The 112,671-nt window shown below is 72.7% G+C and carries 110 protein-coding genes, 2 pseudogenes and 1 riboswitch (1 of these 113 only partly in view); of the genes and pseudogenes, 59 read left to right on the top strand and 53 right to left on the bottom strand.

The features are described 5' to 3' along the window. Window positions 1–353: 353 nt before the first annotated feature. Window positions 354–1,004: a DNA-3-methyladenine glycosylase gene (locus tag IE294_RS06925; protein ID WP_189883426.1), complete on the bottom strand. Its 651-nt coding sequence runs from the start codon at window positions 1,002–1,004 to the stop codon at window positions 354–356. Between the two features lie 100 nt (window positions 1,005–1,104). Between IE294_RS06925 and IE294_RS06930 the strand changes: the two genes are divergently transcribed. From IE294_RS06930 to IE294_RS06940, 3 genes are all read left to right on the top strand, one after another. Continuing rightward, window positions 1,105–1,887, top strand: a complete 783-nt coding sequence (locus IE294_RS06930; RefSeq protein ID WP_189883430.1) for a sporulation protein — start codon at window positions 1,105–1,107, stop codon at window positions 1,885–1,887. A gap of 45 nt (window positions 1,888–1,932) precedes the next feature. Then, on the top strand, window positions 1,933–2,472 hold the full coding sequence (locus tag IE294_RS06935) for a YbhB/YbcL family Raf kinase inhibitor-like protein (protein WP_189883432.1): 540 nt from the start codon (window positions 1,933–1,935) through the stop codon (window positions 2,470–2,472). A gap of 168 nt (window positions 2,473–2,640) precedes the next feature. Continuing rightward, a complete protein-coding gene (locus IE294_RS06940; protein WP_189883435.1) occupies window positions 2,641–3,147 on the top strand; it encodes an HNH endonuclease in 507 nt (168 codons plus the stop codon). 108 nt (window positions 3,148–3,255) lie between these two features. On the opposite strand, the gene IE294_RS06945 is transcribed toward IE294_RS06940, so the two are convergent. From IE294_RS06945 to IE294_RS06955, 3 genes are all read right to left on the bottom strand, one after another. After that, complete coding sequence (locus tag IE294_RS06945) at window positions 3,256–4,215, bottom strand: SPFH domain-containing protein (protein ID WP_189883438.1); 960 nt, start codon at window positions 4,213–4,215, stop codon at window positions 3,256–3,258. A 124-nt stretch (window positions 4,216–4,339) separates the two neighbouring features. Then, complete coding sequence (locus tag IE294_RS06950; RefSeq protein WP_189883441.1) at window positions 4,340–4,771, bottom strand: NfeD family protein; 432 nt, start codon at window positions 4,769–4,771, stop codon at window positions 4,340–4,342. Between the two features lie 60 nt (window positions 4,772–4,831). Continuing rightward, window positions 4,832–5,629 (bottom strand): ABC transporter ATP-binding protein, encoded by a 798-nt coding sequence (locus IE294_RS06955; protein ID WP_189883444.1) that lies wholly within the window; start codon window positions 5,627–5,629, stop codon window positions 4,832–4,834. A gap of 151 nt (window positions 5,630–5,780) precedes the next feature. Here IE294_RS06955 and IE294_RS06960 point away from each other — a divergent pair, with 151 nt between their 5' ends. After that, complete coding sequence (locus IE294_RS06960) at window positions 5,781–6,569, top strand: Rv1486c family protein (protein WP_189883448.1); 789 nt, start codon at window positions 5,781–5,783, stop codon at window positions 6,567–6,569. Window positions 6,570–7,071: 502 nt separating this feature from the next. Here IE294_RS06960 and IE294_RS06965 read toward each other — a convergent pair. The 4 genes from IE294_RS06965 to IE294_RS06980 all read right to left on the bottom strand — a co-directional run bounded on the left by IE294_RS06965 (window position 7,072) and on the right by IE294_RS06980 (window position 9,687). Beyond that, window positions 7,072–7,311 carry a chaplin gene (locus IE294_RS06965; RefSeq protein WP_189883450.1) on the bottom strand — a complete coding sequence of 80 codons (240 nt, stop codon included), beginning with the start codon at window positions 7,309–7,311 and terminating at the stop codon, window positions 7,072–7,074. A 181-nt stretch (window positions 7,312–7,492) separates the two neighbouring features. Then, window positions 7,493–7,738 (bottom strand): chaplin, encoded by a 246-nt coding sequence (locus tag IE294_RS06970; RefSeq protein ID WP_014671859.1) that lies wholly within the window; start codon window positions 7,736–7,738, stop codon window positions 7,493–7,495. A 169-nt stretch (window positions 7,739–7,907) separates the two neighbouring features. Further along, a complete protein-coding gene (locus IE294_RS06975; RefSeq protein ID WP_189883453.1) occupies window positions 7,908–8,549 on the bottom strand; it encodes a response regulator in 642 nt (213 codons plus the stop codon). Beyond that, window positions 8,542–9,687: a GAF domain-containing sensor histidine kinase gene (locus IE294_RS06980; protein WP_189883455.1), complete on the bottom strand. Its 1,146-nt coding sequence runs from the start codon at window positions 9,685–9,687 to the stop codon at window positions 8,542–8,544. Before IE294_RS06980 ends, IE294_RS06975 begins: the two co-directional genes overlap by 8 nt. A gap of 284 nt (window positions 9,688–9,971) precedes the next feature. Between IE294_RS06980 and IE294_RS06985 the strand changes: the two genes are divergently transcribed. The 3 genes from IE294_RS06985 to IE294_RS06995 all read left to right on the top strand — a co-directional run bounded on the left by IE294_RS06985 (window position 9,972) and on the right by IE294_RS06995 (window position 12,841). Further along, entirely contained in the window at window positions 9,972–10,667 is a 696-nt protein-coding gene (locus tag IE294_RS06985; protein WP_189883458.1) for an SDR family NAD(P)-dependent oxidoreductase, read from the top strand. Further along, the gene (locus IE294_RS06990; RefSeq protein WP_189883460.1) at window positions 10,664–11,815 is read left to right on the top strand and encodes an S-adenosylmethionine:tRNA ribosyltransferase-isomerase; all 1,152 of its coding nucleotides are present in this window, start codon (window positions 10,664–10,666) and stop codon (window positions 11,813–11,815) included. Before IE294_RS06985 ends, IE294_RS06990 begins: the two co-directional genes overlap by 4 nt. A 300-nt stretch (window positions 11,816–12,115) precedes the next feature. Further along, window positions 12,116–12,841, top strand: a complete 726-nt coding sequence (locus IE294_RS06995) for a transglycosylase SLT domain-containing protein (protein ID WP_189883463.1) — start codon at window positions 12,116–12,118, stop codon at window positions 12,839–12,841. A 105-nt stretch (window positions 12,842–12,946) separates the two neighbouring features. Here the strand turns inward: IE294_RS06995 and IE294_RS07000 are convergent, their stop codons facing one another. Then, window positions 12,947–15,544: an ABC transporter ATP-binding protein/permease gene (locus IE294_RS07000; protein ID WP_435857995.1), complete on the bottom strand. Its 2,598-nt coding sequence runs from the start codon at window positions 15,542–15,544 to the stop codon at window positions 12,947–12,949. A gap of 1,089 nt (window positions 15,545–16,633) precedes the next feature. On the opposite strand from IE294_RS07000, the gene serB reads away from it, so the two are divergent. Next, a complete protein-coding gene (gene serB, locus IE294_RS07005; protein WP_189883469.1) occupies window positions 16,634–17,860 on the top strand; it encodes a phosphoserine phosphatase SerB in 1,227 nt (408 codons plus the stop codon). 118 nt (window positions 17,861–17,978) lie between these two features. Here serB and IE294_RS07010 read toward each other — a convergent pair whose 3' ends face one another. The 4 genes from IE294_RS07010 to IE294_RS07020 form a co-directional block, all read right to left on the bottom strand. Beyond that, window positions 17,979–18,497, bottom strand: coding sequence for a SixA phosphatase family protein (locus IE294_RS07010; RefSeq protein WP_014671867.1), 519 nt, complete (start codon window positions 18,495–18,497; stop codon window positions 17,979–17,981). A 78-nt stretch (window positions 18,498–18,575) separates the two neighbouring features. Further along, window positions 18,576–18,782, bottom strand: a complete 207-nt coding sequence (locus IE294_RS07015) for a hypothetical protein (protein WP_014671868.1) — start codon at window positions 18,780–18,782, stop codon at window positions 18,576–18,578. A gap of 288 nt (window positions 18,783–19,070) precedes the next feature. Then, window positions 19,071–19,190, bottom strand: a complete 120-nt coding sequence (locus IE294_RS48990) for an SGM_5486 family transporter-associated protein (RefSeq protein ID WP_268252774.1) — start codon at window positions 19,188–19,190, stop codon at window positions 19,071–19,073. A 55-nt stretch (window positions 19,191–19,245) separates the two neighbouring features. Next, window positions 19,246–20,514, bottom strand: coding sequence for a CynX/NimT family MFS transporter (locus tag IE294_RS07020; RefSeq protein ID WP_373315794.1), 1,269 nt, complete (start codon window positions 20,512–20,514; stop codon window positions 19,246–19,248). 133 nt (window positions 20,515–20,647) lie between these two features. Between IE294_RS07020 and IE294_RS07025 the strand changes: the two genes are divergently transcribed. After that, on the top strand, window positions 20,648–21,340 hold the full coding sequence (locus IE294_RS07025) for a FadR/GntR family transcriptional regulator (RefSeq protein WP_189883476.1): 693 nt from the start codon (window positions 20,648–20,650) through the stop codon (window positions 21,338–21,340). Here IE294_RS07025 and IE294_RS07030 read toward each other — a convergent pair. The 3 genes from IE294_RS07030 to fabG all read right to left on the bottom strand — a co-directional run bounded on the left by IE294_RS07030 (window position 21,318) and on the right by fabG (window position 23,345). Then, complete coding sequence (locus IE294_RS07030) at window positions 21,318–21,668, bottom strand: hypothetical protein (protein ID WP_103813069.1); 351 nt, start codon at window positions 21,666–21,668, stop codon at window positions 21,318–21,320. The two genes, IE294_RS07025 and IE294_RS07030, sit on opposite strands and share 23 nt — an antisense overlap. Window positions 21,669–21,852: 184 nt before the next feature. Then, window positions 21,853–22,620 carry an enoyl-ACP reductase FabI gene (fabI, locus tag IE294_RS07035; RefSeq protein ID WP_189883479.1) on the bottom strand — a complete coding sequence of 256 codons (768 nt, stop codon included), beginning with the start codon at window positions 22,618–22,620 and terminating at the stop codon, window positions 21,853–21,855. A gap of 5 nt (window positions 22,621–22,625) precedes the next feature. Beyond that, complete coding sequence (fabG, locus tag IE294_RS07040) at window positions 22,626–23,345, bottom strand: 3-oxoacyl-[acyl-carrier-protein] reductase (RefSeq protein WP_189883484.1); 720 nt, start codon at window positions 23,343–23,345, stop codon at window positions 22,626–22,628. A gap of 240 nt (window positions 23,346–23,585) precedes the next feature. On the opposite strand from fabG, the gene IE294_RS07045 reads away from it, so the two are divergent. From IE294_RS07045 to tyrS, 3 genes are all read left to right on the top strand, one after another. Then, window positions 23,586–25,109 carry a TldD/PmbA family protein gene (locus IE294_RS07045; protein WP_189883487.1) on the top strand — a complete coding sequence of 508 codons (1,524 nt, stop codon included), beginning with the start codon at window positions 23,586–23,588 and terminating at the stop codon, window positions 25,107–25,109. Then, complete coding sequence (locus tag IE294_RS07050) at window positions 25,106–26,500, top strand: TldD/PmbA family protein (protein ID WP_189883490.1); 1,395 nt, start codon at window positions 25,106–25,108, stop codon at window positions 26,498–26,500. The genes IE294_RS07045 and IE294_RS07050 overlap by 4 nt, the downstream gene beginning before the upstream one ends. 66 nt (window positions 26,501–26,566) lie before the next feature. Then, a complete protein-coding gene (gene tyrS / locus IE294_RS07055; protein ID WP_189883493.1) occupies window positions 26,567–27,835 on the top strand; it encodes a tyrosine--tRNA ligase in 1,269 nt (422 codons plus the stop codon). A gap of 72 nt (window positions 27,836–27,907) precedes the next feature. Here tyrS and IE294_RS07060 read toward each other — a convergent pair whose 3' ends face one another. Then, window positions 27,908–28,189 (bottom strand): GlsB/YeaQ/YmgE family stress response membrane protein, encoded by a 282-nt coding sequence (locus IE294_RS07060; RefSeq protein WP_189815392.1) that lies wholly within the window; start codon window positions 28,187–28,189, stop codon window positions 27,908–27,910. A gap of 244 nt (window positions 28,190–28,433) precedes the next feature. Here IE294_RS07060 and IE294_RS07065 point away from each other — a divergent pair, with 244 nt between their 5' ends. Together IE294_RS07065 and IE294_RS07070 are read left to right on the top strand one after the other, a co-directional pair. Beyond that, window positions 28,434–28,853: a DUF3099 domain-containing protein gene (locus tag IE294_RS07065; protein WP_189883495.1), complete on the top strand. Its 420-nt coding sequence runs from the start codon at window positions 28,434–28,436 to the stop codon at window positions 28,851–28,853. Window positions 28,854–29,073: 220 nt separating this feature from the next. Next, window positions 29,074–29,292 (top strand): hypothetical protein, encoded by a 219-nt coding sequence (locus IE294_RS07070; RefSeq protein WP_189883498.1) that lies wholly within the window; start codon window positions 29,074–29,076, stop codon window positions 29,290–29,292. On the opposite strand, the gene moaA is transcribed toward IE294_RS07070, so the two are convergent. The 3 genes from moaA to IE294_RS07085 all read right to left on the bottom strand — a co-directional run bounded on the left by moaA (window position 29,289) and on the right by IE294_RS07085 (window position 32,472). Next, window positions 29,289–30,278, bottom strand: coding sequence for a GTP 3',8-cyclase MoaA (gene moaA / locus IE294_RS07075; protein WP_189883500.1), 990 nt, complete (start codon window positions 30,276–30,278; stop codon window positions 29,289–29,291). The two genes, IE294_RS07070 and moaA, sit on opposite strands and share 4 nt — an antisense overlap. Before the next feature lie 185 nt (window positions 30,279–30,463). Then, entirely contained in the window at window positions 30,464–32,119 is a 1,656-nt protein-coding gene (locus IE294_RS07080; RefSeq protein ID WP_189883503.1) for a monocarboxylic acid transporter, read from the bottom strand. Continuing rightward, window positions 32,116–32,472 carry a DUF485 domain-containing protein gene (locus tag IE294_RS07085; protein WP_189883506.1) on the bottom strand — a complete coding sequence of 119 codons (357 nt, stop codon included), beginning with the start codon at window positions 32,470–32,472 and terminating at the stop codon, window positions 32,116–32,118. The genes IE294_RS07080 and IE294_RS07085 overlap by 4 nt, the downstream gene beginning before the upstream one ends. 284 nt (window positions 32,473–32,756) lie before the next feature. On the opposite strand from IE294_RS07085, the gene IE294_RS07090 reads away from it, so the two are divergent. The 3 genes from IE294_RS07090 to IE294_RS07100 all read left to right on the top strand — a co-directional run bounded on the left by IE294_RS07090 (window position 32,757) and on the right by IE294_RS07100 (window position 37,342). Further along, entirely contained in the window at window positions 32,757–34,283 is a 1,527-nt protein-coding gene (locus IE294_RS07090; protein ID WP_189883507.1) for a S8 family peptidase, read from the top strand. Between the two features lie 97 nt (window positions 34,284–34,380). Next, window positions 34,381–35,898, top strand: a complete 1,518-nt coding sequence (locus IE294_RS07095; RefSeq protein ID WP_189883510.1) for a S8 family peptidase — start codon at window positions 34,381–34,383, stop codon at window positions 35,896–35,898. Between the two features lie 67 nt (window positions 35,899–35,965). Then, a complete protein-coding gene (locus IE294_RS07100) occupies window positions 35,966–37,342 on the top strand; it encodes a CoA transferase (protein ID WP_189883512.1) in 1,377 nt (458 codons plus the stop codon). Window positions 37,343–37,420: 78 nt separating this feature from the next. On the opposite strand, the gene IE294_RS07105 is transcribed toward IE294_RS07100, so the two are convergent. After that, the gene (locus IE294_RS07105) at window positions 37,421–38,467 is read right to left on the bottom strand and encodes a zinc-dependent alcohol dehydrogenase family protein (protein WP_189883513.1); all 1,047 of its coding nucleotides are present in this window, start codon (window positions 38,465–38,467) and stop codon (window positions 37,421–37,423) included. 164 nt (window positions 38,468–38,631) lie between these two features. Further along, window positions 38,632–39,342, bottom strand: coding sequence for a VIT1/CCC1 transporter family protein (locus tag IE294_RS07110; protein ID WP_189883516.1), 711 nt, complete (start codon window positions 39,340–39,342; stop codon window positions 38,632–38,634). A gap of 258 nt (window positions 39,343–39,600) precedes the next feature. Here IE294_RS07110 and IE294_RS07115 point away from each other — a divergent pair, with 258 nt between their 5' ends. The 6 genes from IE294_RS07115 to IE294_RS07140 all read left to right on the top strand — a co-directional run bounded on the left by IE294_RS07115 (window position 39,601) and on the right by IE294_RS07140 (window position 47,167). Next, window positions 39,601–42,198, top strand: a complete 2,598-nt coding sequence (locus IE294_RS07115; RefSeq protein ID WP_189883518.1) for an MXAN_6230/SCO0854 family RING domain-containing protein — start codon at window positions 39,601–39,603, stop codon at window positions 42,196–42,198. Between the two features lie 135 nt (window positions 42,199–42,333). Then, window positions 42,334–43,317 (top strand): DEDDh family exonuclease, encoded by a 984-nt coding sequence (locus tag IE294_RS07120; RefSeq protein WP_189883519.1) that lies wholly within the window; start codon window positions 42,334–42,336, stop codon window positions 43,315–43,317. 98 nt (window positions 43,318–43,415) lie between these two features. Continuing rightward, entirely contained in the window at window positions 43,416–43,649 is a 234-nt protein-coding gene (locus tag IE294_RS07125; protein WP_078611718.1) for a metallothionein, read from the top strand. Window positions 43,650–43,665: 16 nt separating this feature from the next. Then, window positions 43,666–44,496, top strand: a complete 831-nt coding sequence (locus tag IE294_RS07130) for an SURF1 family cytochrome oxidase biogenesis protein (RefSeq protein ID WP_189883521.1) — start codon at window positions 43,666–43,668, stop codon at window positions 44,494–44,496. Window positions 44,497–44,621: 125 nt separating this feature from the next. Then, window positions 44,622–46,406: a glycoside hydrolase family 15 protein gene (locus IE294_RS07135; protein WP_189883523.1), complete on the top strand. Its 1,785-nt coding sequence runs from the start codon at window positions 44,622–44,624 to the stop codon at window positions 46,404–46,406. Window positions 46,407–46,411: 5 nt separating this feature from the next. Further along, a complete protein-coding gene (locus tag IE294_RS07140; RefSeq protein WP_189815406.1) occupies window positions 46,412–47,167 on the top strand; it encodes an SDR family oxidoreductase in 756 nt (251 codons plus the stop codon). A 12-nt stretch (window positions 47,168–47,179) separates the two neighbouring features. On the opposite strand, the gene amaP is transcribed toward IE294_RS07140, so the two are convergent. From amaP to IE294_RS07165, 4 genes and pseudogenes are all read right to left on the bottom strand, one after another. Beyond that, window positions 47,180–47,758, bottom strand: coding sequence for an alkaline shock response membrane anchor protein AmaP (gene amaP, locus IE294_RS07145; protein ID WP_189883525.1), 579 nt, complete (start codon window positions 47,756–47,758; stop codon window positions 47,180–47,182). Window positions 47,759–47,763: 5 nt separating this feature from the next. Then, window positions 47,764–48,367 (bottom strand): annotated as a pseudogene (locus tag IE294_RS07150) (DUF6286 domain-containing protein). A 398-nt stretch (window positions 48,368–48,765) separates the two neighbouring features. Continuing rightward, window positions 48,766–48,966: a hypothetical protein gene (locus tag IE294_RS07160; protein ID WP_189883526.1), complete on the bottom strand. Its 201-nt coding sequence runs from the start codon at window positions 48,964–48,966 to the stop codon at window positions 48,766–48,768. 46 nt (window positions 48,967–49,012) lie between these two features. Continuing rightward, a complete protein-coding gene (locus IE294_RS07165) occupies window positions 49,013–49,483 on the bottom strand; it encodes an Asp23/Gls24 family envelope stress response protein (RefSeq protein ID WP_189883528.1) in 471 nt (156 codons plus the stop codon). Window positions 49,484–49,586: 103 nt separating this feature from the next. Between IE294_RS07165 and IE294_RS07170 the strand changes: the two genes are divergently transcribed. Then, window positions 49,587–50,348 (top strand): nucleopolyhedrovirus P10 family protein, encoded by a 762-nt coding sequence (locus IE294_RS07170; protein ID WP_189883530.1) that lies wholly within the window; start codon window positions 49,587–49,589, stop codon window positions 50,346–50,348. A gap of 12 nt (window positions 50,349–50,360) precedes the next feature. Here the strand turns inward: IE294_RS07170 and IE294_RS07175 are convergent, their stop codons facing one another. The 4 genes from IE294_RS07175 to IE294_RS07190 form a co-directional block, all read right to left on the bottom strand. Continuing rightward, complete coding sequence (locus IE294_RS07175) at window positions 50,361–51,164, bottom strand: enoyl-CoA hydratase/isomerase family protein (RefSeq protein ID WP_189883532.1); 804 nt, start codon at window positions 51,162–51,164, stop codon at window positions 50,361–50,363. 117 nt (window positions 51,165–51,281) lie between these two features. Next, on the bottom strand, window positions 51,282–51,503 hold the full coding sequence (locus IE294_RS07180; RefSeq protein ID WP_004002281.1) for a helix-turn-helix domain-containing protein: 222 nt from the start codon (window positions 51,501–51,503) through the stop codon (window positions 51,282–51,284). A gap of 335 nt (window positions 51,504–51,838) precedes the next feature. Next, window positions 51,839–53,437 (bottom strand): ABC-F family ATP-binding cassette domain-containing protein, encoded by a 1,599-nt coding sequence (locus IE294_RS07185; protein WP_189883534.1) that lies wholly within the window; start codon window positions 53,435–53,437, stop codon window positions 51,839–51,841. A gap of 59 nt (window positions 53,438–53,496) precedes the next feature. Next, the gene (locus IE294_RS07190) at window positions 53,497–54,222 is read right to left on the bottom strand and encodes a PQQ-binding-like beta-propeller repeat protein (RefSeq protein WP_189883536.1); all 726 of its coding nucleotides are present in this window, start codon (window positions 54,220–54,222) and stop codon (window positions 53,497–53,499) included. Window positions 54,223–54,484: 262 nt separating this feature from the next. On the opposite strand from IE294_RS07190, the gene IE294_RS07195 reads away from it, so the two are divergent. Continuing rightward, on the top strand, window positions 54,485–54,901 hold the full coding sequence (locus IE294_RS07195; protein WP_229917049.1) for a VOC family protein: 417 nt from the start codon (window positions 54,485–54,487) through the stop codon (window positions 54,899–54,901). Window positions 54,902–54,937: 36 nt separating this feature from the next. Here the strand turns inward: IE294_RS07195 and IE294_RS07200 are convergent, their stop codons facing one another. The 3 genes from IE294_RS07200 to IE294_RS07210 form a co-directional block, all read right to left on the bottom strand. Further along, the gene (locus IE294_RS07200) at window positions 54,938–56,206 is read right to left on the bottom strand and encodes a hypothetical protein (RefSeq protein WP_229917050.1); all 1,269 of its coding nucleotides are present in this window, start codon (window positions 56,204–56,206) and stop codon (window positions 54,938–54,940) included. A 366-nt stretch (window positions 56,207–56,572) separates the two neighbouring features. Further along, window positions 56,573–57,700, bottom strand: coding sequence for an alpha/beta hydrolase (locus IE294_RS07205; RefSeq protein WP_189883542.1), 1,128 nt, complete (start codon window positions 57,698–57,700; stop codon window positions 56,573–56,575). A 133-nt stretch (window positions 57,701–57,833) separates the two neighbouring features. Further along, a complete protein-coding gene (locus tag IE294_RS07210) occupies window positions 57,834–58,577 on the bottom strand; it encodes a class II aldolase/adducin family protein (protein WP_189883544.1) in 744 nt (247 codons plus the stop codon). Between the two features lie 180 nt (window positions 58,578–58,757). Here IE294_RS07210 and IE294_RS07215 point away from each other — a divergent pair, with 180 nt between their 5' ends. From IE294_RS07215 to cobI, 10 genes are all read left to right on the top strand, one after another. After that, window positions 58,758–59,567, top strand: a complete 810-nt coding sequence (locus tag IE294_RS07215; RefSeq protein ID WP_189883546.1) for a lysozyme — start codon at window positions 58,758–58,760, stop codon at window positions 59,565–59,567. A 143-nt stretch (window positions 59,568–59,710) separates the two neighbouring features. Next, the gene (locus IE294_RS07220; protein WP_189883548.1) at window positions 59,711–60,961 is read left to right on the top strand and encodes an inorganic phosphate transporter; all 1,251 of its coding nucleotides are present in this window, start codon (window positions 59,711–59,713) and stop codon (window positions 60,959–60,961) included. A 34-nt stretch (window positions 60,962–60,995) separates the two neighbouring features. Beyond that, window positions 60,996–61,223 carry a hypothetical protein gene (locus tag IE294_RS07225; RefSeq protein ID WP_189815421.1) on the top strand — a complete coding sequence of 76 codons (228 nt, stop codon included), beginning with the start codon at window positions 60,996–60,998 and terminating at the stop codon, window positions 61,221–61,223. 146 nt (window positions 61,224–61,369) lie between these two features. Then, a riboswitch (cobalamin riboswitch) is annotated at window positions 61,370–61,507 on the top strand. Between the two features lie 105 nt (window positions 61,508–61,612). Further along, window positions 61,613–62,557 carry a cobalamin biosynthesis protein gene (locus IE294_RS07230; protein WP_189883550.1) on the top strand — a complete coding sequence of 315 codons (945 nt, stop codon included), beginning with the start codon at window positions 61,613–61,615 and terminating at the stop codon, window positions 62,555–62,557. Further along, entirely contained in the window at window positions 62,554–64,062 is a 1,509-nt protein-coding gene (locus IE294_RS07235; RefSeq protein WP_189883552.1) for a cobyric acid synthase, read from the top strand. The genes IE294_RS07230 and IE294_RS07235 overlap by 4 nt, the downstream gene beginning before the upstream one ends. Further along, window positions 64,059–67,724, top strand: a complete 3,666-nt coding sequence (gene cobN / locus IE294_RS07240; protein ID WP_189883554.1) for a cobaltochelatase subunit CobN — start codon at window positions 64,059–64,061, stop codon at window positions 67,722–67,724. The genes IE294_RS07235 and cobN overlap by 4 nt, the downstream gene beginning before the upstream one ends. Then, window positions 67,721–69,718 (top strand): putative cobaltochelatase, encoded by a 1,998-nt coding sequence (locus tag IE294_RS07245; protein ID WP_189883556.1) that lies wholly within the window; start codon window positions 67,721–67,723, stop codon window positions 69,716–69,718. Before cobN ends, IE294_RS07245 begins: the two co-directional genes overlap by 4 nt. Then, on the top strand, window positions 69,718–70,317 hold the full coding sequence (gene cobO / locus IE294_RS07250; RefSeq protein WP_014671916.1) for a cob(I)yrinic acid a,c-diamide adenosyltransferase: 600 nt from the start codon (window positions 69,718–69,720) through the stop codon (window positions 70,315–70,317). Before IE294_RS07245 ends, cobO begins: the two co-directional genes overlap by 1 nt. Then, window positions 70,317–71,687 (top strand): cobyrinic acid a,c-diamide synthase CobB, encoded by a 1,371-nt coding sequence (locus IE294_RS07255; RefSeq protein WP_189883558.1) that lies wholly within the window; start codon window positions 70,317–70,319, stop codon window positions 71,685–71,687. The genes cobO and IE294_RS07255 overlap by 1 nt, the downstream gene beginning before the upstream one ends. Next, window positions 71,684–72,433, top strand: a complete 750-nt coding sequence (cobI, locus tag IE294_RS07260; RefSeq protein WP_189883560.1) for a precorrin-2 C(20)-methyltransferase — start codon at window positions 71,684–71,686, stop codon at window positions 72,431–72,433. The genes IE294_RS07255 and cobI overlap by 4 nt, the downstream gene beginning before the upstream one ends. 14 nt (window positions 72,434–72,447) lie before the next feature. Here the strand turns inward: cobI and IE294_RS07265 are convergent, their stop codons facing one another. After that, a complete protein-coding gene (locus IE294_RS07265) occupies window positions 72,448–73,176 on the bottom strand; it encodes a ZIP family metal transporter (protein ID WP_189883562.1) in 729 nt (242 codons plus the stop codon). Between the two features lie 82 nt (window positions 73,177–73,258). On the opposite strand from IE294_RS07265, the gene cobM reads away from it, so the two are divergent. Genes cobM through cobC form a run of 6 tightly spaced genes read left to right on the top strand, consistent with a single transcriptional unit; the run spans window position 73,259 to window position 79,573 of the window. Continuing rightward, window positions 73,259–74,077, top strand: coding sequence for a precorrin-4 C(11)-methyltransferase (cobM, locus tag IE294_RS07270; protein ID WP_189883564.1), 819 nt, complete (start codon window positions 73,259–73,261; stop codon window positions 74,075–74,077). After that, window positions 74,074–75,309, top strand: coding sequence for a precorrin-6y C5,15-methyltransferase (decarboxylating) subunit CbiE (cbiE, locus tag IE294_RS07275; protein ID WP_189883566.1), 1,236 nt, complete (start codon window positions 74,074–74,076; stop codon window positions 75,307–75,309). The genes cobM and cbiE overlap by 4 nt, the downstream gene beginning before the upstream one ends. Then, window positions 75,306–76,997 (top strand): precorrin-3B C(17)-methyltransferase, encoded by a 1,692-nt coding sequence (cobJ, locus tag IE294_RS07280; RefSeq protein ID WP_189883568.1) that lies wholly within the window; start codon window positions 75,306–75,308, stop codon window positions 76,995–76,997. The genes cbiE and cobJ overlap by 4 nt, the downstream gene beginning before the upstream one ends. Further along, a complete protein-coding gene (locus IE294_RS07285) occupies window positions 76,994–77,584 on the top strand; it encodes a precorrin-8X methylmutase (protein ID WP_189883570.1) in 591 nt (196 codons plus the stop codon). The genes cobJ and IE294_RS07285 overlap by 4 nt, the downstream gene beginning before the upstream one ends. Continuing rightward, the gene (locus tag IE294_RS07290; RefSeq protein ID WP_189883572.1) at window positions 77,581–78,510 is read left to right on the top strand and encodes a sirohydrochlorin chelatase; all 930 of its coding nucleotides are present in this window, start codon (window positions 77,581–77,583) and stop codon (window positions 78,508–78,510) included. Before IE294_RS07285 ends, IE294_RS07290 begins: the two co-directional genes overlap by 4 nt. Next, entirely contained in the window at window positions 78,500–79,573 is a 1,074-nt protein-coding gene (gene cobC, locus IE294_RS07295; protein WP_189883574.1) for an Rv2231c family histidinol phosphate aminotransferase CobC, read from the top strand. The genes IE294_RS07290 and cobC overlap by 11 nt, the downstream gene beginning before the upstream one ends. 51 nt (window positions 79,574–79,624) lie before the next feature. On the opposite strand, the gene IE294_RS07300 is transcribed toward cobC, so the two are convergent. The 5 genes from IE294_RS07300 to IE294_RS07320 form a co-directional block, all read right to left on the bottom strand. Beyond that, window positions 79,625–80,536, bottom strand: a complete 912-nt coding sequence (locus IE294_RS07300) for an SCO1860 family LAETG-anchored protein (RefSeq protein ID WP_189883575.1) — start codon at window positions 80,534–80,536, stop codon at window positions 79,625–79,627. Between the two features lie 156 nt (window positions 80,537–80,692). Then, the gene (locus tag IE294_RS07305) at window positions 80,693–81,784 is read right to left on the bottom strand and encodes an amidohydrolase family protein (protein ID WP_189883585.1); all 1,092 of its coding nucleotides are present in this window, start codon (window positions 81,782–81,784) and stop codon (window positions 80,693–80,695) included. Window positions 81,785–81,801: 17 nt separating this feature from the next. Beyond that, window positions 81,802–82,596, bottom strand: a complete 795-nt coding sequence (locus tag IE294_RS07310; protein ID WP_103813021.1) for an amino acid ABC transporter ATP-binding protein — start codon at window positions 82,594–82,596, stop codon at window positions 81,802–81,804. Continuing rightward, window positions 82,593–83,426 carry an amino acid ABC transporter permease gene (locus tag IE294_RS07315; RefSeq protein ID WP_103813020.1) on the bottom strand — a complete coding sequence of 278 codons (834 nt, stop codon included), beginning with the start codon at window positions 83,424–83,426 and terminating at the stop codon, window positions 82,593–82,595. Before IE294_RS07315 ends, IE294_RS07310 begins: the two co-directional genes overlap by 4 nt. Beyond that, window positions 83,423–84,271: a transporter substrate-binding domain-containing protein gene (locus IE294_RS07320; protein ID WP_189883587.1), complete on the bottom strand. Its 849-nt coding sequence runs from the start codon at window positions 84,269–84,271 to the stop codon at window positions 83,423–83,425. Before IE294_RS07320 ends, IE294_RS07315 begins: the two co-directional genes overlap by 4 nt. 138 nt (window positions 84,272–84,409) lie before the next feature. Here IE294_RS07320 and IE294_RS07325 point away from each other — a divergent pair, with 138 nt between their 5' ends. The 5 genes from IE294_RS07325 (at window position 84,410) to thpD (ending at window position 88,995) form a co-directional block, all read left to right on the top strand. Next, entirely contained in the window at window positions 84,410–85,510 is a 1,101-nt protein-coding gene (locus IE294_RS07325) for a pyridoxal-phosphate-dependent aminotransferase family protein (RefSeq protein WP_189883589.1), read from the top strand. Between the two features lie 330 nt (window positions 85,511–85,840). After that, window positions 85,841–86,359, top strand: coding sequence for a diaminobutyrate acetyltransferase (gene ectA / locus IE294_RS07330; protein ID WP_189883590.1), 519 nt, complete (start codon window positions 85,841–85,843; stop codon window positions 86,357–86,359). A 13-nt stretch (window positions 86,360–86,372) separates the two neighbouring features. Beyond that, window positions 86,373–87,644 (top strand): diaminobutyrate--2-oxoglutarate transaminase, encoded by a 1,272-nt coding sequence (gene ectB, locus IE294_RS07335; RefSeq protein ID WP_189883593.1) that lies wholly within the window; start codon window positions 86,373–86,375, stop codon window positions 87,642–87,644. 46 nt (window positions 87,645–87,690) lie between these two features. Continuing rightward, window positions 87,691–88,095: an ectoine synthase gene (locus IE294_RS07340; protein WP_189815443.1), complete on the top strand. Its 405-nt coding sequence runs from the start codon at window positions 87,691–87,693 to the stop codon at window positions 88,093–88,095. 6 nt (window positions 88,096–88,101) lie between these two features. Continuing rightward, entirely contained in the window at window positions 88,102–88,995 is an 894-nt protein-coding gene (thpD, locus tag IE294_RS07345) for an ectoine hydroxylase (RefSeq protein WP_189883595.1), read from the top strand. A 63-nt stretch (window positions 88,996–89,058) separates the two neighbouring features. Here thpD and IE294_RS07350 read toward each other — a convergent pair whose 3' ends face one another. The 5 genes and pseudogenes from IE294_RS07350 to IE294_RS07370 form a co-directional block, all read right to left on the bottom strand. Next, window positions 89,059–90,120 carry an aminotransferase class V-fold PLP-dependent enzyme gene (locus tag IE294_RS07350; protein ID WP_189883597.1) on the bottom strand — a complete coding sequence of 354 codons (1,062 nt, stop codon included), beginning with the start codon at window positions 90,118–90,120 and terminating at the stop codon, window positions 89,059–89,061. A gap of 95 nt (window positions 90,121–90,215) precedes the next feature. Beyond that, entirely contained in the window at window positions 90,216–90,935 is a 720-nt protein-coding gene (locus tag IE294_RS07355) for a DsbA family oxidoreductase (RefSeq protein ID WP_059263984.1), read from the bottom strand. Window positions 90,936–91,011: 76 nt separating this feature from the next. Continuing rightward, window positions 91,012–91,357 (bottom strand): annotated as a pseudogene (locus tag IE294_RS07360) (GNAT family N-acetyltransferase). 135 nt (window positions 91,358–91,492) lie between these two features. Then, window positions 91,493–92,107 (bottom strand): DUF1349 domain-containing protein, encoded by a 615-nt coding sequence (locus IE294_RS07365; protein ID WP_189883599.1) that lies wholly within the window; start codon window positions 92,105–92,107, stop codon window positions 91,493–91,495. A 22-nt stretch (window positions 92,108–92,129) separates the two neighbouring features. Further along, on the bottom strand, window positions 92,130–93,659 hold the full coding sequence (locus IE294_RS07370; protein WP_189883601.1) for an aldehyde dehydrogenase (NADP(+)): 1,530 nt from the start codon (window positions 93,657–93,659) through the stop codon (window positions 92,130–92,132). A gap of 151 nt (window positions 93,660–93,810) precedes the next feature. Here IE294_RS07370 and IE294_RS07375 point away from each other — a divergent pair, with 151 nt between their 5' ends. From IE294_RS07375 to IE294_RS07385, 3 genes are all read left to right on the top strand, one after another. Continuing rightward, window positions 93,811–94,584 carry an IclR family transcriptional regulator gene (locus IE294_RS07375; RefSeq protein WP_189883603.1) on the top strand — a complete coding sequence of 258 codons (774 nt, stop codon included), beginning with the start codon at window positions 93,811–93,813 and terminating at the stop codon, window positions 94,582–94,584. Between the two features lie 39 nt (window positions 94,585–94,623). Then, window positions 94,624–95,097, top strand: a complete 474-nt coding sequence (locus IE294_RS07380; protein WP_189883605.1) for a GNAT family N-acetyltransferase — start codon at window positions 94,624–94,626, stop codon at window positions 95,095–95,097. Between the two features lie 96 nt (window positions 95,098–95,193). Further along, entirely contained in the window at window positions 95,194–96,648 is a 1,455-nt protein-coding gene (locus IE294_RS07385; protein ID WP_189883607.1) for a peptidoglycan D,D-transpeptidase FtsI family protein, read from the top strand. A gap of 4 nt (window positions 96,649–96,652) precedes the next feature. Here the strand turns inward: IE294_RS07385 and IE294_RS07390 are convergent, their stop codons facing one another. Next, complete coding sequence (locus IE294_RS07390; protein ID WP_189883609.1) at window positions 96,653–98,050, bottom strand: NCS2 family permease; 1,398 nt, start codon at window positions 98,048–98,050, stop codon at window positions 96,653–96,655. 84 nt (window positions 98,051–98,134) lie between these two features. On the opposite strand from IE294_RS07390, the gene IE294_RS07395 reads away from it, so the two are divergent. Further along, a complete protein-coding gene (locus IE294_RS07395) occupies window positions 98,135–98,278 on the top strand; it encodes a hypothetical protein (protein ID WP_189883611.1) in 144 nt (47 codons plus the stop codon). Window positions 98,279–98,401: 123 nt separating this feature from the next. Here the strand turns inward: IE294_RS07395 and IE294_RS07400 are convergent, their stop codons facing one another. Further along, window positions 98,402–99,196 (bottom strand): HAD family acid phosphatase, encoded by a 795-nt coding sequence (locus tag IE294_RS07400; RefSeq protein ID WP_189883613.1) that lies wholly within the window; start codon window positions 99,194–99,196, stop codon window positions 98,402–98,404. Window positions 99,197–99,385: 189 nt separating this feature from the next. Between IE294_RS07400 and IE294_RS07405 the strand changes: the two genes are divergently transcribed. After that, window positions 99,386–99,868 carry a hypothetical protein gene (locus tag IE294_RS07405; protein WP_189883615.1) on the top strand — a complete coding sequence of 161 codons (483 nt, stop codon included), beginning with the start codon at window positions 99,386–99,388 and terminating at the stop codon, window positions 99,866–99,868. Window positions 99,869–100,044: 176 nt separating this feature from the next. On the opposite strand, the gene IE294_RS49585 is transcribed toward IE294_RS07405, so the two are convergent. The 5 genes from IE294_RS49585 to IE294_RS07430 all read right to left on the bottom strand — a co-directional run bounded on the left by IE294_RS49585 (window position 100,045) and on the right by IE294_RS07430 (window position 102,110). Continuing rightward, window positions 100,045–100,293 (bottom strand): MBL fold metallo-hydrolase, encoded by a 249-nt coding sequence (locus IE294_RS49585; RefSeq protein WP_373315796.1) that lies wholly within the window; start codon window positions 100,291–100,293, stop codon window positions 100,045–100,047. 47 nt (window positions 100,294–100,340) lie between these two features. Next, a complete protein-coding gene (locus IE294_RS07415; protein WP_189883616.1) occupies window positions 100,341–100,622 on the bottom strand; it encodes a hypothetical protein in 282 nt (93 codons plus the stop codon). 37 nt (window positions 100,623–100,659) lie between these two features. After that, window positions 100,660–100,965, bottom strand: a complete 306-nt coding sequence (locus IE294_RS07420) for a hypothetical protein (RefSeq protein WP_189815457.1) — start codon at window positions 100,963–100,965, stop codon at window positions 100,660–100,662. A 108-nt stretch (window positions 100,966–101,073) separates the two neighbouring features. Further along, entirely contained in the window at window positions 101,074–101,661 is a 588-nt protein-coding gene (locus IE294_RS07425; RefSeq protein ID WP_189883618.1) for a TIGR03086 family metal-binding protein, read from the bottom strand. A gap of 2 nt (window positions 101,662–101,663) precedes the next feature. Next, window positions 101,664–102,110, bottom strand: coding sequence for a DUF6010 family protein (locus IE294_RS07430; RefSeq protein WP_189883620.1), 447 nt, complete (start codon window positions 102,108–102,110; stop codon window positions 101,664–101,666). Between the two features lie 155 nt (window positions 102,111–102,265). Here IE294_RS07430 and IE294_RS07435 point away from each other — a divergent pair, with 155 nt between their 5' ends. Further along, window positions 102,266–103,498: an MFS transporter gene (locus IE294_RS07435; protein ID WP_189883622.1), complete on the top strand. Its 1,233-nt coding sequence runs from the start codon at window positions 102,266–102,268 to the stop codon at window positions 103,496–103,498. 107 nt (window positions 103,499–103,605) lie between these two features. Here the strand turns inward: IE294_RS07435 and IE294_RS07440 are convergent, their stop codons facing one another. Beyond that, a complete protein-coding gene (locus IE294_RS07440; protein WP_189883624.1) occupies window positions 103,606–104,769 on the bottom strand; it encodes a hypothetical protein in 1,164 nt (387 codons plus the stop codon). 34 nt (window positions 104,770–104,803) lie between these two features. After that, entirely contained in the window at window positions 104,804–105,745 is a 942-nt protein-coding gene (locus tag IE294_RS07445; protein WP_189883626.1) for a 5-dehydro-4-deoxyglucarate dehydratase, read from the bottom strand. 211 nt (window positions 105,746–105,956) lie between these two features. On the opposite strand from IE294_RS07445, the gene IE294_RS07450 reads away from it, so the two are divergent. From IE294_RS07450 to IE294_RS07480, 7 genes are all read left to right on the top strand, one after another. After that, window positions 105,957–106,766, top strand: coding sequence for an NAD-dependent epimerase/dehydratase family protein (locus IE294_RS07450; RefSeq protein WP_189883628.1), 810 nt, complete (start codon window positions 105,957–105,959; stop codon window positions 106,764–106,766). A 284-nt stretch (window positions 106,767–107,050) separates the two neighbouring features. Then, complete coding sequence (locus IE294_RS07455) at window positions 107,051–107,821, top strand: DeoR/GlpR family DNA-binding transcription regulator (RefSeq protein ID WP_189883630.1); 771 nt, start codon at window positions 107,051–107,053, stop codon at window positions 107,819–107,821. 85 nt (window positions 107,822–107,906) lie between these two features. Beyond that, on the top strand, window positions 107,907–109,277 hold the full coding sequence (locus IE294_RS07460) for an ABC transporter substrate-binding protein (protein ID WP_189883632.1): 1,371 nt from the start codon (window positions 107,907–107,909) through the stop codon (window positions 109,275–109,277). Further along, the gene (locus IE294_RS07465; RefSeq protein WP_014671957.1) at window positions 109,274–110,212 is read left to right on the top strand and encodes a carbohydrate ABC transporter permease; all 939 of its coding nucleotides are present in this window, start codon (window positions 109,274–109,276) and stop codon (window positions 110,210–110,212) included. The genes IE294_RS07460 and IE294_RS07465 overlap by 4 nt, the downstream gene beginning before the upstream one ends. Further along, a complete protein-coding gene (locus IE294_RS07470) occupies window positions 110,209–111,036 on the top strand; it encodes a carbohydrate ABC transporter permease (RefSeq protein WP_189883634.1) in 828 nt (275 codons plus the stop codon). The genes IE294_RS07465 and IE294_RS07470 overlap by 4 nt, the downstream gene beginning before the upstream one ends. After that, window positions 111,033–112,022, top strand: coding sequence for a zinc-dependent alcohol dehydrogenase family protein (locus tag IE294_RS07475; protein ID WP_014671959.1), 990 nt, complete (start codon window positions 111,033–111,035; stop codon window positions 112,020–112,022). Before IE294_RS07470 ends, IE294_RS07475 begins: the two co-directional genes overlap by 4 nt. Before the next feature lie 64 nt (window positions 112,023–112,086). Then, window positions 112,087–112,671: the 5' portion of a TerD family protein gene (locus IE294_RS07480; RefSeq protein WP_189883636.1), read on the top strand. The gene runs 612 nt beyond the window's last position; 585 of the gene's 1,197 nt are visible here — the first part of the coding sequence; it begins with the start codon at window positions 112,087–112,089; its stop codon lies beyond the right edge, outside the window.

Raw genomic sequence — 112,671 nt, forward strand, 5'->3', positions numbered from 1 at the left:
AAGGAACGGTCGCTTCCTTTGTACTCACCCTCTCGGGCTTTCCTCCGGGCGCTTCCCTTCGGTCTTGCGTTTCCGACTCTATCAGACCGTTTCGCGATCCGATTCCCAGTCGGCGGGATGTCTCCGGGGCTTTTCGGCTTTCGCCGTCCGCCCTTTCGACATTCACTACGTTAGCCGATTCCCTCGGGAACTCATAATCGAGTCTCGCGAGTTCGAATTCGAGCACACGGGTGCGCCAGAAACGACCCCGCTGAGGGGTTGAAGCTAGGTAGTGGGTTGGCCGCTCCGGCTGCAGGCGATCGCCGTACCCGGTTCAGCGGCTCGGGCTACATTACGCACCCCGGCGGCCCGCGTCAACTTCGGCGGCGCCGCGGCACATGGGCCCGATAGGGGCTCACGGTCGGGTCGTTGGCGACCCAGAAGCGCCACGGGTGGAGGTCGCCGTCTCCTCCCTCGCCGGCGACACCGGTACGCGGACCGTTGCGTACCTGGTCGGAGGGGACCGGTGTCCCCGTGAGCATCTTCAGAGGGGTCTCGCCGGAGGCGCACGCGTCCGCGCCGTCCAGAGCCCGGTCGACCTCCAGGGCCGTGGCCAGCCGGGCCGGTCCCTTGGCCAGTTCCTTGTCGTTCCGGGCCGAGACGCGCCGCTTGCGGGCCAGTTCGGCGCCCTCCACCACTTCGCCCGCGCGGAGCAGGATCCCGCTGGCCCGGCCCTCGGGTCCGCAGACCAGGTTCATGCAGTGCCACATGCCGTAGGTGAAGTAGACGTACACGTGTCCGGGCGGGCCGAACATCACCGCGTTGCGGGCGGTGGGGCCACGGAAGGCGTGCGAGCCGGGGTCGTTCGGGCCGTCGTACGCCTCCACCTCCGTGAGGCGGAGGGCGATCGGGCCGTCGGGTGTCGTCCGGACCAGAACGCGGCCCAGGAGGTCGGGGGCGACCTCCAGTACCGGGCGGTCGAAGAAGGCTCGGGGCAGTGGCGTACGGTCCGGGGGCGCGATCATGCCCTCCGAGGGTAGTCCAGACGGGGCACCGCGCCGGCGGAACCGGGCGTGGGCGGATCGCGTTTGTACGGGTCGAGGGTCCATTCGTAAAGGGAGAGTCATGGCGTTCAAGAAGCTGCTCGCGAGCCTGGGGGCCGGCGGGGCGTCGGTCGAGACGGTCCTGACCGAGGTGAATGTCGTACCGGGTGGTGTCGTCCAGGGTGAGGTGCGGATCCAGGGCGGGTCCGTGAACCAGGCCATCGAGGGGCTGTCCGTCGGGCTCCAGGCCAAGGTCGAGGTGGAGAGCGGCGACCAGGAGTACAAGCAGGACATCGAGTTCACCAAGGTGCGGCTCGGCGGTGCCTTCGAGTTGCAGGCGGGAGCCGTGCACGCGGTGCCGTTCGGGCTGGAGATCCCCTGGGAGACGCCGATCACGATGATCGACGGACAGGTGCTGCGGGGGATGAACATCGGGGTGACCACCGAGCTGGCGATCGCGCGTGCCGTGGACTCCGGCGATCTGGACCCGATCAACGTGCACCCCCTGCCGGCGCAGAAGGCGCTCCTGGACGCCTTCATCCAGCTGGGCTTCCGCTTCAAGAACGCGGACATGGAGCGCGGGCACATCCGGGGCACGCGGCAGAAGCTGCCGTTCTACCAGGAGATCGAGTTCTTCCCGCCGTCGCAGTACCGGGGGCTGAACCAGGTGGAGCTGAGCTTCGTCGCCGACGAGCACGCGATGGACGTGGTGCTGGAGATGGACAAGAAGGCGGGTCTGTTCAGCGAGGGGTCGGACACCTTCCGGTCCTTCCAGGTGGGTCTGAACGACTGGCAGGGGACCGACTGGGCGGCTTACCTCAACCAGTGGCTGTCCGAGGTCGGCAGCAAGCGCAACTGGTTCTAGGCTCGGGAACTGCTGGTTCCAGATCATCGATCAGGAGGTACCGAGGTGACCGAGCTCAAGCGGCGGCCGCTCCCCCATGACTTCCATCCGCCCGTGCCGTCGTTCACGGTGACGAGCGAGGACATCAAGGAGGGTGTGACGCTCAAGAGCGCCCAGGTCCATGCGGAGGGCAACACGTCACCGCAGCTGCGCTGGGAGGGCTTCCCGGCCGGGACCAAGAGCTTCGCCGTGACCTGCTACGACCCCGACGCGCCGACCGGCAGCGGGTTCTGGCACTGGGTCCTGTTCGACATCCCGGCCTCCGTGACGGAGCTGCCGGCGGGTGCGGGCAGCGGCAAGTTCGAGGGGCTGCCCGCGGGCGCGGTGCACGTGCGCAACGACTACGGGACGAAGGACTTCGGCGGTGCCGCTCCGCCGCCCGGGGACGGCCCGCACCGGTACGTCTTCACGGTGTACGCGGTGGACCAGGAGAAGCTGGGTCCGGACGCGGACGTCTCTCCGGCCGTCGTCGGTTTCAACCTGCGGTTCCACACGCTCGCGCGCGCCCAGCTCATCGGTGAGTACGAGAACCCCGCGCGGGGCTGACGCGAGCGCAAGGATTCAGCCAAGGGTTCATGGAACGTTTGCCCGCCTCCGGTCTTGGAAGTGATCGGAGGCGGGCATTTTTTATTGCGTTGTCCATCTCGGCGCGCCCGTCCAGAGTTGATCCGAGCCCGCCGGGGGGTGGGCAGGTGCACACGGGAGGTGGGCTGGATGCGTGACACGCTGGTGCTGAACGCGAGCTTCGAGCCGCTGTCGACGGTGACGCTGAACCGTGCGGTCGTTCTGGTGCTCCAGGACAAGGCCGTCGTCGAGCAGGCCCATCCCGAACTGCGTATGCGGGGTGCCGATGTCGACATACCGGCGCCTCGGGTGATCCGGCTGTGCCGGTATGTACGGGTGCCGTTCCGAAGACAAGCTCCGTGGTCACGGCGGGGGGTGCTGGTCAGGGACCGGCACCGGTGCGCGTACTGCGGGCGGCGGGCGGCGACCGTGGACCATGTGGTGCCGCGGTCTCAGGGTGGGCAGGACACGTGGCTGAATACGGTCGCCGCATGCGCCGAGGACAATCACCGGAAGGCGAACCGGACTCCGGAGGAGGCCGGGATGGCGCTGCTCCGGGAGCCGTTCGAGCCGACGCCCGCGGATGCGATGCTCTTGGCTCTGGGCGCCGAGGACTTCGAGGCTCTTCCTGAGTGGCTCGCTCGGGATGCGGCCTGATCGTCTGCCGGGTTCGGGCCGCCGGCGGCTGCGGGCTGTTCGTGGTTGACCGCGCGGTCCCCCGCGCCCCCGGAGGGGCGCGGGTCGCACCGGTGCCGTGAAGGACCCTCAGTCGATCGACGGCTTCTCTCGGCGCTCGGAACCGGCGGAGCCGCCGTTGCCCGATGAGCCGTGGTTGCCCGAACCTCCGCCCAGGGGACCGAAGTTGCCCATCGCTCCGGAGAGGCCCTTGAGGGCGTCGCCGATTTCGCTGGGGACGATCCAGAGCTTGTTGGCGTCGCCCTCGGCGATCTTGGGGAGCATCTGGAGGTACTGGTAGGACAGCAGCTTCTGGTCCGGGTCGCCGGCGTGGATGGCCTCGAAGACCGTGCGGACGGCCTGGGCCTCGCCCTCGGCGCGCAGGGCCGCCGCCTTGGCCTCACCTTCGGCGCGCAGGATCTGCGACTGCTTCTCGCCCTCGGCGGTGAGGATGGCGGCCTGGCGCGTGCCTTCCGCGGTGAGGATGGCGGCGCGCTTGTCACGGTCGGCGCGCATCTGCTTCTCCATCGAGTCCTGGATGGAGGTCGGGGGCTCGATGGCCTTCAGCTCCACGCGGTTGACGCGGATGCCCCACTTGCCGGTGGCCTCGTCCAGGACGCCGCGCAGGGCCGCGTTGATCTCCTCGCGGGAGGTCAGGGTCCGTTCCAGGTCCATGCCACCGATGATGTTGCGCAGGGTGGTGACGGTGAGCTGCTCGATCGCCTGGATGTAGCTGGCGACCTCGTAGGTGGCTGCCCGGGCGTCGGTGACCTGGTAGTAGATGACCGTGTCGATGTTCACGACCAGGTTGTCCTGGGTGATCACCGGCTGCGGCGGGAACGGTACGACCTGTTCACGCAGGTCGATGCGGTTGCGGATGGTGTCGATGAACGGGACCACGATGTTGAGGCCCGCGTTCAGCGTCCGCGTGTAGCGCCCGAAGCGCTCGACGATGGCCGCGCTGGCCTGTGGGATGACTTGGATCGTCTTGATCAGGGCGATGAAGACCAACACCACCAGGATGATCAGGACGATGATGACCGGTTCCATCGTCGTTCCCCGTACCCTTCTCCGCCTCGGCTCTTTCGGCAGATCTCATGACTGTTGAAGATCTTGCTGGTCGAGTCTGACAGACCGTCGCGCAACTCGTGAGTCGTTCTCGGTCAGTTGGCCCTCAGATGACGATCGCGGTGGCCCCTTCGATGTCCACGACGTCCACCTCCTGGCCCACTTCGTAGGCACGGCCGGTGTCGAGGGCGCGGGCCGACCAGACCTCCCCGGCGAGTTTGATGCGGCCTCCGGAGGCGTCGACCCGCTCCAGGACGACGGCCTGCCTGCCCTTCAACGCCTCCACGCCGGTGGCGAGTCGGGGGGTCTGCCGGCCGTGCCGGGCGGCGATGGGCCGGACGACGGCGATGAGGGCGACGGAGACGACGACGAACGTCAGGACCTGGATGACCGCGTCGAAGCCGAGGGCGGAGACGACCGCCGCCGCCACGGCGCCCACCGCGAGCATGCCGAACTCCGGCATCGCGGTGACCACGAGGGGGATTCCGAGAGCCGCCGCGCCGACGAGCCACCACACCCATGCGTCGATGTCGTTCACATGGTCATGGTAGGGCCGCGGTCGGGCGGCGGACAGGGCGCGCAGGGGAGAGCAGAGGGGTCAGGACAGGGGCAGACCCTGGGCGGTCCAGCGGTCGCCGACCTGCTCCACGACGAGCGGGAGGCCGAAGCAGAGGGAGAGATTGCGGGAGGTGAGTTCGAGCTCGATCGGGCCGGCGGCGAGCACCTTGCCCTGGCGGATCATGAGGACGTGGGTGAAGCCGGGGGCGATTTCCTCGACGTGGTGCGTGACCATGATCATCGAGGGGGCGATGGGGTCGCGGGCGAGCCGGCCGAGGCGGCGTACCAGGTCCTCGCGACCGCCGAGGTCGAGACCGGCGGCGGGTTCGTCCAGCAGGAGCAGCTCGGGGTCGGTCATCAGGGCGCGGGCGATCAGGGTGCGCTTGCGCTCGCCCTCGGAGAGGGTGCCGAACTTCCTCTCCAGGTAGTCGGTCATGCCGAGGCGGTCGAGGAAGGCGCGGGCGCGTCGCTCGTCGACCTCGTCGTACTCCTCCTGCCAGTGGGCGGTCATGCCGTAGGCGGCCGTCAGGACGGTCTCCAGCACGGTCTGGCGCTTGGGGAGCTTGTCGGCCATGGCCATGCCGGCCATGCCGATGCGGGGGCGCAGTTCGAAGACGTCGGTGCCGGGCTTGCCGAGGGTCTCGCCGAGGATGGTGGCGGTGCCCTTGCTGGGGTAGAGGTAGCTGGAGGCGACGTTCAGGAGGGTGGTCTTGCCGGCGCCGTTGGGACCGAGGATGACCCAGCGCTCGCCCTCCTTGACCGACCAGGAGACCTGGTCCACCAGAGCCCGGCCCTCACGGACCACGGATACGTCCTGAAGCTCCAGAACATCGCTCATGAGCGCGTTGTCTCCCCTTGCAGTGTGGCCGGTCTCGGCCGTCGCGTACGCCTGTGGCTCGGGTCCGCCGCGCCGGTGGGCGCAGCCCTTATGAAATCTACGCCACGAGTGCCCCGCTCCATTCCATCGGTCCGGTCCTTAGGGTGGGGGCATGCTCTCGGAACCGCGTTCAGGACGCCTTGCCGCTTGGGGAAATGCCCTTTTGGCCGGACTTGTCTCTCCGGATGACGCCGTACTCGCCGTGGTGGGCGAGGACGCCGTGCACCGGGTGGAGGGGCTGCCCGGTGAGTCCGCGCCGGTCGGGCTGACCCTCGCACTGGGGCGGCTGCGCACGCTGGGGGTGACCGGACTGCGGGTGGCGCTGCCCGCGCCGGGGCATCCGCTGGGGCTGAGTGGTCCGCCGGAGTTCAACGCGCGGGCGCTGGAGGCCGAGGAGGCGGTGGTCTGTCACGGGTCCGCGTTCGGGCTGGTGCCCGAGGTGTACGAGGCCGGGCCCGCGGGCGATGTACATGCCGAGGTGGTCTGGCACGTGCTGCCGGTGCGGGAGGCGCCGCCCGCCGATGTGCCGTCGCTGGGCGAGGCCGAGCGGGAGCTGGCGGAGGCGCTGCGGGAGGCGGCCGAGGTGCTGTCGAAGCTGGACGTCGCCGGGTCGGGGCCGGTGGCGGAGGCGGCGATCGACGCGTACCGGGCACGGGCCGAGCGTGGCCGGGAGGTGCTGGCGCCGGGGTATCCGCCGCGTGCGGTGCGGGTGTTGGAACTGGCGCAGCGGGTCGGGCTGCTGGTGTCACTGGCGTACGACAACGGTCACGGGGGCGCGGTGAGCGCCTCGGAGATGGCGGCACGCGGAGCGGCACTGCGGCCGGTGGAGCGGACGGCCCGACGGGCGCAGGTGGCGGCGTACAACTCGTTCGTGGAGCAGCGGGAGCGCGGGATGCGGTGAGGCGGGGGGCGGGGGCCGGGGCGGATGCCTGGGAGCTGGGGTGGATGCCTGGGGGCCGGGGCCGGTACGGGGGCTGAGCGCTCGGTGCGGGCTCGGAAGGCTGAGGGGCCGGGCGGCCTGGGTGCCTGGGGGCCGGGGCCGACGTGGATGCCCGCCGGTCCGACGCGGGCTCGGACGCCTCGGGGCCGGGGCGGGCGCCGAAGGCTGAGGGCTCGCCGCAGGCACGTACTCCAGGAGCCCGGGGGTGACGTGAAAGCCTGGCGGCCGGAGCCGACGCGGAAGCTGGAGACCCAGGCCGGCGCCGAAGGCTGAGGGCTCGCCGTTGGCACGCACGCACAAGAGGCCGACGCGGCGCGGGAGCCTGGCGGCCGGAGGCCAGAGGTCCAGGGTCGGTACGGAAGCCCGACGCCCGCTGCGGGCGCGTGAGCCTGGGAGCCCGGGGGCGGTACGGGAGGGGCTTAGGGGCCGGTGTGTGTCTGAGGGGCCGGCCCCGAGGGCGTCGTTACCGGCTGACGCTCGTGTTGCCGAAGGCCGGGTTCAGGGCGCCGACCAGGTCGGCGGTCAGGCCGTCCACCTGGACCGGGACGTCGACCGGGAGCTGGGCCGTGAGACCGGACGCGACGCCCGGGGACCGTACGGCGGCGCCGTGGGCCTCCGCGTCGGCTACCGCCGAACCGGCGGACGCGCCGGCGGCGAGGCCGGCGGCGGTCACGGCGAGCGCGGCCTTCTTGACGATGTTCATGGGACGGGTTCCTCCTGCGTGTGCTGCTGCGGCCCGGCCGTGGGCCGTGTGCTGATCAACGCGGGAGCCCCCGGCGAGGTACGGGAACCCCGGTCCCGGCGCCCGTTCGGGCCAGTCGGACGACAACCCGACAGACCCCCCGGTGCGCCCGGGAGGCCTGACGTCGTCGCCGGCCGGAGCCTCAGCCGTTGAGGCCGAGGTTGCCGAACGCCGGGTTCAGTACGCCGATGACGTTCACGCTGTTACCGACCGCGTTCACCGGGACGTGCACCGGGACCTGGGCGACGTTGCCCGAGCCGACGCCCGGGGAGCCGGCGGCCTCGCCGGCCGCGTGGGCGCCGCCGTGGGCCGAGGCCAGACCGGCACCGGCCGCCACCAGCCCCCCGGCCACCATCGTCACGGCCGCTGCCTTCTTCAGGTTCTTCACTGTCAACCCCTCCTGGTCGTTCACCGCGGCGATCTCCGCGGCACGCACTGGAGAACGGCGGAGATCACCGGAGGGTGCGCCATCCGGGTGGCATTCCCACGACAGTATGAATCTCGGTCCGGACCGTAACCCTCCGTGTTGCCGCGGGTCAGGCGTTGGTCAGGGCGTATCAGCCGGTCACGCCGTGGCGTACGGCCCACAGCGCGGCCTGGGTGCGGTCGGCGAGGTCGAGTTTCATCAGGATGTTGGAGACGTGCGTCTTGACGGTCTTCTCTGACAGGACGAGCGCGCGGGCTATCTCGCGGTTGGAGCGGCCGTCCGCGATCAGTCCGAGCACCTCTCGCTCCCGCTCGGTGAGCGAACCGCCCCTGCCCTGCCCGGGGCCGGCCTCGTCCTGGGAGAGCAGGACACCGGCGACCTCGGGCTGGAGCAGGATGTGCCCGGCGTGCACGGAGCGGATGGCGCCGGCGAGGGCGTCGGGGTCCACGTCCTTGTAGACGTACCCGGCGGCGCCCGCGCGCAGGGCCGGGACGACCGTGCGCTGCTCGGTGAAGCTGGTGACGACGAGCACGCGCGCGGGGTTGTCGAGTTCGCGCAGTCTGCGCAGGGCGTCGATGCCGTCCATGCCCGGCATCTTCACGTCCATGAGGACGACGTCGGGCCGCAGTTCCTCGGCGCGGGCGACTCCCTCGGCGCCGTCGGCGGCCTCGCCGACGACCTCGATGTCGTCCTGGACCTCCAGGAAGGTGCGCAGGCCCCGGCGGACGACCTGGTGGTCGTCGACCAGCAGGACCTTGATCGGTTCACCCACCGGGGACCTCCATCTCGATCGTGGTGCCCTTGCCGGGCTCGGATTGCACGGTCAGCGTGCCGCCGACCCCGCTCGCCCGGTCCCGCATCGAGACGAGGCCGAGGTGGCGTCCGGCGCGGCGGACCGCCGTGGGGTCGAAGCCGTCGCCGTCGTCGGTGACGCGCAGGACGGCTCCGTGGCCGCGCCGGTCCACGGTCACCTCGACCCGGTCGGCGCCGGAGTGGCGCAGGGCGTTGTGCAGGGCCTCCTGGGCGACCCGGAGCAGGGCCTCCTCCTGGGCGGCGGGCAGGGCGCGGAAGCCGTTGCTGGTGAAGGTCACGCGCGCGGTGTGGGCGCGGTCGAGGACCCGTGTCTGGGTGCGCAGGGTGGCGATCAGGCCGTCCTCGTCCAGTGCGGCGGGCCGCAACTCCACGACGGCGGCGCGCAGTTCGTCGGCGGCCTCGGCGGCGAGGGAGGCCACCTGGTGCAGTTCGCCCTTGGCGCGGGCGGGGTCGCGGTCGACGAGGGCGGCTGCCGCCTGGGCGGTCAGGCGCAGGGAGAACAGCTTCTGGCTGACCGCGTCGTGCAGTTCGTGGGCGAGGCGGGAGCGTTCCTCGGCGATGGTCAGTTCGCGGCTGCGCTCGTAGAGGCGGGCGTTGGTGAGGGCGATGGCGGCGTGCTGGGCGAGGATGGAGAGCAGTTCCTCGTCCTCCTGGGTGAAGCCGCAACTCCCTTCGGGTTTGGGGCAGTTCTTGTTCGCGAGGAACAGGGCGCCGATGACCTCGTCGCCGTCGCGGATGGGCAGGCCCAGGAAGTCGGCGAGGTCGGGGTGGGCGGAGGGCCAGCCCTCGAAGCGGGGGTCCTTGCGCACGTCGGCGAGGCGCTCGGCCTTCGCCTCGCGCAGCATCGCCGCGAGGATGCCGTGCTGGCGCGGGAGCGGGCCGATGGCACGCCACTGCGCGTCGCTGACGCCGTCCACGACGAACTGGGCGAAGCCGCCGTGGTCGTCGGGGACGCCGAGCGCGGCGTACTGCGCGTCGAGCAGCTCGCGCGCGGAGGCGACGATCGTCTTGAGGACGTCGCGCATCTCCAGGTGCCTGCTCATGGCCAGCAGCGCGGAACTCACCGCGGCGAGGCCGGACCGGGGGCCTTGACTCATGTTCCTCACGGTACCGGCGGGGTCCGACAGCGCGGATCGGACCGGTGACGGCGGGCTCCGGTCCGCTGGGCCTAGGTCCGGCGGCGTACGCCGCCGGTTCCGGGGCGCGGGGCGTAGGCCGCGGGTCCTGGGACGCCGGGCGTAGGCCGCCGGTACCCGGGCGCCGGGCGTACGTCGAAGGGCCCCGGTGCTTTGCGGCCCGCGTCCGAGGCGGTCCGAGGGGTGCCGTTCCTAAGTTGAGGTCACCGCCCGAGGGGGCGGTGAGCGACGAGGGGACGGTTGTCATGCCGGTAGCGATCATCACGGGGGCCTCGAAGGGCCTGGGGCGGGCGCTCGCCGAGGCGCTGGGCGCACGCGGCTGGGATCTGGTGCTCGACGCCCGGGGCGCCGACGCCCTCAAGGAGACCGCGGAGGCGGTCACGGGGCACGGTACGCGGGTGGTGGCGCTGCCCGGGGACGTCACGGACGGCGGGCACCGGGCGGAGCTGGTGGCCGCCGCATGGCGGCTGGGCGGGGCCGACCTGCTGGTGAGCAACGCGAGCGCGCTGGGCGCCGAGCCGCTGGTGCGGCTGGCGGAGCTGCCGCCGGAGGGGCTGCGGCGGGCCCTGGAGGTGAACGTGGTGGCGGCGCTCGGGCTGGTCCAGGAGGCGCTGCCGCTGTTGCAGGCGTCGCCGGCGGGCGCGGTGATCGCGGTCTCCTCGGACGCGGCGGCGGAGGCGTACGAGACGTGGGGCGGCTATGGCGCCTCCAAAGCGGCCCTGGACCAGCTCACCGCGGTGCTCGGGGTGGAGGAGCCGGGGCTGCGGGTGTGGGCGGTGGATCCCGGGGACATGGCGACGGACCTGTACGCGGCGGCCGTACCGGACGACGACGCTCCGCGTCCGGCGCCCGCCGATGTCGTACCGGCGTTCCTGCGGCTGCTGGACGAGCGGCCGGCGAGCGGGCGGTACGCGGCGCCGGCCCTGCTGGAGGCGCGGTGACCGTGTCCGCGGGGGTCTGCCCGCTCGGGCCCCGGAAGCGGGGGAAGGTCCCCGCGGAGCTGTCCGCGCGCGTGCCCGCCGAGCAGCGGGGGCCGAGGCTGGGGCGGGACGCCGTACGGCTGATGGTGTCGCGCGGGACGGAGGTGGCGCACCACGCGTTCCGCGAGTTGCCGGGGCTGCTGCGGGCCGGCGATCTGCTGGTGGTGAACACCTCCCCGACGCTGGCCGCGGCGGTCGACGGCCGGATCGGGCACGCGCGCGTGGTGGTGCATTTCTCCACGCGCGGGGACGACGGACGGTGGGCGGTCGAGCTGCGGGAACCGGACGGGCGCGGTACTGCGCGCGCGCGTGCGGGCTCGCCCGCGGGGACAGAGGTGTCGCTGCCGGGCGGGGGGCGGCTGCTGCTGGAGGAGCCGCTGAGCGCGCGGGGTGAGCGGCTGTGGTGGGCGCGGGTAGCCGGGGCGGACGTACGGGAGGTGCTCGGCGGCCACGGGCGGCCCATTCGCTACTCCTATACGGAGCGGGACCAGCCGCTGTCCGCGTACCAGACGGTGTTCGCCCTGCCGTCGCCGGACGGGGCGGGCAGTGCCGAGATGCCGAGCGCGGCCCGGCCCTTCACCGCGCGGCTGGTGGCGGAGCTGGTGAGCCGGGGGGTGTGGTTCGCGCCGGTGACGCTGCACACAGGGGTCTCGTCGGCGGAGGCGCACGAGCCGCCGTACCCGGAGCGGTTCTCGGTGCCGGAGGCGTCGGCGCGGCTGATCAACCAGGTCCGGGCGCGTCGGGAAGGGCTCCAGGCGCCTCCTCGGGCGGAGGATGGCCGGGTGATCGCGGTGGGAACGACAGCCGTGCGGGCCGTGGAGTCGGCCGCGGGGCCGGACGGTGTGGTGCGGGCGGCCGAGGGGTGGACGGATCTGGTGGTGACCCCGGAGCGCGGAACACGGGCGGTGGACGGGCTGCTGACCGGGCTGCACGAGCCGGAGGCCTCCCACCTGCTGATGCTGGAGGCGGTCGCCGGGCGGGCGGCGGTCGACCGTGCCTACGAGGAGGCGCTGCGGGCGCTCTACCTGTGGCACGAGTTCGGCGACGTCCATCTCATCCTTCCGGAGGAGAGCCCTCACCCAGAGCATTGCGATGGCAACATGCGGTGAGATGGCATGGCGCCCCATGTGAGCCCGCGCATAGGGCGTGCATCACGTACGAAAGGACATAGGAGATAAACACCCCCGCATGAACGGGGCAGACAGTCCCGTCTGTCCCGTTTTGCCCTTCCCTGATCCACTATCGGGCTTCGTACGTCACACCTTTGCCTGGGCATTTTGCGCCCGCTAAGAATTGCTTCCGTCGCTCAGCGCCGCGGGCTTTCCGCCCCGCGGCGTTCGTGTGGGAGGAGCCGATTCCCCCGGCGGACGCAGGAGCGACCTCCGCGCTATCGAAGAGGTCCATCAGCCATGCCCAAGAACATCCTCAACCGTGCTCACAGTCGTCAGCTGACCAAGCACCACAAGATCGCCGTCGCCGGTGTCGCCGCACTCGGCACCGCCGCCCTCGCCTTCTCGGCCGCTCCGAGCAACGCCGAGACGGTCACCACCGGCGCCCCCGCCACCACCGCGCAGGTCGCCGCCACCGGCACCGTCCTGAAGAACGTCAAGGGCACGGTCACGGACCAGCTCGCCGCCAAGAACATCAAGCTCGACACCCTCGCGGCGCAGAAGAAGGCCGCCGACGCCGCCGTCGCGAAGAAGGCCGCCGTCGACGCCGCCGTCAAGAAGGCCGCGCAGGAGCGCGCCGTCACGGCCGCCGCCGGTCGCTCCGCCCAGCGCCTGGAGATGCAGCCGGTCGCCGCGAAGACGTACGCCAACAACCTGGACGGCTGGATCCGCCAGTCCCTGGACATCATGAAGGCCAAGCGCATCCCGGGCAGCTACAGCGGCCTGCACCGCAACATCATGCGGGAGTCCTCCGGCAACCCGCAGGCCATCAACAACTGGGACATCAACGCCGTCAACGGCATCCCGTCCAAGGGTCTGCTCCAGGTGATCCCGCCCACCTTCCAGGCGTACCACGTCCCCGGCACCTCCTGGAACATCTACGACCCGGTCGCCAACATCACCGCCGCCGCCAACTACGCGGCCCACCGGTACGGCTCGATCGACAACGTCAACAGCGCGTACTGAGGCCCTGGCGCGGGACCTCAACGACATACGGCCGAAGGGCGGCACCCCCTGCGCGGGGATGCCGCCCTTCGGCGTCGTACGGGCGGGTGCCGCCAAGGCGCGCGGCTACTTGCGCATGACCTCCGGCTCGTGGCGGCGCAGGAAGCGGGCCACGAAGAAGCCGCAGAGCGCACCGAGCGCGATCAGCGCGATCATGTCCATGCTCCAGGCGCCGACCGTGTGGTTCCACAGCGGGTCGTTGTCACCGGCGGTCTCCGGCGGGCTGATCCGGTTGAAGTCCAGCGTGGCGCCGGCCGCGGCGACCGCCCAGCGGGACGGCATCAGGTACGAGAACTCGTTCACACCGACCGTGCCGTGCAGGGCGAACAGGCAGCCGGTGAAGACGACCTGGATGATCGCGAACATCACCAGCAGCGGCATGGTCTTCTCGGCCGTCTTCACCAGCGAGGAGATGATCAGGCCGAACATCATCGCGGCGAAGCCGAGCCCCATGATCGGCAGGGACAGCTCCAGCAGCGTGGCGTGCCCGAGGATGAGGCCCCGGTCCGGGATCTCGCGCCTGCCGAAGCCGATGACGCCGACCAGCAGCCCCTGGAACCCGGTGATCACGCCGAGCACGAACACCTTCGACATCAGGTACGCCGACCGGGACAGGCCGGTGGCGCGCTCCCGCTCGTAGATCACTCGTTCCTTGATCAGCTCGCGGACGGAGTTGGCGGCTCCGGCGAAGCAGGCGCCGACGGCCAGGATCAGCAGCACGGTGGTGGCGGTGCCGTTGGGCGCGATCTGGCCGGTCCGCGCGTTGGGGCCGTTGGGCAGCAGACCGTGGTCCGGGTGGATCAGCAGGCTGACCGAGCCGATGACGGCCGGCAGGAGCACCATCAGGGCCAGGAAGCCGCGGTCGGAGGCGATGACCGACACATAACGCCGCACCAGGGTGACGAACTGGGAGAGCCAGCTCTGCGGCTTGGGCGGTCTGATCGCCTGCATCGGCGGCATCTGGACCGCCTGCGGGGCGACCGAGTCGACGTCCGCGGCGTACATCTGGTAGTGCTGCGAGCCCTTCCAGCGGCCCGCCCAGTCGTAGTCGCGGTAGTTCTCGAAGGCGGAGAAGACGTCGGCCCAGCTGTCGTAGCCGAAGAAGTTCAGCGCCTCCCCCGGCGGGCCGAAGTAGGCGACCGCGCCGCCCGGCGCCATCACCAGCAGCTTGTCGCACAGCGCCAGCTCGGCCACCGAGTGGGTGACGACGAGCACGGTACGGCCGTCGTCGGCGAGGCCGCGCAGCAGCTGCATGACGTCGCGGTCCATGCCCGGGTCGAGGCCGGAGGTCGGCTCGTCCAGGAAGATCAGCGACGGCTTGGTCAGCAGCTCAAGGGCCACCGACACGCGCTTGCGCTGGCCGCCGGAGAGCGAGGTGACCTTCTTGTCCTTGTGAATGTCGAGCTTCAGCTCGCGCAGCACCTCGTCGATGCGGGCGTCGCGCTCCTGGGCCGTGGTGTCGGCGGGGAAGCGCAGCTTGGCCGCGTACTTCAGGGCCTTCTTGACGGTCAGCTCCTTGTGCAGGATGTCGTCCTGCGGGACCAGACCGATGCGCTGGCGGAGCTCGGCGAACTGCTTGTACAGGTTCCGGTTGTCGTACAGCACCTCGCCCTGGTTGGCGGGCCGGTAGCCGGTGAGCGCCTTGAGCAGGGTCGACTTGCCGGAACCGGACGGGCCGATCACCGCGATCAGCGACTTCTCGGGTACGCCGAAGGAGACGTCCTTGAGGATCTGCTTGCCGCCGTCGACCGTGACGGTCAGATGGCGGGCCGAGAAGGAGACCTCACCGGTGTCGACGAACTCTTCGAGGCGGTCGCCGACGATCCGGAAGGTGGAGTGGCCGACGCCGACGATGTCGGTCGGGCCGAGCAGCTGCGAGCCGCCCTTCGGGATCGGCTGGCCGTTGACGAAGGTGCCGTTGTGCGAACCGAGGTCGCGGATCTCGAAACGGCCGTCGGGCGTGGCGTGGAACTCGGCGTGGTTCCGGGAGACCTGGAGGTCGGAGACGACCAGGTCGTTCTCCAGGGCACGGCCGATGCGCATCACGCGGTCGAGCGCGAACTGGTGGAACGTGGTCGGGCTGCGGTCGCCGTAGACCGGCGGCGCCCCCTCGCCGCCACCGGGCGTCTTCTGCGCGTACTGCTCGGCGGGGCCGGCCTGCTGCTGCGGGAACGCGGGCGGCTGCTGCCAGCCGGCCTGGGGGGCCTGGTGCTGCGCGGGCGCCTGGTGGGGTACGGCCTGCTGCGGGGCGGGCTGCTGGGGCGCGGGCGCCTGCTGCCAGCCGGGGGCGCCGGCGCCCTGGGCCGCGTACGGCGCCGCTGCCTGCGGTACCGCCGCCTGCGGCTGCTGGGCCGGGCCGCCGACGGGTGCCGTGGTCGCCGACAGGTTCAGCCGCGGTCCGTCGGTCGCGTTGCCGAGGTGCAGCGACGAGCCGTGGCCGATCTCCATGTGCTGGATCCGCTGGCCCTGCGCGTACGTGCCGTTGGTGCTGCCGTGGTCCTCGATGACCCAACTGCGGCCGTTGAAGCTGACCGTGGCGTGCCGCCAGGAGACCCTGGCGTCGTCGAAGACGATGTCCCCCTGCGGATCACGTCCGAGGATGTATGCCCTGGATGAATCGAGCATCCAGGTATGTCCGTTTGTTTCGAGTACGAGTTCCGGCACTCCATGCCCCACTGAGTTGTCCCCCGAGTTACCCCCGTCGCAGGGAGTCTAGGGATATCGAACATCGTGGGGAACTATTTCAGGCTCGGCCCCAGGACCGAAACTCGGGCCTTGGCAAGGGGTTCATGGCGCTCCGACTCGTGCGCCGGCGGGAGGGGAAACCGGGGCGGGGAAGGGTGTTGAAGCGCTGGGGGCGGGCGGTTCGTTCCCTCTACGTCCTTCCGGCCGGCTCTCCGCGCTTGCGTGTGAACGGAGTTGTCATGGCGTCGGCCGAACTTCTCGTACGGGCACGGTGGTCATGGGCGCGGTTGGCTGCCGATCGCCCTGCCCGTCGTCCGCCACGTCGGGCCGCCACCGGGCGGGACAGCCGTGCGTCGACGGCCCGGCCGGCCGGTCCCGGCGATCTTCACCGCCCTGCTGGTGGACACCTCACCGGGCGCCCCGACCCGCCTGGGACGGTGGGCCGCCCGGCCGACCTGGATCGTGGGTGTCGCGGTGGTGGCGCTACCGCTGACGCTGCCGGCCGGAGAGCCGGCAGGGACGCGCGCTCCGGTGGCAGGGGCTGCCGGCGGCGCGCTCGCCTGCACCGACGGGTCACGGTGGCCGGGTCACGGCGCCCTCGGCTTCCACGGCCCCGCAAGCCGTGGTGGGGGCGGCCGGCAGCTTCCGGGCGGGCCACGGACAGCCGGCCGCCGGTGCCGGGCCGGATGTGTACGGCGTCCAGATCGTCACCGGACCGCTCGTCGGCCCTCCTCCCCCGCCACCACGAGGCGCCCACGGCCGGGCCCGGGTGGGTGTCGGACGGGCACCCGGCCCAGCCACCCCGCACACCGCCCCAAGGGCGGCCCGGACCACCGGCGCGCCGTGCCCGGACGCCGCCCGGGTGGCCGCGCCCGCCGACGTCTCCGTCTGCCGTTCAGCCCAGGTCGTGGGACCCTCGTGGTGGAGCCGGGCGGTATCGCTCGCGCGGCAGCGGTGCCGTTTCCCGGTGGCAAGATCCTCGACACCGGGTCGACACCCATTGTTCCGTGTCCGTCAGGCGGACCTCGGCGGCGAGAGGCACTGGGTGCCGGATACGGTGGTGACACCATGAGCGCTTCGCAGACCTCCGCTTCGCAGACCCCCGAGGTCCCCACCCTCCTCGTCAAGATCTTCGGCAAGGACCGGCCGGGCATCACGGCCGGTCTCTTCGACACCCTCGGCGCCTACCTCGTCGACGTGGTCGACATCGAGCAGGTCGTCACCCGGGGCCGCCTGGTGCTGTGCGTGCTGGTGACCCAGCCGCCGGCCGGCCTGGAGGGTGACCTGCGGGCCACCGTGCACAGCTGGGCCGAGTCGATGAAGATGCAGGCGGAGATCATCTCCGGCCACGGCGACAACCGGCCGCGCGGCCTCGGGCGCTCCCTGGTGACCGTCCTCGGCCACCCGCTCACCGCCGAGTCGACCGCCGCGATCGCCGCCCGGATCGCGAAGGCCGGCGGCAACATCGACCGTATCTTCCGGCTGGCCAAGTATCCGGTGACGGCGGTGGAGTTCGCGGTGTCCGGCGTGGAGACCGAACCGCTGCGCACCGCCCTGGCCTCCGACGCGGCGGCACTGGGTGTCGACATCGCGGTGGTCTCGGCCGGTCTGCACCGGCGCGCCCAGCGGCTGGTGGTCATGGATGTGGACTCGACCCTGATCCAGGACGAGGTCATCGAGCTGTTCGCCGCGCACGCCGGCTGTGAGGACCAGGTCGCCGAGGTGACGGCGGCGGCGATGCGCGGGGAGCTGGACTTCGAGCAGTCGCTGCACGCGCGCGTGGCGCTGCTGAAGGGGCTGGACGCGTCGGTGGTGGAGAAGGTGCGCGAGGAGGTCCGGCTGACGCCGGGCGCGCGCACGCTGATCCGCACCCTGAAGCGGCTCGGCTACCAAGTGGGGGTCGTCTCCGGCGGGTTCACCCAGGTGACCGATGACCTGAGGGAGCGGCTGGGGCTGGACTTCGCGCAGGCCAACACGCTGGAGATCGTCGACGGGAAGTTGACCGGCCGCGTGACCGGCGAGATCGTGGACCGGGCGGGCAAGGCGCGGCTGCTGCGCCGCTTCGCGGCGGAGGCCGGGGTGCCGCTGGCGCAGACGGTGGCCATCGGTGACGGCGCGAACGACCTGGACATGCTGAACGCGGCGGGCCTGGGCGTGGCCTTCAACGCCAAGCCGGTGGTCCGGGAGGCGGCGCACACGGCGGTGAACTTCCCCTTCCTCGACACGGTCCTCTACCTCCTCGGCATCACCCGGGAAGAGGTCGAGGCCGCCGACATGCAGGACGACGAGGACTGAGCGGGGGCCCGCCCCGCCCGCTCGCCGGGAGGGCGCCCGTGCCCGGGTTGTCGGGAGGGCTCGGCACCCTGTGCGGTGCCGGGCCCTTCGCCGTCCGGTGTGCCGCGGCGGCGCCGGGTCACTCGGAGGGCGCCCAGTAGTCCACGAGTGTGGCCACACCGGGCTCGACGCCCTTCCAGGGGCCGTCGAAGGACAGCAGGGCGAAGGCGGCTGCGGGGAAGCCCCGCCGGTCCATCCGCTCCCGGGCGTCGTCGTCGGCCGCGCCGGCCAGGATGTCGGCCAGACCGTGCACGCCGGGGTTGTGGCCGATCAGGATCACGTTCCGCACCTCGTCCGGGACCTCGTTGAGCACGGCGATCAGCTCGCCGGGCGAGGCCTCGTAGACCCGCTCCTCGTAGACGGTCTTCGGCCGGTGCGACAGCTCGTGCACGGCGAGCTTCCAGGTCTCGCGGGTGCGGGTCGCCGTGGAGCACAGGGCCAGGTCGATGGTGATGCCGGTGTCGGCCAGCTTGCGTCCGGCGACGGCGGCGTCCGTACGGCCGCGCTCGGCGAGCGGGCGCTCGTGGTCGGGGACCTGGGGCCAGTCGGCCTTCGCGTGCCGGAAGAGGACGATCCTGCGGGGTTCTGCGACGCTCATGGGTCCCAGCTTCGCATGAAACAGGCGGCCCGGCTCAGGGAGTTGACATGCGGATTCACCGCGTGAGGGGGCTTGTCGTCAGCGCGCGAGGAGCTGCTGGGCGCGCTCCAGGAGCCGCGTGATCGCCGGGTCGCCGGTCGCCGCGTGGGCGTCCGACGGGTTCAGTATCAGCGCGAGCAGCACGAGGAACGCGAGGGCGGGAAGGGCGAGCGCCCACCAGGGCAGCCTGATGTCGACGCCGCCGGTGGTCGCCGGGTGGGGCCGGGAGTGGGTGCGGGCCGCCATGGTCGCCTCCGAGAGTCCTCAAGCTGGTCCGTGACCGCCCGGTGCGGTCACCTCTCGAAGGTACGGAAGCCGGGGTCGCCAACCCATCCGGAGTTCCACCCAGTTGACCCTGACCCTTGCCCCCTAGGGGATGGTGGGGTCAGCCCCACCATCCGCCCGGCAGCCCCGGAGGACCGGGAGAGCCCGAAAGGGCCCGGAGAACAGGTAAAAGCGGGTGAACCGGGTGAAGCACCTCAGGCGAAGCCGGAGACGCCTCAGGTGGAGCCGGCAGCGCCTCAGGCGCTGCCGTCACGGGGACGCGAGGGTCGCCACGATGGCGATGATCACGAAGATGGCGAGGAACGAGCCGAAGACGAGCAGCATCTTCTTCTGGCCGTTCTTCGGGTTCGGGTCGAGCACAGGCTGCATGCGCCCAGTCTCGCACCTCGCCCCCGCTTCACGGCGCCGGGGGCACCCGGTCGGGTCAGCGCGCCGCCTCGTCCTCCACCGTCCGGTCGCGGCCCGCCAGGAAGCCCACCACCATCTGCGGCACCATGAGGGCCGCCATGAGGGCGAGCGGCACTCCCCAGCCGCCGCTCTGCTGGTAGAGCACGCCGACCAGCAGGGGGCCGGGGATGGAGATCAGATAGCCGGTGCTCTGGGCGAACGCGGACAGCTGGGCCACGCCCGCACCGCTGTGGGCCCGCATGCCGACCATCGTCAGCGCGAGCGGGAAGGCGCAGTTGGAGACGCCGAGCAGCAGGGCCCAGGCCCAGGCGCCGGCGGCCGGGGCGAGGTACAGCCCGGCGTACCCGGCGAGGCCGCAGGCGCCCAGGACCAGCACGATCGGGCCCTGGTGGGGCAGCCGGGTGGCGACCCGCGGGATGACGAAGGCCAGCGGCACGCCCATCACCATGGTGACGGCCAGCAGCACGCCCGCGGTGCCCGCGGACACACCGGCGTCCCGGAAGATCTGCGGCATCCAGCCCATGGTGATGTAGGCGGCGGTGGCCTGGAGACCGAAGAAGACGGCGAGCGCCCAGGCGGTGCGGCTGCGGGTGATCCGCAGGGGAGCGTGCCGCCGCTCTGCCCCGCGCGCGGGCTCCCGCCGCTCGGCGGCGGTGCCTCGGTCGCGGACGAGCGGCAGCCAGGGCAGGACGGCGGCGGCGGCGAGGGCGGCCCACACGGCGAGGCCGGACTGCCAGCCGCCGCCCAGGGCGTCGGTCAGCGGGACGGTCACCGCGGCGGCGGAGGAGGTGCCGAGGGCGAGGGCCATCGAGTACAGGCCGGTCATGGAGCCGACCCGGTCGGGGAACCAGCGCTTGACGATGACCGGCATCAGGACGTTGCTGACGGCGATGCCCATGAGGGCGAGCGCGCTGGCGGCCAGGAATCCGGCGGTGTTGCCGACGTACGGCCGTATGAGCAGACCGGCGGTGATGGCGGCCATGCCGGCGCACACCACGGCGGCCGGTCCGAAGCGGCGGGCCAGGCGGGGCGCGGTGACACCGAAGACGGCGAAGCACAGCGGGGGCACGGAGGTGAGCAGTCCGGCCACGCCGCCGCTCATGCCGAGCCCGTCGCGGACCTCCTCCAAAAGGGCGCCGAGGCTGGTGATGGCCGGGCGGAGGTTCAGCGCGGAGAGCACGATGCCGAGGACGACCAGCCGGACCGTCCACGCGCGCGTGCCGCCCGCGCCGGGCGTCGCCTCCTGGATGCGCGTCGCGTCCGTACCGCGTTCGGTCGGTGCCATCGCCGTACGGGTCTCCACTGTCCGGGTTTCCTCACTAGCCATGAGGCTCATCATAGAATCATGGGATGATTGGTTGTCCAACCCCGCACTACCCGTGGCCCGCGCGCCCCGGCCCCTCGTGCGAAGGTGAGCCATGCCTTTGAGCCACCCGCGCCGTTCGGCGCTGTCCGAACAGGTCATCGCCGCGCTGCGCCACCAGATCACGTCCGGCGAGTGGCCGGTCGGGTCGCGCATCCCGACGGAGCCGGAACTGGTCGAGCAGCTCGGCGTCGCCCGCAACACGGTCCGTGAGGCCGTCCGCGCGCTCGCCCACAACGGTCTGCTGGACATCCGCCAGGGCTCGGGGACGTACGTGGTGGCCACGAGCGAGCTGGCCGGGGTGATGCACCGCCGTTTCGCCGGCGCCGATCCGCGGCACATCGCCGAGCTGCGGTCCACGCTGGAGTCGGCGGCGGCGAAGCTGGCCGCCGAGCGGCGCACCGAGAAGGACCTCAAGCAGCTCGACGCGCTGCTGGCCCGGCGCGAGGAGGTCTGGGAGGGCGGCGACACGGAGGCCTTCGTGACCGCCGACGCCACCTTCCATCTGGCCGTGGTGGCCGCGTCCCACAACGACGTGATGACCGCGATGTACGCCGACCTGGGCGAGGTGCTGCGGGACTGGCTGCGCGCGGACGTCGGGGCGGGGCTGACCCCGGAGACGTACATGGACCACACGCGCCTGGTGGACGCGATCCGCGCGGGCGACACGGAGGCGGCGGCGACGGAGGCCGCGAGCTATCCGTTCCTGTGCAACCCGGGGCGGTTCACCGCACCTTCTGGTGGCTGATCCACACCGAGCGGACTTCCTTCCAGCACCGGCCGCTCAGCCGTACGGTCATCGCGGCCCCGGCGTCCACCGGGGCGCTGTCGGTGTCGATGTCCCACCAGCGGTCGCACTCGATGTGCAACCGCACACGGTCGGTGTCGACATAGGGGTTGTGGCAGTACGTCACCACGTGGGAACCCCGGACGGCCGTGCGGCAGGAGGCGCCGAACCGGCTCGGCGCGGGCGGCTTGCCGTCGCTCACGCGCGCGTGCGGCAGCGCGTCGTACGGCAGGGACAGGACGAGGGCGAGGGCCACGGTCACCGGGGCCAGGCTGCGGGACAGGCGCACCAGGGGACCTCCTCGGCCGGGCGGCGCGGGGACGAGCGAGGGTAGGCGTAATCCAGGGTGCGCCGTCCGCGCGGCGGCGGCCCGGCCGGTGAGCCGAACGGGTGGCGGCTCCCCCGGCCGAACGGGTGACGCCCCGTTCCCCGCCGGTGGCGGGGAACGGGGCGTCGGTGCGGTCCCGCGGCGATCAGGCGCCGATGGCGTGCAGACCGCCGTCGACGTGGATGATCTCGCCGGTGGTCTTCGGGAACCAGTCGCTCAGCAGGGCGACGACGCCGCGGCCGGCCGGCTCCGGGTCCTTCAGGTCCCACTCCAGCGGGGAGCGGGTGTCCCACACGGAGGCCAGCTCGCCGAAGCCCGGGATGGACTTGGCGGCCATGGAGCCGAGCGGGCCCGCCGAGATGAGGTTGCAGCGGATGTTCTGCTTGCCCAGGTCGCGGGCGATGTAGCGGCTGGTCGCCTCCAGGGCGGCCTTGGCCGGGCCCATCCAGTCGTACTGCGGCCAGGCGAACTGCGCGTCGAAGGTCAGGCCGACGACCGAGCCGCCGTTCTGCATCAGCGGCAGGCAGGCCATCGTGAGCGACTTCAGGGAGTACGCCGAGACGTGCATGGCGGTGGCGACCGACTCGAACGGCGTGTTCAGGAAGTTGCCGCCGAGGGCGTCCTGCGGGGCGAAACCGATGGAGTGGACGACGCCGTCGAGGCCACCCAGCTCCTCGCCGACCACGTCGGCCAGGCGGGCGAGGTGCTCGTCGTTGGTGACGTCCAGCTCGATGACCTTGGTGGGCTTCGGCAGCTTCTTGGCGACGCGCTCGGTCAGGGTGGGCCGCGGGAACGCGGTCAGGATGATCTCGGCGCCCTGCTCCTGGGCCAGCTTGGCGGTGTGGAAGGCGATGGAGGACTCCGTCAGCACGCCCGTGATCAGGATGCGCTTGCCGTCGAGGATTCCGCTCATGGTGATCAGTGACCCATTCCCAGTCCGCCGTCAACCGGGATGACGGCTCCAGTGATGTACGAGGCGTCGTCCGAGGCGAGGAACCGCACCGTCGCGGCGATCTCCTCGGGCTGCGCGTAACGGCCGAGCGGCACCTGAGAGACGATGTTCTGGCGCTGCTCGTCGGTGAGCACCTTGGTCATGTCGGTGTCGACGAAACCGGGCGCGACGACGTTGAAGGTGATGTTGCGCGAGCCCAGCTCCCGGGCGAGGGAACGCGCGAAGCCGACCAGGGCGGCCTTGGATGCGGCGTAGTTCGCCTGACCCGCCGAGCCGAGCAGGCCGACCACGGACGAGATCAGGACGACGCGGCCCTTCTTGGCGCGCAGCATGCCGCGGTTGGCACGCTTGACGACACGGAAGGTGCCCGTGAGGTTGGTGTCGATGACCGAGGTGAAGTCCTCCTCGGACATGCGCATGAGGAGCTGGTCCTTGGTGATGCCCGCGTTGGCGATCAGGACCTCGACCGGACCGTGCTGCTCCTCGATCTCCTTGTAGGCCTGCTCCACCTGCTCGGGGTCGGTGATGTCGCACTTGACGGCCAGGCAGCCCACATCCGTCAGGGCGGCCGGCGGCTCACCCGAGCGGTATGTGATCGCGACCTTGTCGCCGGCATCGGCGAATGCGCGGGCGATGGCGAGGCCGATGCCCCGGTTGCCTCCGGTGACGAGAACCGAGCGGCTCAACGGATCACCCTTTCGATAGCGGTTGCACACATCCGCCCGAACACCTGGATGACAGGCGGCTTCAGCGAAAACCTATCGGTAACGGCACGCGCACGGGCGAGCGGGCACCGACAGTGGCGTGGGGATGTCACTGTCGGGTCTCTACAGAACGCGTGGTTCCGGGGACCGAAAGGTGTGGTCCGCCGGGCCGGTCCCGGGACATGATCGGAGCCGACAGGCCACGACAGCAGGGAGACCTCCGTGCCGCATTCCATCGACGAAGCCTTCACGGCGCTTCCCCTAAGGGCCCTCGCCGACGCCGCGCTCGCGCGCGCGCGTGCGCTGGGGGCCGAGCACGCGGACTTCCGGTTCGAGCGGGTGCGCAGCGCGTCCTGGCGGCTGCGGGACGCGAGGCCCGCCGGATCGTCGGACACCACCGACCTCGGGTACGCGGTCCGGGTGGTGCACGGCGGCACGTGGGGCTTCGCCTCCGGGGTGGACCTGACCATGGACGCCGCCGCCAGGGTCGCCTCGCAGGCCGTGGCCATGGCCAAGCTGTCCGCGCAGGTGATCAAGGCCGCCGGGTCCGACGAGAGGGTCGAGCTGGCCGGCGAGCCGGTGCACGCCGACAGGACGTGGATCTCGTCGTACGAGATCGACCCGTTCTCGGTGCCGGACGAGGAGAAGTCCGCGCTGCTCGCGGAGTGGAGCGCGCGGCTGCTGGCCGCGCCGGGCGTCGACCATGTGGACGCCTCGCTGCTCACCGTGCACGAGAACAAGTTCTACGCCGACACCGCCGGGACCGTGACCACCCAGCAGCGGGTGCGGCTCAATCCGCAGCTGACGGCCGTGTCGGTGGACGAGTCGAGCGGGGAGTTCGACTCCATGCGCACCATCGCCCCGCCGGTGGGTCGCGGCTGGGAGTACCTGACCGGCACCGGCTGGGACTGGGACGGCGAACTGGAGCGGATCCCGGAGCTGCTCGCCGAGAAGATGCGGGCGCCGAGCGTGGAGCCGGGCCTGTACGACCTGGTGGTCGACCCCTCCAACCTGTGGCTGACCATCCACGAGTCCATCGGGCACGCCACCGAGCTGGACCGCGCCCTCGGCTACGAGGCCGCCTACGCCGGCACCTCCTTCGCCACCTTCGACCAGCTGGGCAAGCTGAAGTACGGCTCCGAGCTGATGAACGTCACCGGCGACCGCACCGCCGAGCACGGCCTCGCGACCATCGGCTACGACGACGAGGGCGTGGCGGCGCAGTCCTGGGACCTGGTGAAGGACGGCACGCTGGTCGGCTACCAGCTCGACCGGCGGATCGCGCGGCTGACCGGGTTCGAGCGGTCCAACGGGTGCGCGTTCGCCGACTCGCCGGCGCACGTGCCGGTGCAGCGCATGGCCAACGTGTCCCTCCAGCCGGACCCGGCCGGGCTGTCCACCGAGGACCTGATCGGCGGTGTCGACCGGGGCATCTACGTCGTCGGCGACCGGTCCTGGTCGATCGACATGCAGCGCTACAACTTCCAGTTCACCGGCCAGCGCTTCTTCAAGATCGAGAACGGGCGGATCACCGGGCAGCTGAAGGACGTCGCCTACCAGGCCACGACCACGGAGTTCTGGGGCTCCATGGCCGCCGTGGGCGGGCCGCAGACCTATGTCCTCGGCGGTGCCTTCAACTGCGGCAAGGCCCAGCCGGGCCAGGTGGCGGCCGTGTCCCACGGGTGCCCGTCCGCCCTCTTCAAGGGCGTCAACATTCTGAACACCACGCAGGAGGCCGGTCGATGAGCGCCCGTACCCACAGGCCGCACGAGGTCGTCGAGCAGGCGCTGGCGCTGTCCCGGGCCGACGGCTGTGTCGTCATCGCCGACGAGCACTCCACCGCCAACCTGCGCTGGGCGGGCAACGCGCTCACCACCAACGGGGTGACGCGGGGCCGTACGCTCACCGTGATCGCGACCGTGGACGGCGCGCAGGGCACCGCCTCCGGTGTGGTGTCCCGGTCCGCGGTCACCGCCGAGGAGCTGGAGCCGCTGGTGCGGGCCGCGGAGGCCGCGGCGCGCGGTGCCGGGCCCGCCGAGGACGCGCAGCCGCTGGTCGGCGGGGTGCCGGAGTCCCCGGACTTCACGGACGCGCCCGCCGAGACCTCCTCCGCCGTGTTCGCCGACTTCGCGCCGGCGCTCGGCGAGGCCTTCGCACGCGCGCGTGCCGGCGGCAGGGAACTGTACGGCTTCGCCAACCACGAGCTGGTCTCGACGTACGTCGGGACGTCCACCGGGCTGCGCCTCAGGCACGACCAGCCCACCGGCACGCTGGAGCTGAACGCCAAGTCACCGGACCGTGCGCGCTCGGCGTGGGCCGGCCGGTCCACGCGGGACTTCAAGGACGTCGACCCGGGCGCCATGGACGCCGAGCTGGCCGTACGGCTCGGCTGGGCGGAGCGGCGCCTGGAGCTGCCCGCGGGCCGCTACGAGACGCTGCTGCCGCCGACCGCCGTGGCGGACCTGCTGATCTACCAGCTCTGGTCGGCGTCGGGCCGGGACGCGGCCGAGGGCCGGACGGTGTTCTCCAAGCCCGGTGGGGGCACGCGGGTCGGTGAGAAGCTCAGCGAGCTGCCGCTGACCCTGCGCAGCGACCCGAACGAGCCCGGCCTGGAGTGCCCGCCCTTCGTGGTCGCGCACTCCTCCGGCGGCGACCAGTCGGTGTTCGACAACGGGCTGCCGGCCCACGCCACCGACTGGATCTCCGAGGGCGTGCTGAAGCACCTGACCACCACCCGGCACAGCGCGGGGCTGACCGGGCTGCCGGTCGCCCCGGTGCTCGGCAACCTGATCCTGGACGGCGGTGACGACCGTTCCCTGGAGGAGATGGTCGCGGACACCGAGCGCGGGCTGCTGCTGACCTGCCTGTGGTACATCCGGGAGGTCGACCCGGCGACGCTGCTGCTGACGGGCCTGACCCGGGACGGCGTCTACCTCGTGGAGAACGGGGAGGTGACCGGGCAGGTGAACAACTTCCGGTTCAACGAGTCGCCGGTGAACCTGCTCGGCCGGGCCACGGAGGCCGGGCGGACGGAGAAGACGCTGCCGCGCGAGTGGAGCGACTGGTTCACGCGGGCCGCGATGCCCGCGCTGCGGGTCCCCGATTTCAACATGAGCTCTGTCAGCCAGGGCGTATAACCTCGTAGGCGTTCGTGGTCGGGTGTCACCCGGCTGCCCGAAGATCATCAAGGAGACACGAGAACCGTGACGGACATCGTCGACGAGCTGAAGTGGCGGGGGCTCATCGCCCTCTCCACGGACGAGGACGCACTGCACAAGGCGTTCGCGGACGGCCCCGTCACGTTCTATTGCGGCTTCGACCCGACCGCGCCCAGTCTGCACCTCGGCAACCTCGTGCAGATCCTGACGATGCGCCGCATCCAGGAGGCGGGCAACCGTCCGCTGGCGCTGGTCGGCGGTGCCACGGGCCTCATCGGCGACCCGAAGCCCACGGCCGAGCGCACGCTGAACGCGCCGGAGGTGGTGGCCGGCTGGGTGGAGCGGCTGCGCGCGCAGATCGAGCCGCTGCTCCACTTCGACGGGCCGAACGCCGCGGTGATGGTCAACAACCTGGACTGGACCCAGGGCCTGTCGGCCATCGAGTTCCTGCGGGACATCGGCAAGTACTTCCGGGTCAACAAGATGATCGCCAAGGAGGCCGTCTCCCGCCGGCTCAACTCCGACGCGGGCATCAGCTACACCGAGTTCAGCTACCAGATCCTCCAGGGCATGGACTTCCTGGAGCTGTACCGGCGGCACGGCTGCACACTCCAGACCGGCGGCAGCGACCAGTGGGGCAACCTCACCTCGGGCACGGACCTGATCCACCGGGTCGAGCCGGAGGCCGTGGTGCACGCGCTGGGCACCCCGCTGATCACCAAGGCGGACGGCACCAAGTTCGGCAAGACCGAGTCCGGCACGGTGTGGCTGGACCCCGAGATGACCACGCCGTACGCGTTCTACCAGTTCTGGGTCAACGCGGACGACCGGGACGTCTCCAAGTTCCTGCGCATCTTCAGCTTCCGGTCCCGTGAGGAGATCGAGGACCTGGAGCGGCAGACGCAGGAGCGTCCGCAGGCCCGGGCGGCGCAGCGGGCGCTGGCCGAGGAGCTGACGACGCTGGTGCACGGCGCCGGGCAGACGGCCGCGGTGATCGCCGCGTCCCGCGCCCTGTTCGGGCAGGGCGAGCTCGCGGAGCTGGACGAGCGGACGCTGGCGGCGGCGCTGTCCGAGGTGCCGAACGTCCAGGTCACCGAGCTGGCTGCGGTGACCGACCTGCTCGCCGAGGTCGGCCTGGTCGCCAGCAAGTCCGCCGCGCGGCGGACCGTGAAGGAGGGCGGGGCCTACGTGAACAACGTGAAGGTCACGTCCGAGGACGCGGTGCCGTCCGCCGGGGACCTGATTCACGGGCGGTGGCTGGTGCTGCGGCGCGGGAAGAAGAATCTGGCCGCCGTGGAGGTCACGGGCGCCTGAGCGTCGTAGGAGCGTGGGGCAGCCGGCGACCGCGTTGCGGCCGGTCGTGCGGGGCTCCGCGCTCCTTGCGGCTCAGGCCCGCTGCTGCTTCCGCTTGCCCAGCGTCGCCATGTACAGGGCGTCCACCGCGGCGACGATGATGATCGCGGCCACGAGCTGGAAGATGTGACGGCTCCAGTCGATGCCGCGGGTCGACGCCACGCCGACGGCACGGGCGACCGCGTTGCCCACGATGGCGCCCAGCATGCCGCAGATGGTGGTCAGCCACAGGGGGCTGTGCTGCTTGCCCGGGATGATCGCCTTGGCGATGAGACCCAGCACGAATCCCACGATGATCGCCCACAACCAGCCCATGGCTGCCTCCTCGTACGGCTCGACGTGAGCATTACGGCCAGTGTGGTTCGGTCCGCCGGACGGCGCATGTCGGGTTCCCCCGTACGCGGCGGGGCCCCGGGCGTCGTCGCAGGCCGGTGGCGACCCGGTCTCGAAGGCGGCGCGGGCGCGGCGTACCGTGGGAGGTGTCCCGGCCGGTTCCCCGCCGGAAGTGGACGAGGGTGCGGGCCGGGGAGAGTCCGATGTGGGCGGATGGTGGAATGTGATGCGGAAACAGCACGGCGGCAGCGTCCAGGTGTTCCGGATCACCGGCGCCCGGGCCGGACTCGCCGAGGATGTCCGGGGCCGGCAGCGGCGGTATGTGATCTCCATGGGGATCCGTACCGTGTCGGTGATTCTCGCGGTCTCCCTGTGGAACGTCGAGCGGTACGTCGCGATCGTCGCGCTCGTGCTCGGCGCGATCCTGCCCTATATCGCGGTGGTGATCGCCAACGCGGGCCGGGAAAGGCCGCCGTCCCTGCCGTCCACGTTCGTCACCGCGCCGATGCGGCCGATGATCGCGCCGTCAGGGGCCGAGGACGGACGGTCGGATTCCACGTGGGAGTCGGTGCGGGAATCCGCGGCGCGGGACGTGCCGACGAATCCGGCGCCCGAAGCGCGCGGTGAGCACACCGATCCGGTCTGAGCACGGCGGACGCCCGGGAAGCGGAATGCGACCATGTGGCAAGCTCAAGAAAAGCTCAGATCAATCCTGTTGTTCCAGTGCCGGGCGGCGGGGTACCCGTGACATACTGCGTACGCGCTCCGCATCCCCCGTCGGAGCGATGGACCGACGCCGGGCAGCTCCCCCCGTGGCTGCCCGGCGTCGCCTTGTTTGAGCCCATGAGACGAACCCGAGACGAACCGTGAGTGACGAGACCCCGATCTGCTCCGCCAAGGGCTGCCGTGCCGCCGCCGTGTGGGTGCTGGCGTGGAACAACCCGAAGGTGCACACACCGGAGCGGCGCAAGACATGGCTGGCCTGTGAGGAGCACCGCGAGCACCTGTCGCAGTTCCTCGGGGTGCGGGGCTTCCTGAAGGACGTGGTGGCGTTCGACGAGTGGCGGGGGGCCGAGGGACCCTAGCCGCCGATCGCGGACATCGGGCGGTCCGGCTGGACGAACGACGGGTCGTCCAGGCCCGCTCCCGCCTTCTTGCCCCACATGGCGAGCTTCCAGATGCGGGCGATCTCCTCGTCCGGGGCGTCCGAGCGCAGGGCCGTGCGCAGGTCGGTCTCCTCCGTGGCGAACAGGCAGGTGCGTATCTGGCCGTCGGCGGTCAGGCGGGTGCGGTCGCAGGCCGCGCAGAACGGCCGGGTGACCGAGGCGATCACACCGACGCGGTGCGGGCCGCCGTCCACCAGCCAGCGCTCGGCCGGGGCCGATCCGCGTTCGGCCGCGCCCTCGGGGCTGAGGTCGAAGCGGGTGCGCAGGGAGGCCAGGATGTCCCCGGCGGTGACCATGCCCTCGCGCTTCCAGCCGTGCTGGGCGTCCAGGGGCATCTGCTCGATGAAGCGCAGTTCGTAGTCGTGCTCCACCGCCCAGGCGAGCAGGTCCGGGGCCTCGTCGTCGTTCAGCCCCGGCATCAGGACCGCGTTGACCTTGACGGGGCTCAGCCCGGCTTCGCGGGCCGCCTCCAGGCCCTCCAGCACGTCCTTGTGGCGGTCGCGGCGGGTGAGGGTCTTGAAGACGTCGGGGCGCAGGGTGTCCAGGGAGACGTTGACCCGGTCCAGGCCCGCGGCCTTCAGCGCGGTCGCGGTGCGCCTGAGACCGATGCCGTTGGTGGTGAGGGACATCTGCGGGCGCGGCTCCAGCGCCGCGACGCGTTCCACGATGCCGACCAGGCCCGGGCGCAGCAGGGGCTCACCGCCGGTGAAGCGGACCTCTTCGATGCCGAGCTCGCGGACCGCGATGCCGATGAGGCGGACGATCTCGTCGTCCGTGAGCAGGTCGGGCTTGGCCAGCCATTGCAGGCCCTCCTCGGGCATGCAATAGGTGCAGCGCAGATTGCACCGGTCGGTCAGCGAGACCCTCAGATCGGTGGCCACTCGGCCGTAGGTGTCGATGAGCACGTGGGTCCCCTCCCTCTCCCGGTCACTCGTCGCCGGGCGCGCGTGCGTCGTCCGTCACCTGCGAGCCTACGTGACGCCGCTGACATCGACACGGCACGATCCCACGAGGTACGGCCCGACCGCGTCGTAGGACCGTACAGTCCGTGCCGACGCGGTCGTCCGTACGCACCCTCCGCGGGCTTGTGTCAGTGCGCTCCGGTGCCGGTCAGGGACCGCACCTCCAGTTCCGCGTACTTGTCCGCGTCCGGGGTCTCCTTCGACAGCAGGGTGCCCACGACGCCGAGCAGGAAGCCGACCGGGATGGAGATGAGCCCGGGGTTCTCCAGCGGGAACCAGTGGAAGTCGACGCCGGGGAACATCGAGGTCGGCTTGCCGGAGACCACCGGGGAGAACAGCACCAGGCCGACCGCGGTGACCAGGCCGCCGTAGATGGACCACAGGGCGCCCGCGGTGGTGAACCGCTTCCAGAACAGGCTGTAGAGGATGGTCGGCAGGTTGGCGGAGGCGGCGACCGCGAAGGCGAGGGCGACCAGGCCGGCCACGTTCAGGTCGCGGGCCAGGGCGCCGAGCACGATGGAGACCGCGCCGATGCCGACGGTCGCCCAGCGGGCCGCGCCGATCTCCTGCTTCTCGGTGGCCTGGCCCTTCTTGATGACGTTCGCGTAGATGTCGTGCGCGAACGAGGACGACGAGGCCAGGGTCAGGCCGGCGACGACCGCGAGGATCGTGGCGAAGGCGACGGCGGAGATGGTGGCGAGCAGGACGGCTCCCCAGTTGGAGTCGACGCCGCCCAGATGCAGGGCCAGGAGCGGTGCCGCCGTGTTGCCCGCCTTGTTGGAGGCGATGATCTCGTCCGGTTTGATCAGTGCGGCGGCGCCGAAGCCGAGGGCGAGGGTCATCAGGTAGAAGGCGCCGATCAGGCCGATCGCCCAGATGACGGACTTCCGGGCGGCCTTGGCGGTGGGGACCGTGTAGAAGCGGATCAGGATGTGCGGAAGGCCGGCGGTGCCCAGGACCAGGGCGATGCCGAGCGAGAGGAAGTCCAGCTTGGTGGTGCCGGTGGCGCCGTACTTCAGGCCGGGTTCCAGGAAGGCGCTGCCCTTGCCGCTGTTGTCGGCGGCCTTGCCGAGCAGGTCGGAGATGTTGAAGTCGAACTTCAGCAGGACGAGGAAGGTCAGCAGCAGGGCGCCGATGATCAGCAGGACCGCCTTGACCATCTGGACCCAGGTGGTGCCCTTCATGCCGCCGATGGTGACGTACACGATCATCAGCACGCCGACCAGGGCGACGATGCCGATCTTGCCGCCGTCGCTGGTGATGCCCAGCAGGAGCGAGACGAGGACGCCGGCGCCGGCCATCTGCGCCAGCAGGTAGAAGATCGACACGACGATCGTGGAGGTGCCGGCGGCCGTGCGGACGGGACGCTGGCGCATCCGGTAGGCCAGCACGTCGCCCATGGTGTAGCGGCCGGAGTTGCGCAGCGGCTCGGCGACCAGGAGCAGGGCGACGAGCCAGGCGACGAGGAAGCCGATGGAGTACAGGAAGCCGTCGTAGCCGAACAGGGCGATGGCGCCGGCGATGCCGAGGAACGACGCGGCGGACATGTAGTCGCCGGAGACGGCGAGTCCGTTCTGGAAGCCGGTGAACTGCCGTCCGCCGGCGTAGAAGTCGGCGGCGTCCTTGGTCTGCCGGCCGGCCCAGACGGTGATGACGAGGGTCGCGGCGACGAACACCGCGAACAGGGTGATGATCAGCGTCCGGTGCTCGCTCGCCTCGCCGGCGGCGAGCAGGGTGTGCGACGCCCGGCCGGTGGCCGACAGGGTGTGCTGCGCGGGGCTCATGCTCCGCCCTCCATCCGGGACTTGATGGCCTCGGCCTTCGGGTCGAGCTTGGCCGCGGCGTGCCGCGCGTACCACCAGGCGATGAGGAACGTGGTGAGGAACTGGGCGAGGCCCAGGACGAGGGCCACGTTGATGGTGCCGACGACCTTGGTGCCCATGAAGTCGCCCGCGTAGTTGGACAGCAGGACGTACAGCAGGTACCAGGCGATGAAGGCGATGGTCAGCGGGAAGGCGAAGGAGCGGTGGGCGCGGCGCAGTTCACCGAACTCCGCGCTCTGCTGCACCTCGGTGAACTCCTCGGTGGAGGGAAGGGAAGCTGGGTGTTTCGCGGGTGGCGGTGTCTCGGTGGCCACGGGCTCTCCTCGCGTGACGGGCATGCGCTGTCTGGCTTCACAGAACCGGGCTTACGTTACCGGTAGTCGCGGGGCGACTCCGGTGGGTGATCCCGGCGCGGGGGCGCCGGTTTCGACGGGCCCCCCGTCCACGGTCACGGCGCCCCGCGCGGGCCGGTTCAAGTCCCCCGGGCTCTTTCGGAGATCGGGCGCGGCAGATAGCTTCGGCCTGCACCACCCGCCATGTACCTGCCCGAACACGACCGTGTCCGGGCGGTTTCGTATCCGGATGATGTGGAGATCCCATGGCTCATCTGCGCTCCAGACGCCGGCTCGCGCTCGCCGTGCCCGTCGTGCTGTCGCTGACCGCCTCGCTCGGCTTCCTGCCGTCGGTGGCCTCGGCGGCACCCGCCGCGGACACGGTGGCGCGGGCGGCGGACGGCCCGAATCTCGCCTACGTGGTCAACACCCGTACGGACGACCGCACGATCGCGTCGGTGCGGCGGGAGATCGCGCGCAACGGCGGCACGGTGGTGGCCGGTTACGACCGGATCGGCGTCATCGTCGTCCACTCCGCGAACCCGGACTTCGCCGCGCGGATGCGGGCGGTGCGCGGGGTCGACTCCGCGGGCGCCACCCGGACCGCGCCGCTGAGCGCGGCCGGGACGACAGACGAGGGCGCGGCGCAGGTGCTGTCCCGGGCGGAGCAGGCGCGGCTCGCGGCGGGCGCGACGGCGGGCGAGGAGCCGCTGGAGGCGGACCAGTGGGACCTGCGGGCGATCGGTGCCGACCGCGCCGCGAAGGTGAATCCGGGCAGCCGGAACGTCACGGTCGGGGTCATCGACACGGGCGTGGACGACACCCACCCGGACATAGCCCCGAACTTCTCCGCGTCCCAGTCGGCGAGCTGTGTGAGCGGCAAGGCGGACACGACGTACGGCGCGTGGCGGCCGGCGGACGCCGACCACTACCACGGCACCCATGTGGCCGGTGAGATAGCCGCCGCCCGCAACGGCATCGGCGTGGCCGGTGTGGCGCCGGGCGTAAAGGTCGCGAGCATCACGGTGGCGCAGCCGGACGAGACGTCGCTGTTCTACCCGGAGAGCGTGGTCTGCGCGTTCGTGTTCGCCGCGGATCACGGCATCGAGATAACCAACAACAGCTACTACGTTGACCCATGGCTGTACAACTGCATGGACGACCCCGATCAACGTGCCATCGTTGATGCGGTCAACCGGGCCCAGCTCTACGCCCAGCGCAAGGGCACGCTCAACGTCGCCTCCGCGGGCAACTCCAACGACGACCTGGACGCCGACGCCCTCGTGGACGACTCCAGTCCCGACGACTCCACGGCCCAGACCCGCACGATCGACCCGCACGAGTGCTTCGACGTGCCGACCCAGCTGCCCGGTGTGGTGACCGTGAGCGCGGTGGGCGTGAAGGGCACCAAGTCGTACTACTCCAGCTACGGCCAGGGCGTGGTCGACGTGGCGGGGCCGGGCGGCGACAAGTACCAGATCCCGGACACGCCGTCGAAGAACGGCCGCGTCCTGTCCACCCTGCCGAACAACCAGTACGGCTTCCTCCAGGGCACCTCCATGGCCTCCCCGCACGTGGCCGCGGTGGCCGCGCTGCTCAAGTCGGCCCACCCGCACGCCACTCCGGCGCAGTTGCGGGCGCTGCTGAAGGCCCAGGCCGACAACCCGGGCTGCCCGGCCGGACCGTACGACGGTGACGGCGACGGGGTCGTGGACGCGACCTGCGCCGGTGGCAAGCGGGTCAACGGCTTCTACGGCTTCGGGGTCGTCGACGCGCTGCGCGCGGTCGAGTAGCCGGACGGCAGCCCGCACGCCGCCGTCGTCCGACGGCGCTTCACCCGCACTTCCCGTACGACGCGCTCGTACCGCGAACGAACTGGAGAGAACACCCATGACAGCGCCCACGTCGCGCTACCGCCGCGCCCTCGCCCTCCCCGCCGGGATGGCCCTGGCCACGGCCCTCGCGTTCCTGCCCGGCGTCAACGCCTCTGCCGCCACCGGCACCCCGGCGGCCTCCGCCGACGGGCCGACGCTCAGCTATGTCGTCAACGTCCGCCCGGGACACGCCGTGTCGGCGCGCGTCCAGCAGGCGATCGCCGAGGCCGGGGGCTCGGTGGTGGTCGCGTACGACCGGATCGGCGTGATCGTCGCCCACTCGGCGAACCCGGGCTTCGCCCAGCGGATCCGCTCCGTGCGCGGAGTCGACTCGGCCGGAGCCACGCGCAACGCGCCGCTGCCCGCCCAGTCCACCACCGACATGGGCACGCCCAGGACGCTGAGCGCCGGGGAAGCCGCCCAGGTGACGGCGGCCGACGGCCAGGACCCGCTGGAACCGCTCCAGTGGGACCTGCCCGCCATCAAGGCCGACAAGGCGCACGAGAAGACGCTGGGCAGCCGGGACGTCACGGTCGCCGTCATCGACACGGGCGTCGACGACACCCACCCGGACATCGCGCCGAACTTCGACCGCGCCGCGTCCGCCAACTGTGTGTCGGGCAAGCCGGACACGACGGACGGCGCCTGGCGGCCGAGCGCGTCGGAGAGCCCGCACGGCACGCATGTGGCGGGTGAGATCGCCGCCGCGAAGAACGGCGTGGGCGTCACCGGTGTGGCACCGGGCGTCAAGGTCGCCGGCATCAAGGTCGCCAACCCGGACGGCTACTTCTACACGGAGGCCGTGGTCTGCGGCTTCGTGTGGGCGGCCGAGCACCACGTCGACGTGACCAACAACAGCTATTACACCGACCCGTGGTACTTCAACTGCACCACCGACCCGGACCAGAAGGCGCTCGTGGACGCCGTCACCCGGGCCTCGCGGTACGCGGAGCGCAAGGGCGCGGTCAACGTCGCGGCGGCGGGCAACGAGAGCTACGACCTCGCGTCCGACTCGATCACCGACCCGGTCTCCCCGAACGACGGCACGCCCTCGGACCGGGTGATCGACCCGCACGAGTGCTACGACATACCGACCCAGCTGCCGGGTGTCGTGACGGTGGCGGCGACGGGTGCCAAGGGCCTGAAGTCGTCCTTCTCCAACTACGGCCTCGGGGTCATCGACATCGCCGCGCCCGGCGGCGACTCGACGGCCTACCAGAAGCCCGAGCCGCCGGCGACCAGCGGCCTCATCCTGGGTCCGCTGCCGGGCGGCAAGTGGGGCTACATGGCCGGTACGTCCATGGCGACCCCGCATGTCGCCGGCGTTGCCGCATTGATCAAGTCAACCCATCCGCACGCCTCCGCGGCCCTGGTGAAGGCGCTGCTGTACGCCGAGGCCAACCCCACGCCGTGCACGGACCCGTACGACATCAACGGTGACGGCAAGGTGGACGCGGTGTGCGAGGGGTCGAAGAACCACAACGGCTTCTACGGACGGGGCACGGCGGACGCGCTGGCCGCGGTGACCCGGTAGGCCGTCCTGGAGGACCACGCGTCGGCACCCTCGCATATTGATTGAGTCAATACTGCATAGTGCAGTCATGACTTCTATCGCGTACGCGTGGTCCGCTCTGGGCGGCGATCCCGCCCGTCTCGCACGGCTCACCACCGTCGCGCGGGAAGGCGCGCTCCCGGCGCGCCTTCCCGTACGGCGGCTCGCCCGGGCATGCGTCGGCGCGTGCGCGCTGGCCGCCGCGGAACTGGCGGCCCACCGGGCCGGTCTCGCCGAGGTGCCCGGTGTCCGGGTCGACGACGGCGCCGTCGCCACCGCCTTCCACAGCGAGCGGGTCCTCCAGGTGGACGGCCGTGCGCCGACGGTCTTCGCACCGCTGTCGCGGTTCTGGCGCACGGCCGACGGCTGGGTGCGCACGCACGCCAACTACCCGCACCACCGGGCCCGGCTGCTCGGCGCGCTCGACCTGCCGGCGGACGCCTCGGCCGAGGAGGTCGCCGGCCGGCTCGCCGAGCGTTCCGCCCGGGAGACCGAGGACACCGTCTACGACGCCGGTGGCCTCGCCGTGGCCCTGCGCACCCCGCAGGAGTGGCGGGCGCACCCGCAGGCCGCCGAGGTGGCCGCACGGCCGCTGGTCGAGCGCGCCCGACTGGATCCGGCACCCGCGCGCGTGCTGCCGCCCCTGGACCCGGCCGCCGCCGTCCTGCTGCCCGCCGCCGGGCTGCGCGTCCTGGACCTGACCCGGGTGCTGGCGGGCCCGGTCGCCACCCGCACCCTGGCCCTGCTCGGCGCGGACGTGCTGCGCGTGGACGCCCCCCGGCTGCCGGAACTGCCGGACCAGCACGCCGACACGGGTTTCGGCAAGCGGTCCGCCACGCTCGACCTGGCCGCCGGCCGGGAGACCTTCGAGGAACTGCTGCGCACCGCCGACGTCGTGGTGACCGGGTACCGGCCGGGCACGCTCGACCGGTTCGGACTCGCACCGCGCGCGCTGGCCGAGCGGCGCCCCGGCCTGGTCGTGGCCCAGGTGTCGGCGTGGGGCGGGTACGGGCCGTGGGGCGGACGGCGCGGCTTCGACAGCCTGGTGCAGGTCGCGACCGGCATCGCGGCAACCGAGGGCTCGGCGGAGCGGCCCGGCGCGCTGCCCGCGCAGGCGCTGGACCACGGCACCGGCTATCTGCTGGCGGCGGCCGTGCTGCGGGCACTGACCGAGCAGTCGTACGACGGCGGGAGCCGGCTGGTCCGGCTGGCGCTGGCCCGGACCGCCCACTGGCTGACCGACGGCACCCTGTCCACGGCGGCCGAGGGGGCGCCGTACGCCGGCCCCGACGCCTGGCTGGCCGAGACGGACAGCCCCCTGGGCCGCCTCCGGCACGCCCGCCCGGCCGTGTCCTTCACCGGCGGCCCCGCCGACTGGGCGCGGCCTCCGGTGCCGTGGGGGTCGGACCCGGCGGAGTGGCGGTGACGGGTTGATCCGGCTGTGGACGGCGTCGACCGTTGACGGATGGTGACGGAATCGGTCCAGCCTCGATCCAGCGCTGGTTCAGCCGTTGGTCACCAGCACCTTGAGCGCGGTGCGTTCGTCCATGGCCTTGTAGCCGGCGGGTACGTCCTCGATGCCGACGGTCATGTCGAACACCGGCGAGGGGTCGATCGTGCCGTCGAGCACGTCCGGCAGCAGGTCGGGGATGTAGGCGCGGACCGGCGCGACACCGCCGCGCAGGGCGATGTTCCGGTCGAACATCACGCCGAGGTCCAGGCCGGTGCCGCTGCCGTGGGGCACGCCGACGAAGCCGATGGCGCCGCCGTCGCGGGCGATGTTGACGGCCGTCCGCATGGACTGCTCGGTGCCGACCGCCTCCACGACCGCGTGGGCACCCTGCCCGCGCGTGAGCTCACGGACGGCCTCGACGGCCGCGTCCCCGCGCTCGGCGACGACGTCGGTGGCGCCGAACCGGCGCGCGATGTCGGTGCGCACCTCGTGCCGGCCGAGCGCGATGATCCGCTCGGCGCCGAGCCGCTTGGCGGCCAGGACGGCGCACAGGCCGACCGCGCCGTCACCGATGACGGCGACCGTGGCGCCGGGCCGGGCACCCGCGCCGAGGGCGGCGTGGTGGCCGGTGCCGAGGACGTCGGAGAGGGTCAGCAGAGCCGACAGCAGGTGGTCGTCGGAGGCCGCGTCCTTGGGGACCTGGACGAGGGTGCCGTCGGCGAACGGCACGCGGAGGGCCTCGCCCTGGCCGCCGTCGTAGCCGACGGCACCCCAGACGCCGCCGTGCTCGCAGGACGTCGTCAGGCCCTCGCGGCAGTAGTCGCAGACGCCGTCGGACCACATGAAGGGCGCGACCACCAGGTCACCGCGCCGCACGGTGCTCACCTCGGAGCCGGTCTCCTCCACGACGCCGAGGAACTCGTGCCCGATGCGCTGCCCCGGCTGCCGGGCCGCCTCGCCCCGGTAGGCCCACAGGTCGCTGCCGCAGATGCAGGCCCGCAGCACCCGCACCACGGCGTCGGTGGGCAACTGCACCACGGGCTCGGGCACCTCCTCCACGCGCAGCTCGAACGGGGCGTGGATGGTGGTGGCGCGCATGGCGGGGATCCTTCTCGTGCGGGGTCGTTCCGGGCGTGCGGACTCGCGCAGGGTGGTGCGGCGTCGCACAGGGTCGTACGGTCGTCGGAGGCCCGGGGTGCCGGGCCCACTTCACCGTACGCCGGGGCCGCCGCCGTCCGCGCGGCCAGGGGTGCCCCGCCCGGTCACACCCCCGCCGCCCCCAGCAGGCTCCCCGCCGCGTACGTCACCGCCATCGCCAGGGCGCCGCCCACCACGTTGCGCAGGACCGCGCGTTTCGGGGCCGCCGCGCCGAGGCGGGCGCTGCTCCAGCCGGTGAGGGTCAGGGCGGCCAGGACCGAGAGGACGGTGACGGCGAGCCGCCAGTCGGCCGGGGGCAGGACGATGGCCAGCAGGGGCAGCAGCGCGCCCACGGTGAACGCCAGGAAGCTCGCCCAGGCCGCGTGCCAGGGGTTGGTCAGCTCGTCCGGGTCGATGCCCAGCTCCACGCGCGCGTGCGCCCTCAGCGCGTCCCGCGCGGTGAGCTGTTCGGCGGCCTCGCGGGCCACCTCGCGGGACAGGCCGCGCTGTTCCAGCAGCTCGGTCAGCTCCCGCAGTTCGGCCTCCGGCTGCTCGCGCAGTTCCCGTTTCTCCACGGCCAGCGCGGCCATCTCGGAGTCGCGCTGGGTGGAGACGGAGACGTACTCGCCGGCCGCCATGGACATCGAGCCGGCGAGCAGACCGGCCAGTCCGGCGGTGAGCAGGGCGCTGCGGCTCCCGGTGGCGCCGGCCACGCCGACGACCAGTCCCGCGGTGGACACGATGCCGTCGTTCGCGCCGAGCACGGCCGCCCGGAGCCAGTTCAGCCGGGCGCCGAGCGCGCCGCCGTGGGGCTCGTCATGGGTGGGTTCCGTCACAGCAGGGAGGATCGCATCCCGGGGGCACGCCCGCCGCGCCGACCCCCCGCGCGCGGGCAGCGGGCCGCTCGCGCCGGGCGCCGGGACCCACCGGTGCCGCACGGAAATCCGCTGGCGCCCGAACTGCCGTACGCCTACTGTTCCTGATCGCGGGGGCGGCTCCGCCGGCGTGCTTCCTTCTCTTCCCACCTCTGGAATCCACAGCGCGCCCACTCTCCGCCCCCGCCCCACCTTCTTCTCCGCACCGGGGGATTCCGCTTGTCCGAACTGGCGTCCGTGCTGCTCCGCCGTCTCCGTACCGTCTACGTCGACCAGGCCGGACCACGCCCGGGCGACCCGTCGACGACGGAGGGGCTCATCGCCCTGGAGGGCGAGCTGCTCGACCGGGGCTTCGCGCCGACGGCACAGCTGCGCGCGGCCCTCGCCTGGCTCGGCCCCGCCGGGCTCGCGGACGCCGGCCGGCGGCTGATCCGGCACCTCGACGCCGAACTGGGCGCGGACCGCACCCATATGCCGCTGTTCCGCTCCTTCCCCGTCTCCGTGCCCGACGACACGTTCGGACTCTACGTCGACCGGGTCTTCGCCCTGCTGCTCCAGTGGCCCGCCCAACCGTGCGTGCTGTGCGGCACGGTGGGCGGTGTGCACCCGGTGGCGCCGTGCGCGCACCTGGTGTGCCGCGCGTGCTGGGACGGCGCCGACTACACCGGCTGCCCGCTGTGCCGCCGCCGGATCGACCCAGCCGACCCGTTCCTGGTGCCGGGCGAGCCGCGCCGCCCCCGGGAGGTGCCGCCCGGCCCGCTGAAGCTGCTCGCACTCGGCACGGACGTCCGCGGGGACACGGTCCGCGCGCTGCGCACGCTGCTGGCCCGGCGCACCCCCCTGCCCGCGCAGGACCGCGCCGACCTCACGGTGCTGCTGGCGCACGCGCCGGCGGACCTCGGCTGGTTCCCGGCGCACATCCCGGTCCGGGAGACGAAGGCGCTCGTGCTCGGCACCCTGCTGCGCGACCGGCACACGCGCGTGGCGGCCACCGATCTGCTCGGCACGCACCTGACGACCGCCACGGACGTGCTGCGGCTGCTGTGCGTGTGGTCCGGCGGCGCGGCGGACCTCATGGCGCCGCCCCGGCTGCGCTCGCTGCCCCGCGCGCTGCGCCGCCGGCTGCTCGGCCTGCTCGACTCCTTCGCCGTGCCCTCGCTGGTGGAGGACGTCCTGCGGCACCCGGCCGCGTGGAAGCGGGCCGCCGAGACCCTGCACCCCTTCGAGCACCACGCCCGCCGTCCCGGGGCCGCCCTCGCCTTCGCCGTGCTGCGCGGCACGCCGGTCGCGGACGGCAGCGCCCTGGGCGAGGCCCTGCTGCGCACGGCCGCCGCCCACCCGGAGGCCGTCCGGGTCGCGGACGGCCGGATCCGGGCGGCCACCTGGCGCGCGCGTGCGGAACAGGCGCTGGCCGGGCGGGACACCGGCGCCGCGCTCGTCCTCCTGGCACAGCGGCCGGGCGAACTGCTGCGCCGGCTGGACCACCTGCTGCGGCTGCGCGAACTCGACGTACTGCCCGAGGAGTTCGCGGAGGTGCTGCGGCGGGCGCTGCCCGGGGCGGGTCCCGGCCCGCTGCTGGCCGCGCTGGGCCGGCTGCGCGTCCGTCATCTCCCCGGCGAGCGGCGGGTGTTCCTCCCGCGCGGGCAGGTCACGCACGCGTACACGGCCGACGACACGCGCCCGCCGCTCGCCGAGGCGGTCACCACGCGCGTGTGCGCGCTGCTGGAGGCGGAGGCGCTGCGCCGCCTGGCCGGCGGGTCCCGGTTCGACCTGGCGGTGCTGGACTCGGCGCTCGCGGGGCTCGCGGTGCCCTCCGCCGAGCGTGCCGCCGCCAAGGCCCTGGTGTCGGTGCCGCGCGGCAGCACCCAGCCCCTGCCCGCCGGTGAGGTGCTGCGCCTGTTCCTGCACTGGACGGAACCCGAGAGGACCCGGGTGGACCTGGACCTGTCGGTGGCGCTGTACGACGAGGACTGGGAGTTCGCCGGTCTGTGCGACTACACGAACCTCGTGTACGGCGACCGGTGGGCCGTCCACTCCGGCGACCTGACGTCGGCTCCGGCTCCGGACGGCGCCACCGAGTACGTCGACCTGGACCTCGGCGCGCTCGGCGGGCGGGGCGTGCGGTACGCGGTGCCGGTCGTCTTCAGCTTCAACGGCATCCCGTTCGAGGAACTGCTCGACGCCTTCGCCGGTTTCATGGCACTGCCGTCGGCGGCGGAGGGGGCGCGCGGCGCCGGGTACCACCCGCGCGCGGTACGGCAGCGCTACGACCTGGAGGGCGACTCGCGCATCCACGTGCCGATGCTGGTCGACCTGCGCCGGCGCACGTTCCTGTGGACGGACCTGCACCTGCCGTCGGCCGAGGGGTATCACGACGTGGCCCGGCACCGGGGGGACCTGGGCCGGGTCGCCCGGGACCTGTTCCGGTACTTCGCGCACGGCCGTACGACGCTGTGGGACCTCGCGGTGTGGCACGCGGCGGCGCGCGGCGACGAGGTGTTGGTCGTCCGGCGCGCGCCCGCCGCCGACGAGCTGTGGCACTACCGGCGCCGGGACGGGGAGACGGACAGCGCGTTCGCCGCCCGGATCCGGGCCCTTGAGGCGCCGGAGCGGCGTGAGCCCGCGGGGGACGCGGCGGACGCCGACGCCCGTGCGGGTGAAGCGGCGGCGAAGAAGCGCGTGTTGCTGGCGCTGGTGCACGGCGGGGTGGCACCGGAGGGCGCGACCGGGGAGGTGTACCGGCTGCTGCCCGGCCCCGCCGACGGCTGCGGGCTCGCGCCGCTGACGGCGGGGGACCTGGTGGCGGCGCTGGGGTGAGTTTCGCAGCAGCGCCGAACTCGCCGTCCCATGGGCATGGGTGTGCGGTGGCCGAGCGGGAGGGCGAGCCCGGGTTGGGTGCGAACGGGACCTGAGGGACCGCGCTGTCAGTCGTGGCCCGTATCCTCAGTGACCATGCTCGAAGACCGTGCGACCGCAGTGTCCTCCCCCACCCAGTGGCCGGCCACGTATCCGCAGGGATACGCGGTCGTTGACGTGGAGACCACCGGCCTGGCCCGGGACGACCGGATCATCTCCGCGGCCGTCTACCGGCTGGACGCGCGCGGTGAGGTGGAGGACCACTGGTACACGCTGGTCAACCCGGAGCGGGACCCGGGCCCGGTGTGGATACACGGTCTGACGAGCGAGACGCTGGCCGGCGCGCCCCTGTTCGCGGACATCGCGGAGGAGTTCGCCGCCCGGCTGGAGGGCCGGGTGCTCGTCGCGCACAACGCCGTCTTCGACTGGCAGATGATCGCGCGGGAGTACGCGCGCGTGCGGCGCGAGGCGCCGGTGCGGCAGCGGCTGTGCACCATCGCGCTGTCGAAGGAGCTGGCACTGCCGCTGCCCAACCACAAGCTGGAGTCACTGGCGGCGCACTTCGGGGTCGTGCAGCAGCGGGCGCACCACGCGCTGGACGACGCGCGCGTGCTGGCGGAGGCGTTCCGGCCCAGCCTGCGGGCCGCGGCGGCGGGCGGCGTACGGCTGCCGCTGCTGGAGTGCCGGCCGCTGACGGAGTGGTCGGACCGGCCCGTGCCCCGGCAGGCGTCGGGTGGCTACGGCGGCTATCGGACCGGCGGTTGGCGCCCGTCCCGCAAAAGGTCCGCATGCCCCTATCCCAACCCAGGGCGCTACGAAGACGGCAAACGCCTCAAACAGGGCATGCGGGTGGCCTTCTCCGGCGACACCTCGACCGAGCGCGAGCTACTGGAGGACCGGGCCGTGGAGGCCGGACTGCACGTCGCCACCAGCATCTCCCGGCTGACCAGCCTGCTGGTGACCAACGACCCCGACTCGGGCACGTCGAAGACGGTGAAGGCCCGCCAGTACGGCACGCCGATCGTGGACGAGGCCGCGTTCGGGCAGCTGCTGGGGGATGTCGAGCCCGCCGACGAGTGAACGCGCCGCGTGTCGAGCCGTCGTACGATCGGGTGATTCCCCACGACTCACCCGGCGCCCGCTCGCCGGGGGATCGGCGACGGCTCACCCTGTGGCGCATGGCGACATGCGAAGTGTGCGGCAACGACTACGGAATGACCTTCGAGGTGCACGCGCAGGGCGCGGTGCACGTCTTCGACTGCTTCTCCTGCGCGATCCACCGCATGGCCCCGATCTGCGAGCACTGCCGGGTGCAGATCATCGGCCAGGGCGTGGAGGTGGAAGGCCACTGGTACTGCGGCGCGCACTGCGCCCGCCAGGAGGGGAGGGCCGGAATCGTCGACCGGGTCTGACCCGGTACCCGCCCGAATGCGCCCCACGGCCCGGAGGTACCGTCGTGGGGTGCACCGCTACCGCTTCCTGTTGTCCCGCCAGTGGGTGATCCTCACCCTCGTCGCGATCGCGCTGATCCCGACGATGATAAAGCTGGGCTTCTGGCAGCAGCACCGCTACGAGCAGCGCACCGCACGCAACAACCTGGTCTCCGCGGCGCTGCACGCCGAGCCGGTCCCGGTCGAGCGGCTGACCTCCCCCGGGCACACCGTGACCCGCGCCGACAAGTACCGCACGGTCACCGCGACCGGCACCTTCGAGACCTCGAAGGAGGTCGTGGTCCGGCGCCGGACGAACTCCGACGGCGAGGTCGGCTTCCACGTCCTCACCCCGTTCGTCCTCGACGACGGCAAGGTGCTGCTCGTCAACCGCGGCTGGATCCCGGCGAACGGCGCGCAGACCGCCTTCCCGAAGATCCCCGCCCCGCCGGCCGGCCGGACCACCGTCAGCGGGCGGCTGATGGCCGACGAGACGACCTCGGCGAGCGGCATCAAGAACGTCGAAGGCCTCCCCGACCGGCAGATCATGCTGATCAACAGCGCGGAGGAGGCCCGGCGGCTCGGCGCGCGGGTGCTCGGCGGCTACGTCCAGCAGACGGCGCCCGAGCCCAAGGGCGGCTCCCCGGAGCAGATCTCCGACCCGGGCAGCGAGGACGCCCCGCTGAACTACGCGTACATGATCCAGTGGTGGCTGTTCGCGGCAGGCGTGCCGGTCGGCTGGTGGTTCCTGGTCCGGCGGGAGCTCCGCGACCGGGAGGAGGCCGCGGCCCAGCAGCAGCCGAAGGAGAGCGAACCGGCCACGGTGTGAGCGGGCGGCGCCTCCCGTCCGGCCGGGCGCGGTGTCCCCCGCTGCCCACCGGCTTCGGCGCGGACACGTCACTCCCCCGGCGCACCACCTGATTGGCCCCCTGGTCCCCAGGGAAGCCGCATCCCGTGAACGCGCGCATCGAGGACTACGCCCTCATCGGCGACGAGCAGACCGCGGCCCTGGTCGGCAGGGACGGCTCGATCGACTGGCTGTGCCTGCCGCGCTTCGACTCCGGTTCCTGCTTCGCCCGGCTGCTGGGCGACGAGGACCACGGCTACTGGCGGATCGCGCCGAAGGGGGCGGACGTCTGCACGCGCCGCGCCTACCGGACCGACACCCTGGTGCTCGACACCGAGTGGGAGACCGCCGACGGGGTGGTGCGCGTCACCGACCTGATGCCGCAGCGCGACCGCGCCCCCGATGTCGTACGGATCGTGGAGGGCGTCAGCGGCCGGGTCACCGTCCGCAGCACACTGCGCCTGCGCTTCGACTACGGCTCGGTCATGCCGTGGGTGCGCCGCTCGGACGGCCACCGGGTGGCCGTCGCCGGGCCGGACTCCGTCTGGCTGCGCGCCGAGCCGGCCGTGCACACCTGGGGCGAGGACTACGGCACCCACGCGGAGTTCACCGTCGCGGAGGGCGAGCGGGTCGCGTTCGTACTGACCTGGCACCCCTCGCACGAGAAACGCCCGCCGCTCACCGACCCGTACGAGGCGCTGGAGAGCAGTGTCACCGACTGGCGGCGCTGGGCCCGCCGGTGCCGGTACGACGGTCCGTACCGGGACGCGGTCGTCCGCTCGCTCATCACCCTCAAGGCGCTCACCTACGCCCCGACCGGCGGGATCGTCGCGGCGGCGACCACCTCACTACCCGAACAGCCGGGCGGCGTGCGCAACTGGGACTACCGGTACTGCTGGCTGCGCGACTCCACCCTCACGCTCGGCGCGCTGCTCTCGGCCGGCTTCCAGGACGAGGCCGGGGCCTGGCGCGACTGGCTGCTGCGCGCGGTCGCCGGCAACCCGGCCGACCTTCAGATCATGTACGGCGTCGCGGGCGAGCGGCGGCTGCGGGAGATCGAGCTGCCCTGGCTGCCCGGCTTCGCCGGCTCCTCCCCCGTACGCGTCGGCAACGGCGCCGTCGACCAGCTCCAGCTGGACGTGTACGGCGAGGTGATGGACTCGCTGTCGCTGGCCCGCTCCTCGGGCCTGCCCACGAAGCCGCACATGTGGGCCATGCAACGTTCGCTGATGACGTTCCTGGAGTCGGCGTGGCGGCAGCCGGACGAGGGCCTGTGGGAGGTGCGCGGCGGCCGGCGCCAGTTCGTGCACTCCAAGGTGATGGTGTGGGTGGCCGCCGACCGGGCGGTGAAGACCCTGGAGCGGCACCGGACGTTGCAGGGCGACCTGGAGGGCTGGCGCCGGCTGCGCGACGAGGTGCACCGCGAGGTCTGCGAGAAGGGCTTCGACCGGGAGCGCAACACGTTCACCCAGTACTACGGCTCCCGGGAGCTCGACGCCTCCCTGCTGCTCATCCCGCGCGTCGGGTTCCTGCCGCCGGACGACCCGCGGGTGGTCGGCACGGTCGACGCGATCCGCGCCGACCTCGGCCACGACGGCTTCCTGCGCCGGTACGACACCGAGGACTCGGTGATCGACGGCCTGCCGAGCGGCGAGGGCGCCTTCCTGGCCTGCTCGTTCTGGCTGGCGGACGCGCTGCACCTGACCGGCCGGACGAAGGACGCCCGGGAGCTGTTCGACCGGCTGGTGGGCCTGTGCAACGACGTGGGCCTGCTGGCCGAGGAGTACGACCCCGTGGACGGCTGCCAGCTGGGCAACTTCCCGCAGGCGTTCAGCCACGTCGGCCTGGTGAACACCGCGCTGATCCTCTACGGGGACGACCGGGCAGGATAGGGACCATGGATCTTGGACTGAAGGACCGGGTGTACGTCGTCACCGGAGCGACGCGCGGGCTGGGCAACGCCACCGCGCGCGAACTCGTCGCCGACGGGGCGAAGGTGGTCGTCACCGGCCGGGACGAGCAGCGGGTCGCCGAAGCGGCCACCGAACTGGGCCCGAACGCGGTGGGCGTGGCCGTGGACAACGCCGACGCGGAGGCTCCCGAGCGGCTGATCGCCGCCGCCCGGGAGAACTTCGGCGGCTTCCACGGCGTGCTGGTGAGCGTGGGCGGGCCGCCGCCGGGGTTCGTCGCCGACAACACCGACGAGCAGTGGCGGGCCGCGTTCGAGTCGGTGTTCCTCGGCGCGGTACGGGTCGCCCGCGCGGCGGCGGCCGAGCTGGAGGAGGGCGGGGTCATCGGGTTCGTGCTGTCGGGCTCGGTGTACGAGCCGATCCCGGGGCTGACCGTGTCCAACGGGCTGCGGCCCGGACTCGCCGGCTTCGCCAAGTCGATCGCCGACGAGCTGGGGCCGCGCGGCATCCGCGTGGTCGGCCTGCTGCCGGGACGCATCGCCACCGACCGCATGCGGGAGCTGGACGGCCTGTCCGCCGACCCGGAGGCCACCCGGGCCGCGAACGAGTCCCGCATTCCGTTGCGCAGGTACGGGACGCCCGAGGAGTTCGGACGGACGGCGGCGTTCCTGCTGTCCCCGGCGGCCTCCTACGTGACGGGGGTCATGGTGCCGGTGGACGGCGGGACGCGGCACGGGTTCTAGGAACCGCGGCCGTCACGTCACCCTCTCCGCGCGGTGTCTGACCTCGCCCAGCCGGACCTCCGCCGGAAGCGACGCCAGGCCCGCCGACTCGCGCGCGTGGGCCAGCGCTTCGGTGGTGAACGTGGTCAGGGCTCCGGCCGGGGCCGCGTCCGCTTCCAGCCGGAGCCAGGCCCGCACCACCGGAGCCGTACGGCGGCCCCGCAGGAGGACGCGCGCCCGGGCCACGCCCGGCTGGGCCGCCGCTTCGGCCGCCAGGGCGTCCTGGAGGGCCGCGCCCCGCAGGTGCGCGGCCCCGCCGTCGCCGGTGTCGATCAGCAGCTCGGTCAGCCGGCGGCGGCGCAGCGCCGCCGTCAGCCAGGCCAGGGCGAGCAGGACGAGGAGGGTCAGGGCGGCGATGACCGCCGGCCACCACCAGGGGGCGTTCCGCCAGTGGGTGCGTTCGGCCCTGCTGAGCAGGACGTCGTGCGGACCGGTGTGCGGCCACCAGGAGGGAAGCCGCACGCCCAGTCCGACGGCCAGGACCACGCCGCCGAGGGCGAGCAGCAGCAGACCGGTGAGGGCCAGCAGGACGCGGTGGAGACCGCCGCGCATCGCGCTCACTCCTTCCGTCCGGGCCGGGCCACACGCACGGCCGCCCTGGGCGGGTGCGCCAGTCCGAGGTCCCGGACCGCCTCGGCGAGCGCGGTGTCCAGGTCGGCTCGTACGTCGTCCGGGTCCCGGAAGTGCGAGGCCACCCGGACGTCGGCCTTCCGGCGGCCCATCCGCACCCGTGCCGCGCGTACGCCGGACACCTCCACGACCCGGTCGCGCAGGCGCCGCCGCTCCGCGCCGGATCGCGGCCCGGACGTCGGGGTGCGGGCGCCGCATCGGCAGCAGGTCGCGCAGGCCGGGGATGACCGCGAGAACGATCAGCCACAGGCCGAGCGCGGCGGCCACGCCCGCGCCGACCCGTACCCAGAGGTCGTCCAGGGGCCGTTCGGCGAGCTGCCGGGCGAGGGCACGGCGCCAGCGCATCGCGGGGCGGTGGGCGCGCACGGCGGCGACGTCGTACAGCAGGAGTCCGGCACCGGCCGTCAGCAGGGCGGCGACGAGGGCGGCGGGGACGCGGCGCGGCGACCAGAACCGGCCGCTGCCCTTCCCGGCGGGCGGGGCGGCACCGGGCGGCTCGGCGACGGCCGGGGTGCCCCGCGTCTCGCTCATCGGTCCGTCCCCTGACGCGTCGTACTCTTCGGCCGGTCCCTGACCCGTCGTCGGGTGCAGTCGTTCCACCTCGACGGCGACCTCCGGCACCCGCATGTCCGTCAACGCGCCCACGCGCGCGGTGACATGGCGGCGTACGGCGGCGCAGCGGGCGCCGATGTCGCCGGGATAGCCGAGTTCGACGCGGACGCGGACCCGGGCCGTCTGCTGGGCCACGACGACCGTGGCGTGCGGCGCGGCGGCGGGACCGGGCAGCGGCGCGAGGGCCTCGCGGGCGGCCTGCGCGGCGATCTTGGCCACCACCCGGTCGGCGATCCGGGTGGCACCGCGCTCGGCCGGCGGCACGAGGGGCGGCGCGGGGGACGGTGTGCCGGTGTCGGGTGTGCCGGTCCCGGCGCTCACCGGGGTCGCCGCCGGTCCCGCCGCTCGTCGCGGGTGCGGAAGACGTCGCCGAGTTCCAGGTCGCCGTCGGCGAACCGGCCGGCGAGGAAGCCGACGGCGCCCAGCGCCGCGACCAGGAGGAAGGCACCGAAACCGCCGAAGTAGCCGGCGAACCCCAGCGCCATTCCGACGATCATGCCGACCACGGCCATGCTCATGCGGTGCTCCTCAGCTCGTCGGGCGTGCGGTCTCGGGTGCCGGGTGTCACTGGATCCGGAGCTCCGTCGCCTCTTCCTCCTCCTCGGGCAGCTTGACGTCGCTGACCGCGATGTTGACCTCGACCACTTCCAGGCCGGTCATGCGTTCCACGGCGGCGATCACGTTCTCCCGCACGGCGCGGACGACATCGACGATCGCGACGCCGTAGTCCACGACGATCTCCAGGTCGAGCGCGGTCTGCACCTCGCCGACCTCGGCCTTGACGCCCCGGGTCACCGACTTGCCGCCGCCGGGCACCCGGTCCCGTACGGCGCCGAAGGTGCGGGCGAGGCCGCTGCCCATGGCGTGGACGCCGACCACGTCCCGGGCGGCGAGCCCTGCGATCTTCTCCACGACGCCGTCGGCGATGGTGGTGCGGCCCCGGGCCGCCGGGTCGCCGCCGCCGCGCCGGGTGGCCTTGCGGGCCGGCACCTGCGGTTCGTGGGCGCCTTCAGGGGTGATCGTCGTGTCGGTCATCGCCGTACGTCCCTTTCGGTCCTCGCCCCGCCCGGTCGTCGTCCTCCGACCACGCTAAGCAAGGTTGCGCCGCCGCGCGCCGTGGATACGGCAGGCTGCTGGAATGACGGTGGACCGGTGGACACAGTTGGTGCGGCACCAGGTGGGGCTGGGCAGGCTGCTGCCGCTCGGCGGCCCGCGCGACGGCGCGTGGATCACCGAGGAGGCGGCCGGGGCGGTGCTGCGGCGCGCCGCGGCGGACGGGGCGCCGGGGGTGCGCCTGGGCGCGCTGCGGATCGCGCTCGCCGATCCGCAGGACGTGCCGGAGCCCGTCGTGCCGGCGCCGCCGAGCGCGCTGCCACCGGGCCCGCTGCGCGTGACGGCGGACTTCGCCGCGACGGCCGTGGAGCCGTTGCCGACGGCGGCGTCCCGGCTGCGGCTCGTCCTGGCGGGGGCCGCGACGGAACGGCTCGGCCTCGCGGTCACGGAGATCGATCTGCGGGCGACGGACCTGCTGGAGCCTGACCTGCTGGAGCCGGAGTCGCCGGAGCCTGACCTGCTGGAGCCGGCCGCCCCGGCGGGCGGCGCACCGCAACCGCCACCCGCCCGCGAGCCGATGGGCACGGACGGGACCGCCGTGACGGAGGCGGCCCTGGCCGTCCCCGGGGTGCTCCGGCTGACGGGGTCCCTGGGCGGCCCGGGCCGGGCGGTGCACATCGAGGAGCACGCCGGCGCGGTCGCCCTGCCACGCCGTCACATCCGCGTGGAACTGGCGACCGACGCGACCCACCGAGCCGTGGACGTGGCCCGGCAGGTCCGCGCGGCCGTGCGGGACGCCCTGCCGGACCACCCGACGGTGGCGGTGCTGGTCACCGCGGTGGACTGACCGGCTGTCGGCTCATTCGCCGAGGCCGGCCAGGTCCCGCAGCCGTCGAGCCTGGGCGGCCCGCTCGGCCGCGCGCTGCTCCTCGTAGGTCCGGTCGAGGGCACCACGAAGCAACGCCTTGGTCTCCACCACCGCGTCCCGTGGCGCCGCCATGATCGCTGCCGCCAGGTCCCGCACGGCCCCGTCCAGTTCCCCGGCGGGCACGGCGAGACTCGCCAGCCCGCTCGACACCGCTTCCTCGGCGCCGACGAACCGCCCGGTCACGCAGATCTCCAGCGCACGGGCGTACCCGACGAGGCCCACCAGCGGGTGGGTGCCGGTCAGATCGGGGACGAGGCCGAGGCTGGTCTCGCGCATGGCGAACTGCACGTCGTCGGCGACGACGCGGAGGTCGCAGCCGAGCGCGAGCTGGAAGCCGGCCCCGATGGCATGCCCCTGGACGGCGGCGATGGACACGATGTCGGTCCGCCGCCACCAGGTGAACGCCTCCTGGTATTCGGCGATGGTCGCGTCGATCCCGGCGTCGTCACGACGCGCGAGGTCGATGAAGGTCGGCTCGCCCGGAATCCCCTCCGGGGTGAACATCTGGCGGTCCAGCCCGGCGGAGAAGGACTTGCCCTCGCCACGCAGCACCACGACCCGGACGGAGCCCGGCAGCAGCCGCCCGGCCTCGGCGAGCGCCCGCCACAGGGCGGGGCTCTGCGCGTTGCGCTTGGCCGGGTTGGTCAGCGTCACCGTGGCGAGCGCGTCGTCGACGGTGAGCCGTACGCCGTCCTTGTCGAGTGCGGGAGCGAGGTCCTGCTCGGGCCAAGCCATGGGGCGCCTCCGATGGGTGCGGTCAGCAGAGCGAAGCTAAGTGACTGCACAGTAACCACCCGGCCGGTCGGTCTGCCGACCGGGTGGCCACCACCGAAGCCGATGGGCCGCCCGGAGTCAGGACGAAGCGGCCTTCTTACCCCGGGTCGCTCCGCCACGCCCACGGAGCGTGACGCCCGACTCGCTGAGCATCCGGTGCACAAAGCCATACGAGCGGCCGGTTTCCTCGGCCAGCGCCCGGATGCTCGCACCGGAGTCGTACTTCTTCTTCAGGTCTGCCGCGAGCTTGTCGCGCGCGGCGCCGGTCACCCGGCTGCCCTTCTTCAGAGTCTCGGCCACCCGTGCCTCCTCATGGGAAGTGCGCTCTGGTCTCCTCATGATCACCCCTCTTGGGCGTGATGGCCACCCATTCGGCAAGGTCCGTGAGACATCGTTGTGACGACAGGAGCCGATCCCCACAAGCGGAATAGGGGATTCCATGGGGTGCGGCCCATAGGGCCGTCCGGGTGGATTCGTGAAGTGCCAGGTCAGGAACGCACAGCGGCCGATCCCCCGACAACCGGGGGATCGGCCGGAAAATGCGTGTACGACACACCGCGGTACGAGGAGATCTCACACAGATGATGGATCACCGATGGGCCGAATGATCCAGACGCGGTGGATCAATCTTTCGATCACGCGAGGGCGACGAGATCCGCGTAGTCGGAGCCCCACAGGTCCTCGACGCCGTCCGGCAGCAGGATGATCCGCTCCGGCTGGAGCGCCTCGACGGCGCCCTCGTCGTGGGTGACGAGGACGACCGCGCCCTTGTAGGTGCGCAGGGCGCCGAGGATCTCCTCGCGGCTGGCCGGGTCCAGGTTGTTGGTCGGCTCGTCCAGGAGCAGCACGTTCGCCGAGGACACCACCAGGGTCGCCAGGGCGAGCCGGGTCTTCTCGCCGCCGGAGAGGACCCCGGCCGGCTTGTCGACGTCGTCGCCGGAGAACAGGAACGAGCCGAGCACCTTGCGGACCTCGACCAGGTCCATGTCGGGGGCGGCCGAGCGCATGTTCTCCAGGACCGTGCGGTCGGCGTCCAGGGTCTCGTGCTCCTGCGCGTAGTAGCCGAGCTTGAGCCCGTGACCGGGGACGACCCGGCCGGTGTCCGGCGTCTCCACGCCCGCGAGCAGCCGCAGCAGCGTGGTCTTGCCGGCGCCGTTGAGGCCCAGGATGACCACCCGGGACCCCTTGTCGATGGCCAGGTCGACGTCGGTGAAGATCTCCAGCGAGCCGTACGACTTCGACAGGCCCTCGGCCATCAGCGGGGTCTTGCCGCAGGGCGCGGGCTCCGGGAAGCGGAGCTTGGCGACCTTGTCGGACATCCGGACGTCTTCGAGGCCGGAGAGCAGCTTCTCGGCGCGGCGGGCCATGTTCTGCGCGGCGACCGTCTTGGTGGCCTTGGCGCGCATCTTGTCGGCCTGGGCGTTGAGCGCCGCGGCCTTCTTCTCGGCGTTGGCCCGCTCGCGCCTGCGGCGCTTCTCGTCGGCCTCGCGCTGCTGCTGGTACAGCTTCCAGCCCATGTTGTAGATGTCGATCACGGACCGGTTCGCGTCCAGGTAGAACACCTTGTTGACGACCGTCTCGACCAGGTCGACGTCGTGGGAGATCACGATGAAACCGCCGCGGTAGGTCTTCAGGTAGTCCCGCAGCCAGATGATCGAGTCCGCGTCGAGGTGGTTGGTCGGCTCGTCCAGGAGCAGGGTGTCCGCGTCGGAGAACAGGATGCGGGCCAGCTCGATACGGCGGCGCTGGCCACCGGAGAGCGTGTGCAGCGGCTGGCCGAGCACCCGGTCGGGCAGGTTGAGGGCGGCGGCGATCGTGGCGGCCTCGGCCTCGGCGGCGTACCCGCCCTTGGTGAGGAACTCCGTCTCCTGGCGCTCGTACTGCTTCAGGGCCTTCTCGCGCGTGGACCCCTTGCCGTTGGCGATGCGCTCCTCGTTCTCGCGCATCTTGCGGATCAGCACGTCCAGGCCGCGCGCGGAGAGGACGCGGTCGCGGGCGAGGACGTCCAGGTCGCCGGTGCGGGGGTCCTGCGGGAGGTAGCCGACCTCGCCGGAGCGGGTGATCGTGCCGCCGGCGGGGATGCCTTCGCCGGCCAGGCACTTGGTGAGGGTGGTCTTGCCTGCGCCGTTGCGGCCGACGAGGCCGATGCGGTCACCCTTGGCGACACGGAAGGTGGCGTTCTCGATGAGGACGCGCGCGCCGGCGCGCAGCTCGATACCGGAGGCGGAGATCACGGACAGACTCCAGGGCGTACAGGGGTTGGCGGGTGGGCGGCTGAGGACGTTCCCGCCGTCTAATGCGCGAGGAGAATGGCCATGAGGGAAAGTCTAACGGGGCCGTGCAAGCGGTTTTCCGCCTCCAGGCGTCCGGGGCGCGGACGCGGGAGATCGTTCCCCAGCGGGGTGCGGCCGGGCGCGATCCGGCCCAGGTCGTCCAGGGCCACGAGCTGGCCGGTCCACGCGGCGTCCGCGCAGGGCTGGGCGAGGAGCAGGGCCGCGCCCCGGCGGACGGCGCCCTCGGGACGGAAGGCGCAGCCGTTCCGGGCGGGCAGCACCCAGCGCAGGTCGCCGTCGGCGGTGCGGTACGCGGTGACGCGGCGGGGGGTGACGACGGCGAGGATGCCGCGGCCGAGGGGGCGCAGCACGCCGGTGCCGCCCTGGGCCGGGAGCCACTCGGCCGCGTCGGGCAGGGCGCGGTGCCAGCGCACGGACCAGCCGTCGGTGTCGGTGAGCAGGCCGTCGTCCCAGAGCGCGATCACCTCCCCGCGCGCGTGCACCACGTCGACGGGACGGTGCCCCGCGCGCGCGTAGCGCCACCGGAGCGCACCGGTACGGCTGTCGTGGCCGGCCACGGCACCGTCCCGCACCCGCGCCGCCCAGGTTCCGGCGTGCGGCCCGGCGGTCAGGAGCCGGTCGCCGTAGGGGACCGGCCGCAGCTGCCGGGCCGCGCCGAGGAGGCCGAGGGTGACGACGGCCAGGAGGAGGGCGACGGCGAGGCGGCCCACGGGTGGAAGTGCCACCTCGCCCCCTTTGGGTACCACCGTCCCGGATCAGCCGCCGAGCGTAGTCACCGCCCGCCGGGCCGGCGGGGTGGCCGGGCGGGCGGGGCGGTAAGTCCCCCCGTTCGGCGGGGCGGGGCGGGGCCGGGCGCCGGACCGCCCGCCGCCATACCCGGCCCGAGCCACGGCGCGGCGCGCTGCGGCCCGTCGCGCCGGAGCGTTGTCAGTGGCAGCTGCGAGACTCGCAGAGCAGGCGGAACCGATGCACGAAGGAGTGATCGGCATGGCGGGCACGGGTGGCGGGACACGGCCGGGCATCTGTCCCACGCTGCTGTACGCGGACGCCAGGGCGGCGATCAGGCAGCTCACGGAGGCCCTCGGCTTCACCGAGCTGTCGGTGTACGAGACGGAGGACGGCAAGGTGATGCACGCCGAGCTGGTCCAGGGCAACGGCGCGGTGATGATCGGCTCCAAGGGTCGCGGCGGCCTCTTCGACGCGGCGATGCAGGACGCGGGACCCGCCGGGGTGTACGTCGTGGTGGACGACGTGGACGCCCACCACGAGCGGGCCGTGGCGCACGGGGTGGAGATCCTGATGCCCCCGACGGACCAGGACTACGGCTCGCGGGACTACCTGGCCAAGGACGCCGAGGGGAACATCTGGAGCTTCGGGACGTACGCCCCCGAGATCGGCGTCTGAGCCGCTCCCCCGGCTACCGCCTGCCCGGTCTCCCGCTCAGCTCCCGGTGTGCACCTGGAACGCGGCCCGGCGGACGGCCTTGGCCAGGGCCGGGTCGGGGTGGGCGGCGGCGAGCGCGACCAGGACCTGCACGGTGCGCGGGTGGCCGACGGCGCGGACCTCGTCGAGCAGCTGGGGGACGGTGGGCTGCACCGCGGACTCCAGGTGCCGGACCAGCATCGGCGCCTCGCCGTGGTCGGCGACGGCGGCGGCGGTGTCCACCCACAGCCAGGTGGCCTCGTCCCGGGTGAGCACCTCGTGGGCGTCCTCCGGGTCGACGCCGTCGTGCTCGGCCAGCCACAGCAGGGCGTACGGCCGCAGGGCCGGCTCGTCCACGACGGACCGTACGTCGGGCTCGGCGGGGGCGCCGACGACGCGCAGCGCCTCGAAGGCCAGGCCGCGCAGCAGGGCGTCGTCGCCGCGGGCGGCGCCGATCAGCTCGGTGACGGCGCTGCCGACGGGACGGGCGGCGAGCCAGGCGCGGTACTCGGCGCGGGCCGCGTTGGGCCGGAGCTGGGCGCAGCCGCGCAGCATGTCCTCGGCGGACTGCTCGATGTTGCCGGCGGGGCTCTGCGCGGCCACGCAGATCTGCTCCAGCTTGACCCAGACCGCCCAGTTGCCGAGCGGGGTGAGCGTGGCCTGGCCGTCGCCGTAGGTGAGCGCGCCGACGCAGGCCAGGGCCCGCAGCGCCCAGTCGAGCAGGGGGTTGAGCGGGGCGTCCGCGGCCGGGGCGGCATCCGCCGGGCCCGGGGCTTCGGCGGGCTGTCCGGTGCCGGGCTCGTAGGCGACCTCGCAGCGTTCGGTGCGCAGTTCGGTGACCCGCTGCTGGAGCAGGTCGAGCAGCTGCTCGACGGGGACCGGTCCGGCGGACAGCTGGAGGAAGGAGAGCACCTGGGGCATGGCCGAGACGACCTCGGCGACGGCGGCCGGCTCGTGCCCGTCGGGTTCGGGGCAGGCGAGCGACCAGGCGTCGAAGAGGGCGACCCAGCCGCGCAGCACGGCGCTGTCGTCGCGGTCCCAGGCGCGCAGCCGCCAGCCGGGGCGCGCGCTGTCGCCGTGCACCTCGACGAGTCCGGCGAGGCGGGCGGTGTCCCACTCGGCGCGGACCTGAGCGGCGCTCAGGCCGAGGTCGGCGGCGGCGCGTTCGGCGGTGGCGGCGGAGAGGGTGGCCTTGCCGTCGGTGGTGGCACCGGCGCGGCCGGGGCCGAGTGCGGCGTCGGCCCAGCGGGCGACGCGGACCGCGCCGGCCAGACCGGCGCGGGCCATTCCGGCCAGTTCTGCCGGGGCGGGGGTGCCCTCCGGCGGCCGGGGTGCGGGGCGGCGTGGGCGCCGCTGGTTCACAGCTCTGGGGGCGGCGGCCAGGGGTCGCGGTCGGACGAGTCGGAGCCTGGAGTCGCGCGGGATACGGGACGTCACGGGTGCAGTCTTCCGGTTGACGGTCCGAAAACCCAAACGGAATGTCACGGCGGGCGACGGGGCTGGCCAACGCACCGGGCGCGGAAGGGGCCGAGGAGGCACGATCACGCCAGTCGTACGCCCTTAAACGGAATGTTTCGCGCCGGTGACGGCGGCCCCGGGCGCGCGGGCGTCACGCCGGCCCGGAAGCCCGTGGAGTCACAGCGGACCCTTCTGTCACATCAGCGGGGTCAGGAACCGCCGCAGCCGCTCCTCGTACTCCTCGGGGTCCGCGTTCCACATCGCCGCGTGCGGGGCGCGCGCGACGGTGTGCAGGGCGACCAGGTCGGTGCGGCGCCGGGCGAACCTGCGGGAGAACTCCCAGGGGGCGACCCGGTCGTCCGGGCCGTGGATGATCAGGGTGGGGACCCGGAGCCGGTCGGGGTCGGCGGTCTCGGCCACCCGGTCGGCGTGCAGTCCGGCCCGGCCCTGCGCGGCCCGGACGGCGAGCGGCAGCAGCGGTTGCGGGGTGTGGCGGGCCCTGGCCAGGGCCCGCAGGGTGGCCTCCCAGCTGAGCACCGGCGAGTCCAGGACGAGTCCGGCGATGCGGTCCCGGACCGCGGAGTGCTCGGCGGCGCGCAGGGCCATGGTGGCGCCGGTGGACCAGCCGAGCAGGACGACCCGGCGGGCGCCGTGGCGGACGGCGTGGCGGATCGCCGCCTCGACGTCCCGCCACTCGGTGTCGCCGAGGTGGTTGAGGCCGTCGGGCGGGCGCGGGGCGCCGAGATCGCCGCGGTAGGCGAGGGCGAGGACGGGCAGCCGGCGGCCGTGCAGGAAGCCCATCACGTTCATGGCGTGTTCCCGGGTGGTGCCGAGGCCGTGCACGGCGATCACCCAGGTGTCCCGCCGGCCGGGCACGAACCAGGCGGGCAGGGCGCCCAGCTCGCCGGGCACGTCGACGTCGGCGTGGTCCAGGCCGAGGGCGGTGCCGGGGTCGCCGACGTACAGATTCGGGGTGAGCCAGACCGCGTCGCCGGGGGCGAAGGTGCCGTGGGTGACGCGTTCCAGACGGCGTACGACCGTGTCGGCGGTGTGCTGGGCCGCCTCCAGGACGGGGCCGACGACCGCGTGGGTGCCGTCGCCGGCGAGGCCGTAGGTGCCGGGGCGCAGGGCCGCCAGGTCGCGGGTGAGCGTGATCTGGCCGGCGGCCGTGCCGTGCACGGTGAGGCGGGGCTCGGTGGGCAGCGGGCGGCCCGCCGGGGCCTTCAGCGCGGCGTCGCTGGCGAGCCGGCCGGCGGCGACGGACGCCATCCCGGCGGCCAGGACCGCGGTGAGCCCGGCGACGGTGGCTTTGACGGTGCGCACGGCTCCAGTGTCGGCGGGGCCGCGGCCACCGGCCAGCGGAAGGGAGGACCGTCGGGGCGCGGGCGGGTGCGGCACCACCGGGTGCGTACGTCGTGGCTGGGCGCCGTTGCGGCGCGTCGAGGACAGCAAGGGGTCACCTCCGTTGGCCGTATCCCTTCAAGCGTTCCCCGGCCTCGGTCAGTTGTGCCTCCGTCAGCAGGGACGGGGTCAGGCCCGGCACGGAGGACGCCGTGAGCCACAGGCGGCACATCCACTCCAGCTGGGCGGTGCGGTCGTAGGCCTGGTCGAGGGTGGCGCCGTAGGTGATCGTGCCGTGGTTCTGGAGGAGGCAGCCGGAGCGGCCGGCGAGGGCGCGGAGCATGTTCTCGGCCAGCTCTCCGGAGCCGTAGGCGGCGTAGGGGGCGACCCGGACGGGGCCGCCGAGGGCGGCGGTCATGTAGTGGACCGGCGGCAGTTCGGGCACGAGCGTGGAGACCGCGGTCGCGTGCACGGCGTGGGTGTGGACGACGGCGCGGGCGTCGGTGGTGCGGTAGACGGCGAGGTGCATGGGCAGCTCGCTGGTCGGCGCGAGCGTGCCGAGCACCTGGCGTCCGGTGAGGTCGACGCCGGTGATGTCGTCCGGGGTGAGCCGGTCGTAGGGGACTCCGGACGGGGTCACCAGGACGAGGTCCCCGACGCGGGCGGAGACGTTGCCGGAGGTGCCGACCACCAGTCCGTCGGCGACGGTCCGGCGTGCCGTCGCGACCAGTTCCGCCCAGAGCCGTGCCTGGTCCTGACGCGCGTCCCCTTGCCGCACGTCCCGTTGTCCGCCGTCCTGTCGCGCGTCCTGCCGCCCGCCCTGGTGCCCGTCGTCCGTGTTCCGCAGCGCTTCAGCCATGCCGTGATCCTGCCAGCCGGACCGGCGGCGGAGCGGCCGGTCCGGTGGTTCCCGTGCGGAAACGATACGGCCGAACGGGCGGATCTCGGTACGAAACGCCATAAATCGACACAGATGCGGTGATCAGCGGGCCTTCAATGATCCCTCTTGCCGACTGGACGTCCACTCCGGGGGAGCCGTATGGCCCGTGAACGCACCCTTGTCCGCCGCCGCGCCGGTGTCCTCACGGCGGCCACGGCGGCCCTCGCCCTCGCGACCGCCACGACCGCGTCCGCCGGACCACTGGGGCCGACCGGCGCGCCGGAGACGGCCGCACCCCCGGCCCCGGGCGCGCTGCCGCTCCTGACCGGAAACCCGCCCAGGGGCCACGACGTGTCGTCCTACCAGAGGCGGGTCGACTGGACAGCCGCCCGGGCCAAGGGCGCGCGGTTCGTCTACGTCAAGGCGACCGAGTCCACGGGCTACCGCAACCCCTACTTCTCCGGGCAGTACTCCGGCGCCCGCGAGGCGGGACTGATCCGGGGCGCGTACCACTTCGCCCGGCCGGACCGGTCCTCCGGCGCCGAGCAAGCCGCGTACTTCGTGCGGCACGGCGGCGACTGGCGGGCGGACGGCTGGACACTGCCGCCCGCGCTGGACATCGAGTACAACCCGTACGACGCGAAGCACAAGTGCTACGGACTGGGCAAGGCCCGGATGGTCCGCTGGATCCGGTCGTTCAGCAACAGGATCAAGGAGGAGACCGGCCGCCGTCCGGTGATCTACACCACCACCCAGTGGTGGAAGCTGTGCACCGGGAACAGCCGCGCCTTCTCCTCCTCCCACGCCCTGTGGATCGCCCGCCACGGCACCTCGCGGCCGGGCGCGCTGCCGGGCGGCTGGCGGTACTGGACGTTCTGGCAGCACGACGTCAAGGGCAGGCTGCCGGGTGACCAGAATCTCTTCAACGGCTCCCTGAGCCGGCTGCGGCTCTTCGCGCGCGGCCACTAGCCAAGGCGCGCTTGGCCGACGACGTGAAAACGGAACCCCGTACGCGCGTTACCGACACCCCGAAGCCCGCCCCAGTTCATCTTCCGTTCACCCAGGTTGCCTACGTTCATCCAGCCAATGACCTCGAACGATTGCCTGGGTAAATGGAAAGCTTCTCGCTGATCCTCGCGATTGTGGTGGTAACCGCTCTCGCGTTCGATTTCACGAACGGTTTCCACGACACCGCGAACGCGATGGCCACCACCATCTCCACAGGCGCCCTGAAGCCGAAGATCGCGGTTGCCATGTCCGCCGTCCTCAACCTTGTGGGCGCCTTCCTCTCCGTGGAGGTCGCGAACACGATCTCCAAGGGTCTCGTCGACGAGACCGGCATCCGTCCCGAGGTCATCTTCGCCGCCCTGGTCGGCGCGATCCTCTGGAACCTGCTGACCTGGCTGGTGGGCCTGCCCTCCAGTTCCTCGCACGCCCTGACGGGCGGCCTGGTCGGCGCCACCGTCGCCTCCGCCGGCTTCGGTGCCGTCCACGGTGACGCCCTGGTCACCAAGGTGCTGCTCCCGGCCGTCGCCGCGCCGATCGTCGCGGGCCTCGCCTCGCTGCTGGCCACCCGCTTCTCCTACGGCGTCGGCACCGCCGACGGCGAGGCCACCCGCAAGGGCTACCGCGCCGGCCAGATCGCCTCCGCCGGCCTGGTCTCCCTCGCGCACGGCACCAACGACGCCCAGAAGACGATGGGCATCATCACCCTCGCCCTCGTCGCGGGCGGCTCCATCGCCCCCGGCTCCAACCCTCCCACCTGGGTGATCCTCTCGGCGGGCATGGCCATCGCACTCGGCACCTACATCGGCGGCTGGCGCATCATCCGCACCATGGGCAAGGGCCTGACCGACCTGGAGCCGCGCCAGGGCTTCGCCGCCCAGACCAGCGCCGCGACCGCCATCCTGGCCTCCTCCCACCTCGGCTTCTCCCTCTCCACCACGCACGTCGTCTCCGGCTCGGTGATGGGCGCGGGCCTCGGCCGCAAGGGCGGCGTGGTCCGCTGGTCGACCGCGACCCGCATGTTCGTCGCCTGGGCGCTGACCCTCCCGGCCGCCGCGCTGGTCGGTGCGGGCGCCGAGTCCGTCACCGACCTGGGCGACTGGGGCACCGCCGTCGTCGCCGTCTTCCTGGTCGCCGCGAGCGCCGCGATCTGGAAGATCTCCCGCCGCGAGGTCGTCGACCACACCAACGTGGTCGAGGAGGCCGGCGAGCCGGCCGGTGTGGTCACCGCCGCCATCGCCGCCGTGACCCCGCCCCCGGCGGGCCTGGTCACCGAGGACCTGACGGCCGTGATCGCCGCCCCGGCCACCGAGCCCTCCCCCGCCGCCCCGGCCGCCCCGCCGGCCGCCGCGGTCTGACCCCGCGCACACGGTTACTGAAGGAAGCATCCCCATGAAGATCGACTGGGCGGCCCTCGGCTCCGTCTTCGGCGTCAGCCTCGCGTTCACGGTGGGCCTGGTGGTCCTGTTCACCCTCGGCATCAACGGCCTGTCGCGCCGTGAGAAGGCCGCGGCCCGGGGCGGGTCCGCCGCCCTCGCCGTCACCGGCGCCTACGTGTGCTTCGCGGCCTGTGCGGCGGCGGTGGCGTACGGGATCTACCTGATCGTCGTCAAGCCCTGACGGTCCGACACCCGACGCCGGCCCCGCCGGGCCTCCGCTTCAGCGGGACCGGCGGGGCCGACGCATGTCGTCCGGCCACCGTCCGGCAGACCGGCGATGTGGGCCTCAGCACAGTCCGGCGTCCCAGGTCAAAGGCAAGTTGACGGCCGTTCCGGGCACGTGGTGGACTGCCCAGGCCATGTACGGCGGCAAGAGAGGAAGCCGGTGCGAATCCGGCGCGGTCCCGCCACTGTCACCGGGGAAGAACCCCGGGAGCCAGGAACTCTCACCGCCGATTTCACGTCGAACCAGGGCGCGGACACCCTGAGTGAGGACACATATCGCCATGCTCGGCTGCCGATCGAGGACCCGTACCAGGACCGTTCCTGTTCCCACGGCCGGCTGAGCCGATGGGTGCCGATCGCACATACGCGTACGGCGCCGCCGCCGGCGTCCTCGGTGACCTGCTCCTCGGCGATCCGCGCCGCGGGCATCCGGTCGCCGCGTTCGGCCGGGCGGCCGGGGCCGTGGAACGCGCCCTGTGGCACGACCACCGTGGCTGGGGCGCGCTGCACACCGCCGTGTGCGCCGGTGGCGCCGTCGCCCTCGGCGCGCTGACCGCACGCGCCGTACGCCCCTCCCGTACCGCTTCCGCCGCGCTGGCCGCCGCCGCCACCTGGGCCGTCGTCGGCGGCACCTCGCTCGCCCGGGAGGCCCGCACTGTCGGGCGTGCCCTTCAGGCCGGGGACGTCGAGGCCGCCCGCGCCCGGCTGCCGCACCTGTGCGGCCGGGACCCGCAGGCGCTGGACGCCGACGGCATCGCCCGGGCCGTGGTCGAGTCGGTCGCCGAGAACACCTCCGACGCCGTGGTCGGCGCGCTCGTCTGGGGCGCCGTGGCCGGGGTCCCGGGTCTGCTCGGCTTCCGGGCGGTCAACACCCTGGACGCGATGGTGGGTCACAAGTCGGTCCGCCACCGGCGCTACGGCTGGGCCTCCGCCCGCCTGGACGACGTCGCCGGCTGGCCGGGGGCCCGGCTGACCGCCGTACTCGCCGCCGTGGCCGGACCCGATCCGCGCGGCGCCGTGCGCGCCTGGAGGGCGGACGCGCGGCGGCATCCGAGCCCCAACGCCGGGCCCGTGGAGGCATCCTTCGCGGGCGCCCTCGGCGTGCGCCTGGGCGGGACGCTCTCCTACGGCGGCCGGGTCGAACACCGCCCGGTGCTGAACGGCGCCACCGGACGGCCGGTCCGCGTCACCGACATCGACCGGGCCGTACGGCTCTCGCGCCGCGTCGGCCTGCTCGCGCTCGGCACCACGCTGGCCGCGCGCTCCCTGATGAAAGGACGTGGGAAGTGAACGGTGGTCTCCTCGTCGCCGGCACCACCTCCGACGCGGGCAAGAGCGTCGTGACGGCGGGCATCTGCCGCTGGCTGGTGCGCCAGGGCGTGAAGGTCGCGCCGTTCAAGGCGCAGAACATGTCCCTGAACTCGTTCGTCACGCGCGAGGGCGCGGAGATCGGCCGGGCGCAGGCCATGCAGGCCCAGGCCTGCCGGGTGGAGCCGACCGCGCTGATGAACCCGGTGCTGCTCAAGCCCGGCGGCGAGCAGAGCAGCCAGGTGGTGCTGCTGGGCAAGCCGGTGGGCGAACTGAGCGCGCGCGGGTACCACGGCGGGCGCCAACAGCGGCTGCTGGGCACGGTGCTGGACTGCCTGGCTCAGTTGCGGGGCACGTATGACGCGGTGATCTGTGAGGGGGCGGGGAGCCCGGCCGAGATCAACCTGCGGCGGACCGACATCGTCAACATGGGGATCGCACGGAACGCGCGGCTGCCGGTGCTCGTCGTCGGCGACATCGACCGCGGGGGCGTGTTCGCCTCCTTCTTCGGCACCGTCGCCCTGCTCTCACCGCAGGACCAGGAGCTGGTCGCCGGGTTCCTGGTGAACAAGTTCCGGGGCGATGTCAGCCTGCTGGAACCCGGGCTGGACATGCTCCGGGACCTCACCGGGCGGCGCACGTACGGCGTGCTGCCCTTCCGGCACGGGCTCGGCATCGACGAGGAGGACGGGCTGAGGGTGTCGCTGCGGGGCACCGTACGGGAGTCCACGGTCGCTCCCCCGGTCGGCGAGGACGTGCTGCGGGTCGCCGTGTGCGCGATCCCGCTGATGTCCAACTTCACCGACGTGGACGCGCTGGCCGCCGAACCGGGCGTGGTCGTGCGGTTCGTGGACCGGCCGGAGGAGCTCGCGGACGCCGATCTCGTCGTCGTCCCGGGCACGCGCGGGACCGTACGGGCGCTGGAGTGGCTGCGGGAGCGGGGGCTGGCCGACGCCCTCGTCCGCCGGGCCGCGCAGGGACGCCCGGTCCTCGGTATCTGCGGCGGCTTCCAGATCCTCGGCGAGCACATCGAGGACGACGTCGAGTCCCGCGCCGGAGCCGTCCCCGGGCTCGGCGTCCTGCCCGTCCGGGTGCGGTTCGCCCGCGAGAAGACCCTCACCCGGCCCAGCGGCGAAGCCCTCGGCGAGCGGGTCGACGGCTACGAGATCCACCACGGGGTGGCCTCGGTCGAGGGCGGCGAACCCTTCCTGGACGGCTGCCGGGTGGGCCAGACCTGGGGCACCCACTGGCACGGCTCGCTGGAGTCGGACGGCTTCCGGCGGGCCTTCCTGCGCGAGGTGGCCGCCGCCGCGGGCCGCCGCTTCGTGCCCGCGCCGGACACCTCCTTCGCCGAGCTGCGCGAGGAGCAGCTCGACCGGCTCGGCGACCTGATCGAACAGCACGCGGACACGGACGCGCTGTGGCGGCTCATCGAGTCGGGCGCGCCGCAAGGACTGCCTTTCATTCCACCGGGAGCGCCCGCATGAGCACAGTGTTGTTGTTGTCGACCGCCGACACGGATCTGCTGGCCGCCCGGGCGTCCGGCGCCGGCTACCGCATCGGCAACCCCACCCGCGTCGACGTCGCCGGAGAGCTGCCGGGCCTGGTCGAGGGCGCGGACCTCGCCGTCGTACGGCTGCTGGGCGGCAAGCGGGCCTGGGAGGACGGGCTGGCCGCGCTGAAGGCGTCCGGCGTCCCGACCGTGCTGCTGGGCGGCGAGGCCGTGCCGGACGCCGAGTTGATGGCGGAGTCGTCGGTGCCGGCCGGTGTGGTCGCGGAGGCGCTGAAGTACCTGGTCGAGGGCGGTCCCGAGAACCTGCTGGAGCTGTCCCGGTTCCTGTCGGACACCGTGCTGCTGACCGGCGAGGGCTTCGAGGAGCCGCGCCGGATGCCGGAGTTCGGCGTCCACGGCGCGTACGAGGTCCAGGACGGCCGGCCGACCGTGGGCGTGCTCTTCTACCGGGCGCACGAACTGAGCGGCAACACCGCCTTCGTGGACACCCTGTGCGAGGCGATCGAGGCGCGGGGCGCCAACGCCCTCCCGGTGTACTGCGGTTCGCTGCGCGGCGCGGACCCCGCCCTGTACGAGCTGCTGGGGCGGGCCGACGCGCTGGTCGCCACCGTGCTCGCGGCCGGCGGCACGCACGCCTCCCAGGCGTCGGCGGGCGGTGACGAGGAGTCCTGGGACATCGGCGCGCTCGCCGACCTGGACGTCCCGGTGCTCCAGGGGCTGTGCCTCACCTCCTCGCGGGCCGCGTGGGAGGAGTCCGACGCGGCCCTGTCCCCCATGGACGCGGCGATGCAGGTCGCGATCCCGGAGTTCGACGGCCGGTTGATCACCGTGCCGTTCTCCTTCAAGGAGCAGGGCCCCGACGAGGTCCCGGTGTACGTCGCCGACCCCGAGCGGGCCGCCCGCGTGGCCGGGATCGCCGTCAGGCACGCCCGGCTGAAGCACAAGCCGAACGCGGAGAAGAAGATCGCGCTGGTCTTCACGGCGTACCCGACCAAGCACTCCCGGGTCGGCAACGCGGTCGGCCTGGACACGCCCGCGTCGGCGGTCCGGGTGCTGGACGCGCTGCGGGACGCCGGGTACGGGGTCACGGAGTACCCCTCGGGCGGCGACGAGCTGATCCACCGGCTCATCGAGGCCGGCGGGCACGACGTGGAGTGGCTGACCGAGGAGCAGCTGGCCGCCGCGCCCGCGCGGGTGCCGCTGGCCGACTACCGGGCGTGGTTCGAGAAGCTGGACCCCGGGCTGCGGGACGCGATGACCGAGGCGTGGGGCGAGCCTCCGGGCGGCCTCTACGTGGACGGCGACGACATCGTGCTGGCCAGCCTCCGGTTCGGGAACGTCGTCGTCATGATCCAGCCGCCGCGCGGCTTCGGCGAGAACCCGATCGCGATCTACCACGACCCCGACATGCCGCCCTCCCACCACTACATGGCGGCCTACCGGTGGCTGGAGGCCGCCGCATCGGAGGGGGGCTTCGGCGCGGACGCGATCGTGCACATGGGCAAGCACGGCACGATGGAGTGGCTGCCGGGCAAGGGACTGGGCCTGTCGCGCGGGTGTGCCCCGGACGCCGTGCTCGGCGAGCTGCCGCTGATCTACCCGTTCATCGTCAACGACCCCGGTGAGGGCACCCAGGCCAAGCGGCGCGGGCACGCCACCGTGGTCGACCACCTGGTGCCGCCGATGGCCCGCGCGGACACCTACGGCGACCTGGCCAAGCTGGAGCAGCTGCTGGACGAGTACGCCCTCGTCTCCGACCTGGACCCGGCGAAGGCCCCGGCCGTCCGCGCCCAGATCTGGACGCTGGTCAAGGCGGCGGAGCTGCACCACGACCTGCACGTGGACGAGCAGCCGGACGACGAGGCGTTCGACGAGTTCGTCATGCACATCGACGGATACCTGTGCGAGATCAAGGACGTGCAGATCCGCGACGGCCTGCACATCCTGGGCGGCGGCCCGGTCGGCGAACCGCGCGTGAACCTCGTACTGGCCGTGCTGCGCGCTTCCCAGGTGTGGGGCGGCCGGGCCGACGCGCTGCCCGGTCTGCGGGCCGCGCTGGCGGCGCACTTCGGCATGGTGGAGAAGGAGCTGCTGGCCGAGCCGGGCGTCCCGGTGAAGGTGCCGGTGGAGCTGACGGACCTGGTCGACGGCCCGTCCCGGACCGCCGCCGACACCATCGACCTGCTGGAGCAGCTGTGCCGGCGGATCGCGGAGGGCATGGAGGCGCGGGCGTGGGACCGTACGGTCGTCCCCGCCGTCCTGCGGGGCGTGCTCGGCGCCGAACTCCCCGCCGCGGTCGCGGTGCTTCAGTTCGCGTGCGACGAGGTCGTACCGCGACTGGCGCGGACCACCGACGAGATCGGGCACATCCTGCGGGCGCTGGACGGCGGTTACGTCCCGGCGGGCCCGTCGGGCTCCCCGACCCGGGGCCTGGTCAACGTCCTGCCGACGGGCCGCAACTTCTACTCGGTCGACCCCAAGGCGATCCCGTCCCGGCTGAGCTGGGAGGTCGGCCAGTCGCTGGCGGACTCGCTGGTGCAGCGGTACCTGAGCGACACCGGGGAGTACCCCCGGTCGGTGGGCCTCACGGTGTGGGGCACGTCCGCGATGCGCACCCAGGGCGACGACATCGCCGAGATCCTGGCGCTGCTGGGCTGCCGCCCGGTGTGGGACGACGCCTCGCGCCGGGTGACCGGCTTCGAGGTGATCCCGCTCGCGGAGCTGGGGCGCCCGCGCATCGACGTCACCGTCCGCATCTCCGGGTTCTTCCGGGACGCGTTCCCGCACGTGGTCGGGCTGATCGACGACGCGGTGCGGGCGGTGGCCGAGCTGGCGGAGCCGGCCGAGTCCAACTACGTGCGGGCGCACGTGGAGGAGGACGCGGCCGGGCACGGCGACCGGCGCCGGGCCACGGCCCGGATCTTCGGCTCGAAGCCGGGGGCGTACGGCGCCGGTCTGCTGCCGCTGATCGACGCGCGGAACTGGCGCAGCGACGCCGACCTGGCCGAGGTGTACGCCGTCTGGGGCGGCTACGCCTACGGGCGCGGGCTCGACGGACGGGCGGCGCGCGGGGACATGGAGACGGCGTTCCGGCGGATCGCGGTGGCGGCGAAGAACGTCGACACCCGTGAGCACGACCTGGTCGACGCGGACGACTACTTCCAGTACCACGGCGGCATGGTCGCCATGGTCCGGCACCTGACGGGCGCCAACCCCGAGGCGTACGTGGGCGATTCGGCCGTACCCGACCAGGTGAGGACCCGGACGCTGGGCGAGGAGACGCACCGCGTGTTCCGGGCGCGGGTGGTGAACCCGCGCTGGATGGCGGCCATGCGCCGGCACGGCTACAAGGGCGCCTTCGAGATGGCGGCGACCGTGGACTACCTGTTCGGCTACGACGCGACGGCGGGCGTGGTCGACGACTGGATGTACGAGAAGCTCAGCGCCGAGTACGTCTTCGACCCGGAGAACCGGGACTTCATGAAGAAGTCCAACCCGTGGGCGCTGCGCGGGATCACCGAGCGGCTGCTGGAGGCGGCGGACCGGGGCCTGTGGGCGGAGCCGGACGCGGACACGCTGGAGCGGCTGCGCGCCACGTATCTGGAGCTGGAAGGCGACTTGGAGGGCGACCAGTGACCACCCCGTTCCCCTTTACGGCCGTCGTCGGCCAGGACGATCTGCGGCTCGCGCTGCTGCTGAACGCCGTGTCGCCGGCGGTCGGCGGCGTGCTGGTGCGCGGCGAGAAGGGCACCGCGAAGTCCACGGCGGTACGGGCGCTCTCGGCGCTGCTGCCGGAGGTGGCCGTCGTCCCCGGGTGCCGGTTCTCCTGTGACCCGGCCTCCCCCGATCCCGCCTGCCCGGACGGGCCGCACGAGTCCGGCGACGGCGTCGAGCGCCCCGCGCGGATGGTCGAGCTGCCCGTCGGTGCCTCCGAGGACCGGCTCGTCGGCGCCCTCGACATCGAGCGGGCGCTGGCCGAGGGCGTGAAGGCCTTCGAGCCGGGCCTGCTGGCCGACGCGCACCGGGGCATCCTCTACGTCGACGAGGTGAACCTGCTCCACGACCACCTGGTCGACCTGCTGCTGGACGCGGCGGCGATGGGTGCCTCGTACGTGGAGCGCGAGGGTGTGTCCGTGCGGCACGCGGCCCGGTTCCTGCTCGTCGGCACCATGAACCCCGAAGAGGGCGAGCTGCGTCCGCAGTTGCTGGACCGGTTCGGGCTGACCGTGGAGGTGGCCGCCTCGCGGGAGCCGGAGCAGCGGGTGGAGGTCGTGCGGCGCCGGCTGGCGTACGACGACGATCCGGCCGCCTTCGCCGCGCGCTGGGCCGGCGAGGAGGCCGCCGTACGGCAGCGGATCGTGGCGGCGCGGGAGTTGGTGCCGCGGGTGCGGCTGGGCGACGGGGCGCTGCGGCAGATCGCGGCGACCTGCGCGGCCTTCGAGGTGGACGGCATGCGCGCCGACATCGTGATGGCCCGGACGGCGACCGCGCTGGCCGCGTGGGCCGGGCGGACCGATGTGCTCGCGGAGGATGTGCGGCAGGCCGCGCTGCTGGCGCTCCCCCACCGCAGGCGGCGCAACCCCTTCGACGCGCCGGGTCTGGACGAGGACAAGCTGGACGAGACGCTGGAGCAGTTCTCCGGCGAGTCCCCCGACGACGATCCGGACCCCGACGGCCCCGGTGGGGGCGGCGGGCAGCCGGCGCCCGACAGCGGTCCGCGGGACGACGGCGGCAGCGGCGCGCGGCCCGAGGCCGGCGAGGGCGGGCAGCCGCAGGCGTCCGGCGGGCAGGAGCAGTCGGCCGTACGGGCCGCCGAACCCTTCCGTGCCAAGGCGCTGACCGTCCCGGGCGTCGGCGAGGGTGCCGCCGGGCGGCGGTCGCGGGCGCGGACCGAGCACGGGCGGACCACCGGGGCCCGGCGGCCCCGGGGTGCGCTGACCAAGCTGCACCTGGCGGCGACCGTACAGGCCGCCGCGCCGCACCAGCGGGCGCGGGGCAGGTCCGGGCCGGGGCTGGTCGTGCGGCGGGACGATCTGCGGCAGGCGGTCCGGGAGGGGCGCGAGGGGAACCTCGTGCTGTTCGTGGTGGACGCCTCGGGGTCGATGGCGGCGCGGCAGCGGATGAGTGCCGTGAAGGGGGCCGTGCTGTCGCTGCTGCTGGACGCGTACCAGCGGCGGGACAAGGTGGGGCTCGTGACCTTCCGGGGGGCGGCGGCCGAGGTCGCGCTGCCGCCGACGTCCTCCGTCGACGCCGCCGCCGCGCGGCTGGAGTCGCTGCCCACCGGCGGGCGTACGCCGCTCGCCGCCGGGCTGCTGAAGGCCCACGAGGTGCTGCGCGTGGAGCGGCTGCGGGACCCGGCGCGCCGGGCCCTGGTGGTCGTGGTGACCGACGGCCGGGCCACCGGCGGCCCCGAGCCGGTGGCGCTGGCCGGGCGGGCGGCGCGGCTGTTCGCGGCCGAGCAGGTCGCCTCGGTGGTCGTGGACTGCGAGTCGGGGCCGGTGCGGCTCGGGCTCGCCGGGGAGCTGGCCGGTCGGCTGGGCGGTACGGCCGTCACGCTGGACGAGCTGCGGGCCGACTCGATCGCCGGGCTGGTCAGGGATGTGCAGGGGACGAAGAGGAGGGCCGCGTAGTGCCGCAGGGACAGCCGAGTGTCGTACCGGACGACGGGCTGACGACCCGTCAGCGCAGGAACCGTCCGCTGGTCGTCGTGCACACGGGCGTCGGCAAGGGCAAGTCCACCGCCGCGTTCGGGCTCGCGCTGCGCGCCTGGAACCAGGGGTGGCCCATCGGGGTGTTCCAGTTCGTCAAGTCGGCGAAGTGGAAGGTCGGCGAGGAGAACGCGCTCAGGGTGCTCGGCGCCTCCGGCGAGGGCGGGACCGTCGACTGGCACAAGATGGGCGAGGGCTGGTCGTGGGTCCAGCGCGACGCGCAGATGGACAACGAGGAGAAGGCCCGCGAGGGCTGGGAGCAGGTCAAGCGGGACCTGGCCGCCGAGACGTACCGGCTGTACGTGCTGGACGAGTTCGCGTACCCGATGCACTGGGGCTGGGTCGACACCGACGAGGTCATCGACGTGCTGCGCGGCCGTCCCGGCACCCAGCACGTGGTGATCACCGGGCGGAACGCCCCCGAGAAACTGGTGGACTTCGCCGACCTCGTCACCGACATGTCCAAGGTCAAGCACCCCATGGACGTGGGGCAGAAGGGCCAGAAGGGCATCGAGTGGTGATGTCCGTCCCCCGGCTGGTCATCGCCGCGCCCTCCTCGGGCAGCGGCAAGACCACCGTCGCCACGGGGCTGATGGCCGCGTTCGCCGCGCGGGGGCTCGCCGTGTCCCCGCACAAGGTCGGGCCGGACTACATCGACCCCGGGTACCACGCCCTGGCGACCGGGCGGGTGGGGCGCAACCTGGACGCGTACCTGTGCGGGCCGGAGCTGGTCGCTCCGCTGTTCCTGCACGGGTCGCGCGGGTGTGACCTCGCCGTGGTCGAGGGCGTGATGGGGCTGTACGACGGGGCCGCCGGCGAAGGTGAGCTGGCGTCCACCGCGCACGTCGCCAAGCTGCTCCGGGCGCCGGTGGTGCTCGTCGTGGACGCGTCCTCGCAGTCGCGGTCGGTGGCGGCGCTGGTGCACGGGTTCGCGTCCTGGGATCCGCAGGTGCGGGTCGGGGGCGTGATCCTGAACAAGGTCGGCTCGGACCGGCACGAGGAGTTGCTGCGGGAGGCGCTGGATTCGGCCGGGGTGCCCGTTCTCGGAGTACTGCGACGGGTGGCCCAGGTGGAGACGCCGTCGCGGCACCTGGGGCTGGTACCGGTCGCCGAACGGCGTTCCGCGGCGGTCGAAGCGGTGGCTTCGATGGCTGAGCAGGTGGTACGAGGGTGTGACCTGGACGCGCTGGAGGCACTCGCCCGTACTGCCGGTGCCCTCTCAGGGGGCTCAGCCCCGTGGACCCCCGCCTCGCCCACCCGCCACCGGACTCGGTCCGGCGGGGAGCGCGCCCCTGTCGTCGCCGTCGCGGGCGGGCCCGCGTTCACCTTCTCCTACGCCGAGCACACCGAGCTGCTCACCGCCGCCGGAGCCGAAGTGGTCACCTTCGATCCGCTCCGTGACGAGCGACTGCCCGACGGAACCGCCGGGCTGGTCATCGGGGGCGGCTTCCCCGAGGTGTACGCCGCCGAGCTGTCCGCCAACGAGCCGCTGCGCGAGGCCGTGGCCGAACTGGCCCTCTCCGGCGCCCCCGTGGCCGCCGAGTGCGCCGGGCTGCTCTACCTCTGCCGCGAGCTGGACGGACAGCCCATGTGCGGTGTGCTCGACGCCACCGCGCGGATGACCGACCGGCTGACCCTCGGCTACCGGGACGCCGTGGCCGTCGGCGACAGTGCGCTGGCGCCGGCCGGGACGCGGATGCGGGGCCACGAGTTCCACCGCACCGTCGTCGAGCCGGGCGCCGGTGCCGCTCCCGCCTGGGGCGTACGGGCCCCGGCCCGGCGGGTCGAAGGTTTCGTACAGCAGGGCGTGCACGCGAGTTATCTGCACACGCACTGGGCGTCCGAGCCCGGTGTCGCCCGTCGGTTCGTGGAGAGGTGCCGGACGTCATGAGCAGCAGGCTGGTCGGAGTCGGGGTCGGTCCCGGTGATCCGGAGCTGGTGACCGTGAAGGGGGTCAACGCGCTGCGCGCCGCCGATGTCGTCGTCGTACCCGTCATGGCCGCGCCCGACGGAACAGACGGCGGGGAGCCCGGACGGGCCGAGGCGACCGTGTCGCACTACGTGCCCGCGGAGAAGGTCGTCCGCGTGGTGTTCGCGCTGAACGAGCGGAGCGACCGGGCCCGGCGCGAGGCGGCCTGGGACGCGGCCGGGCAGCGGGTCGCCGAGTTGCTCCAGGCGCACGGGTCGGTCGCGTTCGCCACCATCGGGGACCCGAACGTGTACTCGACGTTCACCTATCTCGCGCAGACCATCGCGGAGCTGGTGCCGGGTGTCACCGTGGAGACCGTGCCCGGGATCACCGCCATGCAGGATCTCGCGGCGCGCTCCGGGGCCGTGCTGACCGAGGGCACCGAGCCGCTGACCCTCGTGCCGGTGACGGCCGGGTCGGCGGTGCTGAAGGAGGCGCTGGCCGGGCCGGGGACGGTCGTGGCGTACAAGTTCGGGCGGCAGGCCGCCGAGGTCGCGCAGGCGCTGCGGGAGACCGGGCGGCTCGGGGGCGCGGTGTGGGGCTCGGCGCTGGGGCTGCCGGAGGAGTCGGTCCGCCCGGCCGCCGAGCTGGACGGGACGCCGCTGCCGTACCTGTCGACGCTGATCGCGCCGCCGCGCCGGGACGACGGCCGGGGCGGAAAGCTGTGACCCGGCGGCCCGGGTCACCCCGTGACGCCCACCACCAGCCAGATGAAGGCCGCGCCCGCGACCGTGCACAGCAGGGTCGAACGGGCGGGGTGCTCATGGTGGGCCTCGGGGAGGATCTCCGCCGCGGCGAGGTACAGCAGTGCGCCGCCGAACAGGCCGAGATAGCCGCCGAGGACGCCCGCCGGGACGGTGAGGAACGTGGACGCGGCGGCTCCGGCGACGGGTGCGACGGCGTCCGCGACGAGCATGGCGAGGGCCTTGCGGCGGGCGTTGCCGTACAGGCTGGTCAGAGTGAAGGTGTTGAAGCCGTCCGCGAAGTCGTGGGCGATGACGGCGAGCGCGACCGCGGTCCCCATGCCGCCGCCCACCTGGAAGGACGCGCCGATCGCCACGCCGTCCATCAGGCTGTGGCCCACCATCGCCCCGGCCGCCGTGAGGCCCACCTCGGGGGCTCTGTGGTGGTGCTCGTCGGCGCCGTGGGCGGCGCGACGGGCCGCCAGCAGGCGTTCCACCAGATGGGCGAGGAGGAAGCCGGCCAGGAACAGCAGGAGCGCGACCGGGACGCCGTGGACCTCGCTGCCCGCCGTCCGGAGGGCCTCCGGCAGCAGGTCCAGGCCGGCCACGCCGAGCATCAGCCCGCCGGCCAGGCCCAGCACCAGATGGCGGCGGTCGGTCACGCGCTGTGCCGTCCAGCCGCCGGCCAGCGTCATCAGGAACGCGCCGAGCGCGACGAAGACCGCCATAGGCCCTTGCTATCGGATCGACCCGCGTTCCCGCACGTCCGACAGCCACAACCGCAGTACTCGTAGGAGAGGACCGATTCCCATGGCCGATGCCCCCACCGGCAAGGTGACCTTCGTCGGTGCCGGCCCCGGCGCCGCCGATCTGCTGACGTTCCGTGCCGCGCGGGCCATCGCCGAGGCCGACGTCGTGATCTGGGCCGCGAGCCTGGTCCAGGCGGAGGTCCTCGAACACGCCCGCGAGGACGCCGAGATCCTGGACTCGGCGACCATGTCGCTGGAGGACGTCGTCGCGGTGTACCGACGCGCGTTCGAGGAGGGGCTCGCGGTGGCCCGTATCCACTCCGGCGACCCGGCCCTGTGGGGCGGCACGCAGGAGCAACTGGACCGCTGCCGGGAGATCGGCATCGCGACCGAGGTCGTCCCGGGCGTGTCCTCCTTCTCCGCCGTGGCCGCGCTGGCGCAGCGCGAGCTGACGATTCCCGAGGTCGCGCAGTCCGTGGTGCTGACCCGGCTGGGCGGGGGCAAGACGCCGATGCCGCCCGGTGAGGAGGTGCGCGAGTTCGCCCGCCACGGCACCACCATGGCGATCTTCCTGTCGGCGGCGCGCAGCGGGCAGCTGGTGCGGGAGCTGCTGGAGGGCGGCTACCCGACGAACACCCCGGTGGTGATCGCGTACCAGGCGACCTGGCCCGAGGAGCTGGTCGTCAGGTGCACGATCGGCACGCTGGAGGAGACGGTCAAGGAACACAGGCTCTGGAAGCACACGCTGTTCCTGGTCGGCCCGGCGCTGGACGCACACGGGACGCGTTCGCACCTGTACCACCCGGGTCACTTCCACGGCTACCGGAAGGCCGACCCCGAGGCGCGGCGGGCGCTGCGCGAGCAGAGGGCGAAGAGTTGATCACCGTCGTCGGTACGGGGACCGGGGCGCCGGTGCCGGTGGACGTCCTGGCCGGGGCCGCGCTGGTCGTCGGCGGGCGGCGGCACCTGGACGCCGTACGGCTGCCCGAGGGGGCGGAGCGGGTCGTGCTCGGCCCGCTGGCGCCCGCCCTGGAGACCATCGCCGGGTACGTCGGCAAGGAGCTGCCAGTGGTCGTGCTGGCGTCCGGGGACCCGGGGTTCTTCGGGATCGTGCGGGCGCTGGCCGAGCGGTTCGGCACCGGGCTGCTGGACGTGCGGCCGGGGGTGTCCTCCGTGGCCACCGCCTTCGCCCGGATCGGGCTGCCCTGGGACGACGCGGTCGTGGTCAGCGCGCACGGCCGCGAGCTGCGGACGGCGGTGAACGTGTGCCGGGCGCGGCCGAAGGTGGCCGTGCTGACCGGACCGGGCGCCGGGCCGGCCGAGCTGGGGGCCGCGCTCCCCGGTGACCGGACCCTGGTCGTGGCGAGCGCGCTCGGCGATCCGCGGCGGGAGCGCGTGGAGCGGGTGACGGCCGCCGAGGCGGCGGCCCGGGACTGGGGTACGGCGGTGAGCGTGGTGCTGTGCCTGGACGAGGCGCGGGCGCTCGGTGCGGTGCGGACGGTGGCCGGGGTGCCCGGGGCTCCGGCCCGCTGGGCCCTGGAGGAGAACGCGTTCGCGCACCGGGACTCGATGATCACCAAGTTCGAGGTGCGGGCCCTGGCCCTGGCCCGGCTCGGGCCGCGCCTGGGCGACCTGGTGTGGGACGTGGGCGCCGGGTCGGGCTCGGTCGCGGTGGAGTGCGCGCGGCTCGGTGCCGCGGTCGTCGCCGTCGAGAAGACCCCGGACGGGGTGGCGCGCATCCGTGCCAACGCGGACGCCCACGGCGTCGACGTGGACGTGGTGCACGGCTCGGCGCCGGACGCCCTGGCGGGGCTGGCCGGCGATCCCGACGCGGTGTTCGTCGGCGGCGGGGGCCGGGAGCTGCCCGCCGTGGTGACCGCGTGCGCGCGGCGGGCCCGGCGGACGGTCGTCGTCGCCATGGCCGCGCTGGACCGGGTGCCGGCGGCCCGGCAGGCGCTGACGGACGCCGGGTTCACCTGCGACGGGGTGCTGTTGCAGTCCTCGCGCCTCGCGCCGCTGCCGGGGGACGTGACCCGGCTGGCGGCCACCAATCCTGTGTTCCTGCTGTGGGGCGTGAGAACCCCGGCGTCTAGTGAAGGAGTAGTCCAGTGATCGGCCTCATTTCCGCCACCGCGGCGGGGGCGGCGGCGCGGGACCGGCTGGCCGCGGCCTGGCCGGAGCGTACGCGCGTCTACGAGGGTCCTGTCGGTCAGGCCGTACGGGCCGCGTTCGCGGAGTGCGAGCAGCTGGTGTGCTTCCTGGCGACCGGGGCGGTGGTACGGCTGCTCGCGCCGCTGCTCGCCGGCAAGGCGGCCGACCCGGGCGTGGTGTGCGTGGACGAGGGCGGCCGGTTCGCGGTGTCGCTGCTCGGCGGGCACGCGGGCGGCGCCAACGCGCTCGCCCGCGAGGTGGGTGCGGTGCTGGGCGCCGAGCCGGTGGTGACGACCGCGACGGACGCCGCCGGGCTGCCGGGCCTGGACACGCTCGGCCTGCCGTACGAGGGGGCGGTCGCCGCGGTCTCCCGGGCGCTGCTGGACGGCGAACCGGTCGCGCTGGAGGCCGAGGTGGTCTGGCCGCTGCCGCCGCTGCCGGTCGCGCCCCAGGGGGCGTACACGATCCGGGTCACCGACCGGGCCGTCGCGGCGGGCGAGCGGGAGGTGCTGCTCAGGCCGCCGTCGCTGGTGGTCGGGGTCGGCGCGTCGAAGGGCGCGCCGGCCGAGGAGGTCCTCGCTCTGGTCGAGGAGGCACTGCGGGAGGCGGGGCTCTCGCCGCGGTCGGTCGCCGAGCTGGCCACCGTGGACGCCAAGGCTCAGGAGCCGGGCATCGTGGCCGCCGCCGAACGGCTCGGGGTGCCCCTGGTGACGTACCCCGCCGAGGAACTGGCGGCGGTCGAGGTGCCCAACCCGTCCGACGCGCCCCTCGCGGCCGTCGGCACCCCGTCGGTCGCGGAGGCCGCCGCCCTGGTCCGGGGCGGGGAACTCCTCGTCCCCAAGCGGAAGTCGGCCGCGCGGCCCGCGATGGCGACCTGTGCGGTCGTCCGGCGTCCGGGGCGCGGGCGGCTCGCGGTCGTCGGCCTCGGGCCGGGCGCCCGGGACCTGCTCACCCCGCGCGCGGCGGCCGAGCTGCGGCGGGCGTCGGTGCTGGTCGGCCTCGACCAGTACGTGGACCAGATCCGCGATCTGCTGCGGCCTGGCACCCGGGTGCTGGAGTCGGGGCTCGGCGCGGAGGAGGAGCGGGCCCGGACGGCGGTCGCACAGGCCCGCGCGGGGCACGCGGTGGCGCTGATCGGCAGCGGGGACGCGGGCGTGTACGCCATGGCCTCGCCGGCGCTCGCCGAGGCCTCCGACGACATCGACGTGGTCGGGGTGCCCGGGGTGACGGCCGCGCTGGCCGCCGGGGCGGTCCTGGGCGCGCCGCTGGGCCACGACCACGTGTCCATCAGCCTGTCCGACCTGCACACGCCGTGGGAGGTCATCGAGCGCCGGGTGCGCGCGGCGGCCGAGTCGGACCTCGTCGTGACCTTCTACAACCCGCGCTCCCGGGGCCGCGACTGGCAGTTGCCCAAGGCGCTCGCGATCCTCGCCGGACACCGGGAGCCGACGACGCCCGTCGGTGTCGTCCGCAACGCCTCCCGGCCGGACGAGGCCGCCCGGGTCACCACGCTCGCCGCGCTGGACCCGGCGACGGTCGACATGATGACGGTCGTCACCGTGGGCAACACGGCGACCCGTCGGATCGCGGGGCGCATGGTGACGCCGCGCGGCTACCGCTGGCAGGCGTCGCAGGAGGGGGCCAGGTGAACCGCGTCGTCCACCCGATCGAGCAGGAGTCCTACCGGCGGCTGCGCGCCCGCCTGGACACCTCGCACTTCCCGCCGCTGACCCGGGCGGTGGTGGAGCGGGTCATCCACTCCGCCGCCGACCTGGAGTACGCCAACGACCTCGTCATGGACGAGGGCGAGCTGGTGACGGCGCACGCGGCGCTGCACGCCGGGGCGCCGGTGGTCGTGGACGTCGAGATGGTGGCCGCCGGGATCACCCGGCGGGAGACCGTCTGCCGGCTGAGGGACGCGGTGGCCGGGCCGGGGCTGACCCGGTCGGCGCACGCGATCCGGCTCGCGTACGAGCAGGTCGGTCCCGGTGCCCTCTGGGTGATCGGCAACGCGCCGACCGCGCTGGAGGAGCTGCTGACCCTGGACGCCGCCCCGGCGCTCGTCATCGGACTGCCCGTCGGCTTCGTCGGCGCGGTCGAGTCCAAGGCCGCGTTGCGGATGAGCGGGCTGCCCGCCGTGAGCAACGTGTCCGAGAAGGGCGGGTCGGCGGTCGCGTCCGCCGCGCTCAACGCCCTGCTGTACCACCCCGTTTCACACTCCGAGGAGAACGCGTGACCACCCCGCCCGCCCTGCTCATCGCCGGCCACGGCACCCGTGACGACGCCGGAGCCGAGGCGTTCCGCGACTTCGTCCGGGAGCTGGGGCGCCGCCACCCCGGGCTGCCCGTCGCCGGCGGCTTCATCGAACTGTCCCCGCCGCCGCTGGGCGAGGCCGTCGCCGAGCTGGTCGGACAGGGCGTACGCCGGTTCGCCGCCGTGCCGCTGATGCTGGTGTCCGCCGGGCACGCCAAGGGCGACATCCCGGCCGCGCTGGCCCGTGAGAAGGAGCGGCACCCGGGCATCTCGTACACCTACGGCCGTCCGCTGGGCCCCCACCCGGCGCTGCTGAACGTGCTGGAGCGGCGGCTGGACGAGGCGCTCGGCTCGTCCGCCCGCACCCCGGAGGACCGGGCCGACGTCACCGTGCTGCTGGTCGGGCGCGGCTCCACCGACCCCGACGCCAACGCCGAGGTGTTCAAGGCGGCGCGGCTGCTGTGGGAGGGCCGGGGGTACGCCGGGGTGGAGACGGCGTTCGTGTCGCTCGCGGCGCCGGACGTGCCGAGCGGGCTGGACCGGTGCGCGGCACTGGGGGCGCGGAGGATCGTCGTACTCCCCTACTTCCTCTTCACCGGCATCCTGCCGGACCGGGTGCGGCAGCAGACCGAGGGGTGGGCCGCGGCGCACCCGGAGGTCGAGGTGCGCTCGGCCGATGTCATCGGGCCCGAGCCGGAGTTGCTGGACCTGGTGATGGAGCGGTACGAGGAGGCCGTCAAGGGTGATCTGCGCATGAACTGCGACTCGTGCGTGTACCGGATCGCGCTGCCGGGCTTCGAGGACAAGGTCGGGCTGCCGCAGCAGCCGCACTTCCACCCGGACGACGACGACCACCACGGGCACGGGCACCACCATCACGGGGGGCACTCGCACAGCCATGCGCACTGAAGCGGCCGGCGGGTCCGGTGACGATCTGCGGCACCACGGGGACGCCGAGGTGCGGGACGACGGGGCCGCCCTGGTCGACCTCGCCGTCAACGTCCGCGCGGACACGCCTCCGCCGTGGCTGCGGGAGGAGATCGCCGGTTCACTGTCGTCCCTCGCGGCCTACCCGGACGGGCGGGCCGCGCGGGCGGCGGTGGCGGCGCGGCACGGGCTGCCGGTGGAGCGGGTGCTGCTGACGGCGGGGGCGGCGGAGGCGTTCGTGCTGCTCGCCCGGGCGCTGAAGGTCCGCCGGCCGGTCGTCGTGCACCCGCAGTTCACCGAGCCGGAGGCCGCGCTGCGGGACGCGGGGCACAGCGTGGACCGGGTGCTGCTGCGGGAGGAGGACGGGTTCCGGCTGGACCCGGCGGCCGTGCCGGAGGAAGCCGACCTGGTGGTGATCGGCAACCCCACGAATCCGACGTCGGTGCTGCATCCGGCGGAGACGGTCGTCCGGCTCGCCCGCCCGGGGCGGACGTTGGTGGTGGACGAGGCGTTCATGGACGCGGTGCCGGGTGAGCGGGAGGCGCTGGCCGGGCGGACCGATGTGCCGGGGCTCGTCGTGCTGCGCAGCCTCACCAAGACCTGGGGGCTGGCCGGGCTGCGCATCGGGTACGTCCTGGCCGCGCCCGAGGTGATCGCCGAGCTGGAGCGGGCCCAGCCGTTGTGGCCGGTGTCGACACCGGCGCTGGCGGCGGCGGAGGCGTGTGTGGCGCCGAGGGCGCTGGCGGAGGCGGGGCACGCGGCGCACCGCATCGCCGGGGACCGGGCGCACCTGGTGGCCGGGCTGGCCGCGTTCGCCGCCCGCGGCGTGCGGGTGGTGGAGCCGGCGGAAGGGCCGTTCGTGCTGGTCCGTATGCCGGGGGCGGCCGGGGTACGGCGGCGGTTGCGGGAGCTCGGTCATGCGGTGCGGCGGGGTGACACGTTTCCGGGGCTCGGTCAGGAGTGGGTGCGCATCGCCGTGCGGGACCGGGTGACGGTGAACGGGTTCTTGCAGGCGCTGTCGGCCGCACTGGATTCGTCCGGCTGAACAGACCGAAGCACCAACCGCCGCCCCGGCTCGCCTCGTTGAGCTGCTCGGTCAGCTCTTCCGGCGTCGGGCCACCGCCACCGCTCCTCCGCCCGCCAGCAGCAGGGTCAGTGCGCCGCCCGCGATGTACGGGGTCGCCGAGCTGCCGCCGGTCTCCGCGAGGTCCGCTTCGGCGGGGGCGCCCTGGGGGCGGGGGCCGGCGGCCGGGTCGTGGCTCGGCACCGGGGTCGTGGCGGGCGGGGCCATCGGGGACTCGCAGGTGGCCCTGGCCAGGGTGACCGTGCCCTCGACGTCGGCCACGTTGAGCTTCAAGGGGTTGACGGAGACCGTGAGTTCGAGGGCGGTCGCGGCGGCCGTACGGGTCGTGGTGCTCCGCCGGGAGAGGTCGAGGCGGACCTCGCCGACGCCGGGCACCTTCACCTCGGACGGGCCGCCGGCGGTGAGGGTGACGCGCTTGCCGAGGACGGTGACGGCACCGAGGACGTTCGCGGAGGCGACCGGTGCCTTGCCGGCCTCACAGGTCGCCTTGGCGGTGATCGTGTCGGCCTCGATCAGGGACAGCAGGGGCAGACCGGGGACGTGCAGCTTGGCGTGGGCGATCCGGACCGAGCCCTCGGCGCGCCGCGCGGTCACCGTGGCCCCGGCCTGGGCGACGTCCGCGCCGAGGACGGTGAACGGTTTGCCGCCGTTCACGCCGTCGAGCCGGGCGGACAGCGCGGTGCGGTCGGCGCTGCGGGGTGCCTGGACCTCGTTGAGGGAGACCGCGAGCGGGACGTTCACGGTCTTGTTGAGCAGGGACACGTCGAGCCCGGTGCGCAGGACGACGGCGGAGGCGCGACCGTGGTCACCGGTCGCGTGCGCGGCGCCCGCGCCCCCCAGGACCACGGGCGCCGAGGCGAGGGCCGTGGCCGTCGCGAGGACGGTGAGACGGCGTGCGGGCATGCGGAAGTTGTTGCTGTTCAAGGCGGTGGGACCCCCCAGACGGAACCTGCTTGGGACCCGTCAACCTTGTCCCCGGTGTGGGTGAACGGTCAGCGATCCGGGGCTACTTCACTCCAACGTGGCGTTTCCGCACGCCGATTCGATTCCAGGGCGAAATCGGCGGGATCACGGGAACGCCTACTCGACCACCCGTCCGTTCAGCACCACCCGCCGGGGCGCCGCCAGCACCCGTACGTCCGCCCGGGGATCGCTCGCGTACACCACGAGGTCGGCCGGGGCGCCCTCCTCCAGTCCGGGCCGGCCGAGCCAGGCGCGGGCGGCCCAGCTGGTGGCGGCGAGCGCGTCGGCCGGCGGGATGCCGGCGGCGACCAGTTCGGCGACCTCCTCCGCGACCAGCCCGTGCGGCAGTGTGCCGCCGGCGTCCGTGCCGACGAAGACCGGGATGCCGGCGTCGTAAGCGGCGCGCACGGTGTCGTAGCGCCGCTCGTACAGCCGGCGCATATGGGCGGACCAGCGCGGGAACTTCTTCTCGCCGCCGTCCGCGAGCCGGGGGAAGGTGGCGATGTTGACGAGGGTCGGGACGATCGCGACGCCCCGCTCGGCGAACAGCGGGATCAGGTCCTCGGTGAGGCCGGTGGCGTGCTCGATGCAGTCGATGCCCGCCTCGACCAGGTCGCGCAGGGAGTTCTCGGCGAAGCAGTGGGCGGTGACCCGGGCGCCGAGCCGGTGGGCCTCGGCGATGGCCGCCTCCACGGCCTCGCGGGGCCAGCAGGGGGCCAGGTCGCCGAGGTCGCGGTCGATCCAGTCGCCGACCAGCTTGACCCAGCCGTCGCCGCGCCGGGCCTCCCGGGCGACGTGGGCGACGAGGGCGTCCGGTTCGATCTCCCAGGCGTAGTTGCGGATGTAGCGGCGGGTGCGGGCGATGTGCCGGCCCGCCCGGATGATCTTCGGGAGGTCGTCGCGGTCGTCGATCCAGCGGGTGTCGGAGGGCGAGCCCGCGTCACGGATCAGCAGGGTGCCCGTCTCGCGGTCGGTGAGCGCCTGCTTCTCGGCGGTCTCCGTGTCGACCGGGCCCTCGGCGCCCAGGCCCACGTGACAGTGGGCGTCGACCAGGCCGGGCAGCGCCCAGCCCTCGACGGTGGTGGTGTCGCGGGCCCCGGCGGGGCGGTCGTAGGACACGCGGCCCCCGACCACCCACAGCTCGTCACGGACGTCGTCCGGCCCCGCCAGGACCCGGCCCTTCACGTGCAGCACCGCACCATCGCTCATGCCCGCACCCTAACGACCTAAGGCTCGGACTTCCCCACCTGGTCGGAGGTCTCCTCCTCGACCTCGGCCATCGCCGGGTCGAGCAGCCGGGAGAGGAAGTGCCGGGTGCGCTCGTGCTGCGGGTCGCCGATCACCCGGTCCGGGCTGCCGTCCTCGACGATCACGCCGCCGTCCATGAAGACGACCCGGTCGGCGACCTCGCGGGCGAAGGTCATCTCGTGGGTGACGACCATCATCGTCATGCCCTCCCGCGCGAGCCTGCGCATGACGGCGAGGACGTCGCCGACCAGCTCGGGGTCGAGCGCGGAGGTCGGCTCGTCGAAGAGCATCACTTCGGGGCCCATGGCGAGCGCCCGGGCGATGGCGACGCGCTGCTGCTGGCCGCCGGAGAGGGAGGACGGGTAGGCGTCCGCCTTCTCCGAGAGGCCGACGCGGGCGAGGTTCTCGGCGGCGACGCGCGCGGCCGTCTCCTTGTCCCGCCCGAGGACGCGGCGCTGCGGCAGCGTGAGGTTCTCGGTGACGTTCAGGTGCGGGAAGAGGTTGAACTGCTGGAAGACCATGCCGATGCGGCGGCGTACGGCGTCGATGTCGACGTCGGGGTCGGTCACCTCGGTGCCGCCGACGAAGACCTGGCCCTTGGTGGGCTCCTCCAGCAGGTTCACGCAGCGCAGCAGCGTGGACTTGCCGGAGCCGGAGGGGCCGATGACGCAGACGACCTCGCCCTGGCCGATCTCCAGGTCGATGCCGCGCAGCACCTCGTTGTCGCCGAAGGACTTGTGCAGTCCTCGGACCTCGATCTCCGGGCGGCTCACCGGATCGCCTCCTGGGCCTTGGATTCCATACGGCGGACGACGAAGCTGAGCGGGATGGTGACCAGCAGGTAGCACAGGCCCGCGACCAGGATCGGCGTGGAGTTGGCGGTCGTACTGGCGAGGTCGCGGCCGAACTTGGACAGTTCCCGCTCCTCCAGGGTGACACCGAGGAACAGCACCAGCGAGGAGTCCTTGAAGAGCAGGACGAGTTCGTTGGTGAGCGGCGGCAGGATGATCCGGAAGGCCTGCGGGATGATGATGGAGACCATGGCCTTCGCGGGCGAGAAGCCGAGCGAACGGGCCGCCTCCATCTGCCCCTTGGGCACGGCCTGGATGCCGGCCCGGATGGTCTCCGCCATGTACGCGGCCGAGACCAGGCCGAGCGCGAGGGCGACCTTGCCGTAGGTGCCGCCCGGGATCTCCGTGCCGGGGAAGGCGAGGGGCACGGCCACGCCGACGAAGATGAAGATCAGCAGGGCGGGCAGCCCGCGGAAGATCTCGATGTAGACGCTCGCCAGCCAGCGGTAGGGGCCCACGGAGGACAGCCGCATCAGCGCGATGACCATGCCGAGGACGAGTCCGACGACGAAGCCGGACAGCGTGTAGAGCACGGTGTTCTTCAGCGCCAGCGTGATGACGTCGGGGAACATCTGCTTCGCGATGTCCGCCTGGGCGAACTGGTTCTGGAGCCGGCCCCAGTCGGCCGTGACCGCGAAGGCGATCACGGCGGCGGCGAAGACGGCGTACTGGACGCCGCGCGACAGGCCGCGCTTCTGACGCCGGGTCAGTCCCTTCTTCTTCGGCTGGAGGGCTGTGTCCGTGTCGGTCATGAGGCGGCGGGAGAGGCGACGGAGGCCTCGTACGGGCCGATCCACTGCTCGTAGATCTTCTTGTAGGTGCCGTCGGCCTTGGCGGTCTTGAGCGCCTTGTTGATGGCGTCGAGCAGCGCCTTGTTGCCCTTCTTGACGGTGAAGCCGTACTGCTCACCGGTCTTGAGGTTGTCCACGACCTTGAACTTGTCCGCGTTGGCCTTGTCCTTCAGCCAGCCCTGGACGACCGGGTAGTCGATGACGACGGCCTGGACCTGGCCGGTGCGCAGGCCGTTGAGGACGGCGTCGGAGGACTCGAAGGAGATCGGGTCGTAGCCCTTGCTCTTGACGTAGTCCTCGCCGGTGGTCTGCGCCTGGGCGCCGAGCTTCTTGCCCTTGGCCTTGACGTCGGCGAGCGAGTTGATCCCGCTGTCCTTGTCGACGAGGACGGCCTGGGTGGCCTCGAAGTACGGGTCGGAGAAGTCGACGTTCTTCTTGCGCTCGGCGGTGATGGTCATGCCGGCGGCGGCCAGGTCGCACTCGCCCGAGTTCAGGAAGGCGCCCGTCTTGAAGTTCTCGAAGGGCGTGTCGAGGATCTGCTGCTTGACGCCGAGGTCCCGCGCGACGAGGTCGATGAGGGAGACGTCGAAGCCCTGCACCTTGCCGTTCACCTCCGACTGGAACGGCGGGTACGGCAGGTGGGTGCAGGTGGTCAGCTGACCGGCCTTGGCCAGGTGGACACCCTTGACCGTGGTCTTGCCGCTCCCCGAGTCGCTGGAGGAGCAGCCGGCCGCGACGAGCACGAGTGCGGCGGTCGCGGTGGTGGCGGCCAGAAGGCGGGTCCGGCGCCCGACGAGCGTTTTCATGGGGAGGTCTCCTGTCGGGGAACTAAGGGTTCCGATTATAAGGAAGTGTTTGAGTCTCTCAAATCAAACCCATGGCCAGGCAGCCCCTCGACCTAAGATCGAGGGAGTCGGCCCCCGAGAGACGAAGAGAGCACCGCCGTGACCCACCCCTTCCTCGACCTGCCCCCGCTCACTGCCGAGCGTTTCGCCGCCATCGAGGACGGGGTGGCCCGGCTGCTGGACACCCGCCAGGACGTCCTGATCACCCAGGGCGAGGCGCTGCTGCCACTGGAGGGCGCGATCCGCTCGGCGGCCGGTCCGGGCACGGTGGCCCTGAACGTGATCACGGGCCCCTACGGGCAGACCTTCGGCAACTGGCTGCGCGACGCCGGCGCCACGGTGCACGACCTCTCCGTCCCCTTCCACACGGCGGTGACCGCCGGGCAGGTCCGGGAGGCGTTCGCCGAGCACCCGGAGATCGACTTCGTGTCGCTGGTGCACGCCGAGGCGGCGACCGGCAACACCAACCCGGTCGCGGAGATCGGCGAGGTGGTACGGGAGCAGGGCGCCCTCTTCTATCTGGACGCGGTGGCCTCGGTCGGCGCGGAACCGGTGCTGCCGGACGCGTGGGGCGTGGACCTGTGCGTGATCGGCGCGCAGAAGGCGATGGGCGGCCCGGCGGGCGTGTCGGCGATCTCCGTGAGCGAGCGGGCGTGGGCCCGGATGGCCGCCAATCCGAACGCCCCGCGCCGCTCCTACCTGTCCCTCCTGGACTGGAAGGACCGCTGGATCGACGCCGGCCGCAAGGCGCTGCCGCACGCGCCGGCGCAGCTGGAGATGCTGGCGCTGGAGGCGTGCCTGGAGCGGATCGAGTCGGCGGGCCTGGAGTCGGTGATGGCCCGGCACCGGCGCGCGGCGCTGGCCTCGCGGGCCGGCGCGGTGGCACTGGGCGGGGGCCTGGAACCGTATGTGTACGAGGAGAGGGACGCGGCACCGGTCGCCACGACCCTCCGGGTGCCGTCCGGCGTGGTGGCCTCCGACCTGGTGGCCCGCGCTCTGGCGACCGACCCCGCCCTGCCGCTGGCGGCCGGCGGCGGCGCCCTGGCCCGGGAGATGATCCGGGTCAACCACTACGGTCCCGACGCGACGCGGGGCGCGGTCCAGAACTCCCTGGCGGCACTGGGCGCGGCGCTCGCCGCGCAGGGCCTGCCGGTGGACCCGGCCGCCGCCCGCGGGGCCGTGGAGAACGCCTGGCGCTGAGCAGCAAGCGGCCATCACCCCGGAACGCAACGAAAACGGCTCGCGCACACCGCGCGGGCCGTTTTCACATCTTGAATTCCAATTACTCTCACAAACTCCGCCAATTCTCCGGACGATAGCTTCCCGTCTTCTTCTGCCCGCTTTTTGCAGAGCTAAACAAGGGACTTTGCCGACAGGTTTCCCGCGCTTTCCAGGCTGTGACACACTCCACAACAGATGAGATTTGTCCCGATTTGTTGCGGGGTATTTCAGACATTTCACCGGTCAGGCAGGAACCCTCCGCACTCGCTCCCGTGCATTTTCGAATTCGCCTCGCTAAATTCCTGCCGCATGACTGCCGCACCCGCAGACCTGCTCATCGAACGGCCGGCGACGACCGACGGAGCCACGCTCTGGCGTCTCGCCAAGGAATCGAAAACCCTCGATCTGAACTCCTCCTACAGTTATCTGCTGTGGTGCCGGGACTTCGCCGGCACCTCGGCGGTGGCGCGCGGCGCGGGCGGGGAGCCGGTCGGCTTCGTCACCGGATACCTGCGGCCGGACCGCCCGCGCACGCTGCTCGTCTGGCAGGTGGCCGTCGACCCCGCCCACCGGGGCCACGGCATCGCCGCCAAGCTGCTGGACGGGCTGACCGCCCGGCTCGTCGCCGAGCGGGGGATCACCGGGATCGAGACCACCATCACGCCCGGCAACACCGCCTCCGAGCGGCTGTTCACCTCCTTCGCCGAGCGGCACGGCGCGCAGGTGACCCGCGAGGTGCTGTTCCCCGCCGAACTCTTCACGGACGGCCCGCACGACCCCGAAGTCCTGTACCGCATCGGCCCGTTGACCGACTCCACCCCCCACTGAGGAGCGATTCACCGTGACCATCACCCAGCCCGACCTCAGCGTCTTCGAGACCCTGGAGTCCGAGGTGCGCAGCTACTGCCGCGGCTGGCCCACCGTCTTCGACCGCGCGCGGGGCAGCCGGATGTACGACGAGGACGGGCACGCGTACCTCGACTTCTTCGCCGGTGCCGGCTCACTCAACTACGGCCACAACAACCCCGTCCTCAAACGGGCGTTGCTCGACTATCTGGAACGGGACGGCGTCACCCACGGCCTGGACATGTCGACCACGGCCAAACGCACCTTCCTCCAGACCTTCCAGGACCTGGTCCTGCGCCCGCGCGACCTGCCGTACAAGGTCATGTTCCCGGGGCCGACCGGCACCAACGCCGTGGAGTCGGCGCTGAAGCTGGCGCGGAAGGTGAAGGGCCGCGAGGCGATCGTGTCGTTCACCAACGCCTTCCACGGCATGTCGCTGGGCTCCCTCGCCGTGACCGGCAACGCCTTCAAGCGGGCCGGCGCGGGCATTCCGCTGGTGCACGGCACGCCGATGCCGTTCGACAACTACTTCGACGGCACGGTCCCGGACTTCCTGTGGTTCGAGCGGCTGCTGGAGGACCAGGGCTCCGGGCTGAACAAGCCCGCCGCCGTGATCGTGGAGACCGTGCAGGGCGAGGGCGGCATCAACGTCGCCCGGCCCGAATGGCTGCGCGCGCTGAAGGAGCTGTGCGAGCGGCAGGACATGCTGCTGATCGTCGACGACATCCAGATGGGCTGCGGCCGTACCGGCGCGTTCTTCTCCTTCGAGGAGGCCGGCATCACGCCGGACATCGTCACCGTGTCGAAGTCGATCAGCGGCTACGGGCTGCCCATGTCGCTGTGCCTGTTCAAGCCCGAGCTGGACGTGTGGGAGCCGGGCGAGCACAACGGCACCTTCCGCGGCAACAACCCGGCCTTCGTGACCGCGACCGCCGCGCTGGAGACGTACTGGACCGACGGCTCGGCCATGGAGAAGCAGACCCGCGCCCGTGGCGAGCAGGTCGAGCGGGCCCTCGTCTCCATCACCGAGGAGAACCTGGCCGACGTGAGGGAGTACCGCGGCCGTGGGCTCGTGTGGGGCCTGGAGTTCCACGACAAGTCCCGGGCCTCCCGGGTCGCCCGCCGCGCCTTCGAGCTCGGGCTGCTGATCGAGACGTCCGGCCCGGAGGGCGAGGTCGTCAAGCTGCTGCCGGCCCTGACCATCACGCGCGAGGAACTGGACGAAGGACTCAGCGTCCTCGCCCGCGCCGTCCGCGAAACCGCCTAGCCACACCCAGCAAGCCAGCAAGCCAGCAAGGAGGAAGTGCACCCCCATGATCGTCCGTTCGTTCAAGGACATCGAAGGCACCGACCGGCACATCAGGGCGAAGTCCGGCACCTGGGAGAGCAAGCGGATCGTCCTCGCCAAGGAGCGCGTCGGCTTCTCCCTGCACGAGACCATCCTGTACGCCGGGACGGAGACGTCGATGTGGTACGCCAACCACATCGAGGCCGTCGTCTGCACCAAGGGCGAGGCCGAACTCACCGACCAGGAGACCGGGAAGACGTACACCATCACCCCCGGCACCATGTACCTCCTCGACGGACACGAGCGGCACACGCTGCGCGTCAAGGAGGACTTCCACTGCGTCTGCGTGTTCAACCCGCCGGTGACCGGCCGGGAGGACCACGACGAGAACGGCGTCTACCCCCTGCTCACCGAGCCCGAGGAGGTGTGAGAGCCCATGACCACCGCCACCGTGAAGGACCTCTACCCGACCCGCGGCACCACCGAGGTGACCGTCCCCCGCCAGGACCCCGTCGTCTGGGGCGCCCCGGACACCCCGGGCCCGATCGAGACGGCCGACCTCCAGGCGTACGAGCGGGACGGCTTCCTCGCCGTCGACCGGCTGATCGGCCCGGACGAGGTCGAGGTCTACAAGCGTGAGCTGGACCGGCTGGTCGCCGACCCGGCGATCCGTGCCGACGAGCGCTCGATCGTGGAGCCGAAGTCCAAGGAGATCCGCTCGGTCTTCGAGGTGCACCGGATCAGCGAGGTGTTCGCGAACCTGGTGCGCGATCCGCGCGTGGTCGGCCGCGCCCGGCAGATCCTCGGCTCGGACGTGTACGTCCACCAGTCCCGGATCAACGTCAAGCCGGGCTTCGGCGCGAGCGGCTTCTACTGGCACTCGGACTTCGAGACCTGGCACGCCGAGGACGGCCTGCCGAACATGCGCACGGTGTCCGTCTCGATCGCGCTGACCGAGAACCACGACACCAACGGCGGCCTGATGATCATGCCGGGTTCGCACAGGACGTTCCTGGGCTGCGCCGGTGCCACGCCGAAGGACAACTACAAGAAGTCCCTCCAGATGCAGGACGCGGGCACGCCGTCGGACGAGGCGCTGACGGCGCTGGCGGGCGAGTACGGCATCCGGCTGTTCACCGGCAAGGCCGGCTCGGCGACCTGGTTCGACTGCAACTGCATGCACGGCTCCGGCGACAACATCACGCCGTTCCCGCGCAGCAACGTCTTCATCGTGTTCAACAGCGTGGAGAACGCGGCGGTGGAGCCGTTCGCGGCGCCGGTGCGGCGGCCGGAGTTCATCGGGGCGAGGGATTTCACCCCCGTGCGGTAGCCGCTTCCCGATCACCGGGCCGGGGCCTCCTCGTGTGGGACATCAGGCCCCGGCCCGGTCGTGTCAGCCGGACAGCGCCTCCAGCAGCCGGTCGACGTCGGCGGCCGTGTTGTAGAGGTGGAAGGCCGCGCGCAGGTTGCCCGCGCGGTCGGAGACCTCGATGCCCGCCTCGCTCAACTCAGGCTGCCGGGAGCCGAGTCCGGGGACCGAGACGATCGCCGAGCCGGGAGCGGGCACCGGCTCGTGGCCGAGATCGGTGAGGCCCGCGCGGAACCGGTCGGCGAGGGCGGTGTCATGGGCGTGCACGGCGTCCGAGCCGAGTTCCTCGATCAGCTCCAGCGAGCGCCGCAGGCCCGCGAAGGTGAACAGCGCGTGGGTGAGGTCGAACCGCCGGGCGGAGTGGGCGAGTTCGGCCACCGGGCCGTAGCAGCTGTCCCACGGACGCTCGGCCGCGACCCAGCCGGCGAGCAGCGGGGTCAGCCCGCCGAAGTCCTCGGGGACGGTGAGGAAGGCGGCGCCGTGCGGGCCCAGCAGCCACTTGAAGGAGACGCTCGCGGTGAAGTCGTAGGCGTCCGCCGCCACCGGCAACCAGCCGGCGGCCTGGGAGAAGTCGACGTAGGTGCGGGCGCCGTGGGCGCGGGCGGCCTCGCGCAGGGCGGGCAGGTCGGCGATCCGGCCGTCGGCGGACTGCGCGGCGCTGACCGCGACGAGCGCGGTCCCCGGCCGGACGGACTCGGCGATCCGCTCCAGCGGGACCGTGCGGACCTTGAGGTCGCCGCGGACGTGGAAGGGGTTGAGCACGGAGGTGAAGTCGTCCTCGGCGGTGAGGACTTCGGCGCCCGCCGGGAGCGAGGCGGCGATCACACCGGTGTGCGCGGCGACCGAGGCGCCCGCCGCGACCCGGGTGGCCGGGACGCCGGTGAGCCGGGCGAACGCGGCCCGGCTCGCCTCCACGTCCTCGTACAGGGAGGTCAGCGGCCGGCCCTCGGCCCGCAGCAGCGCCGCCTCCTGGAGGGCGGCGACGGTACGGGCCGGCAGCAGGCCGTTGCTCGCGGTGTTGAGGTAGATGCTCTTCGGGGTGAACTCGGCGCGGACGATGCTCTCGAACGTCTCCGTGGTCTCCATGGGTCCACTCTGCGGCCCAGGCACCTACGCGTCCATCGCGAATTTTTACCCGGTTCCTCTTAGCGGCACTTATACGACCGCTCCGACCTGTGCTTTCAGCCCTGCTGCGGCACCGCGCACCCGTCCGGCCCGCACGCCTGGGCGTCACCCTGCTCGACGAGCTTCAGCGGCGAGCGCTCACCCCAGGCCTGGGTGAGCGCCTGGGTGAAGACCTCGGCGGGCTGGGCACCGGAGACGCCGTACGTCCGGTCGAGGACGAAGAACGGCACACCGGTCGCGCCGAGCTGGGCGGCCTCGCGCTCGTCGGCGCGGACCTCGTCGGCGTAGCGGGACGGGTCGGCGAGCACCGCGCGGGCGGCGTCGGCGTCCAGTCCTGCCTGCGCGGCCAGCTCCACCAGACGTTCGTCGCCCTCGGTGAAGACGGACCGCTCCTCGGCGAAGTTCGCCCGGTAGAGGATCTGGATCAGCTCGTCCTGCCGGCCCTGCTCCTTGGCGAAGTGCAGCAGGCGGTGCATGTCGAAGGTGTTGCCGTGGTCGCGGTCCCGGGTGCGGTAGTCCAGGCCCTCGGCGGCGGCCTGGGCGGCCAGGTTGTCCTCGCCGGCCTGGGCCTGCGCCTCGCTCATGCCGTACTTCCTGGTCAGCATGGTGATCACCGGCTGGACGTCGCCCTTGGCGCGGCCCGGGTCCAGCTCGAAGGAGCGGTGCACCACCTCGACCTGGTCGCGGTGCGGGAAGGCAGCCAGCGCCTTCTCGAAGCGGGCCTTGCCCACGTAGCACCAGGGGCAGGCGATGTCGCTCCAGATCTCGACGCGCATGTCTTCGGCTCTCTCCAGGTCGTACGGGCGCGGGGGCTCTCCCCGGGCCGGTACATGAACGTTCAAGCAGCCGGTTTCATTCCCGGGGCGGCACGCAGAAGTACAGGCAGAGGTGGTGGCCGCCGTCGGCGGGCGGGTGCGCGGGGTCCGGGAGCCGGCCCTGGTGGGCGTAGAAGGCCTGGGCGCGCCGGTTGTCCATTGTCCACGTGATCGATGTGGAACTGGTACAGCTTGCCGGCGGGGCCGTCCTGCGGGGGCCGGAAGGAGGCGACACCGGTGGTCGTGCCCTCCTCCACGACGCAGAGCACCTGCCCGTCGGGGCGCTCGACGGCGCCGCGCCGGACGGCGGCCCAGTCGATGCCGTCGTCCGGGAGGCCGTCGGGGTAGTACGTCGAACGGGCCCTGCGGTGCAGTGCGGCCATCCGCTCGGCCTCGGCGGGCAGGGCGGTGCGGATCACACGGTGCCCCTGACAGGGTCATGATCATGCAGGGGGAGGACGCGGCCGACCGCCGTCCGGTTCCGCGGCGGCTCGACCGGAGTCCGGCAGGCGGTCTCCTCAGCCGCCGTCCCGCAGGTCGCCCGGTCCGCCGTGCCTGAACGCGATGTGGTCGTAGGTCACCGCGCACCCCTCCCCCACCGGCGACTGCGCCATGAACCCGACCAGCGCGGCACCGGTCTCCTCCTCCTCGCCCAGGGTGAAGAACCGGACGAAGGTCCAGCGCGCGCCGTCCCGGGAGGCGTGGAAGGCGAAGGCCCGCCCCGTCCGGCTGACCCGCAGCCACACCGAGTCCCCGTCCACCGTGAAGGAGTTGGCGTCGTCGGAGTGCCCCCGGGTGACCACCGTGCACACGGTGGGCACGTCCGGGGAGTACTCCAGACAGAGCTTGGCCCAGGCCCGCTCGCCGACATGGACGTACAGCACCCCGGCGTCGAACGCGTCACGGAACCCCACGGAGACCCGGGCGATCAGCTGGAAGTCCCCTTCCGGCGGTGCACCGAGCAGCCGGGGCGCGTCGGAGGCGGGTTCCAGTGCGTCGCCGTCGGGCGGCACGAACCGGTCCTGGCGCGGTCCGGCCCGCCCGGTCAGCACACCGTCCTCGTAGGACCAGTCGCCGTCCGGCCCATGAGCCTTGAGAGGGAAGGGCACCTCAGGAATGTCCAAGTCCGTCAACCTCTCCTCACCCCCTACGGCACTACCGCTCCAGCACCCCGTTGAACCGCCGGGGAAGCCCGAGCGGATTGTCGTCGCGAAGCTCGTCCGGCAGCAACGCCTCGGGCGCGTTCTGATAGACGACCGGCCGCAACCACCGCTCGATGGCCGTACCGCCCACGGAGGTGGACGTGGACGTCGTGGCCGGGTAAGGGCCGCCGTGATGCTGCGCGGGCGCCACCGCGACCCCTGTCGGCCAGCCGTTGACCAGCACACGCCCGGCGAGCGGCGTCAGCTCGGCCAGCAGCTCCGGCCCCCGACCCCGCCCGGCGGCCTCGTCCGAGGACACCTGGACGGTCGCCGTCAGGTTGCCCGGCAGCCGCGACAGCACAGCCGTGGCCTCGGCCTCGTCCGCGTAGCGGGCCACCACGGTGACCGGCCCGAAGCACTCCTCCAGCAGCAGGTCGTACGCCCCCTCCTCGGCCAGCTTCTCCGCCGGCACCGTGAGGAACCCGGCGCTGACCGCGTGTTCGCCGCCCGCGCCCGGGGTGACCGGCGACTCCACGTCCGGCAGCTCCGCGCGCTCGGCGACCCCGGCGACGAAGTTGTCCCGCATGCGGTGGTCGAGCAGCACCCCGGCGTCGGTGTCGCTGACGGCGTCGGTCAGGGACTTCACCAGCCGGTCGCCGGACGCGCCGGACGGCACCAGCACCAGGCCGGGCTTGACGCAGAACTGGCCCACGCCGAGGGTCATCGACCCGGCGAGCCCGCCGCCGATCTCCTCGGCCCGCTCGGCGGCGGCGGCCTCGGTGACCAGGACCGGGTTCAGCGAACCGAGTTCGCCGTGGAACGGGATCGGCACCGGGCGGGCGGCGGCGGCGTCGAACAGCGCCCGTCCGCCCCGTACCGAACCGGTGAAGCCGGCCGCGGCGACCAGCGGGTGCTTGATCAGTTCGACGCCCGCCTCGAAGCCGTGCACGAGTCCGACGACGCCCTCGGGGATGCCGTGTTCGGCGGCGGCCCGGCGCAGCACCTTGGCGACCAGCTCGGACAGGGCCGGGTGGTCGGGGTGGGCCTTGACCACGACCGGGCAGCCCGCGGCCAGCGCGCTCGCGGTGTCACCGCCGGCGACGGAGAAGGCGAAGGGGAAGTTGGAGGCCGAGTAGACCGCGACGACACCCAGCGGCACCTTGTAGCGGCGCAGGTCCGGGACGGGCGGGGTGGCGGTGTCGTCGGGGTGGTTGATGATGACGTCGAGGAAGGCGCCCTCGTCGACGATGTCGGCGAAGGCCCGCAGCTGGTAGCAGGTGCGGGCGAGTTCGCCGGTCAGCCGGGCGGGGCCGAGCGCGGTCTCGGCGTCGGCGGTCTCGACGAGGCCGTCCTTGGCCGCGTCCAGGCCCGCGGCTGCCGAGCGCAGGAACGCGGCGCGGACCGTGCGGTCGGTGAGGGCGTCGCGCGCGGCGTGGGCCGCCCGGACGGCCGCGTCCACCTCCTGGGCTGTGGCCTCCACCGCAACCTGTTCACGCTGCTTCCCGGTGCGCGGGTCGACACTCCAGACTGGTGCTGCTGCCACCGCGGGTCCCTCCCAGTAAAGGCCGCATTGTCTACGACGATCAGGCTCACCCATCAGTCGCGTTCGATATACTGAACGCTGTCTCTGATGATGAATATGCTGCTCGGAGACTATATAACTCAGTCCTCGTCGAACGAAGGGGTCAAGGGCGATGGCGGCAGGCGACACAGGGGGCGGGGCGCAGGTCAAGTCCGCGGTACGGACCGTTGAGCTGCTCGAATACTTCGCCGGCCGGCCCGGTATGCACTCCCTCGCGGCCGTCCAGGAAGCCGTGGGGTATCCCAAGTCCAGCCTGTACATGCTGCTGCGCACGCTCGTGGAGCTGGGCTGGGTGGAGACGGACGCGACGGGCACGCGGTACGGCATCGGGGTGCGGGCGCTGCTGGTCGGTACGTCGTACATCGACGGCGACGAGGTGGTGGCCGCCGCCCGCCCGACCCTGGACCGGCTCTCCGACGACACCACGGAGACCATCCACCTGGCCCGGCTCGACGGCACCAACGTGGTCTACCTGGCCACCCGTCAGTCCCAGCACTACCTGCGGCCCTTCACCCGCGTCGGCCGCCGGCTCCCGGCCCACTCCACCTCCCTCGGCAAGGCGATCCTCGCCAGCCACACCGACGAGCAGGTGCGCAAGCTGCTGCCGGAGACGCTGCCCGCGCTCACCGAGCACACCCTCACCGACCGGGAGAAGCTCATCGAGGAGCTGCACCAGGTCCGGGAGCAGGGCTTCGCGGTCGACCGCGAGGAGAACACGCTGGGCCTGCGCTGCTTCGGCGTGGCGATCCCGTACCGCACGCCCGCGCGGGACGCCATCAGCTGCTCGGTGCCGGTGGCCCGGCTGACTCCCGCGCACGAGCAGATGATCAAGGACGCGCTGTTCGACGCGCGGGACCGGCTGACGCTGGCGACCCGCAGGCTCTGACCCCGGCGGCCGCGGTCCCGCGGCCGTAGGCTCGGTCGCATGGAGATCGCGCTGCGGGCCGTACGGGACAGCGACCTGCCGGTGTTCTACCGGCAGATGACCGACCCGGAGGCCGTCCGGATGGCCGCGTTCGGCCCGGAGGACCCGTACGACCAGGAGGCCCTCGCGGCCTACTGGCAGCGCATACGGAACTCCTCCGACGTGCTGCGCACGGTCCTGGCCGACGGCGAGGTGGCCGGCAACGCGGCCGTCTACGGCGTGGCCGGCGAGCGCGAGGTGACGTACTGGATCGACCGCGCGTACTGGGGCCGGGGCGTGGCGACGGCCGCGCTGCGGGCGCTGCTCGCGGAGGTTCCCGAACGGCCGCTGTACGCGCGCGCGGCGGCCGACAACCACGCGTCGCTGCGCGTCCTGGAGAAGTGCGGCTTCCGCGAGGCGGCCCGTGCCCGGGGGTACGCGAACGCGCGGGGCCGGGAGATCGAGGAGGTCGTGCTGATCCTGACGGCCGCCTGAAAGGCGGGCCGCGGGACGCCGCACGACATGAACGCCGGATGAGAAAACCGGTCGTACGGGAACGATCGCCCCCGTCTCGATCGTCTTCCCAGCGGGATGAACAAGACGATCAGGCGGGCGTCCGTCTTCGCGCTGCTGCTCGTGCTCGCCCTGCTGGTCAGGGCCACGTGGTTGCAGTTCTACGACGGCAAGGCCCTCGCGGACGACAACGACAACCGGCGGAACGCGATCGCGACCTACTCGCGGCCCCTCGGGAACATCATCGTGGCCGGGAACGCGATCACCGGCTCGACGCGGACGAAGGGAAGCGACCTCGCGTACAAGCGGACGTACACGGACGGCAAGCTCTACGCGGCCGTGACGGGCTACGCCTCACAGGCCTACGCCCCCACCCAGTTGGAGGGCGTCTACAAGGACCTGCTCAACGGCACGGACAACCGGCTGAAGACCGTCATGGACACCGTCACCGGCGAGCGCTCCGAACCGGGCGACGTGCTGACGACGATCGACCCGGCGGTGCAGAAGGCGGCCTACCGCGCGCTCGGCGACAAGAAGGGCGGGGCCGTCGCGATCGACCCGAAGACCGGCAAGATCCTCGCCGTGGCCTCGACGCCGTCGTACGACCCCTCCGCGCTCACCGACGCGAACACGGCCGGCCAGGCCTGGAAGACGCTCAACGCCGACAAGGACAAGCCGCTCACCAACCGCGCGCTGCGCCAGCCGCTGCCCCCGGGCTCGACGTTCAAGCTGGTCGTCGCGGCGGCAGCGCTGGAGGACGGGCTGTACAAGAACGTGGACGAGCCGACCGACAGCCCCGATCCGTACCGGCTGCCGGGCACGGTGCGCGACCTGGCGAACGAGAACAAGTCGGCGCCCTGTGAGAACGCCTCGATCCGCGTCGCCCTGCGGTACTCGTGCAACAACGTCTTCGGCCACATGGCCGTCCAGCTCGGCCAGGACAAGGTCAGGGCCATGGCCGAGAAGTTCGGCTTCGACGACGACGCGCAGGACGTGCCGGTGCGGGCCTACACCAGCGTGTACCCGTCCGGCATGGACCAGGCGCAGACCGCCCTGTCCGGCATCGGCCAGTTCGACGTCACCGCGACCCCGCTCCAGATGGCCATGGTGTCCGCGGCCATCGCCAACGGCGGCAAACTGGTCTCGCCGCACATGGTCTCGCAGATCACCGACAGCGGCGGTGATGTGCTGAAGGACTATGACGACAGCGCCGGCACCAAGGAGATCATCAGCTCCACCACGGCCGAGCAGCTCCAGTCGGCCATGCAGACGGTGGTGAAGGACGGCACCGGTACGAACGCGCTGATCGACGGGGTGACCGTCGGCGGCAAGACCGGTACCGCCCAGCACGGCGAGAACAACAGCAAGACGCCGTACGCCTGGTTCACCTCCTACGGCAAGTCCGACAGCAACGGCAAGGAGGTCGCCGTCGCGGTGATGGTGGAGCAGTCGGACGCGGCCCGCTCGGAAGTGAGCGGCAACGGCCTGGCGGCGCCGGTGGCCAGGGCGATGATGCAGGCGGCCCTGAAGTAGCCCCTCACCTCACCCCGAGGATCTGCTCCACCGGGTCGATCGCGAAGTACACCAGGAACAGCGCCGAGACCGCCCACAGCAGCCAGTTGACCTCGCGTGCCTTGCCCACCACCGTCTTGATGACGACGTAGGCCAGGAACCCGGCGCCGATCCCGTCGGTGATGGAGTACGTGAACGGCATCGCGGCGATGGTGAGGAACGCCGGGACGGCGATCTCGTAGCTGTCCCAGTCGATGTGCTTGACGTGGGTCATCATCAGGAAGCCCACGGCGATCAGCGCGGGCGCCGCCGCCTGGAGCGGGACGATGGTGAGCAGCGGGGTGAGGAAGAGGGCGAGCCCGAACAGGCCGCCGGTGACCAGGTTGGCGAAGCCGGTGCGGGCGCCCTCGCCGACGCCGGCCGCCGACTCGATGTAGGCGGTGTTGGAGGAGGCGGAGCCGACACCGCCGGCGACGGCCGCGGCGCCGTCGATGAACAGCACGCGGCCGATGCCGGGCACCTGGCCCCGCTCGTCCAGCAGCCCGGCCTCCGCGGTGATGCCGACGATCGTGCCCATGGCGTCGAAGAAGTCCGACAGGATGAGGGTGAAGACCAGCAGGACGGCGGTGAGGACGCCGGCCTCGGCGAAGCCGCCGAACAGGCTGAAGTGACCGACCAGCCCGAAGTCCGGGGCGGCGACGACCTTGTCGGGGACCTCCGGCGTGGTCAGGCCCCAGCTCTTGACGTCGGCGACGGCGTTGACGACGATCGCGACGACGGTCATCGTCACGATGCTGATGAGGATCGCGCCCTTCACCCTTCGGGCGAGCAGCGCGACGGTGAGCAGCACGCCGAGGCAGAAGACCAGCACCGGCCAGCCGGTGAGCCGGCCGACGGCGCCGAGCTGGACCGGGACCGTGGTGTGGGCGGCGTCCGGGACGCGGCTGACGAACCCGGCGTCCACGAAGCCGATGAAGGCGATGAACAGGCCGATGCCGACGCCGATGGCCTGCTTCAGCTGCTGCGGGATCGCGTTCATGATCGCTTCCCGGAGTCCGGTGAGCACCAGCACGCAGATGACGATGCCTTCGAGGACGACCAGGCCCATGGCGTCCGCCCAGCTCATCAGCGGGGCGAGCTGGAAGGCGACGACGGCGTTGAGGCCGAGTCCGGCGGCGATGGCGAGGGGCAGATTGCCGCCGACGCCCATGACGACCGTCATCACACAGGCCACCAGGGCGGTGGCGGTGACGAGTTGGCCGGTGTCCAGGGTGTGGCCGAATTTGTCCTTGGCGCTGCCCAGGACGATCGGATTCAGGACAAGGATGTAGGCCATGGTGAAGAACGTGGCGAAGCCGCCGCGTATCTCGCGCCCGAGCGTGGATCCCCGTTCGGAGATCCTGAAGTACCGGTCGACGGACATGGTCCCACTCCTCGTCACCTGAAGATCGGTCGGCGGATTGCTGGCTGGATTGTTCCCCCGTCGCACCCGTTTCAGGTTTTCTCCGTGTTACGTCATCGAGTTCGGCCCCCCGCCTTCCATGAGCGGGGCGGGCGCGACGCGGGCGACGACAGCTATGTCATGACCGGGGTGGCCGGGGGCCGCGCCTACACGGTGACCGGCGACTTCGCCCCGCACGACGGCGCATAGGCCGCGGCTCGGAAACACCCCCGCGCACTCGGCGCGGCGAGGGCCCCGTCGGCCTCCGCCACGGCAGGTGCTGCCGGGGACGGAGGCCGGGTACGAGCGGCTGCTCAGGACGTACGGATGGGCTCAGCCGACGAAGTACGTCGGGTTCGGCAGCTTGTACGTCCGGTCGGCGTGGCCGCCGTCCAGGTCCGAGTACTGGTCGCCGAAGTTGGCGATGATCTCGTAGCCCAGGTCCTCGATGTGCTCGCGCGTCCCGGACTTGTACTGCACGGTCGTGCAGTTCCAGGTGCCCGGGGTGGCGCAGTCCTTCAGGTAGGCCGGCGGGTTGGCCTTGTCCTTGAGGAACATGTGGCCGGCGTCGAGGTTCACGTCGGCGCCGACCTTCTTCAGGTTCTCCACGGCGGCGGCGCGCTGGGCCTCGCTGAGGCCGGAGTTGTAGAAGACCTCGACGCCCTTGGCCGCGGCGTAGCGCACGAGCTCCGGGCTGCCGAAGACGGCGGGCCGGTCGGCGCGGTTCACGTAGTCGTTCCAGGTGCCGGAGTTGTACGTGTAGTTGTACCGCTTCTCGTAGTCCAGGCTGAGCAGCAGCGTGTCGTCGATGTCGAAGACGACGGCCGGCTTCTCGCCCCTGTGGTGCGCCTTGCGGGCCGCCTTGTCGATGTAGCTCTTGGCGTCGGCGTCGATGCGCGCCAGGTCCTTGGCGTACGGGCTGTCCTTGGACGCCTGGTAGACGCCGTCGCTGTCGGCGGTGGTGCCGTAGTAGGTGTCGATGTCCTTCACCAGGACCCCGATGTTGTACGGCTCGTGGGTGGAGTTGGCCGTCGACTGACCGGCGCCGGCCGCGCCCGCGCCGTACAGGGCCGCACCGGCGACGACACAGGCGGCACCGGTCGCGCACGCCTTGAGGGACTTCCGCATGAATTCTCCGGATCTGGTGGATGAGAGTGACGTACCAGGTCGGAGACTGTCTACGCGCATCACGCGGACAGGGCGAGCCCCGTTACCCGATCGATACGCAGCCTTGTTCCGCTCCCACCTGGAGCATTACCTTCCGATTGCCTCGACCGGAGGTTGCCGACGACCGCCTCTGGCTGCGGAAGGGTGCACATGAAGTACGTCACGGCCGTCTGGGACGACGGCGGGTTCCGCGTGGACCCGAGGGCCTACCTGGCCGAATTGCCGCGTCTGCGGGCCGACCTGCCCCCGGGCGCCCGGTCCTTCGCCACCGACCCCGACCACTACGACATCGCGGGCGCCACCCGCTGTGTGAAGGATCTGGAACTGGCCGGGGTCCACCTCGCCACCGACAGGAGCGGCGGGCTGGTCCTGGACTTCGCGCCCAACAAGTTCAAGCACGACTGCGGCCTGCGCATCAGCTACTCGGGCGTGAGGCACTTCTCGATCGACTACGAACACTCCATCGACTGGATGAGCGTCGACACCGTGCTCCTCGACGAAATCCTTCCCGACATCCTTCCCGACGTCCTTCCCGACGAGAACGGCGGCTGCCGGCACGAGATCGCCCTCACCGAGGCGTTGATCACCGTCCGGTGTGAGGACCTGCGAGCCGTGTGGGCGGACGCGGGCTGAGGAGTGGGCGGAGTGCGGTGGGAGAGGGGGTACCAGGTCGCGCGAACGCGCGTCTCCCGCCGCTGGGGGACCGAGCCGTCCCGGCCACCGGCGCGGTGACGGACGGCTCGGCCGAGTCGTCCGGCGATGGCCCGGCCGTCGTCTTCGACGACTACCGGACCATGCAGCCTCCGGCGTCAGGTGCAGGTGTGCGGAGTGTTCGCTCCCGTGATGCGCGTCGGTGTCCGCCTCGCACAGGAGCCGTGGGCGACGGCGCACGCGGTCAGCCGGAGGTTCCGGTGCGGCAGGTCGGCGCCGTGACCGGCATGCAGATGGGAGATCCGGACCGCGGTGAGCCGCGCCGGATCCGTGTGCCGCCGCAACGCGGCGAACGTGCCGGGCCCGGCGTCCACCCACAGCTGCCGGGAAGGGGCGCCGGCCGGCATGGCGGGAGGGTACGACGCCTGCTCCCCGCTTCGGCTCACGGCACCGGTCAGACCTCCATCACCGCGTCGCAGTCCGGGCACACCAGGGACGCGTACGCGGCGGGGTACCACGGCTCCCCGGGGCGGAGGGAAGGGCTCCGGGGAGCCTTCGTCATGGCGAAGGTGTCCTTGCCGCACAGGGTCCGCGGGCCGGCGGCGCCGGGCCTGTCGGGAGCCGCGGGCGCCGCGTGCACCCTGCGGGGGAGCCGTTCCGCGTCGGGCGGTCCGGCCGCGGGGGCGCGTGCGGCCACGAGCTGTTCGAGCTCGTACACGACGACGATCTCGCTCATGTCTCCACCGTAGGCGCGACGGCCCGGGGCGGCCCGTTCACCCGCCGGCGGCGCCGGGCAGGCCGAGTTCGCGGCCTCGGTAGAAGCCCTCGCGTTCCTCGGCGACGAAGGGGGCCATGGCCGCCCGCCGCCGGGCCTCCGCCTCGGAGGTCCGCCACGCGTCGCACGCCTCGCGGGAGTCCCAGAACGACACCCCGGTGATCTCCTGTCCGTCCTCGGACCAGTACGCGTAGGCCCGGTGCAGGCCCTGCGGTGCGGGCTCCGGGCGCCACGCCCTCTCGAAGTCGTCCAGCGTGCCCGGCTGAAGGCGGCGCGTCGTCACCCACACGTAGTGCTCCCGCATGGCGGCTCCCTCCGTACCCGTTCGGCTCGCCCCCTCTCAGGGTCACCGTAGGCCCGATGCGCCGCTTCCGCCGCCCGGCCGCCGCCGGCCGGCCCGCGCCCGCCGGGGTCAGGCCCGGTGCGGCCACCCCGGGTCCCGGCCGCTGAGGCCGACGGCCCGGTCCAGCGGGGGCGCGTCCGCGGGGACCGGGACGACCGGGCCGAAGGGGCCGTCGCCGCGGTCGGGGTCGTCGGCCGCGGCGCGGAGGAAGGTGAGGGCCGAGTCGAGGGCGGCCGGGTCCGAGGCGTAGTCCTGGCCGGTGGCGCGGGCCAGGTCCCAGCCGTGGATCACCAGCTCGTCGGCGACGACGGCGCCCGCGACCGCGCCGGGCAGGTCCACCCCGCCGACGCGGGTGTCGCCGGTCCAGGCGGCCGGGTCGCGCCAGGCGTCGGCCAGCGCGTCCAGCGCCTTCGGCAGCTCCTCGCGCCAGCCGGGGCCGAGGTCCGGGAGGGCGGCGTCCGGGTGGGTGTCGGTGGTCGTGCCGAGGTCCTTGCGGGCGGCGTCCCGGAAGGCCACGGACAGCATCAGCAGGTGGCCCAGCAGGCTGCGCACCGCGTGGTCCGGGCACGGTGTGGCGGCGGTCAGCTGCTCGTCGGTCACCGACTCGGCGAGCCGGGCCACGATCCTGGTCTGCGGGCCGAGGTCCACCATGGTCATGCTCACTCCTTCAGGGTCGCGCTCTCCCTACGAAGGGCTGACCGGCGGGCCCCCGGAAACTCATCGGTGCGGCACAGCGGCTTCCACGGCGCGCGACCGCCGGCGAGGCACCAGACGGCGATCACCGGGTCGCACAGCGCGCAGCCGAACGACGAGTCGTGCGCGAAGGGGATGATCGGGTGGCCCTTGAGGTGGTGGACGACGTCCCACGCGGTGTGCAGCAGCCAGCCGACGCCGATGAACGCCCAGGAGTCCAGGCCCTTGTAGGCGACGCAGGTGGCGAGCGCCGTGAACGCGAACTCCCAGCCGCCAAGGCCGCCGCCGCTGAGGTAGGCGGCTCCGGCACCGGCCACGACGACCGCGTTGAGGCGGCGCCGGTGGGGTTCCGGGACGAGGGACATGAGGGTGACGTAGAGCAGGCCGATGAGAAGGGGGGCGAGGTAGCGCATGCGGCCGACGGTAGGTGCGCGGGCGCGGGTGCCCCAGGGGCTCCAGTGCCAGGTTCCGACGGATTGCCGCCGTCACGTCAGGAGGTGGCCGTCCGGCGTACCTAGGGCACCTGCCCGATCCGCGGCCCCCCGCCTTAGGCCCACGATGACCGGGCATGACGACTTCCTGGACCGTGTCCCGCGTGCTGCGGGACCGCAACGCGGGGCTGTGCCTCACCGGCCTGGTGGTGTCCGCCTTCGGTACCTCCTCGCTGTGGCTGGCGTCGGGTGTGTGGGTGAAGGAGCTGACCGGGTCGGATGGACTGGCCGCCCTGTGCCTGCTCGCGATGTGGGCGCCCACCCTGGTCGGCCCGGCGCTCGGCACGCTCGCCGACCGGTTCCGCCGCAAGCCCCTGCTCATCACGGTGAACCTGGGCCTCGCGGCGCTGCTGCCCGCCCTGTTCGCCGTCGACTCCCGCGGCCGTCTGTGGCTGCTGTTCGCCGTCCTGGTGGTGTACGGCGCCGCCGGTGCCGTCCATGACGCCGCCGAGTCGGCGCTGATGACGGCGGCGGTCGGCCCGGACCTGCTCGGTGACGTCAACGGGCTGCGGATGACGCTCACCGAGGGCATGAAGCTCGTCGCCCCGCTGACCGGGGCGGGCCTCTACACGGCGTGGGGCGGCCCGGCCGTGGCCTGCCTGGACGCCGTCACCTTCCTGCTCGCCGCCGGGCTGTGCGGCCTGCTGCGGGTGCGCGAGGAACCGCCCGTGCGGTCCGGCGACGGCTGGCGGACGCAGACGGCGGAGGGGGTCCGGCACCTGTGGCGCCACCCCGGGCTGCGCCCGCTGGTCCGGGCGGGCGGTACGACGATGCTGCTGACGGCGCTGAGCGGCACCACGGTGTACGCCGTGGTCGACCGCCTCGGCCACTCCCCCGCCTACACGGGTGTGCTGTACGCCGCCCAGGGCGCCGGTTCGGTGGCGGCTGGGCTGCTCGCCGGGCCGGCGCTGCGCAGGCTGGGCGGGCGGCGGTTCGCGGCGGCCGGGATCGCGCTGACCGGGGCCGCGGTGGTGGCGCGGGCCGTGCCGTGGGACCCGGTGGCCCTGGCCACCAGCGTGGCGTGCGGGCTGGGCCTGCCCTGTGTGCTGGTCGCCGCGCTGACGGCGGTGCAACGGGAGACCCCCGGCCCGCTGCTGGGCCGGGCGACGGCCACCGCCGGCACGCTGCTCTTCACCCCGAACGTGCTCGGCCTCGCCCTGGGGGCCGGCCTGGTCGAACTGGCCGGCCCCGGACTGCTGCTGCCCCTCTACGGCCTGGCCCTGCTCCTGACGGCGCTGCCACTGGCTCGACGCACCGCGCATGCCTCCCGGACCGCCGCCACATCACCGTCCGACGCCAACCCCGCGTGATAGACCCGCAGCACCCTCGCCACGCACGCATGCAACGACTGACCAACCCCCGGGCCGCCGCTCCCGCCCTACCGCCTGACACCACTCCCCACGGCGCCACCACTGGCTCAACGCACCGCGAGCGCCCCCCGGACCGCCGCCAGGTCACCGTCCGACGCCAACCCCGCGTGATACAACCGCAACTCCGTCGCACCCTCGGCACGCGCGCGTGCCGTGTCCGCGGCGAGGGTGGCGGGGCTGCCGCCCATCCCCGTGACGACCGTGAAGTTGGCGGCCAGCACGGTGCCCTCGCGGGCCTGCCCGGCGAAGGGCGCCAGCAGGGCCGTACCGCCGGTGCAGGGCACCACCACGCCGTCGGCCACGGACAGGATGTGGGCGGGGTCGACACCGACGTTGGCGCCGCAGTGGTACGGGACCGGGTCGGCGTGCAGCAGGACCTGGAAGCCGTCCGGCGCGGCGGCGCGCACGGCGGTGACGGCCTCCTCCTGGAGGGTGCGGGCGGTGGTGTCGCGCCACGCGCGCGTGGCTGCCGCCGTGTCCTCGCCGAGCAGCTTCTCCACCGTCGGCCAGCCCCCGTCGTCCGCCGCGCCCCGCCACAGCGGCTCCAGCGCCTCGCGTACGGCCCCGGCCAGCGCGTCGGCGTCCAGTCCCCGCTCGCCGTAGCCGGTGCGGCAGGACGGGCAGAAGCACAGGGACATCAGGTACTGCCCGGCGTCCCCGAGGCCGACGCCGGCGGTCTTGTCGTGGGCGTGCAGGTGCTGGAGCCCGTACCAGCCGAGGGACTCCAGTTCGGTGCCGTGCGCGCCGGGGCGTACGGCGGCCTCGGCGGCCAGGTCGACCAGGTACGCGCGCGTGGCGGGCTGGGCGATGCAGGGGGCCCACGGGTAGCGGTCGCCGTAGGCGTTGACGACCGAGGTGTCCGGATGCTCGGCGCCCAGGCGGGAGTTGTGGGCGAGGACGACCCAGGTGTGCACCTCCAGGCCGGCCGCGGCCAGGGCTTCGGCGGCCTCGCCGTAGGCGTTGCCGGGGGCCCAGCGGCCGGCGGGGTAGGGCCGCAGACCGCGGCCCGCCCAGCGGTCGCCCGGCGGGTAGAGCACGGCCGCGTACTCGGCGGTGACGATGCGGTGGCGGGGGTGGCGGGGGGTGAGGGCACGGGTGGAGTGGTAGGCGGAGGCCAGGGTCACCTGCTCCACGCCGAGTCCGGCGATCCGCTCCGGGGCGGCGGGGTCCCCGTTGACGTCCCAGGGGTAGACGAACGCCGACGCCTTCACGCGTCCTCCCCCGGCAGGGCGTGGCCGTGCTCGCTCACGCGTCCTCCTCCAGCAGTTCGTAACCGCGTTCGATGAGCCGGGCGAGTTGTTTGACATGCTCCTCGGCCGGCTCGTGCAGCGGGGGCCGGACCTCGCCCACGTCCAGGCCGCGCAGCCGTACCCCGGCCTTGACGAGGGAGACGGCGTATCCGCGGCCCTGGGCGCGCAGTTCCACGAAGGGGCGGTAGAAGCCGTCCAGGAGGCGCTGGGCGGTGGCCGGGTCGCCCGTCTCCAGCGCGCGGTGGAAGGCGAGGGCGATCTCCGGCGCGAAGCAGAACACCGCCGACGAATACAGGGTGATGCCGAGGGCGCGGTAGGCGAGCTGGGTCTGCTCGGCGGTGGGCAGGCCGTTGAAGTACAGGAAGTCGCCGGGGACCTCGGTGCGGACCGCGCTCACGATCCGCTGCATGAGGTCCAGGTCGCCGAGGCCGTCCTTGAGGCCGATGACACCGTCGGTGCGGGCCAGTTCGACCACGGTCGCCGGGGTGAAGAGGGCGTTGTCGCGCTGGTAGACGATGACGGGCAGGTCGGTGGCGGCGGCGACCTCCCGGTAGTGCCGCAGCAGGCCCTCCTGGTCGGCGAGCACGAGGTACGGCGGCATGGCGAGGAGGCCGTCGGCGCCCGCACCGGCGGCGAGACGCGCGTAGCGGACGGCGAGGGCGGTACCGTAACCGGCGCCCGCGACGACCGGGACGCGTCCTTCGGCCGCCTCGACGGCCACCCGGACGCAGGCCTCGAACTCCTCCGGCAGCAGCGCGTGGAACTCCCCGGTGCCGCAGCAGGCGAAGACGGCGGCGGCACCGGCCGCGACACCGCGGCGCACATGGGTGCGGTAGGTGTCCAGGTCGAGTGAGCCGCCGGGGCCGTAGGCCGTGACGGGGAAGAACAGCGGCCCGCGCGGATCGCTGAGCCGTTCGGTCAGAGGGGCTGGCGTCACGGACTCTCCCTTGAGACACGCCGGTGCATGTTTCTGATCCATGTCCATATTTCTGAACGTGACCACGCTAAAGGGCCCTCTTGGGGCGGGTCAAGCAGGCGAACTCGCACGACGGGAGCGAATTCCCCGTCGTCACGCAAGACTTGACGGTGCCCGGTGGACTCTCTAGCGTGTCCACGTATGTGAATGTCGGCCACAAGGAGAACCGAGGATGCCCGCTCCCCGCACCATCCTGCTCACCGGCGCCGCCGGCGGGCTCGGCACCCTGATGCGGTCCCTGCTGCCGGAGTACGGCTACACGCTGCGCCTGTTCGACGTGCGCCCCGTCGAGGGCGAGCCGGACGCGATCACCGCGGACCTCGGCGACAAGGAGGAGCTGCGCGAGGCGGTGCGGGGCGTGGACGCGATCCTGCACCTCGCGGGGATCTCCCTGGAGGCCCCCTTCGAGAAGATCCTCAGGTCGAACATCGAGGGCACCTACAACCTGTACGAGGCCGCCCGCCTCGAAGGCGTGCCGCGGATCGTCTTCGCCTCCTCCAACCACGCCGTCGGCTTCACCCCGGCCCCGCGCGCGGGCGAGCCGCCGATCCCCATCGACACCCCGCGCCGCCCGGACACCTTCTACGGCCTGTCGAAGTCCTTCGGCGAGGACCTGGCCCAGCTCTACTGGGACAAGCACGGCCTGGAGACCGTCTCCGTGCGCATCGGCTCCTGCTTCCCGGAGCCCACCAGCGTCCGCATGCTCTCGGTGTGGATGAGCCCGGCCGACGGCGCCCGCCTCTTCCACGCGGCCCTGACCGCCGAGGAGGTCGGCCACACGGTCGTCTACGGCTCCTCCGCCAACACCCGCCTGTGGTGGGACCTGACCACCGCGCGGGCGCTCGGCTACGACCCCCGGGACGACTCCGAGCCGTACGCCGAGAAGCTCATCGCCGAACAGGGCGAGCTGGACCCGGAGAACCCGGCCCACGGCCACCTGGGCGGCCACTTCGTGAACGACCCCCCGATCTGGCCGTACTGACCCCCTCCGCCGGCCCCGGGTGGCTCCCGGCGGCCGGAAACGATCGTCCACGCGCGCGGGCGGGCACCGAACGGGCCCGCCCGCCGCCGTGTCCGGGCATCCGCCGTGCCCGATCCCACGCCGCCCCGGACAGCCGCGCAGGTCCGCGACGGGCACGGCCCGCGTGAAGCGGGCACAAGCGGGCAGTATCGGGCCCGCAACAGACCTGGTCAGCGCCGCGCACCGGCGGTAGAACTTCCCCCATGGGCCCGAACGGGCAGGTCCACGGGGAAGTGGGTGACGACATGACCAGCAGGACGGCGGAAGAACGCCAGCGCGAGATCGTGCGGGCCGCCCGCGCCACCGGCTCGGTGGACGTCACCGCGCTCGCCGCCGACCTGGGGGTGGCCAAGGAGACCATCCGGCGCGATCTGCGCGCCCTGGAGGACCACGGCCTGGTCCGCCGCACCCACGGCGGCGCCTATCCGGTGGAGAGCGCCGGGTTCGAGACGACCCTCGCCTTCCGCGCCACCAGCCATGTGCCCGAGAAGCGCCGGATCGCCGCCGCGGCGGCCGAACTGCTCGGGGACGCCGAGACCGTCTTCGTCGACGAGGGCTTCACCCCCCAGCTCATCGCCGAGGCGCTGCCCAGGGACCGGCCGCTGACGGTGGTCACCGCGTCCCTGCCGGTCGCGGGCGCCCTCGCGGAGGCCGACCACATCTCCGTGCTGCTGCTCGGCGGCCGGGTCCGCCCGGGCACGCTGGCCACCGTCGACCACTGGACGACGAAGATGCTGGCCGGCTTCGTGCTCGACCTCGCCTACATCGGGGCCAACGGCATCTCCCGGGAACACGGCCTGACCACCCCCGACCCGGCGGTCAGCGAGGTGAAGGCGCAGGCCGTCCGGGCCGCCCGGCGCACGGTCTTCGCGGGCGTGCACACCAAGTTCGGCGCGGTCAGCTTCTGCCGGTTCGCGGAGATCGGCGCACTGGAGGCGGTCGTGACCAGCACCCTGCTCCCGGCCGCCGAGGCCCACCGCTACTCCCTGCTGGGCCCGCAGGTCATCCGGGTCTGATGCGGCACCCCGTCCCCCGTCCAGGGGTGTTCCGCACCACCGAACGCCCCTTATGTCCCCCTTTCCCCACTCTCAGGAGCGATCCATGCGCACCCCGAGCCGACGGAGGCCGCGAGCCACGCTCGCCCTGGCCGCCGCAGGGACGCTGCTCGCCCCGCTGCTCTCCGGCTGCTGGGCCGGTGCCGGCGGGACCGGTTCCGGCGGCGACTCCATCAACGTCCTGATGGTCAACAACCCGCAGATGACCGAGCTGCAGAAGCTGACCGCCGCCCACTTCACCAAGGACACCGGCATCAAGGTCAACTTCACGGTCCTGCCCGAGAACGACGTCCGCGACAAGATCAGCCAGGACTTCGCCAACCAGGCCGGCCAGTACGACGTGGCCACCCTGTCCAACTACGAGATACCGATCTACGCCCGCAACGGCTGGCTGCACGAGATGGACTCCTACGTCGGGAAGGACCCGTCGTACGACGAGCGGGACGTGCTCAAGCCGATGCGCCAGTCCCTCACCGGCGACGACGGCAAGCTCTACGGACAGCCCTTCTACGGCGAGTCGTCCTTCCTCATGTACCGCAAGGACGTGTTCGCGGCGAAGGGCCTGACCATGCCCGACCGTCCCACCTGGCGGCAGGTCGCCGACCTGGCCGCGAAGGCGGACGGCGCCCGGCCGGGCATGCGGGGCATCTGCCTGCGCGGGCTGCCCGGCTGGGGCGAGCTGATGGCACCGCTCACCACGGTCGTGAACACCTTCGGCGGCACCTGGTTCGACAAGGGCTGGAAGGCGCGGCTGGACTCCCCGGCCTTCGAGAAGGCGACGAGGTTCTACGTCGACCTCGTCCGCGAGCACGGCGAGTCCGGCGCCGCCCAGTCCGGCTTCGCCGAATGCCTGAACAACATGACCCAGGGCAAGGTCGCCATGTGGTACGACGCCACCTCCGCGGCCGGGCTGCTGGAGGCGGCCGGCTCCCCGGTCAAGGGGAAGCTCGGCTACGCCCCCGCCCCCGTCGAGCGCACCGCGTCCTCCGGCTGGCTCTACACCTGGGCCTGGGGCATCCAGCAGGCCTCCCGCAACCCCGACAAGGCCTGGAAGTTCGTCTCCTGGGCGTCGGGCAAGGGGTACGAGCGACTGGTCGGCGAGACCAGCGGCTGGTCGAACGTCCCGGCGGGCAAGCGGGCATCGACGTACACCGACGCCGACTACCGGAAGTCGGCCGCCGCGTTCCAGGAGATGACCAAGGAGGCCATCGAGAGCGCCCGGCCGAACGACCCCGGCGTGCAGCCGCGGCCCGCGCCCGGCATCCAGTTCGTCGGCATCCCCGAGTTCACCGACCTCGGCACCAAGGTCTCCCAGGAGATCAGCGCGGCCATCGCCGGACGGCAGTCCGTCGGCGCGGCCCTGAAGAAGTCGCAAGCGCTCGCCGAGAAGATCTCCAAGGAGTACGAGGGACGATGACAGCGACCACCACGGCCCCCCTCGCGGCCACACCCGCACGGACGGTCAGGCAGCCCTCGGCCCGGCTGCGCGCCTGGGCCACCCGCGCCCCGCTCCTGCCGGCCCTCGTGTTCATGATCGTGGTGACCCAGCTGCCCTTCGTGGCCACGCTGGTGATCTCCTTCTTCGACTGGAACGCCCTCTACCCCAAGGCCCGCCGCTTCACCGGCCTGGACAACTACCGCCAGGTGCTCACCGACGCCGACCTGCGCCACTCGGTGTGGACGACCGTGCTGCTCACGGCGGCCGTGGTGCTGGCCAGCCTGGTCATCGGGCTGGCGCTGGCACTGCTGCTGGACCGGCGGTTCCGCGGCCGGGGCATCGTCCGCACCCTGCTCATCGCCCCGTTCCTGGTAGTGCCGGTGGCCGCCGCCCTGCTCTGGAAACATGTGCTCTACAACCCTGAGTACGGCTTGCTCAACGGGTTGCTGCACTATGTGGGCGGCCCACAGCCGGACTGGGTCTCCCGCACCCCGCTGCTCGCGGTCGAGGCCTCCCTGGTGTGGCAGTGGACGCCGTTCATGATGCTGATCCTGCTGGCCGGGTTGCAGAGCCGGGACCAGCAGCAGATCGAGGCCGCGCGGGTCGACGGCGCGAGCGACTGGCAGATCTTCCGCCATCTGACCCTGCCCCACCTGCGCCGCTACCTGGAACTGGGCGCGCTGCTCGGGTCGATCTACATCGTCCAGAACTTCGACGCGGTCTTCACGATCACCTCCGGCGGCCTGGGCACCGCCAACCTGCCCTACACCGTCTACCAGAGCTTCTACCAGGCCCACGAGAACGGCCTGGCCTCGGCCGCCGGCGTCCTGGTGGTCATCGGCTCGATCGTCATCGCGACCTTCGCCCTGCGCGTGGTGTCGTCCCTGTTCCGCGAGGAGGTGTCCCGCGCATGACCGCCGTACTGCGCCGGGGTGGTCTCGGCCTGGTGGCCTGGCTGGCCGGCATCGTCTTCTTCCTGCCCATCGCGTGGATGGCCCTGACGTCCTTCCACTCCGAGGCGGACGCGGCGACCAACCCGCCGTCCTTCACCGCCTCGTTGACGCTCGACGGCTACCGCGAGTTCTTCGGCAGCGGCGGCGGGGCGAGCCCGTGGCCCGCGCTGGTCAACTCCACCGTGGCGTCGGTCGCCTCCACGCTGCTGGTCCTGCTGCTGGCCCTCCCGGCGGCCTACGCGCTGTCGATCCGGCCGGTGAGGAAGTGGACCGACGTCCTGTTCTTCTTCCTGTCCACCAAGATGCTGCCGGCCGTGGCGGGCCTGCTGCCGATCTACCTCTTCGCCAAGAACGCCGGGATGCTCGACAACATCTGGCTCCTGGTCGTCCTGTACACCTCCATGAACCTGCCGATCGCGGTGTGGATGATGCAGTCCTTCCTCGCCGAGGTGCCGGTCGCGGTCATCGAGGCGGCGCGGGTGGACGGCGCCCGGCTTCCGGTGATCCTCGCGCGCGTGGTGGCCCCGATCGCCCTGCCCGGCATCGCCGCCACCGCCCTGATCTGCTTCATCTTCAGCTGGAACGAACTGCTCTTCGCCCGAGTCCTGACGGGCGTGGTCGCCGAGACCGCCCCCGTCTTCCTGACCGGCTTCATCACCAGCCAGGGCCTGTTCCTGGCCAAGGTGTGCGCCGCGTCGCTCGTCATCTCCCTGCCGGTGCTCGCCGCGGGGTTCGCCGCCCAGGACAAGCTGGTCCAGGGCCTGTCGTTGGGAGCCGTGAAATGAAGGCCGCCGTCATCGAGTCCGTGGGCCGCGCCGTCGTCACCGAGGTGCCCGACCCGACGCCGGGCCCCCGCGAGGTGGTCGTCGAGGTCGCGGCCTGCGGTCTGTGCGGCACCGACCTGCACATCCTCCAGGGCGAGTTCGCGCCCAAGCTGCCGATCGTCCCCGGGCACGAGTTCGCAGGCGAGGTCGTCGGCGTCGGCACCCAGGTCACCGAGGTGGCCGTCGGCGACCGGGTGGCCGTGGACCCCTCGCTGTACTGCTACGAGTGCCGGTACTGCCGTACCGGCCACAACAACCTGTGCGAGCGGTGGGCGGCGATCGGCGTGACGACGGCGGGCGGCGCGGCACGGTACGCGCTGGCCCCGGTCGCCAACTGCGTGAAGCTGCCCGACCACGTCCGCACCGAGGACGCGGCCCTGGTGGAGCCCCTGTCCTGCGCGGTCCGCGGCTACGACGTCCTGCGCTCCCGGCTCGGCGCCCACGTCCTGATCTACGGCTCCGGCACCATGGGCCTGATGATGCTGGAGCTGGCCAAGCGGACCGGTGCGGCGAGCGTGGACGTGGTCGACGTCAACCCGGCCCGCCTGGAGACGGCCCGCCGGCTCGGTGTCTCGGCGTCCGCGGCGAACGCCGACGAACTGGACCGCCCGCGCGGCTGGGACGTGGTGATCGACGCGACCGGCAACGCGGCGGCGATCCAGGACGGCCTGGACCGGGTCGCCAAGGCGGGCACGTTCCTCCAGTTCGGGGTGGCGGACTACGCGACCCGCGTGACGATCGACCCGTACCGGATCTACAACCAGGAGATCACGATCACCGGCTCCATGGCGGTGCTGCACAGCTTCGAGCGGGCGGCCGAGCTGTTCGCGAACGGCGTGCTGGACCCGGACGTCTTCATCAGCGACCGGATTCCGCTGGAGCGGTACCCGCAGGCGCTGGAGCAGTTCGCGGCGGGGGTGGGGCGGAAGATCGTGGTGGTGCCCTGAGCCGACCGGGGGGTGGGTAAGGGAACGGTAAAGCGGTGTCGTTCGTTCTCCCGGCATGACAGCTATGACCCCTGGCTCGAACATCCCCCTCCCGGTCGCGCGCGTGACGGTGGACGTATCCGCTCCGGTGCGGCTCGACGTGTCGGGCCTGCTGCTCACCGGTGACGGCAAGGTGCGCTCCGACGACGACTTCATCTTCTACAACCAGCCCACCGGGCCCGGTGTGACGTACCGGTCGGGCGGCGGTACGGCGCCGGACGCGGTCGCGGTCGACACGGCCGCCGTACCGCCGGAGATCGAGAAGATCGTCGTCACGGCCAGCCCGGACGCGGCCGGCCAGACCTTCCAGGGCATCGAGCCGACGGCCACGATCCGGGACGCCGACGGCGGCGCCGTGCTGGCGACGTTCACCCCGCCGCAGCTCGGCAGCGAGACCGCGCTGGTGGTCGTGGAGATCTACCGCCGGGGCGGCCAGTGGAAGGCGCGGGCCGTCGGACAGGGGTACGCCAACGGGCTCGCGGGCATCGCGACCGACTTCGGCGTGACGGTGGAGGAGCCGGCCGCGGCTACGGCCGCCCCGCCGCAGCCGGCCGCCGCCCCCGTGGCTCCGCCGCAGCCGGCCGTCGCCCCCGCCGCCCCGCCGCAGCCG

Source organism: Streptomyces canarius (assembly GCF_014650735.1).
Lineage (GTDB): Bacteria > Actinomycetota > Actinomycetes > Streptomycetales > Streptomycetaceae > Streptomyces > Streptomyces olivaceoviridis.

Coding starts and splice junctions, on each gene's coding strand:
- IE294_RS06925 (WP_189883426.1), bottom strand. CDS start 1,004: ATGATCGCGCCCCCGGACCGTACGCCACTGCCCCGAGCCTTCTTCGAC.
- IE294_RS06930 (WP_189883430.1), top strand. CDS start 1,105: ATGGCGTTCAAGAAGCTGCTCGCGAGCCTGGGGGCCGGCGGGGCGTCG.
- IE294_RS06940 (WP_189883435.1), top strand. CDS start 2,641: ATGCGTGACACGCTGGTGCTGAACGCGAGCTTCGAGCCGCTGTCGACG.
- IE294_RS06945 (WP_189883438.1), bottom strand. CDS start 4,215: ATGGAACCGGTCATCATCGTCCTGATCATCCTGGTGGTGTTGGTCTTC.
- IE294_RS06955 (WP_189883444.1), bottom strand. CDS start 5,629: ATGAGCGATGTTCTGGAGCTTCAGGACGTATCCGTGGTCCGTGAGGGC.
- IE294_RS06960 (WP_189883448.1), top strand. CDS start 5,781: ATGCTCTCGGAACCGCGTTCAGGACGCCTTGCCGCTTGGGGAAATGCC.
- IE294_RS06965 (WP_189883450.1), bottom strand. CDS start 7,311: ATGAACATCGTCAAGAAGGCCGCGCTCGCCGTGACCGCCGCCGGCCTC.
- IE294_RS06980 (WP_189883455.1), bottom strand. CDS start 9,687: ATGAGTCAAGGCCCCCGGTCCGGCCTCGCCGCGGTGAGTTCCGCGCTG.
- IE294_RS06985 (WP_189883458.1), top strand. CDS start 9,972: ATGCCGGTAGCGATCATCACGGGGGCCTCGAAGGGCCTGGGGCGGGCG.
- IE294_RS06995 (WP_189883463.1), top strand. CDS start 12,116: ATGCCCAAGAACATCCTCAACCGTGCTCACAGTCGTCAGCTGACCAAG.
- serB (WP_189883469.1), top strand. CDS start 16,634: ATGAGCGCTTCGCAGACCTCCGCTTCGCAGACCCCCGAGGTCCCCACC.
- IE294_RS07010 (WP_014671867.1), bottom strand. CDS start 18,497: ATGAGCGTCGCAGAACCCCGCAGGATCGTCCTCTTCCGGCACGCGAAG.
- IE294_RS07015 (WP_014671868.1), bottom strand. CDS start 18,782: ATGGCGGCCCGCACCCACTCCCGGCCCCACCCGGCGACCACCGGCGGC.
- IE294_RS48990 (WP_268252774.1), bottom strand. CDS start 19,190: ATGCAGCCTGTGCTCGACCCGAACCCGAAGAACGGCCAGAAGAAGATG.
- IE294_RS07020 (WP_373315794.1), bottom strand. CDS start 20,514: ATGGCACCGACCGAACGCGGTACGGACGCGACGCGCATCCAGGAGGCG.
- IE294_RS07025 (WP_189883476.1), top strand. CDS start 20,648: ATGCCTTTGAGCCACCCGCGCCGTTCGGCGCTGTCCGAACAGGTCATC.
- fabI (WP_189883479.1), bottom strand. CDS start 22,620: ATGAGCGGAATCCTCGACGGCAAGCGCATCCTGATCACGGGCGTGCTG.
- IE294_RS07050 (WP_189883490.1), top strand. CDS start 25,106: ATGAGCGCCCGTACCCACAGGCCGCACGAGGTCGTCGAGCAGGCGCTG.
- IE294_RS07060 (WP_189815392.1), bottom strand. CDS start 28,189: ATGGGCTGGTTGTGGGCGATCATCGTGGGATTCGTGCTGGGTCTCATC.
- IE294_RS07065 (WP_189883495.1), top strand. CDS start 28,434: ATGCGGAAACAGCACGGCGGCAGCGTCCAGGTGTTCCGGATCACCGGC.
- IE294_RS07080 (WP_189883503.1), bottom strand. CDS start 32,119: ATGAGCCCCGCGCAGCACACCCTGTCGGCCACCGGCCGGGCGTCGCAC.
- IE294_RS07090 (WP_189883507.1), top strand. CDS start 32,757: ATGGCTCATCTGCGCTCCAGACGCCGGCTCGCGCTCGCCGTGCCCGTC.
- IE294_RS07095 (WP_189883510.1), top strand. CDS start 34,381: ATGACAGCGCCCACGTCGCGCTACCGCCGCGCCCTCGCCCTCCCCGCC.
- IE294_RS07100 (WP_189883512.1), top strand. CDS start 35,966: ATGACTTCTATCGCGTACGCGTGGTCCGCTCTGGGCGGCGATCCCGCC.
- IE294_RS07105 (WP_189883513.1), bottom strand. CDS start 38,467: ATGCGCGCCACCACCATCCACGCCCCGTTCGAGCTGCGCGTGGAGGAG.
- IE294_RS07120 (WP_189883519.1), top strand. CDS start 42,334: ATGCTCGAAGACCGTGCGACCGCAGTGTCCTCCCCCACCCAGTGGCCG.
- IE294_RS07125 (WP_078611718.1), top strand. CDS start 43,416: ATGGCGACATGCGAAGTGTGCGGCAACGACTACGGAATGACCTTCGAG.
- IE294_RS07130 (WP_189883521.1), top strand. CDS start 43,666: ATGCGCCCCACGGCCCGGAGGTACCGTCGTGGGGTGCACCGCTACCGC.
- IE294_RS07140 (WP_189815406.1), top strand. CDS start 46,412: ATGGATCTTGGACTGAAGGACCGGGTGTACGTCGTCACCGGAGCGACG.
- amaP (WP_189883525.1), bottom strand. CDS start 47,758: ATGCGCGGCGGTCTCCACCGCGTCCTGCTGGCCCTCACCGGTCTGCTG.
- IE294_RS07160 (WP_189883526.1), bottom strand. CDS start 48,966: ATGAGCATGGCCGTGGTCGGCATGATCGTCGGAATGGCGCTGGGGTTC.
- IE294_RS07165 (WP_189883528.1), bottom strand. CDS start 49,483: ATGACCGACACGACGATCACCCCTGAAGGCGCCCACGAACCGCAGGTG.
- IE294_RS07170 (WP_189883530.1), top strand. CDS start 49,587: ATGACGGTGGACCGGTGGACACAGTTGGTGCGGCACCAGGTGGGGCTG.
- IE294_RS07175 (WP_189883532.1), bottom strand. CDS start 51,164: ATGGCTTGGCCCGAGCAGGACCTCGCTCCCGCACTCGACAAGGACGGC.
- IE294_RS07195 (WP_229917049.1), top strand. CDS start 54,485: ATGGCGGGCACGGGTGGCGGGACACGGCCGGGCATCTGTCCCACGCTG.
- IE294_RS07200 (WP_229917050.1), bottom strand. CDS start 56,206: ATGGCCCGCGCCGGTCTGGCCGGCGCGGTCCGCGTCGCCCGCTGGGCC.
- IE294_RS07210 (WP_189883544.1), bottom strand. CDS start 58,577: ATGGCTGAAGCGCTGCGGAACACGGACGACGGGCACCAGGGCGGGCGG.
- IE294_RS07215 (WP_189883546.1), top strand. CDS start 58,758: ATGGCCCGTGAACGCACCCTTGTCCGCCGCCGCGCCGGTGTCCTCACG.
- IE294_RS07220 (WP_189883548.1), top strand. CDS start 59,711: ATGGAAAGCTTCTCGCTGATCCTCGCGATTGTGGTGGTAACCGCTCTC.
- IE294_RS07225 (WP_189815421.1), top strand. CDS start 60,996: ATGAAGATCGACTGGGCGGCCCTCGGCTCCGTCTTCGGCGTCAGCCTC.
- IE294_RS07230 (WP_189883550.1), top strand. CDS start 61,613: ATGGGTGCCGATCGCACATACGCGTACGGCGCCGCCGCCGGCGTCCTC.
- cobN (WP_189883554.1), top strand. CDS start 64,059: ATGAGCACAGTGTTGTTGTTGTCGACCGCCGACACGGATCTGCTGGCC.
- IE294_RS07255 (WP_189883558.1), top strand. CDS start 70,317: ATGTCCGTCCCCCGGCTGGTCATCGCCGCGCCCTCCTCGGGCAGCGGC.
- cobI (WP_189883560.1), top strand. CDS start 71,684: ATGAGCAGCAGGCTGGTCGGAGTCGGGGTCGGTCCCGGTGATCCGGAG.
- IE294_RS07265 (WP_189883562.1), bottom strand. CDS start 73,176: ATGGCGGTCTTCGTCGCGCTCGGCGCGTTCCTGATGACGCTGGCCGGC.
- cobM (WP_189883564.1), top strand. CDS start 73,259: ATGGCCGATGCCCCCACCGGCAAGGTGACCTTCGTCGGTGCCGGCCCC.
- cobC (WP_189883574.1), top strand. CDS start 78,500: ATGCGCACTGAAGCGGCCGGCGGGTCCGGTGACGATCTGCGGCACCAC.
- IE294_RS07305 (WP_189883585.1), bottom strand. CDS start 81,784: ATGAGCGATGGTGCGGTGCTGCACGTGAAGGGCCGGGTCCTGGCGGGG.
- IE294_RS07315 (WP_103813020.1), bottom strand. CDS start 83,426: ATGACCGACACGGACACAGCCCTCCAGCCGAAGAAGAAGGGACTGACC.
- IE294_RS07320 (WP_189883587.1), bottom strand. CDS start 84,271: ATGAAAACGCTCGTCGGGCGCCGGACCCGCCTTCTGGCCGCCACCACC.
- ectA (WP_189883590.1), top strand. CDS start 85,841: ATGACTGCCGCACCCGCAGACCTGCTCATCGAACGGCCGGCGACGACC.
- IE294_RS07340 (WP_189815443.1), top strand. CDS start 87,691: ATGATCGTCCGTTCGTTCAAGGACATCGAAGGCACCGACCGGCACATC.
- thpD (WP_189883595.1), top strand. CDS start 88,102: ATGACCACCGCCACCGTGAAGGACCTCTACCCGACCCGCGGCACCACC.
- IE294_RS07350 (WP_189883597.1), bottom strand. CDS start 90,120: ATGGAGACCACGGAGACGTTCGAGAGCATCGTCCGCGCCGAGTTCACC.
- IE294_RS07355 (WP_059263984.1), bottom strand. CDS start 90,935: ATGCGCGTCGAGATCTGGAGCGACATCGCCTGCCCCTGGTGCTACGTG.
- IE294_RS07375 (WP_189883603.1), top strand. CDS start 93,811: ATGGCGGCAGGCGACACAGGGGGCGGGGCGCAGGTCAAGTCCGCGGTA.
- IE294_RS07380 (WP_189883605.1), top strand. CDS start 94,624: ATGGAGATCGCGCTGCGGGCCGTACGGGACAGCGACCTGCCGGTGTTC.
- IE294_RS07385 (WP_189883607.1), top strand. CDS start 95,194: ATGAACAAGACGATCAGGCGGGCGTCCGTCTTCGCGCTGCTGCTCGTG.
- IE294_RS07390 (WP_189883609.1), bottom strand. CDS start 98,050: ATGTCCGTCGACCGGTACTTCAGGATCTCCGAACGGGGATCCACGCTC.
- IE294_RS07400 (WP_189883613.1), bottom strand. CDS start 99,196: ATGCGGAAGTCCCTCAAGGCGTGCGCGACCGGTGCCGCCTGTGTCGTC.
- IE294_RS07405 (WP_189883615.1), top strand. CDS start 99,386: ATGAAGTACGTCACGGCCGTCTGGGACGACGGCGGGTTCCGCGTGGAC.
- IE294_RS49585 (WP_373315796.1), bottom strand. CDS start 100,293: ATGCCGGCCGGCGCCCCTTCCCGGCAGCTGTGGGTGGACGCCGGGCCC.
- IE294_RS07415 (WP_189883616.1), bottom strand. CDS start 100,622: ATGAGCGAGATCGTCGTCGTGTACGAGCTCGAACAGCTCGTGGCCGCA.
- IE294_RS07420 (WP_189815457.1), bottom strand. CDS start 100,965: ATGCGGGAGCACTACGTGTGGGTGACGACGCGCCGCCTTCAGCCGGGC.
- IE294_RS07425 (WP_189883618.1), bottom strand. CDS start 101,661: ATGACCATGGTGGACCTCGGCCCGCAGACCAGGATCGTGGCCCGGCTC.
- IE294_RS07430 (WP_189883620.1), bottom strand. CDS start 102,110: ATGCGCTACCTCGCCCCCCTTCTCATCGGCCTGCTCTACGTCACCCTC.
- IE294_RS07435 (WP_189883622.1), top strand. CDS start 102,266: ATGACGACTTCCTGGACCGTGTCCCGCGTGCTGCGGGACCGCAACGCG.
- IE294_RS07450 (WP_189883628.1), top strand. CDS start 105,957: ATGCCCGCTCCCCGCACCATCCTGCTCACCGGCGCCGCCGGCGGGCTC.
- IE294_RS07455 (WP_189883630.1), top strand. CDS start 107,051: ATGACCAGCAGGACGGCGGAAGAACGCCAGCGCGAGATCGTGCGGGCC.
- IE294_RS07460 (WP_189883632.1), top strand. CDS start 107,907: ATGCGCACCCCGAGCCGACGGAGGCCGCGAGCCACGCTCGCCCTGGCC.
- IE294_RS07465 (WP_014671957.1), top strand. CDS start 109,274: ATGACAGCGACCACCACGGCCCCCCTCGCGGCCACACCCGCACGGACG.
- IE294_RS07470 (WP_189883634.1), top strand. CDS start 110,209: ATGACCGCCGTACTGCGCCGGGGTGGTCTCGGCCTGGTGGCCTGGCTG.
- IE294_RS07475 (WP_014671959.1), top strand. CDS start 111,033: ATGAAGGCCGCCGTCATCGAGTCCGTGGGCCGCGCCGTCGTCACCGAG.